The organism is Bacillus sp. FSL R9-9492 (assembly GCF_038007365.1).
GTDB lineage: Bacteria > Bacillota > Bacilli > Bacillales > Bacillaceae_G > Bacillus_A > Bacillus_A mycoides.
The window spans coordinates 2498645-2613987 of the sequence record NZ_JBBOXC010000001.1 but is presented as its reverse complement, the minus strand read 5'-3'; the positions used below and the strand labels follow the sequence as shown (position 1 = coordinate 2613987).

Annotated in this window: 104 protein-coding genes and 13 pseudogenes (2 of these 117 running past the window's edge); 33 read left to right on the top strand and 84 right to left on the bottom strand. The window is 33.0% G+C overall.

The features are described from left to right. Positions 1-283, bottom strand: partial view of a DUF3885 domain-containing protein gene (locus tag MKY70_RS13275; RefSeq protein WP_341026389.1) — the 5' end (the start) only. The gene continues 392 nt to the left of window position 1, outside the view; only the first 283 of its 675 coding nucleotides appear in the window; it begins with the start codon at positions 281-283; its stop codon lies beyond the left edge, outside the window. A gap of 25 nt (positions 284-308) precedes the next feature. Further along, positions 309-431, bottom strand: a pseudogene (locus MKY70_RS13270) (HD domain-containing protein); the annotation flags it as partial. Positions 432-628: 197 nt separating this feature from the next. Here MKY70_RS13270 and MKY70_RS13265 point away from each other — a divergent pair. The 3 genes from MKY70_RS13265 (at position 629) to MKY70_RS13255 (ending at position 3654) form a co-directional block, all read left to right on the top strand. Then, on the top strand, positions 629-1324 hold the full coding sequence (locus tag MKY70_RS13265; protein ID WP_002016575.1) for a response regulator transcription factor: 696 nt from the start codon (positions 629-631) through the stop codon (positions 1322-1324). Beyond that, positions 1314-2471, top strand: a complete 1158-nt coding sequence (locus tag MKY70_RS13260) for a sensor histidine kinase (RefSeq protein ID WP_002085430.1) — start codon at positions 1314-1316, stop codon at positions 2469-2471. Before MKY70_RS13265 ends, MKY70_RS13260 begins: the two co-directional genes overlap by 11 nt. 166 nt (positions 2472-2637) lie before the next feature. After that, positions 2638-3654, top strand: coding sequence for a D-alanyl-D-alanine carboxypeptidase family protein (locus tag MKY70_RS13255; protein WP_002136457.1), 1017 nt, complete (start codon positions 2638-2640; stop codon positions 3652-3654). A gap of 58 nt (positions 3655-3712) precedes the next feature. Here MKY70_RS13255 and MKY70_RS13250 read toward each other — a convergent pair whose 3' ends face one another. The 6 genes and pseudogenes from MKY70_RS13250 to MKY70_RS13225 form a co-directional block, all read right to left on the bottom strand. Further along, positions 3713-4171 carry a DinB family protein gene (locus MKY70_RS13250; RefSeq protein ID WP_341074518.1) on the bottom strand — a complete coding sequence of 153 codons (459 nt, stop codon included), beginning with the start codon at positions 4169-4171 and terminating at the stop codon, positions 3713-3715. A gap of 2 nt (positions 4172-4173) precedes the next feature. Beyond that, positions 4174-4914: pseudogene (locus MKY70_RS13245) on the bottom strand (alpha/beta fold hydrolase). Further along, the gene (locus MKY70_RS13240) at positions 4907-5476 is read right to left on the bottom strand and encodes a hypothetical protein (protein ID WP_341026388.1); all 570 of its coding nucleotides are present in this window, start codon (positions 5474-5476) and stop codon (positions 4907-4909) included. Before MKY70_RS13240 ends, MKY70_RS13245 begins: the two are co-directional and overlap by 8 nt. A 37-nt stretch (positions 5477-5513) precedes the next feature. After that, positions 5514-6038: a GNAT family N-acetyltransferase gene (locus tag MKY70_RS13235; RefSeq protein WP_328035326.1), complete on the bottom strand. Its 525-nt coding sequence runs from the start codon at positions 6036-6038 to the stop codon at positions 5514-5516. Between the two features lie 220 nt (positions 6039-6258). Then, positions 6259-7557 carry a group II intron reverse transcriptase/maturase gene (gene ltrA / locus MKY70_RS13230; RefSeq protein ID WP_088031616.1) on the bottom strand — a complete coding sequence of 433 codons (1299 nt, stop codon included), beginning with the start codon at positions 7555-7557 and terminating at the stop codon, positions 6259-6261. A 567-nt stretch (positions 7558-8124) separates the two neighbouring features. Then, positions 8125-8481, bottom strand: coding sequence for a hypothetical protein (locus MKY70_RS13225; protein ID WP_002032241.1), 357 nt, complete (start codon positions 8479-8481; stop codon positions 8125-8127). Positions 8482-8942: 461 nt separating this feature from the next. On the opposite strand from MKY70_RS13225, the gene MKY70_RS13220 reads away from it, so the two are divergent. After that, on the top strand, positions 8943-9245 hold the full coding sequence (locus tag MKY70_RS13220) for a hypothetical protein (protein ID WP_172798757.1): 303 nt from the start codon (positions 8943-8945) through the stop codon (positions 9243-9245). Positions 9246-9352: 107 nt separating this feature from the next. On the opposite strand, the gene MKY70_RS13215 is transcribed toward MKY70_RS13220, so the two are convergent. Then, positions 9353-9733 carry a hypothetical protein gene (locus tag MKY70_RS13215; RefSeq protein ID WP_002127497.1) on the bottom strand — a complete coding sequence of 127 codons (381 nt, stop codon included), beginning with the start codon at positions 9731-9733 and terminating at the stop codon, positions 9353-9355. A 166-nt stretch (positions 9734-9899) separates the two neighbouring features. Beyond that, on the bottom strand, positions 9900-10073 hold the full coding sequence (locus MKY70_RS13210) for a hypothetical protein (RefSeq protein WP_176280951.1): 174 nt from the start codon (positions 10071-10073) through the stop codon (positions 9900-9902). 329 nt (positions 10074-10402) lie between these two features. On the opposite strand from MKY70_RS13210, the gene MKY70_RS13205 reads away from it, so the two are divergent. Further along, positions 10403-10771, top strand: a complete 369-nt coding sequence (locus tag MKY70_RS13205; RefSeq protein WP_341024559.1) for an FtsB family cell division protein — start codon at positions 10403-10405, stop codon at positions 10769-10771. A gap of 198 nt (positions 10772-10969) precedes the next feature. Further along, positions 10970-11026, top strand: a pseudogene (locus tag MKY70_RS13200) (exosporium leader peptide-containing protein); the annotation flags it as partial. A 17-nt stretch (positions 11027-11043) separates the two neighbouring features. Here MKY70_RS13200 and MKY70_RS13195 read toward each other — a convergent pair. Together MKY70_RS13195 and MKY70_RS13190 are read right to left on the bottom strand one after the other, a co-directional pair. Then, positions 11044-11301: a hypothetical protein gene (locus tag MKY70_RS13195; protein WP_341074517.1), complete on the bottom strand. Its 258-nt coding sequence runs from the start codon at positions 11299-11301 to the stop codon at positions 11044-11046. A 45-nt stretch (positions 11302-11346) separates the two neighbouring features. Beyond that, the gene (locus tag MKY70_RS13190) at positions 11347-11562 is read right to left on the bottom strand and encodes a hypothetical protein (RefSeq protein WP_016120239.1); all 216 of its coding nucleotides are present in this window, start codon (positions 11560-11562) and stop codon (positions 11347-11349) included. 318 nt (positions 11563-11880) lie between these two features. Here MKY70_RS13190 and MKY70_RS13185 point away from each other — a divergent pair, with 318 nt between their 5' ends. Continuing rightward, positions 11881-12078: a hypothetical protein gene (locus tag MKY70_RS13185; RefSeq protein WP_088084176.1), complete on the top strand. Its 198-nt coding sequence runs from the start codon at positions 11881-11883 to the stop codon at positions 12076-12078. A 443-nt stretch (positions 12079-12521) separates the two neighbouring features. On the opposite strand, the gene MKY70_RS13180 is transcribed toward MKY70_RS13185, so the two are convergent. From MKY70_RS13180 to MKY70_RS13145, 8 genes are all read right to left on the bottom strand, one after another. After that, on the bottom strand, positions 12522-14462 hold the full coding sequence (locus MKY70_RS13180; protein ID WP_341024554.1) for an AMP-binding protein: 1941 nt from the start codon (positions 14460-14462) through the stop codon (positions 12522-12524). 49 nt (positions 14463-14511) lie between these two features. Continuing rightward, complete coding sequence (locus tag MKY70_RS13175; RefSeq protein ID WP_088034835.1) at positions 14512-16053, bottom strand: acyl-CoA carboxylase subunit beta; 1542 nt, start codon at positions 16051-16053, stop codon at positions 14512-14514. Positions 16054-16055: 2 nt separating this feature from the next. Then, positions 16056-16844 carry an enoyl-CoA hydratase gene (locus MKY70_RS13170; protein WP_002017012.1) on the bottom strand — a complete coding sequence of 263 codons (789 nt, stop codon included), beginning with the start codon at positions 16842-16844 and terminating at the stop codon, positions 16056-16058. 4 nt (positions 16845-16848) lie between these two features. Then, positions 16849-17760 (bottom strand): hydroxymethylglutaryl-CoA lyase, encoded by a 912-nt coding sequence (mvaB, locus tag MKY70_RS13165; protein WP_341024552.1) that lies wholly within the window; start codon positions 17758-17760, stop codon positions 16849-16851. 21 nt (positions 17761-17781) lie between these two features. After that, positions 17782-17997, bottom strand: a complete 216-nt coding sequence (locus tag MKY70_RS13160) for an acetyl-CoA carboxylase biotin carboxyl carrier protein subunit (protein WP_088034831.1) — start codon at positions 17995-17997, stop codon at positions 17782-17784. A 26-nt stretch (positions 17998-18023) separates the two neighbouring features. Continuing rightward, positions 18024-19361: an acetyl-CoA carboxylase biotin carboxylase subunit gene (locus MKY70_RS13155; protein WP_341024549.1), complete on the bottom strand. Its 1338-nt coding sequence runs from the start codon at positions 19359-19361 to the stop codon at positions 18024-18026. Between the two features lie 15 nt (positions 19362-19376). Continuing rightward, on the bottom strand, positions 19377-20522 hold the full coding sequence (locus MKY70_RS13150; protein ID WP_002032227.1) for an acyl-CoA dehydrogenase: 1146 nt from the start codon (positions 20520-20522) through the stop codon (positions 19377-19379). Positions 20523-20738: 216 nt separating this feature from the next. Next, positions 20739-21707, bottom strand: coding sequence for a YbgA family protein (locus tag MKY70_RS13145; protein ID WP_341024548.1), 969 nt, complete (start codon positions 21705-21707; stop codon positions 20739-20741). A gap of 465 nt (positions 21708-22172) precedes the next feature. Here MKY70_RS13145 and MKY70_RS13140 point away from each other — a divergent pair, with 465 nt between their 5' ends. Next, positions 22173-22688 carry a DUF3231 family protein gene (locus tag MKY70_RS13140; RefSeq protein WP_341024546.1) on the top strand — a complete coding sequence of 172 codons (516 nt, stop codon included), beginning with the start codon at positions 22173-22175 and terminating at the stop codon, positions 22686-22688. A gap of 171 nt (positions 22689-22859) precedes the next feature. Then, on the top strand, positions 22860-23135 hold the full coding sequence (locus tag MKY70_RS13135) for a WGxxGxxG family protein (protein ID WP_341024543.1): 276 nt from the start codon (positions 22860-22862) through the stop codon (positions 23133-23135). Between the two features lie 199 nt (positions 23136-23334). Here the strand turns inward: MKY70_RS13135 and MKY70_RS13130 are convergent, their stop codons facing one another. The 5 genes from MKY70_RS13130 to MKY70_RS13110 form a co-directional block, all read right to left on the bottom strand. Further along, entirely contained in the window at positions 23335-23988 is a 654-nt protein-coding gene (locus MKY70_RS13130) for a TetR/AcrR family transcriptional regulator (protein ID WP_088034827.1), read from the bottom strand. 24 nt (positions 23989-24012) lie between these two features. Continuing rightward, a complete protein-coding gene (locus MKY70_RS13125) occupies positions 24013-25032 on the bottom strand; it encodes an ABC transporter permease (RefSeq protein ID WP_341024540.1) in 1020 nt (339 codons plus the stop codon). Further along, positions 25029-25754 carry an ABC transporter ATP-binding protein gene (locus tag MKY70_RS13120; RefSeq protein WP_002032219.1) on the bottom strand — a complete coding sequence of 242 codons (726 nt, stop codon included), beginning with the start codon at positions 25752-25754 and terminating at the stop codon, positions 25029-25031. Before MKY70_RS13120 ends, MKY70_RS13125 begins: the two co-directional genes overlap by 4 nt. 184 nt (positions 25755-25938) lie before the next feature. Next, positions 25939-26190: a hypothetical protein gene (locus MKY70_RS13115; protein WP_002017002.1), complete on the bottom strand. Its 252-nt coding sequence runs from the start codon at positions 26188-26190 to the stop codon at positions 25939-25941. A 216-nt stretch (positions 26191-26406) separates the two neighbouring features. After that, positions 26407-27249: a metallophosphoesterase gene (locus MKY70_RS13110; protein ID WP_341024537.1), complete on the bottom strand. Its 843-nt coding sequence runs from the start codon at positions 27247-27249 to the stop codon at positions 26407-26409. A gap of 600 nt (positions 27250-27849) precedes the next feature. On the opposite strand from MKY70_RS13110, the gene MKY70_RS13105 reads away from it, so the two are divergent. Then, on the top strand, positions 27850-28419 hold the full coding sequence (locus MKY70_RS13105) for a hypothetical protein (RefSeq protein WP_002016999.1): 570 nt from the start codon (positions 27850-27852) through the stop codon (positions 28417-28419). Positions 28420-28840: 421 nt separating this feature from the next. Continuing rightward, positions 28841-30256: a phosphatidylinositol-specific phospholipase C gene (locus MKY70_RS13100; protein WP_341024534.1), complete on the top strand. Its 1416-nt coding sequence runs from the start codon at positions 28841-28843 to the stop codon at positions 30254-30256. Between the two features lie 153 nt (positions 30257-30409). Here the strand turns inward: MKY70_RS13100 and MKY70_RS13095 are convergent, their stop codons facing one another. Both MKY70_RS13095 and MKY70_RS13090 read right to left on the bottom strand, forming a co-directional pair. Next, positions 30410-31786: a lytic polysaccharide monooxygenase gene (locus MKY70_RS13095; protein ID WP_341024533.1), complete on the bottom strand. Its 1377-nt coding sequence runs from the start codon at positions 31784-31786 to the stop codon at positions 30410-30412. Between the two features lie 288 nt (positions 31787-32074). After that, a complete protein-coding gene (locus tag MKY70_RS13090) occupies positions 32075-32650 on the bottom strand; it encodes a TetR/AcrR family transcriptional regulator (RefSeq protein ID WP_002085457.1) in 576 nt (191 codons plus the stop codon). Between the two features lie 147 nt (positions 32651-32797). On the opposite strand from MKY70_RS13090, the gene MKY70_RS13085 reads away from it, so the two are divergent. Next, complete coding sequence (locus MKY70_RS13085) at positions 32798-33925, top strand: alpha/beta fold hydrolase (protein WP_341024531.1); 1128 nt, start codon at positions 32798-32800, stop codon at positions 33923-33925. A 211-nt stretch (positions 33926-34136) separates the two neighbouring features. Here the strand turns inward: MKY70_RS13085 and MKY70_RS13080 are convergent. Beyond that, positions 34137-34357, bottom strand: a pseudogene (locus MKY70_RS13080) (helix-turn-helix domain-containing protein). A gap of 1075 nt (positions 34358-35432) precedes the next feature. On the opposite strand from MKY70_RS13080, the gene MKY70_RS13075 reads away from it, so the two are divergent. The 4 genes from MKY70_RS13075 (at position 35433) to MKY70_RS13060 (ending at position 41027) form a co-directional block, all read left to right on the top strand. Next, the gene (locus MKY70_RS13075; protein ID WP_016091364.1) at positions 35433-36476 is read left to right on the top strand and encodes a Fic family protein; all 1044 of its coding nucleotides are present in this window, start codon (positions 35433-35435) and stop codon (positions 36474-36476) included. A gap of 828 nt (positions 36477-37304) precedes the next feature. Further along, positions 37305-38813 (top strand): spore germination protein, encoded by a 1509-nt coding sequence (locus tag MKY70_RS13070; RefSeq protein ID WP_341024528.1) that lies wholly within the window; start codon positions 37305-37307, stop codon positions 38811-38813. After that, on the top strand, positions 38800-39903 hold the full coding sequence (locus tag MKY70_RS13065; protein WP_341024527.1) for a GerAB/ArcD/ProY family transporter: 1104 nt from the start codon (positions 38800-38802) through the stop codon (positions 39901-39903). The genes MKY70_RS13070 and MKY70_RS13065 overlap by 14 nt, the downstream gene beginning before the upstream one ends. After that, positions 39900-41027: a Ger(x)C family spore germination protein gene (locus MKY70_RS13060; protein WP_088034818.1), complete on the top strand. Its 1128-nt coding sequence runs from the start codon at positions 39900-39902 to the stop codon at positions 41025-41027. The genes MKY70_RS13065 and MKY70_RS13060 overlap by 4 nt, the downstream gene beginning before the upstream one ends. 502 nt (positions 41028-41529) lie before the next feature. On the opposite strand, the gene MKY70_RS13055 is transcribed toward MKY70_RS13060, so the two are convergent. Next, on the bottom strand, positions 41530-42966 hold the full coding sequence (locus tag MKY70_RS13055) for an MBL fold metallo-hydrolase (protein ID WP_341024524.1): 1437 nt from the start codon (positions 42964-42966) through the stop codon (positions 41530-41532). A 66-nt stretch (positions 42967-43032) separates the two neighbouring features. Then, on the bottom strand, positions 43033-44232 hold the full coding sequence (locus MKY70_RS13050) for an NAD(P)/FAD-dependent oxidoreductase (protein ID WP_016101977.1): 1200 nt from the start codon (positions 44230-44232) through the stop codon (positions 43033-43035). A 511-nt stretch (positions 44233-44743) separates the two neighbouring features. Between MKY70_RS13050 and MKY70_RS13045 the strand changes: the two genes are divergently transcribed. Beyond that, the gene (locus MKY70_RS13045; RefSeq protein ID WP_087944691.1) at positions 44744-45010 is read left to right on the top strand and encodes a DUF5065 family protein; all 267 of its coding nucleotides are present in this window, start codon (positions 44744-44746) and stop codon (positions 45008-45010) included. 681 nt (positions 45011-45691) lie between these two features. Here MKY70_RS13045 and MKY70_RS13040 read toward each other — a convergent pair. From MKY70_RS13040 to hblC, 4 genes are all read right to left on the bottom strand, one after another. After that, complete coding sequence (locus MKY70_RS13040; RefSeq protein ID WP_341024523.1) at positions 45692-48301, bottom strand: putative mucin/carbohydrate-binding domain-containing protein; 2610 nt, start codon at positions 48299-48301, stop codon at positions 45692-45694. A 511-nt stretch (positions 48302-48812) separates the two neighbouring features. Next, complete coding sequence (gene hblA / locus MKY70_RS13035; protein WP_088034811.1) at positions 48813-49946, bottom strand: hemolysin BL binding component B; 1134 nt, start codon at positions 49944-49946, stop codon at positions 48813-48815. Between the two features lie 31 nt (positions 49947-49977). Then, a complete protein-coding gene (hblD, locus tag MKY70_RS13030) occupies positions 49978-51207 on the bottom strand; it encodes a hemolysin BL lytic component L1 (RefSeq protein ID WP_176280954.1) in 1230 nt (409 codons plus the stop codon). Positions 51208-51269: 62 nt separating this feature from the next. After that, on the bottom strand, positions 51270-52589 hold the full coding sequence (hblC, locus tag MKY70_RS13025) for a hemolysin BL lytic component L2 (protein WP_176280950.1): 1320 nt from the start codon (positions 52587-52589) through the stop codon (positions 51270-51272). A gap of 603 nt (positions 52590-53192) precedes the next feature. On the opposite strand from hblC, the pseudogene MKY70_RS13020 reads away from it, so the two are divergent. Further along, positions 53193-53282 (top strand): annotated as a pseudogene (locus tag MKY70_RS13020) (undecaprenyl-diphosphatase); the annotation flags it as partial. A 7-nt stretch (positions 53283-53289) separates the two neighbouring features. Here the strand turns inward: MKY70_RS13020 and bla are convergent. Beyond that, complete coding sequence (bla, locus tag MKY70_RS13015) at positions 53290-54228, bottom strand: class A beta-lactamase Bla1 (protein WP_341026387.1); 939 nt, start codon at positions 54226-54228, stop codon at positions 53290-53292. Positions 54229-54651: 423 nt separating this feature from the next. Next, positions 54652-56787 carry a peptidoglycan D,D-transpeptidase FtsI family protein gene (locus MKY70_RS13010; protein ID WP_088034793.1) on the bottom strand — a complete coding sequence of 712 codons (2136 nt, stop codon included), beginning with the start codon at positions 56785-56787 and terminating at the stop codon, positions 54652-54654. 410 nt (positions 56788-57197) lie between these two features. Here MKY70_RS13010 and MKY70_RS13005 point away from each other — a divergent pair, with 410 nt between their 5' ends. After that, positions 57198-58958, top strand: coding sequence for a peptidoglycan D,D-transpeptidase FtsI family protein (locus tag MKY70_RS13005; protein WP_088034790.1), 1761 nt, complete (start codon positions 57198-57200; stop codon positions 58956-58958). Between the two features lie 11 nt (positions 58959-58969). On the opposite strand, the gene MKY70_RS13000 is transcribed toward MKY70_RS13005, so the two are convergent. The 9 genes and pseudogenes from MKY70_RS13000 to MKY70_RS12960 all read right to left on the bottom strand — a co-directional run bounded on the left by MKY70_RS13000 (position 58970) and on the right by MKY70_RS12960 (position 69769). Then, positions 58970-59797, bottom strand: a complete 828-nt coding sequence (locus tag MKY70_RS13000; protein WP_088034788.1) for an anti-sigma factor — start codon at positions 59795-59797, stop codon at positions 58970-58972. Next, a complete protein-coding gene (locus MKY70_RS12995) occupies positions 59787-60320 on the bottom strand; it encodes an RNA polymerase sigma factor (protein WP_002127457.1) in 534 nt (177 codons plus the stop codon). The genes MKY70_RS13000 and MKY70_RS12995 overlap by 11 nt, the downstream gene beginning before the upstream one ends. 803 nt (positions 60321-61123) lie before the next feature. Then, positions 61124-63097: a penicillin-binding transpeptidase domain-containing protein gene (locus MKY70_RS12990; protein WP_341024520.1), complete on the bottom strand. Its 1974-nt coding sequence runs from the start codon at positions 63095-63097 to the stop codon at positions 61124-61126. 451 nt (positions 63098-63548) lie between these two features. Continuing rightward, positions 63549-64142: an SGNH/GDSL hydrolase family protein gene (locus MKY70_RS12985; protein WP_002141809.1), complete on the bottom strand. Its 594-nt coding sequence runs from the start codon at positions 64140-64142 to the stop codon at positions 63549-63551. A gap of 169 nt (positions 64143-64311) precedes the next feature. After that, positions 64312-65343: a VanZ family protein gene (locus MKY70_RS12980; RefSeq protein ID WP_341024517.1), complete on the bottom strand. Its 1032-nt coding sequence runs from the start codon at positions 65341-65343 to the stop codon at positions 64312-64314. A gap of 162 nt (positions 65344-65505) precedes the next feature. Further along, a pseudogene (locus MKY70_RS12975) lies at positions 65506-65637 on the bottom strand (Fic family protein); the annotation flags it as partial. Between the two features lie 89 nt (positions 65638-65726). Continuing rightward, positions 65727-66884: an acyltransferase family protein gene (locus MKY70_RS12970; protein ID WP_341024516.1), complete on the bottom strand. Its 1158-nt coding sequence runs from the start codon at positions 66882-66884 to the stop codon at positions 65727-65729. A 142-nt stretch (positions 66885-67026) separates the two neighbouring features. Further along, positions 67027-67542 carry a transglycosylase SLT domain-containing protein gene (locus MKY70_RS12965; RefSeq protein ID WP_088034779.1) on the bottom strand — a complete coding sequence of 172 codons (516 nt, stop codon included), beginning with the start codon at positions 67540-67542 and terminating at the stop codon, positions 67027-67029. Positions 67543-68461: 919 nt separating this feature from the next. Then, a complete protein-coding gene (locus tag MKY70_RS12960; RefSeq protein WP_088034776.1) occupies positions 68462-69769 on the bottom strand; it encodes a D-alanyl-D-alanine carboxypeptidase family protein in 1308 nt (435 codons plus the stop codon). A gap of 918 nt (positions 69770-70687) precedes the next feature. On the opposite strand from MKY70_RS12960, the gene MKY70_RS12955 reads away from it, so the two are divergent. Further along, positions 70688-71883 (top strand): IS3 family transposase gene (locus tag MKY70_RS12955; protein ID WP_340780769.1). Its coding sequence is split into 2 segments (ribosomal slippage): positions 70688-70994 and positions 70994-71883, totalling 1197 coding nucleotides; the frame shifts between segments, so codons are not numbered across the junction. 161 nt (positions 71884-72044) lie between these two features. Here MKY70_RS12955 and MKY70_RS12950 read toward each other — a convergent pair. Both MKY70_RS12950 and MKY70_RS12945 read right to left on the bottom strand, forming a co-directional pair. Further along, positions 72045-72194, bottom strand: a complete 150-nt coding sequence (locus MKY70_RS12950) for a hypothetical protein (RefSeq protein ID WP_341024511.1) — start codon at positions 72192-72194, stop codon at positions 72045-72047. Positions 72195-72553: 359 nt separating this feature from the next. Next, entirely contained in the window at positions 72554-74023 is a 1470-nt protein-coding gene (locus MKY70_RS12945; RefSeq protein ID WP_016102002.1) for an aminoacyl-histidine dipeptidase, read from the bottom strand. Positions 74024-74276: 253 nt separating this feature from the next. Between MKY70_RS12945 and MKY70_RS12940 the strand changes: the two are divergent. Beyond that, a pseudogene (locus MKY70_RS12940) lies at positions 74277-74658 on the top strand (YxeA family protein). Between the two features lie 75 nt (positions 74659-74733). On the opposite strand, the gene spoIISB (MKY70_RS12935) reads toward MKY70_RS12940, so the two are convergent. Then, a complete protein-coding gene (spoIISB, locus tag MKY70_RS12935) occupies positions 74734-74910 on the bottom strand; it encodes a stage II sporulation protein SB (RefSeq protein ID WP_002141786.1) in 177 nt (58 codons plus the stop codon). A gap of 321 nt (positions 74911-75231) precedes the next feature. Here spoIISB (MKY70_RS12935) and MKY70_RS12930 point away from each other — a divergent pair, with 321 nt between their 5' ends. The 4 genes from MKY70_RS12930 to MKY70_RS12915 are packed head-to-tail and all read left to right on the top strand — an operon-like array spanning position 75232 to position 77359. After that, positions 75232-75420: a WXG100 family type VII secretion target gene (locus MKY70_RS12930; protein ID WP_215570494.1), complete on the top strand. Its 189-nt coding sequence runs from the start codon at positions 75232-75234 to the stop codon at positions 75418-75420. Next, on the top strand, positions 75413-76213 hold the full coding sequence (locus MKY70_RS12925) for a hypothetical protein (RefSeq protein ID WP_215570493.1): 801 nt from the start codon (positions 75413-75415) through the stop codon (positions 76211-76213). The genes MKY70_RS12930 and MKY70_RS12925 overlap by 8 nt, the downstream gene beginning before the upstream one ends. Positions 76214-76262: 49 nt before the next feature. Next, positions 76263-77057, top strand: a complete 795-nt coding sequence (locus MKY70_RS12920; protein WP_341024501.1) for a hypothetical protein — start codon at positions 76263-76265, stop codon at positions 77055-77057. A 26-nt stretch (positions 77058-77083) separates the two neighbouring features. Beyond that, a complete protein-coding gene (locus MKY70_RS12915; protein ID WP_002141783.1) occupies positions 77084-77359 on the top strand; it encodes a hypothetical protein in 276 nt (91 codons plus the stop codon). A 43-nt stretch (positions 77360-77402) separates the two neighbouring features. Here the strand turns inward: MKY70_RS12915 and spoIISB (MKY70_RS12910) are convergent, their stop codons facing one another. From spoIISB (MKY70_RS12910) to MKY70_RS12890, 5 genes are all read right to left on the bottom strand, one after another. Next, a complete protein-coding gene (gene spoIISB, locus MKY70_RS12910; RefSeq protein ID WP_140152263.1) occupies positions 77403-77579 on the bottom strand; it encodes a stage II sporulation protein SB in 177 nt (58 codons plus the stop codon). 75 nt (positions 77580-77654) lie between these two features. Continuing rightward, positions 77655-77780 carry a hypothetical protein gene (locus MKY70_RS12905; RefSeq protein WP_000588711.1) on the bottom strand — a complete coding sequence of 42 codons (126 nt, stop codon included), beginning with the start codon at positions 77778-77780 and terminating at the stop codon, positions 77655-77657. A 112-nt stretch (positions 77781-77892) separates the two neighbouring features. Next, entirely contained in the window at positions 77893-78633 is a 741-nt protein-coding gene (locus MKY70_RS12900) for a type II toxin-antitoxin system SpoIISA family toxin (RefSeq protein WP_002032139.1), read from the bottom strand. Between the two features lie 339 nt (positions 78634-78972). Continuing rightward, on the bottom strand, positions 78973-79710 hold the full coding sequence (gene gpmA, locus MKY70_RS12895) for a 2,3-diphosphoglycerate-dependent phosphoglycerate mutase (RefSeq protein ID WP_002032137.1): 738 nt from the start codon (positions 79708-79710) through the stop codon (positions 78973-78975). 153 nt (positions 79711-79863) lie between these two features. Further along, positions 79864-80340: a MarR family winged helix-turn-helix transcriptional regulator gene (locus MKY70_RS12890; RefSeq protein ID WP_002017049.1), complete on the bottom strand. Its 477-nt coding sequence runs from the start codon at positions 80338-80340 to the stop codon at positions 79864-79866. A 274-nt stretch (positions 80341-80614) separates the two neighbouring features. Between MKY70_RS12890 and MKY70_RS12885 the strand changes: the two genes are divergently transcribed. Further along, positions 80615-81247 (top strand): type 1 glutamine amidotransferase family protein, encoded by a 633-nt coding sequence (locus MKY70_RS12885; RefSeq protein WP_341024497.1) that lies wholly within the window; start codon positions 80615-80617, stop codon positions 81245-81247. Between the two features lie 176 nt (positions 81248-81423). On the opposite strand, the gene MKY70_RS12880 is transcribed toward MKY70_RS12885, so the two are convergent. From MKY70_RS12880 to MKY70_RS12830, 11 genes and pseudogenes are all read right to left on the bottom strand, one after another. Further along, a complete protein-coding gene (locus MKY70_RS12880) occupies positions 81424-81837 on the bottom strand; it encodes a VOC family protein (RefSeq protein ID WP_002012925.1) in 414 nt (137 codons plus the stop codon). Positions 81838-81955: 118 nt separating this feature from the next. Next, positions 81956-82666, bottom strand: coding sequence for a class I SAM-dependent methyltransferase (locus MKY70_RS12875; protein WP_044439620.1), 711 nt, complete (start codon positions 82664-82666; stop codon positions 81956-81958). A gap of 106 nt (positions 82667-82772) precedes the next feature. Beyond that, on the bottom strand, positions 82773-83534 hold the full coding sequence (locus MKY70_RS12870) for an ABC transporter ATP-binding protein (protein ID WP_016120207.1): 762 nt from the start codon (positions 83532-83534) through the stop codon (positions 82773-82775). 12 nt (positions 83535-83546) lie between these two features. Next, entirely contained in the window at positions 83547-85886 is a 2340-nt protein-coding gene (locus MKY70_RS12865; protein ID WP_341024492.1) for an ABC transporter permease, read from the bottom strand. Between the two features lie 6 nt (positions 85887-85892). After that, positions 85893-87155 (bottom strand): MFS transporter, encoded by a 1263-nt coding sequence (locus tag MKY70_RS12860; protein WP_341024489.1) that lies wholly within the window; start codon positions 87153-87155, stop codon positions 85893-85895. Between the two features lie 46 nt (positions 87156-87201). Beyond that, positions 87202-87837, bottom strand: a complete 636-nt coding sequence (locus tag MKY70_RS12855; RefSeq protein WP_002069302.1) for a TetR/AcrR family transcriptional regulator — start codon at positions 87835-87837, stop codon at positions 87202-87204. Between the two features lie 395 nt (positions 87838-88232). Next, positions 88233-88712 carry a DUF1648 domain-containing protein gene (locus MKY70_RS12850; protein WP_341024486.1) on the bottom strand — a complete coding sequence of 160 codons (480 nt, stop codon included), beginning with the start codon at positions 88710-88712 and terminating at the stop codon, positions 88233-88235. A 276-nt stretch (positions 88713-88988) separates the two neighbouring features. Further along, positions 88989-90341, bottom strand: a complete 1353-nt coding sequence (locus tag MKY70_RS12845; RefSeq protein ID WP_341024485.1) for a DEAD/DEAH box helicase — start codon at positions 90339-90341, stop codon at positions 88989-88991. Positions 90342-90414: 73 nt separating this feature from the next. Then, positions 90415-90627, bottom strand: a pseudogene (locus tag MKY70_RS12840) (hypothetical protein). 299 nt (positions 90628-90926) lie between these two features. Further along, the gene (locus MKY70_RS12835) at positions 90927-92282 is read right to left on the bottom strand and encodes an RNA-guided endonuclease TnpB family protein (protein WP_060751804.1); all 1356 of its coding nucleotides are present in this window, start codon (positions 92280-92282) and stop codon (positions 90927-90929) included. Beyond that, the gene (locus MKY70_RS12830; protein WP_160328834.1) at positions 92275-92364 is read right to left on the bottom strand and encodes a hypothetical protein; all 90 of its coding nucleotides are present in this window, start codon (positions 92362-92364) and stop codon (positions 92275-92277) included. Before MKY70_RS12830 ends, MKY70_RS12835 begins: the two co-directional genes overlap by 8 nt. A 476-nt stretch (positions 92365-92840) precedes the next feature. On the opposite strand from MKY70_RS12830, the gene MKY70_RS12825 reads away from it, so the two are divergent. Then, positions 92841-93170 (top strand): YkvA family protein, encoded by a 330-nt coding sequence (locus MKY70_RS12825; protein ID WP_044439596.1) that lies wholly within the window; start codon positions 92841-92843, stop codon positions 93168-93170. A 247-nt stretch (positions 93171-93417) separates the two neighbouring features. On the opposite strand, the gene MKY70_RS12820 is transcribed toward MKY70_RS12825, so the two are convergent. Further along, on the bottom strand, positions 93418-93630 hold the full coding sequence (locus tag MKY70_RS12820; RefSeq protein ID WP_000416118.1) for a hypothetical protein: 213 nt from the start codon (positions 93628-93630) through the stop codon (positions 93418-93420). A gap of 344 nt (positions 93631-93974) precedes the next feature. Between MKY70_RS12820 and MKY70_RS12815 the strand changes: the two genes are divergently transcribed. Beyond that, positions 93975-94112 carry a DUF3956 domain-containing protein gene (locus tag MKY70_RS12815; RefSeq protein ID WP_002127410.1) on the top strand — a complete coding sequence of 46 codons (138 nt, stop codon included), beginning with the start codon at positions 93975-93977 and terminating at the stop codon, positions 94110-94112. 127 nt (positions 94113-94239) lie between these two features. Here MKY70_RS12815 and MKY70_RS12810 read toward each other — a convergent pair whose 3' ends face one another. The 7 genes from MKY70_RS12810 to MKY70_RS12780 all read right to left on the bottom strand — a co-directional run bounded on the left by MKY70_RS12810 (position 94240) and on the right by MKY70_RS12780 (position 100613). Beyond that, positions 94240-95823, bottom strand: a complete 1584-nt coding sequence (locus MKY70_RS12810; protein ID WP_341024482.1) for an aminotransferase class V-fold PLP-dependent enzyme — start codon at positions 95821-95823, stop codon at positions 94240-94242. A 69-nt stretch (positions 95824-95892) separates the two neighbouring features. After that, a complete protein-coding gene (plsY, locus tag MKY70_RS12805; RefSeq protein WP_215577094.1) occupies positions 95893-96441 on the bottom strand; it encodes a glycerol-3-phosphate 1-O-acyltransferase PlsY in 549 nt (182 codons plus the stop codon). Positions 96442-96576: 135 nt separating this feature from the next. Beyond that, positions 96577-97476, bottom strand: a complete 900-nt coding sequence (locus MKY70_RS12800) for a BadF/BadG/BcrA/BcrD ATPase family protein (RefSeq protein WP_341024476.1) — start codon at positions 97474-97476, stop codon at positions 96577-96579. A gap of 18 nt (positions 97477-97494) precedes the next feature. After that, positions 97495-98646 carry an anhydro-N-acetylmuramic acid kinase AnmK gene (gene anmK / locus MKY70_RS12795; protein ID WP_088033046.1) on the bottom strand — a complete coding sequence of 384 codons (1152 nt, stop codon included), beginning with the start codon at positions 98644-98646 and terminating at the stop codon, positions 97495-97497. Positions 98647-98667: 21 nt separating this feature from the next. After that, complete coding sequence (locus MKY70_RS12790; RefSeq protein ID WP_002136308.1) at positions 98668-98934, bottom strand: hypothetical protein; 267 nt, start codon at positions 98932-98934, stop codon at positions 98668-98670. Between the two features lie 78 nt (positions 98935-99012). Beyond that, entirely contained in the window at positions 99013-100296 is a 1284-nt protein-coding gene (locus MKY70_RS12785) for a PTS sugar transporter subunit IIC (RefSeq protein ID WP_061689421.1), read from the bottom strand. A gap of 11 nt (positions 100297-100307) precedes the next feature. Next, positions 100308-100613, bottom strand: a complete 306-nt coding sequence (locus tag MKY70_RS12780; RefSeq protein WP_000865888.1) for a PTS sugar transporter subunit IIB — start codon at positions 100611-100613, stop codon at positions 100308-100310. A gap of 253 nt (positions 100614-100866) precedes the next feature. On the opposite strand from MKY70_RS12780, the gene MKY70_RS12775 reads away from it, so the two are divergent. Further along, a complete protein-coding gene (locus MKY70_RS12775) occupies positions 100867-101574 on the top strand; it encodes an IS6 family transposase (RefSeq protein WP_341024471.1) in 708 nt (235 codons plus the stop codon). 57 nt (positions 101575-101631) lie between these two features. On the opposite strand, the pseudogene MKY70_RS12770 reads toward MKY70_RS12775, so the two are convergent. From MKY70_RS12770 to MKY70_RS12745, 6 genes and pseudogenes are all read right to left on the bottom strand, one after another. After that, a pseudogene (locus MKY70_RS12770) lies at positions 101632-101817 on the bottom strand (tyrosine-type recombinase/integrase); the annotation flags it as partial. A gap of 400 nt (positions 101818-102217) precedes the next feature. Next, a complete protein-coding gene (locus tag MKY70_RS12765; protein WP_131246184.1) occupies positions 102218-104032 on the bottom strand; it encodes an acyltransferase family protein in 1815 nt (604 codons plus the stop codon). Between the two features lie 662 nt (positions 104033-104694). Further along, positions 104695-105210 (bottom strand): annotated as a pseudogene (locus MKY70_RS12760) (IS6 family transposase); the annotation flags it as partial. Between the two features lie 266 nt (positions 105211-105476). Then, entirely contained in the window at positions 105477-106217 is a 741-nt protein-coding gene (locus MKY70_RS12755) for a YrrS family protein (RefSeq protein WP_341024469.1), read from the bottom strand. Positions 106218-106464: 247 nt separating this feature from the next. Then, positions 106465-106679 (bottom strand): annotated as a pseudogene (locus MKY70_RS12750) (sodium:proton symporter); the annotation flags it as partial. A gap of 330 nt (positions 106680-107009) precedes the next feature. Beyond that, complete coding sequence (locus MKY70_RS12745; protein ID WP_033708115.1) at positions 107010-107210, bottom strand: hypothetical protein; 201 nt, start codon at positions 107208-107210, stop codon at positions 107010-107012. A gap of 211 nt (positions 107211-107421) precedes the next feature. Here MKY70_RS12745 and MKY70_RS12740 point away from each other — a divergent pair, with 211 nt between their 5' ends. Beyond that, positions 107422-108822, top strand: a complete 1401-nt coding sequence (locus tag MKY70_RS12740) for a zinc dependent phospholipase C family protein (RefSeq protein WP_060751795.1) — start codon at positions 107422-107424, stop codon at positions 108820-108822. 151 nt (positions 108823-108973) lie between these two features. On the opposite strand, the pseudogene MKY70_RS12735 reads toward MKY70_RS12740, so the two are convergent. The 3 genes and pseudogenes from MKY70_RS12735 to MKY70_RS12725 form a co-directional block, all read right to left on the bottom strand. Then, positions 108974-109213, bottom strand: a pseudogene (locus MKY70_RS12735) (DDE-type integrase/transposase/recombinase); the annotation flags it as partial. A gap of 23 nt (positions 109214-109236) precedes the next feature. Continuing rightward, positions 109237-109731 (bottom strand): hypothetical protein, encoded by a 495-nt coding sequence (locus MKY70_RS12730; RefSeq protein WP_341024467.1) that lies wholly within the window; start codon positions 109729-109731, stop codon positions 109237-109239. A 53-nt stretch (positions 109732-109784) separates the two neighbouring features. After that, positions 109785-110195 (bottom strand): hypothetical protein, encoded by a 411-nt coding sequence (locus MKY70_RS12725; protein WP_044444597.1) that lies wholly within the window; start codon positions 110193-110195, stop codon positions 109785-109787. A gap of 151 nt (positions 110196-110346) precedes the next feature. Between MKY70_RS12725 and MKY70_RS12720 the strand changes: the two genes are divergently transcribed. Then, positions 110347-110547 carry a hypothetical protein gene (locus MKY70_RS12720; RefSeq protein WP_033708116.1) on the top strand — a complete coding sequence of 67 codons (201 nt, stop codon included), beginning with the start codon at positions 110347-110349 and terminating at the stop codon, positions 110545-110547. 106 nt (positions 110548-110653) lie between these two features. On the opposite strand, the gene MKY70_RS12715 is transcribed toward MKY70_RS12720, so the two are convergent. Both MKY70_RS12715 and MKY70_RS12710 read right to left on the bottom strand, forming a co-directional pair. Then, positions 110654-111793 carry an Ig-like domain-containing protein gene (locus MKY70_RS12715; protein ID WP_341024465.1) on the bottom strand — a complete coding sequence of 380 codons (1140 nt, stop codon included), beginning with the start codon at positions 111791-111793 and terminating at the stop codon, positions 110654-110656. Positions 111794-112225: 432 nt separating this feature from the next. Continuing rightward, positions 112226-113584, bottom strand: a complete 1359-nt coding sequence (locus MKY70_RS12710) for an amino acid dehydrogenase (protein WP_341024463.1) — start codon at positions 113582-113584, stop codon at positions 112226-112228. Positions 113585-113902: 318 nt separating this feature from the next. Between MKY70_RS12710 and MKY70_RS12705 the strand changes: the two genes are divergently transcribed. Then, the gene (locus MKY70_RS12705) at positions 113903-114610 is read left to right on the top strand and encodes an IS6 family transposase (RefSeq protein WP_341024461.1); all 708 of its coding nucleotides are present in this window, start codon (positions 113903-113905) and stop codon (positions 114608-114610) included. 39 nt (positions 114611-114649) lie between these two features. Here the strand turns inward: MKY70_RS12705 and MKY70_RS12700 are convergent, their stop codons facing one another. Continuing rightward, entirely contained in the window at positions 114650-115210 is a 561-nt protein-coding gene (locus MKY70_RS12700; protein WP_060751792.1) for a hypothetical protein, read from the bottom strand. A 77-nt stretch (positions 115211-115287) separates the two neighbouring features. On the opposite strand from MKY70_RS12700, the pseudogene MKY70_RS12695 reads away from it, so the two are divergent. After that, positions 115288-115343 (top strand): annotated as a pseudogene (locus MKY70_RS12695) (glycoside hydrolase family 10 protein) (its annotated part continues 889 nt past the right edge of the window); the annotation flags it as partial.

Sequence of the window (115343 nt, the reverse complement as noted above, 5' to 3'; positions counted from 1 at the left end):
ATACATTTATTTTCTGCGCATTTTTTATATTTTCCTGTTTAAATCGATAAACATTTGTGATTAAAAAGACGGTATCTTCTTTTGAAAATATATCTTTAAATAGATTTTTATTATACCTATATAGTTGTGTGAAATATTCCATATTATACGTGTTACCATCTTCTTTGAATTGATATTTATCTTTCCCAAAATCAAAATGAAGATGATTTTCCCACTGAGAGTATATGTACGGTACTAAAGTAACTCCTGGAAATATTTGATTCATATATTCTTTAAATTGCATTTTCATACCCTTTCTACTCTACAATTTCTTTTAAATTCCGAATTGAATGTTTATATGTAAATTCTTTATTGTATTTTAATAGAAAAGCTTTAATATCATTTTCTATTTTTCCAGTTGGAGTAAATGAATATATATCATTATATAACATAGCAAGTCCCCCTTATAACTATCTTTCAGTATAATGTGGAGTTTAAATATCCTTCTTATTTTATATTCGTTATGAATGTTTTAATTCCTTTTTAATACGATACATGAAATTTTATGTAGAAACATTACTACAAAATACATAAATGTTTGATATTATAGTAATGTTGATTAATTGTAAGGAAAGGAACTAACTATAAAATGAATAAAAACATATTAATTATTGATGATGATAAAGATATTGTAGAATTACTGGCTGTTTATTTACGAAATGAAGGCTATAACATTTATAAAGCTTATGATGGTGATGAAGCATTACAAATGATATGTACATATGAAGTTGACCTTATGCTTTTAGATATTATGATGCCAAAACGAAACGGATTGGAAGTTTGTCAAGAAGTGCGTGAAAATAATACTGTACCTATCCTTATGCTTAGTGCAAAGGCTGAAGATATGGATAAAATTTTAGGACTTATGACCGGCGCAGATGATTATATGATTAAACCGTTTAATCCACTAGAATTAGTGGCTAGAGTGAAAGCTTTATTACGAAGATCCTCTTTCCAAAATGCTACTTCCCAAAAGAATGAAGATGGTATTATTCGTATTCGTTCTGTTGAAATACATAAACATAATCATACTGTTAAAGTAAATGGAGAATATATTAAACTCACCTCTATCGAATTTGATATTTTATATTTACTAGCGAGTAATACTGGAAGAGTATTTAGCTCTGAAGAGATATTCGAACGAGTTTGGAATGAAGACGGTTATGGTTCTAATAAAACGGTAATGGTCCATATTAGTAATTTACGCGATAAACTTGAAACCGTAATGAATGGCGAAAAACTAATTCATACGGTTTGGGGAGTAGGATATAAAATTGAGAAATGAAGCATTTGATATATTAAAAGATATACCAAAGTGGAAGCTTATTTTTTGGCTTTTATTAGCTATCACTCTTACACCAATTACCGAATTAATTATATTTCGCCTCGTAACGAGTGTAATTGAGAGTTCACTTACTCTAAGCGAACTAGGAAAAGAATTCATTAGAATTTTTGGCCATGAAAAATATATTGGATTAAAAGAGTCTTTATGGATGATGATTGTATCTTATTTGTTTTTATTTTCTATTTTCTCATCCTATTTATACATTTTTTATCGTCATGAAAGAAAGGTTTACTATGAAACTTGTATAAAAAAAATGATTGAAGAGATTCGGTATATTGCAAGTGGAAACTTTAATCATAAAGTTTCCATCGTACACCATAATTATTTAGAAGAACTGGCAACTGGGGTCAATCAAATTATTGAGCAATTAAAAGTATCAATTGATGAAGAAAGACAGGCAGAACAAGCAAAAAGCGAACTTATTACAAATGTATCACATGATTTACGAACCCCTCTTACATCTATAGTTGGATACGTAAATTTAATCCATCATGATAATTATAGAGATGAAGTAGAATTACGATACTATATTCAAGTCATTTACGATAAAGTAACCCGTCTTAATGCATTAATGAATGACTTGTTTGAATATACACGTGTTCAAAATAAAGAGTTAAGTTTATATTCTGCTCCCATTGATATTGTAGAATTGCTTGGACAATTAACTGTCCAATTTCGGATACAGCTTCAAGAAGCTAATATTGAATGTCGCCCTTCTTTCCCATCTCAAAAGCTAATGGTACTAGCTGATGGGGATAAATTAGTACGTGTGTTTGAAAATCTAATCATAAACGCTATTACTTATGGAAATGATGGAGATCATATTGATATTACCGCTTACGAAAGCAATAACATGATTACAATTGATATAACAAATTACGGACAACCTATCCCTAGTACTGATTTACCTCATATTTTTGAACGTTTTTATCGTGTTGAAAAATCACGTTCAACAAACACTGGTGGATCTGGGCTCGGATTAGCAATTGCAAAAAGTATTGTTGAATTGCATAAAGGAACAATTGAAGTATATAGCGATGATAAAAAAACAACTTTCACTGTAAAATTACTCCCTTATAAAGCTTAATACCACATATTTATAGGTTCAATTTTTTATTCCATCAATATCCAAAATTTAATAATCCTTTATAATTCTTTAGAAATTCTTTAGAAATTCTTTACCTTTTCTTTCTTCCTAATTAAGCATTCCTTTTTACAATAATATTATTGATGTAATAGTAGGAGGATCGCTAATGCAATTCTTAAAAAAAATAACAGTTTTATTATTATCTTTTCTTATTACTGCACTTATCGTTTTATATTTTTATCTTTATGTAAATGGTCCAATTATTCAAGCTAAATCAGCTACTTTAATAGATACTAATTCTGGTGAGATTGTTTATAAAAAAAATGAAGAAACTCCTATACAATCAGCTACTTTATCTAAATTAATGACAGAGTATATCGCACTGGAACAACTGAATGAAGGAAAAATACAGTTAGATGAATTAGTAAAAATAAGTAACGAAGTTTTCCGAGCAGAAACGAGTCCTATACAAGTAACTTCGAAAGATAAAACGACGGTTCGTGATTTACTTCATGCATTGTTTTTGACAGGGAATAATCGTTCCGCACTTGCCCTTGCAGAACACATTGCTGGAAACGAAGATAACTTTACACTTTTAATGAATGACAAAGCAAAACAACTAAAGTTATCACAACCATCCCCGTTTCTAAATGCTACTGGAATTAATAACGATACGAATAAACAATCAACTACAACATCGATAGACGTCGCTAAACTAGCAACACAATTAGTAAAAGACTTTCCAGATGTATTGAATGTTACGAAACTAACCTCTTACCAATTTACCTTCAAAGATTCAAAAGTTTTCAATACAAATAAAATGATATATTCCCTTAATAAAAACATTAAACTCCAAGGTGTTGACGGCTTACAAACTAGTTTTTCAACTAATGGTAATTATAGTTTTGTCAGTACAGCCACACGAGGAGATACTAGACTTATTTCAGTAATATTAGACGCCGGTGATGAAAACAGTACTTTTATTGAAACAAAAAAGTTACTTCAGTACGGTTTTGATCCTTCCTCGTACTCTGCACTCCAAGCTTTTAAAGATGCTGTTACATCTTGGACAATATTGTTTCAGTTTAAAAATTTAATCATACAAACGATTATGATCTTTTTCATCATTACAATCTTAATGTTTTTATATATACGTCAAAAAAAAGCCGAGGATTTTAATTAAGAAATCTTCTTATATATAAAAACCGACTTGCGTTTACACTGCAAGTCGGTTTCTAAATCTACAATCCTCTTCCAATTAAATTCGCTGAAACGGGCTGAAGATTTAATTCTCTTGCCCATATAGATATCTGACCAATATGATGAATTTCATGTACAATTACATGCCTTAAAACTTCACCGTATTTATATGTTTTATCTGTCCATGAAGCTTTCAATATTTTTGATTCGAAGTCGCCAGACCATAACTGCAAAAAGTTATCTAATTCTCGTCTATATAAATCAGATAACGCTTTCACTTTTTTGATTGATTGATAATCTTTAAACTGTGGTTCGTAATCCTCTTTTTCTTGAAGCGCATTAATCCAGCTATACTCAACATCTACAATATGGAAAAGTGTTTCTAAAATACTCCCAACACCTCCAACACGTTTGCGAAGCAATTCTTCCTCTGTAAGTTGTTCACACCATTTAAACCAATCATCTCTTACTTGCCAATTGTATTGAAATAAAGTGTACATATTTATCTCTCCCCTACCCCAAGGATCCACTTAACAGCATCTATTACATAATGTGGTTCATCTTTTTGAATATAGTGACCACTATTTTCTGCAATTATAAATTTATTATTGGCTGATAATTGTAATAATTCTTCTTGCAATTGTAACCATTTCAGTTGTGCATCTGCTGAATAAAAAACTTTTTTCCAGCAGCTAACGCGACAAGTGGAATATCACTCATTGATTTACAATGTCGATCTGCTTCACCTAGACTAAACATAAACTCTTCATATGAACTTTCATATACAAATTGCTTATAGTAAGCTTCTTGAAATTCTGGAGGCATTATTGGTAAAAAATCTTCTTTATAATTTTCTGGTGTTGAATCAACCAAAACGATTCCCAACATACCATCAGGATAAAAAGTCGTAAATAAACGTGCATTAATACCACCAAATGAATGACCTACAAATATATATGGTGGGCTTAAATGAAGTTGCTTTAAACAATCTCTTAAATCTTTTACCATTTCAGAACTAATGCGTAGCTTAGAGCTATTCTCACTTTTTTCCTAATCCAGCTCGATCATATGTGAGTACCGTTCCATATTCCGTCAGCCCTTCAGCAATATGATCCCATGCCTTTGAATAATCACCATAACCTGCTTCCAATATTATAACTGGTCGCTTCTTCTTTCCTTGGAATATTTTCGTATATATTTTAAAGTTATCAACTGGTACATATTCCTCAATACATTTAACCATTGACAATCACTTCTCTTCGATTAAGTTCCTCTACAACATGATTAATTATTTCACTTACAGATAAAGATCCATCCAATACGATATCTGAATTCGGCTTAACAGTATGAATTGCCTCTAAATAAGTTTTTCTCGCATGTGTCATGTAATGCTTCAAATCATTATGTATTTCATCCATTGTACCTTCTTTAAAATCTCGCAAAATTCTTCTAGCCATCGCGATATCTAAAGGAGTGTCGATAAATATAGTTACATCCATGCATTCTCGCATTTCACTATTTAAGTATGCAAAGGGATAATCTACAATAATATAGTCTAAATTACTAGCTTGTATAAAATGCTGAATATCATTAATTAATGGTGTAAGTACCCATTCATCATAATTAGCTCCATCATCAATCCATTTACAAATATCAACCGGACTGTTATCAAATTTATATCTATCAAAATATAGAGCCTTTGAGTTTTTCAACTCATGAGCTAAACTTTCTGTAATGGTAGTTTTACCTCCCCCTGAAACAGCTGCAATTGAAATTATTTTAGTTTTTTTATTCACGATTCCCACCAAATCCCTTTTGTTAACATAATATAATTATAAAATACTATTGTTGTTTATTGTTCCATTCATATTCTAACATGCTCATTTCCCATAAGTTCCAATACTTAGCTCCTACTTTTCTTGACTCTCTTAATAATCCTTCTTTTACAAATCCTATTTTTTCGTAACATGAAATGGCTGACGTATTAAAATCATAAACACCAAGAGTAACTCTATGCAGTTTCAATTCTTCAAAAGCAACCTGAAGTACTGCTTTCATCATATATTTCCCTATTGAATGTCCTCTCATTTCCGTATCACCAACTAGCACTTTTCCAATTCTTGCAGATTTATTTATATTATCTATTTGTCCAAGCGAAATATGACCAATAACTGCTTCAGTCTCTTCATCTATTACTTTGAAAGCGAGTGTATTTGCACTTTCTATATATTTCTCTAATTGCTGTTCATTTAAAGGATATGTAAATGCATTTCCTGACCATTGTATTAAAAACCCTTCGGACTCGACCCAATTAATTAATTGTTTGAAATCAGTTCTTGTAAATTGTTTCAGCTTGATCACTCTCATTCTCCTTTCACACAACCTTTTATACATCTTCAAATTTATTTCTATATGAAAAATATATTCCCTTTTAAACGTAGAGTAGAAAGCTGAAACAGATTAAATTTTCTTTAGGGATGGCTTTGCCATCCCTTTTCTGTTTCAGCTTCCCCTCATCAAACCGTACGTGAGGTTTTCCCTCATACGGCTTTCCGATGTTCTTCCTTCTTTGGCGTTCAGTTTTGTTCTATCCTCCTACTTTCACGAGTGCATATGTTGTTTTCTTCATCAAGTCCTTGATACGACCATGTTTCTTTCGAACATTTCTTTTCTTATTCCAAAAAAGGTTAAGTCGTTCTAGGACGTACCAGTCTATTTTACAGAGCCACTTCTGTCCAATTGAAGATAAGCTATAATAATTCTTGAATCCTTGCAGAATTCTATTTAAACCTTTCACCATCTCTTCCAATTGTAAATACAGTTTGTTCCTCGGCTCTGTGTATCTTTTAATGCGTTCCCGCATTTTCCTCATGGCTTTCTGGCTCGGAATATGTGCCATCACATGCACTTTCTTCCCGCCTTTCACATGTTTAGGGTATTTTCGGTGGTGAAATCCTAGAAAATCAAATCCCTCGTTTCCATCCCACGTATTCACTAGCTTCGACTTTTCTGTATGGATTGTAAGTTCTAACTTATTCATAATGGATTGTAGTATCCGAATACTCTCTAATGCTTGTTGTTTTGTTTGACATACGATGACAAAGTCATCCGCATATCGAATTAGTTCCCCCAAATGTTTACACTTCTTTTCCCAAATGGTATCCATATAGTTTAAATATATATTAGAAAGTAATGGAGATATCACGCCACCTTGTGGTGTACCTAATGTCGTTTCATGAAATTGCGCATGTTCCATGATTCCCGCTTTCAACCATTTTCTAATGAGTTTTAACACTCTTCGGTCACTGATTCTTCTTTCTACAAGCCTCATTAATTTGTCATGATTAATATTGTCAAAGTATCCTTGTATGTCTACATCTACAATCCAATGAGATGTTTTACTCGCTTTCCGTATCTTCGATATCGCTTGATGTGCGTTTCGTTTCGGGCGAAACCCATACGAACAGTCTTGAAAATCGGCTTCGAAGATAGGTTCTATCACCAATTTCGTTGCCATTTGTACAACCCTATCCTTGATCGTGGGAATTCCAAGCGGTCTTTGTTTTCCATCACCTTTTGGAATATACATTCTTCTTACAGCTTGTGGATGGTATGATTTACTTTTCAATTCTATATATAATTCATTGAGAAAGTTTCGTTCTCCATATTGATACACGATTTCTTCAATCGTCTGTCCATCAATTCCACCGCTTCCTTGATTTCGTTTTACCCTTCTCCATGCTTCAGCCAATATGTCAGGACGATATATTTTGTCATACAACGCGTGAAACCTACGACTTGAACTTTCTTTGGCACAAAGATATAAAGTCTTCCAAAGTTCTTGAGCTTTTACATCAGTGTAGTTAGCTAGTTTTCCAGCATTCACTCACTCTTACCTCCTTCCAACTTATGAACAAAGTAGAGGTCCTTCCCTACATAACGTTGTGTTGTCGTTATGATATTCAGTACTATGACCTCCTCCGACTCCCTCTTTACAGTCCACCATTTCGTATATGCTTATAGGTTTCCTCTCTCCTTTCTGAAAGAAAGGGCAAAGGAGGGTCTCCCCAGTTCCAGACACTACTTTCTCAACATACCGCCCTCCGTACCCCGAGGGATTCTTCGATGTCGTATTTCCAAGTTCTTTACATCTTCCATGGTCTTCGCCCATATTCACCAGGCTCGACTTCCCTTTGTCCTATTGCTAGGTTGCTTTTAACGAGGCGGCAAGGTTCACTTTATGTTACGGTCTGTTGATTCGCTCGCACTTCTAGTAGAAGTTACTTTGTCACAGGGCTTCAACCTTAGGATTTCTCCACCAGCTGCCTGTCAGCTACTAGGCGACTTGGCTCTTACCTAGGCTGGACTTTCACCAGCAAGCAGTGCCCAGCTTAGCTGGGCACGCAAAATAAAAAGCCATTCATAAGAATGGCTTAGCATCAATAAAGCATAATTAATCTTTATTTGCTACGTCAACACCGTTAAAATCAAACTCATCAGTAACAGTTGTAGCAGGTGGTAAAATTGCTTCAATTTTACAAAGAGATATAATTGCTGCAACTGAACCAGGAATAGCAGCTAGCTTAACAACATCGCAAGTTACCGAAGAAACAGTACCTATATAAGTACGTCCTTCAGTGTTAATTCGCACTGTTTTATTAATTAATTTTTTAAGCTCATCTCTAATTCCTTGTACACAAGAGCTGTCACATTTCTCATTCTTTTCCTTTTTACACTCTTCAAAAATGTCCCAACAATCATCATGCTTACACGTACATTTCTTTCTACAATTATTAAATCGAGAACCCAAAACCTCACCCCCTAATCCTTTCTACTAGTAAAGTATGTCCAACAGCTTAAAAGTGTACGAGACAAATGCATAGAAACAAAAAAACAAACACTTGTACTAAACCTTCTTATTTATACTTTTAATAAGCCGGCTCCTTGAATAGGGACCACCTTTTCCTATTACTTCACATATACATAGGCTTTGTTCGCAGTGATATGGTGTATTTTTCCTTTACCATTGTGAAATATACATTCAGAAAAGCGTACTCCAAAATAAGATATTATTTAAAATCTTAACGTTTCCTTCAACAAGTGTTTGTTGATTAATATCATAACCAGTAGTTCTCTCAACTATCTCTTGAAAATTAGCATAGTTTGTATGAATTCTATATCTAGTAGAAAGCACTCTATCATATAAAGGTAAAATAATAGGTTAATAAACAAGCCATTCTTTTACTAAAACATAGAATAGTATGAATCCTATTGAAGGGAGGTATAAAAGAATGTCCTGGAAAAATGATTGCTGGAGTTCTAAGAAAAAGCATTGTTGTGATGACTGGTGGAAATCTAAAGAAAAGAATCATTGTGATGATGATTGGAGTTCTAAGGAAAAGCATTGTAATGATGATTGGTGGAAATCTAAAGAAAAGAATCATTGTGATGATGATTGGAGTTCTAAACGAAATAAGTGTCGTTGTAAATGTTTCTTTATTTGTTGTCATTGTAAAAGAAAAAATTGGTAATATTTTCAATATCGACTTGAAAGAGAGAACATGTCTTTTGTGACCGATAAATACTAGAATGTAATATACAAAAAGCTGACTAAGTATAGTCAGCTTTTTGTCAATGAACACGTAGAGATTTATTTTAATATAGTTCTTATTAGAAAAGGATTATTTTATATAGATTACTATAAGCATCCATAAAGCCAAGGCGCCAATGATAGCGAGCGCTATACGTGTAGATAGTACCCTTAATTCAAAGTCTGTTTTCTTGGAGGGTTCAGGATATGCAATTATGTAGATTCCCTTTAATAATGCAAGCCATGCAATAACCGTTAGGAACCCCTGCCAATTGAATACCCATACATTATGTAGGATTACACTACCTAACCCTAGGAAAATCGATAGAAAACCATACATAATACCAAATCCTCTGTCTTCAACCACTAATTTTTTCAATTCACGTAGTACCGATGGACGTACGAAAAGTATTCCCGATACGATAACCGTTATCCATCCCCAAAACAATCCTAAAAAAGTACTAGTTTCCATTATTAGTTCACTCCCCTCAATTATTTATATTTCAGATATTCCCCCCTTTAGAACAATTCCAAAATCTTTATATATAGGCTAAATTCTGCTCTTTTTTAATACAAACATGGCATATTCTATGCCCATCCTTAATCACCTCATTTCTCTACAAAATGAAATTTTTATATCATTCATCATCATCATCATCTATCCGAATCAACCGAAGTCGCTTTGTACTATTACCGCACACTTTTTCATAGCTTGGAGCTAACATGCACCAAAGCCAATATAATGATTTATTCGCCTTTTCACTAACCTCTAAAATTGTCCCCTCTGTAATAAAATGATCACCTTGATACAATGTATACTCGCTTGTCCCATGGAATCATCATTATTCCCCTCCCTATTAAAATAGCGTTTTTGTTTCAAATAATGCTCTCATTAATTTGGACGCATTTACCAGTATATTTACCAAAAAATTCATGATATCGTTAACTAGTCGAGTACGTCATTACTTGACGATTACCCTTAGGGGCCCCGCAGACAATCGGGGTTCCTTTTATTTAAATGAGAATTTTGTTTAAACTTTACAAAACTCACCTATATTAAACTATCTTCTAAAATTCCCATTGAACATTTATAATACTTTTAAACAGTTTAAATTCTACAATCAGTAATGGAGGCATTTTAATGGGAAACATCCCAAAAATATCATCACAACAATCAAATCCTAAGATACCCTCACAGCAAGTGAACCCTAACACCAAACAGGGTAATAATAAAAAAACAAGACGCCGTATTATAACTACTTTGGCTTTTATATTATCTGTAATTTTTGTCCTTCAATATTCTCTTAATAACCAGCAAGAAATGATTAAAGAGAAACAAATCACGGTTAATACGGAGAAACAAAAATTATCTTCTTTAAAGAAGGATGGTCATTCCCTTAAAAATGATGTTAAGGCTTTAACAGGTAGTGAAGAAGAAATTTTAAAATTCGCAAGGAAACTGTATGGATTTTCCAAACCGAATGAAACTATATTTCAAATAACTGAATAAAATTACACTGCATTACCCAAAAAGGCGATTTGACGATAATCGCCTTTTTATATTTAATTTCTAAAATAAACATACTAATTTCTTTTTCTATCAAATAACTATTTTGTTTAATTTATTAAAATACAACCGCTTGTCCATTTCACATTGCTCTATCATTACATTTACTATTAGTAATACGATTTTTAGAGGTGATAAATAATGGACGAGTTTTTATATTTTGCTGCACTTAATCCGGGTTCTATTGGACCTACACTTCCACCTGTTCAACCCTTTCAATTCCCTACTGGTCCCACCGGTTCTACAGGAGCTACTGGCTCAACCGGATCAACTGGTTCTACCGGACCAACTGGACCAACTGGACCAACCGGGTCAACCGGGTCAACCGGATCAACTGGTTCTACCGGACCAACCGGATCAACCGGACCAACCGGATCAACTGGCTCTACTGGTTCTACCGGACCAACTGGACCAACTGGATTTAATCTTCCTGCTGGGCCTGCATCTATTACCTTGACTTCTAACGAAACCACAGCATGTGTATCCACTCAAGGAAATAATACTTTATTTTTTTCGGGTCAAGTATTAGTAAACGGTAGTCCTACTCCAGGAGTAGTGGTCAGTTTTTCATTTAGTAACCCTTCTCTTGCTTTCATGGTTCCTCTTGCTGTCATTACCAATGCTTTAGGTAACTTTACCGCTGTATTTCTAGCCGCTAATGGGCCTGGAACAGTAACCGTTACTGCTTCACTTCTTGATTCTCCTGGAACAATGGCTAGCGTCACTATTACCATTGTGAATTGTCCATAATGGTTTTATTTTTAAGGTACTAAGTAATTTTTGATAAGATGAGCACTGATTTACAGTGCTCTTTTTTATCATTGGGATGTTCCTTTCAAATGAAATTTCGTAACACCCTACTAAAATAACACTTTTATTAAGAACTAATGATCTTTATATTTCTTAAGCTTGTCATCACAAGTAATTTTTATAATTAGTTAAATTCTCAATATAGTTTGTGTATATAATTCCATTCAAAGATACATAATATCCACGTAACTATTTAAAAATACTTTGTTTTTATATCTAAGTTCAAAAAGGAGCTACATAACATGGATAAAAAAAATCTATTAAGTCAACAACTTGATTATGTGTCATCGGATGCGCTGAATACTCCTAGTAAAGCCCAAGAGCAAATGCAAGAAACATCTCAGGAGGCACATGATTCAAACAAAAAGGACAGTACTCAAGCTTTACATGGCGAAGATTTACCAATTTCAGATGTATATAGAACAACGAACAAACAGTAAATTTAAAAGGGAAAAAATCTTAAGAACGAGTGAACTTAATTCTTTTCCCTTTTCCTATTTAAATAACACTTTTATATGAAACCCGTACACATTTTTGACACATCCACTATCACAATCTCCTGAAAATTCGTGATAATATTAATTTGTCGGATACGCCAAATTTCGACATTGAACGACAATAATATCTCCCTTATTGAATCCCTGTCCCCCAGGGATTTCTCCTTTTATTCATTACTTTTTTCTTCACTAAATTTTCATTCTTAACAAAATTCAATCACTCCATTGAATAGACAGCTATAGTATCCTATTTTGATAAAAACTAAAAACAAACAGATATACTTAACACTAATAGTAGATTTTTTAACTTCAAATTTACTTTTTCTCTCTTATCTTTTTGTAAACATTAAAAATGAGCTCTATTTACATAGAGCTCATTCGTAATTTTATAGTTTGCTAGATTGTAACCCCTGAATAAACGGAACTACTTCAGGATTTACAAGTGACGATAAATCTCCTAACTCTTTTCCTAAGTAAGCTGCTTTAATAACACGTCGCATTACTTTAGAATTTCGTGTTTTTGGTAAATCTTCTACAACGTGGATGTCTTTTGGACATAAAGCTTTACCAATATGAGAGTTTACTAAACTCATTAATTCTTTCTTTAACTCTCCAGAGAATATTACACCGTCTCGTAATACAACAAAACAATGACAAACTTCTCCTTTTACATCATCCGGTACACCAACTGCCGCTGCTTCTATTACATCATTATGTTTCACAAGAATAGATTCATATTCAGCAGGCCCAATACGTTTTCCAGCAATATTTAGCGTATCGTCTGAACGTCCTGTGATGATGTATTGCTCACCGTCATAAATAACCCAGTCCCCATGGACCCATTTATTTTCAAAGCGTGACCAATATGTGTTTACATAACGTTCATCATCTTCCCAGAAACTTTTCGTCATTCCAACCCAAGGTTTCTCTAAGCATAACTCTCCAACTTCATCTCGGATTGGCTTACCTTTGTCATCGAGTACAACCGCTGCCATTCCTGGTAAAGATGCGTTAAAACTAATCGGTGCGATCGGCTTAATTAAGACATTCCCGAAAATCCCACCTGAAATTTCAGTTCCACCTGAATAGTTACAAATTGGTACTTTACCTTTACCAACTGTATTAAATAACCACATCCATGGGTCTGGATTCCAAGGTTCTCCTGTTGATGCGAATACTTCTAAACTCTTTAACGAGTGTTTATTTACATATTCATCACCTTTTGCCATTAATGCACGGATTAATGTTGGTGAAATACCGAGATGAGTAATTTCATATTTATCGACTGTCTCCCATAAGCGGTCTGCTTCTGGAAAGTCTGGGACACCTTCGTACATAACCATTGTTGCGCCATTAATTAAAGAGCCAAATAGTAAAAATGGTCCCATCATCCAGCCCATATCAGTTACCCATAATACTCGGTCGCCTTGTTTTATATTCATTCCAAATCCTGCATCAAATGCAGATTTTAGCGGGAAACCAGCATGTGTGTGTACTGTCCCCTTCGGCTTACCAGTCGTTCCAGATGTATATATAAGCATTAATGGATCATCACTATTCATTTCTTCAGCATGTATAAATGGTTTTTCTTTTTCTAACGTACTCCATGAAAAATCATAATTATGCGGTGTAAAATCATTTCCTGCATGACGAACAATTACCACCTTTTCAACAGTTGGACAATGTTCACAAGCTTTATCTACTTCATCTTTTAATGAAACAATTTTCCCACGGCGTGAAAAGCCATCTGCGGTAATAACCATTTTTGAACCAGCTGCTTGTACACGTGTCATTACTGCATCAGCAGCAAAACCTGAGAATATTGGTGAAATAATCGCTCCAATTTTCATTACCGCTAACATAGCAACAACTGTTTCAGGAATCATTGGCATGTAAATTGTTACACGATCACCTTTTTCAATACCAGCATGTTTCAAACCGTTGGCAACACGGCTTACCCAGCTGTCAAGCTCTTCATATGTAAATGATTTCGAAGTTCCGTTTTCCCCTTCATACATAAGTGCTGCTTGTGTTTTCGTTTTATCGTCTGCAAGCCAGCGAGATAAAGCAGATTCTACAACGTTACAAGTTCCCTCAGTATACCACTGTGCAAACGGTGTACCATTTTCTAAATCTAACACTTCTGTATATGGTTTCATCCACTGATAGCCAACTGCTCTCTCAGCTTCTCCCCAAAACCAAGCTGTTTCTTCAATTGACTTATTATAAAAAGCTTCGTAATCTTCATAGCCTAATGATTTCATCCAACCAAATAAACGCGTTTTTTCTTTATACTCTTCTGTTGGAAACCAAACTGCTTGTTTCAATGTTTTCCCCTCCTTGACTTTTTGAGCAAGAAAGCCCTAAATAGGGCTTTTAAACTGGATATACAGGATGTTTACGCTCCGTGAATACTTGATATTTGCTCATATACATTTCGAATCGTCCTTTTAACTCTTCACGTAAATTATTTGGATGAACAATACCATCAATCACCATCTCTGATGCTAAACGGTAAATATCAATATCTTTCTTATACTCTTCTCGTTTTTCAGCAATAAAGCTTGCACGCTCTTCTTCTGGTAAAGCTGCAATCTTATTTGCATATACAGCATTGACCGCTGCTTCTGGACCCATTACTGCAATAGAAGCTGTTGGTAATGCTAAGCAGCAATCTGGTTCAAACGCTGGACCTGCCATTGCATATAAGCCAGCTCCATATGCTTTTCGAACGACGATAGAAATTTTTGGTACAGTTGCTTCACTCATTGCAGAGATCATTTTTGCACCGTGACGAATAATTCCGGCACGTTCTACTTTTGTACCAATCATAAATCCAGGTACATCTGCAAGGAATAATAATGGGATATGGTATGCATCGCATAAATTTATAAACTTCGCTGCTTTATCAGCTGAATCGTGGAATAAAACGCCGCCCTTCATACGCGGCTGATTTGCAATAATGCCAATTGGCTTACCATCAATACGCGCTAAACCTGTAATTAGTTCTTGAGCAAATAATTTTTTCACTTCAAAAAAAGAACCTTCATCAATAATTCTGTTAATGAGATCTTTCATATTGAAAGGAGCATTTTGATTTTCTGGAATAATTTCTTCTAACGTTTTATCGAACTGTTTCGGTTCTTGAGGTGTAATCAAAGGAGTCTTTTCTAAATAGTTACTTGGAAAATAAGAAATATATTGTCTTGCTTGCGTAATTGCATCTTCTTCTGTTTTACATAAAACATCTCCGCATCCTGATACTGAGCAATGCATACGTGCTCCGCCCATTTCTTCTAAAGTTACCTTCTCACCGATAACCATTTCAGCCATACGCGGAGACCCTAAATACATAGAAGCATTTCCTTCAACCATCATAACAACGTCACAAAATGCTGGAATATACGCACCACCAGCTGCTGAAGGTCCAAATAATAAACAAATTTGTGGCACTTTTCCAGATAATTTCACTTGGTTATAAAAAATTCTTCCCGCACCGCGGCGTCCAGGGAACATTTCAACTTGATCTGTAATACGTGCCCCAGCGGAGTCAACTAAATAAAATAACGGCACACGTAATTTCTCAGCCGTTTCTTGAATACGTAAAATCTTTTCAACTGTACGTGCTCCCCATGATCCAGCCTTAACAGTTGAATCATTTGCCATTACGCAAGCAGTACGACCATGTATTTTACCAGTTGCAGTTACAACGCCGTCAGCTGGTAACCCGGTTTGTTCACAATTTGCAAATAATGCATCTTCCACATATTCACCATTATCGAATAAAAGAGCTAAACGATCTCGAACAAAAAGTTTTCCTTTTGCTTTGTTTTGTTCATGATATTTCGTTGCCCCGCCTTGCTTAATTGTTTCAACTCGTTCTTCAAATGAATTAGATTGTTGTTTTTGATCTAACATATTTACTCCCCCTTATACATTGGTTTGCGTTTTTCCTTGAATGCCTGTAATCCTTCTAATCTATCTTTCGTATGGATTACGCCCTCATACGCCTGTTTTTCCATTTGTAATCCGGTATGTAAATCTACTTGAATACCATTTGAAATTGCTTCTTTTGCTAATCGAACAGCAATTGGACCATTTTTAGCAATTCGATCTGCAATTTCAATTGCTTTCTCTTCTAGTAAATCAGCTGGTACTACGAATTCTACTAAACCATATTCTTTCGCTTCTTGCGCCGAAATACGTCTTCCTGTATAAATTAATTCTTTCGCTCTACCGACTCCAATTAATCTCGGTAAACGCTGAGTACCACCTGCTCCAGGTATAATTGCAAGAGAAGTTTCAGTAAGACCTAGACTTGCAGTGTCAGAAGCAATTCTAAAATCACAAGCTAAGCTTAATTCAGTACCTCCACCAAGTGCGATTCCATTAATAGCAGCAATAACTGGTTGTGGTAATTGTTCCACCATCTCCATAGTAGAACGAATCATACCCACAGCATGGCGAACTTGTTCTTCACTCATGTTGGCACGCTCTTTTAGATCAGCACCAGCGCAAAATGCTTTTTCGCCATCCCCTGTTAAAATAACAACGCGCGTATTTGATTCTTCGTTTATTTGAGTTAATATAGTTTGTAATTCTTCTAATAATGCCAAAGATAATGAGTTTGCTTGTCTTTCACGATTTAACGAAATCTTTACAACGTGCGGTGTAACATAGTCAACTGAAATGTTTTGTAATTGTAGCATCTTCTCACCTACTTATCGTTTTATGTTGAAGCGCTCTATACACATGACTCGGTAATTCGATATTTAACTTACTTTGAATAAACTGACTAGCTCTCAATAACTTTTCTTCATCAATATTAGTTTGGACTCCCAGCTTATGGAGCATATGCACTAAGTCATCAGTAGCAACATTACCCGATGCTCCTGGTGCATAAGGACATCCTCCGAGTCCACCACAAGAACTATCAAACGTTGTAATACCATATTCTAAAGACTTAACTACATTCGCCAGAGCCATTCCATACGTATTATGAAAATGCATTGCAAACTGCGAAGCATCATACTTCTTTAATAGATGTTCTAATACTTGTTCTACTTGTAATGGATTCGCTACACCAATCGTGTCACCGAGAGAAACTTCATAAATGCCGTATGAAAATAGTTGATTACATATTTCGTCAACTGCTGTGGCACTTATATCGCCTTCATAAGGACATCCAAATACAGTAGAAACATAGCCCCTTACCTTTTTCCCTTCGAACATTGCCTGTTTTGTTATATCTTCAATTACAGCTAATGCTTCTTTAATAGATTTATTAATATTACTTTTATTGTGAGATTCACTTGCTGATAAAAAAACATTCACCTCATCTACATTTTGCAAAAAAGCTCGTTCCAAACCATTTTGATTTGGAACAAGCGCTGCATATGTAACATTTGGATCCCTTTTTAGCTCAGAAAATACATCACTGGCATCTGCTAATGCAGGAACCCATTTAGGGTGAACGAATGAGGAAACTTCAACGTACGACAATCCCGCTTCTGTAAGTAGTTGAATCCATTTTACTTTATCTTTTGTGCCAACAATCTTTTTTTCATTCTGTAAGCCATCACGTGGCCCGACTTCTTTAATGACAGCAAAATTAGGTAGTTTCAATTCGCTTCCCCCTATATCTCCCTATTCAATTTCTAGTAATACATCTCCTTCATTTACAAAATCGCCTTCTTGTACGTTAATTTTCATAACAGTTCCGGCTTCTTCTGAAACGATTGGAATTTCCATTTTCATAGATTCCAAAATGACGACATCCTGCTCTTCCTCTACTGTATCTCCTACTACTACAACTATCTTCCAAACATTTCCTGCCATCGATGCATATACTTTCGTCATCATTTTTTCCCCCTTAATATTCATAAATCTTATTTTTTAACAAGTTGTTTCGTTACGAAACCCGTTGTATAAATACCACTTTTGAACACATCGTCTCCGAGCACTTGCAGTAGCATCGGTGTATTTGTTTTAATACCTTCAATTTTTAACTCTTCTAGAGCAATTTTTAATTTTGAAATCGCTTCTTCACGAGTTTCACCATGTGCGATTACTTTCGCAATCATTGGATCATAGAAAGGTGTAATCGTTACTTGATTCTCCAAAAAGTGATCAATACGTATATTTGTCGGTAACGTTAAATCTGTAATTTTCCCAGGTGATGGGAAGAATGTTTTCGGATCTTCTGCATAAATACGAGCCTCAATGGCATGACCACTACGTTTTACATCATCCTGTGTAAATGATAGCTTCTCACCATATGCGATAAGGAATTGTTGTTCAACTAAGTCTAACCCAGTAATTTCTTCTGTAACTGGATGTTCTACTTGTAATCTCGTATTCATTTCTAAGAAATAAAAGTTCTTTTGATCATCTACAAGAAACTCAACTGTACCTGCATTTGTATAACCAAGTGCTTTAGCAGCTTGTACAGCAACTTCTCCCATAGCCTTTCGTGTACCCTCATCTAAAAATGGTGAAGGTGCTTCTTCAATTACTTTTTGATTTCGGCGCTGCACTGAACATTCGCGTTCCCATAAATACACTGTATTACCATGTGTATCTGCTAAAAGCTGAATTTCAATATGATGTGCATCTGCTATATAGCGCTCTAAATACATTTCTCCGTTACCAAAGAAATTTTGCGCTCTTGTTTTATTACTTTCAAATGCTTTGGTGAGCGTTTGCTCAGTTTCCATCAACTGCATTCCAATGCCTCCGCCGCCCGCGGATGCCTTAAGCATTAATGGATAACCAATTTGTTTCGCAATTTCAATTGCTTCTTCAGCAGTTTCAATATTTGTAGTAATGCCTGGAACTACTGGCACATCTGCTGCTTGCATCGCTATACGTGACTCAATTTTACTTCCCATCTTAGTAATGATTTCTTCTGAAGGACCGATAAATACGATTCCTTCTTCTTTACAGCGAATCGGAAAAGATGGATTCTCTGATAATAATCCGTACCCCGGATGGATTGCTTCAGCATTTGTCTTCTTAGCTATTTCAATAATTTTTTCAAGGTTTAAATAGCTTTCTTGGACACGTGGACCGCCTACTAAGTAAGCTTCATTTGCCAATTTTACATGAAGGGCATTTTCATCAGCCTCAGAATAAATAGCAACGGTACGAATGCCAAGTTTTTGACAAGTTTTCATAATGCGAACTGCGATTTCCCCGCGATTAGCAATTAATATTTTTTGAAACATAGTGACCCCTCCTTTTTATCTACATCCTAAATGTCTTGCAATTACGAGACGTTGAATTTCAGAAGTTCCTTCACCAATTTCTAAAAGTTTTGCATCACGAATATATCGTTCAACTTCATATTCACGCATATAGCCATATCCACCATGAATTTGTACTGCATGATTTGCTATACGACTTGCAGCTTCAGATGCAAACAACTTTGCCATAGCCGCTTCTTTACCGAAAGGTTTATCGTTATCTTTTAACCAAGCTGCTTTATGTACTAAATTACGCGCTAATTCTACTTCAGTCGCCATATCAGCCAATTTAAATTGAATCGCTTGGAAATTAGAAATCGGTTTTCCAAATTGTTGACGTTCTTTCGCATATTGCAATGCACGCTCAAATGCAGATTGTGCAATACCTACTGCTAATGCTGCAATTGAAATACGTCCTCCATCAAGCGTATATAAGAATTGTTTAAATCCTTTATTTACATCACCAAGAATATTTTCTTTCGGTACACGTACACCATCAAGTACGATTTCACAAGTATTAGAAGCACGAACACCCATCTTATCGTAAGGGCTTGAAATCGTTAATCCTTCACTAGTAGTCGGTACGATAAATGCAGAAATACGTTTTTTACCATTGTCTTCAAAACCGTTGATAGCGGTTACAATAATTGTATTTGCATACTCTGCGTTTGTAATCCAGCACTTTTCACCACTAATAACATATTCATCGCCATCTAAAATTGCTTTCGTTTGTGTGCCCCCTGCATCAGATCCAGCATTTGGCTCCGTTAATCCGAAAGCACCTAACGTTTTACCTGACGCCATTGGAACTAAAAATTTCTGTTTTTGTTCTTCTGTACCGAAATAATAAATTGGAGAAGCACCTAATGAAATTGTTGCAGCATAGCTTAAACCTGTTCCACCACAAGCACGACCAATCTCTTCAACAGCTAACGCGTACGATAACGTATCGCCACCTGAACCTCCATACTCTTCCGGGAATGGGATACCTAATAATCCTAGTTCGCCCATTTTTTGAAATGTTTCATATGGAAATTCCGCAGTTTTGTCATAATATACAGCTTTCGGTGCGATTTCCTTTTCAGCAAAATCACGTACCATTTCTTTAATCATTTGTTTTTCGCGAGTTAGAGTAAATTCCATTCCGCTACACACCCCTTATCGAATATTGAGTTTCGACAGCGTGCGAGTTTCTACTACAAACATTACTTCTTAAAAGACACGAATATTAGTTAGACAATTGCTATAATTCTGTCATAACTTAATTTTAAAACAGATTCTGTACCAATGCACAAAAAAATTCCTACATTGTTCTACAACAACATAGGAGGTTTTGTGTCGAATTATGTAATTTATTGTTTAATAATCTCTACCTTTTCCCGAATCAGAAATTTCTACTAACCCTTCAGGGTATGGTTCGAAATATGTTTGTCTTAATAAATACTTTTCATCAAATCGAATGGCCCATGTTTTTAAAATTACAAGTAAACTACTAAGTGGGATTTTCTTTTCAGAATACTTCTGTAACAGCTCTAAAAAATGAGCTTTTTCTTGTTTTTTTAGCTTTGTTTTAAAATATCCGAAAATGTGCTCACATACATTTACATTCGATGTATAGCGGGGCGTACGCATGAATAATTCATATAAAGTCTTCTCATAATTGTCAAATACAACTTCAATTGTTTCATTTTTTTGATTTGCAATAATACGCCCTAATTCTTTTTGTTTCACCTGATTATATGCCATAAATAAATACTTATAATCTGATTGAAACGCTACGAGTTCTTTTATGTTTTTAGTATGTTTAATCATTTTGTAATGCGCGATTGTAAACAATCTTGTAAAGAAATGCTCTCTAATAATAAAATTCGACAATCTACCTTCTTCTTCAATTGGAAGATGCGAAAATTTTTTTATTACTGCTCCGCCAAATAATCCAGTTCCTTTTCCTTTTACTGGCCCTTTTTCAAAACCAGAATAGATTTTCACATCACGAGTTCCGCAACTTGGCGAACGATTCTTCAAAATAAAACCGTCAACTTCAGGTAATGTTTGTAAAAATGCATTTGAAAATTCATTCATTTTTTCAGTTACATCTTCTCGTATTGACGGTTGTACAAGCCTATTCACACCATTTTTTTCTACAATACGTATCGTTTCACGAGGAGTCCCTAAACCAATTTCTACTTCAGGACATACAGGTATAAATGTAACAAATGGCTGCAAATTTCGTATTGTTACATCTGGTATCACCTCTGCATTATAACGACAGGCATCAAATTCTAAACATTTACTTACAACAATTGTTGGTTTTGCAAATTGCCGCATTTCATTACCTCCATGGTATCAATCCATACAATCTAAATTGTACTGATATTAGTATCTTAAGCAAAGTCTGTTTATATTGATTATTTTTATAATAACTATAAATTTAATGCTATATCAACTGCAATTCAAATCTATTTCGTATATGTATTAACAAGTTCTTGTACAAACTTGTTAACACTTTTTTGTCTAAACACAATCCATCTTTACTAGCATATTTACAGAGTCTTTCCTCTCCTCTTTACATTTAAATTAAAATAAGTCTTAATACGAATTTTAATCCCAAGTTATTTGGAATATATTCTTTATATTTGTACATTATAGACTGAGAAAGTATTACTTGTAGTTAGGGTGTTCCAAATGAATTTTAGAAACCTACTTTCTTTATTACGGAACATTTTCAGAAATATTTTTTCTTTGATAAAAAATATTTCAAAAAATCCATTCAGTTTAAGGAGGCATATTAAAATGGGAGTATTAAGTGGTAATCCCCAAAATGAACCAATGCATTACGGAGAAGTCTTTGCAATTTGGAGTTATCTTGCAGGGGCACAAGGTGCAATTGCTGGTTACCAAGTTCTTGTCAATCATACTGGAGACGAGGACTTAAAAAATTTTTTAGAAAATCTTATAGAAAATGATATCCAATCAGAAGTTGAAGAACTAAAAAACTTGTTAAAATCAAACGGTGTGGCATTACCACCAGCACCTCCAGAACGTCCAGTTGCATCTATTGAAACAATCCCTCCTGGTGCTCGTATTAATGACGCAGAAATTGCAGCTAAAGTTTCTATGGATCTTGCTGCTGGACTAGTAGCATGTAGCCAAGCGATGGGACAATCACTTCGAGAAGACGTAGGAATGATGTTTGGACAATTCCATATGAAAAAGGCACAAGCAGGGGCTAATTTACTACGGTTAAATAAGAAAAAGGGCTGGATTATTCCTCCCCCTTTACATGTTCTTCAATCTGATCAAGCATAACATGGCATAAGCGGTTAACTTTTGTTAACCGCTTCGTTGTATTTACCTGTCCTTTTAATAATGGAAATTAAAGATAGTTCTAATAACTTTAACTTTATGATTTAAATACTGTGATACGAATAATGTACAAAAGTAACGGAGAAATTAATACATAAGAAAGAAGGGGAAACCATGAAGAAGAAATTATCATCTATTTTAAGTGTATTAGCACTAGCTATTATGTTTTTAGGAACAACTGCTCATGCTGAATATGATGGAAATAACATGAATCGAGTTAATAATACTGATATTTCAACACGAGTTAATAATGATGTGAGAACTCGAAATGTAAATACGACAAATGATTTAAATGATAATCGGGATAAAAATAATAATTGGGCTTGGCTGGGTTTATTAGGTCTAGCAGGATTATTAGGTCTTAGAAGAAGAGACAAAGAAACACGCTAATTCAGAATATTTTTAGTAAACAAGTACTTATTTATCAAAATTGTATAATGAATATAAATCGCCTTTTTAAAGGCGATTTATTATTTGCTTAAAAATAGTATATGTAATTCACACATCAACATATTTTTACTTATGATTAAACCTATTAAATTACATTTATTTAAATACAAAAAATCAAACCCCTAAAATGTTGTTATAGTTAGATTCGTGGCGTTAATCCGTACAATATAAATTGAATCGTATTTTCAATTTCCAATTCATCATCCCATTTTTCTTCAGGCAATAATAAAAAACGTGTTAATAGTAATCCTAATACAGCTGATAAAGTAAGTCGTAATACAGAAGATGGCGGTATTTCAATAATCTCCCCTTCCTCTTGAAACTTTACAATTAACTTTTTAAAATGTGAAAGTAACTCTGTTTCTACTAAATGTTGTATTTCATTTTTCAATTCTGGCTGAAATGGCACTTCTTGAATTAATATTTTTATCATTGGAAAATGCTTTTTTGCAAATTCAAATCTATTATGAATAACAACTCTTAGAAGCCCTTCATATGATTCATACTCCGATTTAAATATTTCCTTTGCGAAGGCTTGTACGAAAAATGGCGCAGCAAACTTTGTTAATGTCGGCATGACGACTGCTAACAATAAATCTTTTTTCGTTTTATAGTAGCGGAAGATTGTTCCTTCCGCTACACCAGCACGCTTTGCAATTTCACTTGTAGAAGTTGATGCATATCCTTTTTCTCCAAACATATCAACAGCTGCCTCTAAAATACGCATTTGACGTTCATTTCGTTTATCCGTATTAGTTGCGGCAATTAATTCATCCAGCCAATCCTTCTTCATCTACAATGCCCCTTCGTATCATCATTATATTTTCCGATGTTTCTTTAATGCAAATACATTCCCTATTGCAAATAATAGAGAAAAAAGTAGTAATACAGTAAGATCTAATGTAATCTCTGTAAATCCTTGATTTCGAATCATCACTTGTCTCATTGCGTCAGCTCCATATGTGAGCGGAAATAATTTCCCTAACATTTGTAGCCACTTATTCATAGATTCAATTGGAAACAACCCAGAAAAGAAAATTTGTGGCACAATGACAAGCGGTATGAACTGGATCATTTGAAATTCATTATTTGCGTATGCTGATAAAAACGTCCCTAAAGTTAATGCCGTTAAAGAAAGCATGCATGTAATAAGTAGCGTTAGCCATATGGAACCAGCTACATACAAATCTAAAATATAAACTGAAAAATTCACGATTATAATTGATTGTATAAACGCAAAGATTCCAAAACCAATAATATATCCTACAACTATTTCCCATCTTCTCACTGGAGTGGACAATAACCTCTCTAATGTACCACTTAAACGTTCTCTTACAAAAGATACTCCGGACAATATAAATACAAAGAAAAATGTAAAGAAACCAATCAATACGGGACCAAGCCCATCGAACATCGTAATGTCTTTAGAGCCATGTAAATAATCCACTTCAGGCTTCATCATTGATACATCATTCTTCTCTGTACTCTTTTGCAATACTTGAAGTACCGCACGGTTTTTTGATGAATCACTGCCTTCTAATAGAAGATTCATTTTTCCATTTTCTAAATGAATTACTGCATCTACCTTTTGCTTTTCTAATTCCGAAATTGCTTTGTCTTTACTATATTCATAAATTGATGCTTCTTGATTTTTCATTACTTTTACTATAGGAGCAGGTACATCGACTACAGCAATATGCGGTATATAGTCTTTTTGTGTAAATACTAGCGACAATAACCAAAGTAATAACATTGGTGCCCCAAACATCATTGCTAAAGAACGCTTATCTCGAAAAAATTGACGAATGATACGGATGACTACACCATTAACTCTCATGATTCAATCACTCCTTCTAACATAAAGACATCTTCAATTCGTCCAGAAGATGTTTGTTTTTTCAATTCCTCCGGTGTGCCAATCGCAACTAAATTCCCTTCTCTAATTAGCCCTAGACGTTCGCAAAACTCAGCTTCATCCATAATGTGCGTTGTTACAATAATAGTTGTTCCTTTCTTTTTGAGGTCATAAAACTTCTCCCAAATCGATTTTCGAAGTAGAGGATCTATCCCAACTGTTGGCTCATCTAAAATTAATATTTCTGGTTCATGAAGGAGTGCTATCGCCAATGATAAACGTTTTTTCATTCCACCTGAAAAATGCTGTACTTGCTTTTTCATATGCTCTGATAATTGCACAAGTTCAAAAACTTCTACGATTCTCTCTTTCTTACGCTTACCTTTTAACCCATACATCGTTGCAATAAAATCTGCATTTTCATATGCCGATAGTTCTTCGTATAATGCATCAGCCTGAGCCATATAACCAATTCTTTTCATTTCATTTAGATTAGGCATGTTTGTATTAAAAACAATTACATCCCCTGTAGTTGACTCATTAATACCTGCAATCATTTTAATGAGTGTTGTTTTCCCTGATCCGGAAGGTCCAACCAAGCCAAAAATTTCTGCTTTTTCTACTTGCAGCGAAAGGTTATGCAAAACTTCTTTTTTCCCAAAACTTTTTGATACATCTCGTAAAATAATTGAAGGTTGCTGCACTAAAAATCCCCCTTTTCTTTAAAATGAGTGAGTACTCACTTTTATTTTACTCTCGAATTATTATATGTCAAACTTTTCAAACATATATTTTTTCTGTTATTTACTAAATCAATGAAACAGAGTCGACATTAGAATATCTTTTCTTAAAGTCGACTCTGTTTCATTGTAAATTATTCGATTTTTGTTATGTTTTTAAATTTAAATACCTTCTAATTCTAGCAACATCTAAAGAATATTCGATAACTATTTGCTGTATTGGTAATATAACCGTTTCCGGATATAAATGTGCATATTGTAACGTTTCTGCATACTTTTCCAACCGTTTTTCTAAATACTTTACAATTTGCTCAGGATGACTTACTAATAAAGACGTACTATAATAATGAATTTGCTCCTCAATCGCCGTATATTCTTCAATTTCAAATTCTTTATGCATTTGTACACCCCTTTATATTTTTAATATTGCTTAATAATAACTATTTTAACTCGACTAATTTTTAAGTTTTTTGATTATTTAAACTATAACAAACTCAATAGGTCAAAATTTGTTACTTTATGTAACGTTGAAAAATTTTAACAAAATTGTAATGGAAACTTGTACTCAAGAAAAACTACCTTTAAATTATTCTCCTGAACAAAAAAGCCGTACAGATTAATTTAACTGCACGACTACAATCTCAGGTCTATTAAAAACTCTTTGCGGAATGATACTATTGCCTAATCCTCTACTAACCATCATAGACGTATTTTGTTGTTCATATAAACCCGCTGTATATTTGGGCAGTATTCCTTGATTAGGAGCAACTAATCCCCCGATAAAAGGTAACCGAACTTGCCCCCCATGTGCATGACCCGATAACACTAAATCTACTTTCTCCTCAGCATACTCTTCTAGAAATTCAGGCCTATGGGATAATAATACATTATACCTATCTGGCTTCGTTTCAATTTTTGCTTTTACAATTGCATCTTTTACAATACTTCCTTCATCAATATCTCCAGTATTAAATTCCGGATCATCAATTCCTAACAAGTTTATTTCGTGTCCTCCCTTTTGTATTATTACATGTTCATTTCTTAAAACAGTGACATGCTGTTTCTTTAATTTTTTTTCTAAACTGTTATATTTTCCTGACCATTTTTCATGATTTCCTGTCACAAAATATACCGGATATTCCTTCACAAGTTCTCGTATTACTTGCATACTCATTTCTGCATCGTACGATTTACTGTCTATTAAATCACCCGTAATAGCAATAATATCTGGATTTATGCTTTTTACTTTTTGAATTAAAGTTTCTTGATTGTCGCCAAATTTTTTATTGTGTAAATCTGAAATTTGTAGAATTTTAAAACCTTTAAAAGAAGAGGGAATTTTACTAGAGGTTATTTTAACCTCAGTTATACTTATTAAATTGTTTTGTAAATATAAAAAGATACTAATGCCTACTAATATACCAATAATTAATATGATTCTTTTAATCTTCTTGTTCATACTTCCTCCTAAAATCTTAATCAGTACTACAGTTCACAATAAATATTACGTGCCCTTCGCATTCAGAATAACTGAAATTTTTTAATTGATTTGTAGTATTTGTTATAGTTTTATACGCCACTTATAAAATTTTTCAATCGCATGCGTGTATGATGTCATGCTCATTTTTCAGTAATTTTATAGCAGATCACTGGAATCTCTTCATAAGATTAACATTTATCTTACTTAGTTTGATAACTATATCATGATAATTCCTATAGTTTTTTATAAAAATATTGTGTACTTTTCTCGAAGTATATACGACATTTGATTACAAATATATTATTACCACTACGATTTTAATTTGTTTAAAACGTACAAAGAGAGAATTGAAACACTAAATTGCCTTATGAAAAGGTATTACTGTATTATTTGTTAGAAAATTGAAAAAACATGTGTAGATAGCTATCATTGTAAGTGCATATATAATTATCTTTAATTTTCTGACATAATTTCACATAATTCTTAAACTATTTTTTTGCGTGCATTATGAAATAAAATATTGCCCCATGTCAGTCTTTAAAAAATTATATATCATAACTTTAAGGGAGGAAGAAAACTATGAAGATGAAAAGAAAAATCATGATGACGACAGCACTTGCAGCTACATTGGCTACAGGTGCACTACCAAGTACATCGGTGTTTGCTGCTGAAAAAGAGGCTCCTATCCAACAAGAAGAGACACAGATGAGTATTCAACCATTTGCACAAAATAATTTGGAAACAGCAGTTAAAGCTGCCTTAAATGGTCCAGAAGTTAAAAAAATTAAAGTATTTGAGCATGAATTTAATGTAAAACCAATTGAAGTAGTAAATTTAGGTGGCGGTAAAACATATGTTAAGGGACAAATTTCTCATCATTTAAGTTTTCGTCCAGATGATCAATTTTATTATGAGTTTACAGTGCAAGATGGAAAGGTAATAGATAAGCCTGTATTTAATATTGATAGAGGTGGTTGGACACCATTTGCTGCTCCACTTTTATCAATTCTTGCTGCGTATAATGGGATTCCAGTTAATCCAAATGATTTAAATGCACTTGGTCAACAGATTGGAAAAGTGATAGATGGAAGCTGGGAACATGCAGCCCAATCTATCGCAACTGTAGTTAGTTTAAGTTTTAATGAGTAGAATTTCTTAATTTTTGTTAGCCTAACAGAGTCCCATTTTTCATAAGTAACCTTGTTATAAAAAATTCTGAAACAGCTATAAATAGATTTTTACCGCTCAGTCACATTATCTTGATTTGTTAACCACCTTATCATTCATTATATGTCACAAAATAGAAGTCTTTTTTAAGACTTCTGTTTTGTTTGTATACAGTACAGCGGAAAGTTTGTTTTTTACCTATCTATGCTTCAATTCTTTAAGAATCCGTTTGACTATTAGATACAATTTATTACAACAAACTATTAAAATCTCAAATAACTTCCTACCCTATTTTGATTTTTTCAAACACAAAAATTCATTACTTTAAGAATGAAAACAATAGATGTAGTAAAAAATCATCTTGTTTTATTATATCTATTGTTTAAAAGTCAGGAGAGATAAAATGAACAAAATAAAAATGAGGAATTTTTTTAAAATTAGTATCCTTACTTGTTTCACACTAGCAAGTTTAAGTACACCATCTACTATTTTTGCTGATAGTCATCCAGGTTATTCCTATGAATCCAATATAGGCTATCAAAACCCAGCATGGATGTCGAAAGTAGCAGATTCAACAAAATTGAGTGAAATATCTATTCCAGGGACTCACGGTACAATGGCTTTACATGGAGCAAGTTTTCTTGATGAAAATTTGACAAGAAATCAAACTATGAGTCTACCACAACAATTAAATTCCGGAATTCGATATGTAGATATGCGTGTTAAACGTGTAAAAGATTCTTTTGCAATGTACCATGGGATTGTAAATCAAAAAGCAATGTTTGAAGATGTATTAAAAGAGGCAATTCAATTTTTAAAAGATCATCCTACAGAAACAATTTTAATGCGCTTAAAAGAAGAAACTACTCCTGAAAGTGGCTCACTATCATTCGAGGAAATACTTAATAAATACAAAGACCTTAATTCTTCCTATTTTTGGGATCCGAGTTCTGTACCAACTTCAAAAAGAAATAACCCTACTCTAGGAGACATCCGAGGGAAAATTGTAATCTTACAAAACTTTACAGCCTCTCAGCAATATGGTATTAATTACGATAGCTTAAATATACAAGATACATTTGAAATTGAAAACGGACCAGACGGAATGTATGAAAAATGGAATGCGGTGAGAACCCACCTTCAAAATGCAAATAATAATTTTAACAATGATAAAATCTATCTTAACCATTTTAGTGGCACAGGTGGTGCTGCTGCATTATTAAATAATGTTTATCCTTGGTTTGTTGCAAGTGGTAAAGGGAGCAGAAATACTGATAGTAACCCCAAGATGATTCAAAAAGCTACAACTAATGCGTGGGAAGATTTCCCTCGTGATATAAATGGTCAAGTATTTTATGGTGGAATGAATACACTTGGGACCGAACTCTTGCAACAAGGTGGAATTAAACATTCTGGTATTATCGCAGCTGATTTTCCTGGTCCAGGTTTAATTGATAGTATCATTAAATTAAATGGTATACATGCGAATGAAAAAGAAATATTAATTTCGCAAATTTCATCCGAATCTAGCCCTTTATCCGGACAACAAAATCGATCCAGTCAAAACTTTAAAATTGATAGTTTACCTGTAGGTACTAAGGAATTAAAATGGATTATTGAGCCTTCAGAAAAAGATCATCCTTCTTCTATCTCTTTCAATGTAATGATTGACGTTTCCCTAGGTACAGATTCTACTCGTTGGAAAAATATTTCACATGGATCTAGGACTGAAGCTTATACGAATACTAAATATTATATTGCAAGCCCACTTGGTGCCACTAACAAATTTACAGTGAAAATATACGCTATTACAAATTAAAAAATAAAGAATCCCAATGGAATTCCTTTTTGATGGAATACCATTGGGGTTCTTTAATAATTTCATTTCGTATATATTGGGATGAAGAGTAAAAATTGCACCCCTGTTCCGGTATTGCACATAGAATAAGTGATAACTACCCTTTTCCACTGATCATTTATTTAAAACTGGCTTCCAAAGCGATAGTGCAAAAATCCAATTTGGATCGCCGTTCCCTTGATAACTTTGAATCGCTTCATACACTTTTCCCTCATGTACTACCTTATCACCTTTATTGTATGCTTTTCTTGCATCCCATTTTTCATAAGTAGAGTCCTCTAGTTTTGTTGCTACAGTTAAAACATCACTTCTACTAGACTCATTTCCAGCTAAATCAACCGCCGTCACTACATATTTATACGATGTATTAGTTTTTAAATCTTTATCCATAAAGGATGTATTATCCGCTGTCCCAATTTTATTCATAACCCCAGTGCTTTCTCTATATACAACATAATGATCAACACCTACATTATCTTCAGACGCACTCCACATCAAATCAACAGTTGTCGCTGTTGTACCCATACTATGTAATCCTTTTGGTTGAGTCGGAGCCTCTTTATCTGGAGTTTCATTTGTTGTCTTAACCTTTATTTTTTCACTTTCTTTTGATATGTTTCCAGCAGCGTCTAATGCCTTTATTGTATAGGTATATTCCGTATTTGCTTTTAGTTTTTTATCAATAAAAGTTGTACCTAGTACCGTACCAATTACTTCTCCATTACGTAACACTTGATATTCTTTTACGCCTATATTATCATTTGAGGCCTTCCATGTTAGTTCAACACTATTGGCAGAAACCTTAGACGCATTTAATCCAGTTGGTTGACTTGGAGCTACTGTATCGGGAGCTTCATTATTTACTAAATTTACATCAATTACATTATAAAACGCATTTGACGTATCTGCTACATCCCATACAGCTAAAATAACATGATAACCATTGCGATCAGTTGGTACATTAATTGTATGTGTTAAATTATTTGATGCTGCCGAACCGTCATGTTTCACAGTTCCAATTGGTTCTAATTCAGCACGTGTTAATGGTTTATTAGGATCCCATCCCTTTTTGGTAATGTAATAATGCCATTTACTTGTAGAATGTGCCGCTGTGTATTTCCATGTAAATGTATTTACTCCCCCCTTTATTGTGTTTTTGAACCAGCGATTTGATGTTTGTTGGTCAAGAATCCCTCCAAACAGTTCTCCTGCCGAAGCGATTTTCCCATCAATCGGTCCACCATCTGGGAATCCTTTAGGTGCTTCTAGACTTTGAGGTTCGTACATTACATTTCCACAATTTAAATTTAATGCTCCATAATTCTGACTACATAAAGCAGCACGACTACTCGGCTTTTCAACAAACCCATGTGCATATGCACTTTGAGGAATCATTGTAATTGCCGTCACCCCTGCAGCTAAAACACAAGCACCAATTCCTTTTTTAATTTTTCTTAATCTTTCTAACTTAAATGTTAATTTCAAATTCATACTTGTCCCCCCAATATATTGTTTATGCTAATATAATAGCAATATAGGGATAAACGAACAAATCACCTACTAATATATTAATAGTTCAATAACATAAACACATTTAGTTTATTTATTAACCTGATATGGGGCTAAATTAAGCAAATTAATTCTATTTTGTAACATTATGTAGTAAAGAGTTTATAAAAAACCAATAAAGATTCACAAAAAATCCAAATATCGATTACTTAATTTTTTACACCCACACCCCACACGATAACTACATTATTAAGCAGGTTTCATGATTTATTACATTCTCTCGCCACCTGACAAAATCAGATCAAAAACATATCCCTGCATATTATCGATTAGTTCAACCACATCTGGATTTTTATCGTTGCTCAGCGACCAATTGATTGACACCATTGCGTTTGCTGTATACAACTGAGCTACAAAGTCAATCGGCACACTTACTTCAACCTGCTGCTCTTTCAAATAGGAATAGCAGGCATTATATAAAATGGATTCTAATTCTAAACGTAAATCCGCTGAGGGAACACGTACATGGAGTAAAGTTGCAACCTCTTTTTTTCGCGCTGAGATCTTATCGGTTATCATATTAATAGCTTGAGCCACATTTCCATTCTCTATTAATGCGAAACGAAATTCAATTTCTTCCTTGAACCAGCAGACATAATTTTGCACTAATTTTTCCAAAAGATCATATTTATCTGCAAAATGGCTGTAAAATGTGGACTTACTCACCATAGCATGTATGCAAATATCTTTAGTTGTAATTCGTCCAAACTCTTTTTCGTTCAAGAGGGTAATAAGTGTATTAGAAATATTTTTCTTCGTTTTATAAACGCGAACATCCTCTCCCATTAATAATCAATCCCCTTCCCAAAGTTGCTTATCAAACCATTTATATCCTTATGGTTCGATTTCGTACTTCTTACCCTTTCCTGCTTGTTGTTTCTTTAATATACTTCTCTTATCCTTACCTTGTAGTCAAATATAAGGAGGGATTTTATGTTTAAACAGTATGTAAACAACGAACAGTTCAATTTGCAAATTAACCGTTTTTTCAACGATTTCTATCAAGACGATGAGCGGGCAAATCAGGATTTGCAAGCCATTATCCCAAGACTTACAGACACGGACAGCTGGTATAACACTTGGATAGAATATGCAGCAATGCGGGAGCATCAGAAAGACTTCGATCTAGCTTCGGTTTATTATCAGGCTGCCGAGTTTTATATGGAATCATCCGATCCCAAAAAAGAAAAAGTGTACCAAAAATACCGTGAAACTTTTTATAAGGGCTTTCATGACTTTGAGTATGAAACCTATCAAATTCCTTATGAAGATTCCTATCTTCCTGCAATCAAATTCATGACACCAGGCGCATGTAATACACTACTTTTCTTTGGAGGCTACGATTCCTACATGGAGGAAATGATGAAGATGATGAACTACCTCATAGGAATCAATTATAATATTATAGTTTTTGATGGACCTGGACAAGGAACAGCACTGAAAAACGGCTTAAAATTCATCCACAACTGGGAGAAGCCCGTTTCCACAGTCATTGACTATTTCAAACTTGACCGTGTTAGTATTCTCGGAGCTTCTTGGGGCGGCTACTTGGCAATGCGTGCCGCCGCTTTTGAAAAACGAATCGACAAAGTCATCGCCTTTAATATTTTTTATAGTGGCCTTGATGCACTCAAGATGCGCATTCCGGATAATATCTGGAATAAATTGACCACGCTTCTGGCTACTAATGAAGCTGACAAAATTAATACCATGTTTAAACAAATGATGGCCACCAGCATCGACCTGAACTGGAAAGTTAAAAAAGGTATGGAAAATACAGGTGAAAAAACGCCATTTAACTTACTTAAAAACTTTGAAAAACATACGATGGCAGGAATCGGTCAGTTCATAAATCAAGAAGTATTGCTCCTGGCTGGTGAAGACGATCAGTACGTTCCAATTAGCCGATTACCGCAAATCAAATCGGAGCTATGTAATGCAGCCTCCATCACTTCTGTAGTTTTCACTAAGAAAACTGGTGGTGAACAACATTGTCAGACTGGTCATCGTCACTTAGCTTTTGATGAAATTAAAAGATTTTTGCGACATAAATTATATTGAGAAATATGAAGCGTTTTAGCACTTTCAAAATTTTTCTTTTATTAGCACATTAGAACATGGTGACATTCTTGCCCTTCTTATAGTGTTCATGGTGACCATCGTGTCACTCCTCAAAAAGACTGATATTATTTTCATAAAAGAAATCCCCCACGTATTTGTGGGGGATTATTCTGCGTTTTACTTATAATGAAATATGTGAAGTTTTGTTTATTTACAAACCTAAAATTCCAACAATCTGACTCGCCTTTAGATTAGTAATATAATAGTACATCTCTAAACCCTTTTTTCAGCCTTTAGCACCTTACCCCTCATTTTCGATAAATGTTGGGAAACAGTGAATTGCGGAATTTTTAAAAGCTTCGTCAATTGTGTAACATTACATTTTTTATACTGAATTAACTTGTTTATAATTATTCTTACTAAATCTAACAAAAAAGTTTGAGTAGCCCCCCCTATTAACTGCACTAATTATAACTAGAGCTAGCCCTTTTCTTTAAATTCCTACTTTAACTAGACCATACGGAGTTAGTGATATGAGTTCGAAAATTTTTTCACCTTTTCTAAACAACTTATTATATTATTTTTATCTAATAAGGCACAGAAACAAATTAAAAAACTTTAGTGCTCCTGAAAATCTCTTGAGGAAAAACGTTTTTAGGGTGAAACGTTTTTCAGGGTACTTTTATACTGACTCTTTTCCTTAAAATGTTTCTGTACCTAATATTTAAATTAACTTATGTCAAAATATTTCGCAATACAAGCGCTAAATGCTACATGGATATATAGAAAATGACACTTTTTATGAGCATACCCCATCAAATACTTATATTAAATATAGAAAAGTCACCTTAATATTATTAAATTTGTTAAATTAAATAATGAAAATGGAGAATACTAACTTTATAATTGTCACAATTTAATTTATATATCTACTCTTTTATTACTCGTAAAAATCATTTGATAATTCCTTCAATATTAATTTATGAAATGCAGAGACCATCTAAAGCAACAATTTTCTTACATTAGATTGTTTTTCTATTTAATTTATTTTGTCGAAAAAAGTCGATATTTTCATATTTTTTTCATTTAATTATTGTACATTTGCACATTTAGTGTTAGGATTATGCCTATTCAAATTAGATCCTATTGATTCCTCTTTAAGATTTCTTTATTTTATTTGTGAAAATTAGTTACTTTCTAGTAAATTCCCAGCAATAATACAGCAAACTACACTAATAATAATTCTAAAATTATATTTTCATCTCGTAAATTCATAAAAAGGAATTTACGTCAAACTATATTTTCTATCTGTGTATATTCATTCTTTATTCAAACATGATTAATCATAAGTTCTAACTCGTTAATCAAATTTAAATAACAATTTTGATTCTAAAATAAGTTCAAAATCTAAATAAATATATTGTTATTTCAAAATAATGTTGTAAACTATCTTTAGAATGGAAAGATTTATGTAACAGCATGTTAAGGGGTTACAGGGGGAATAAAAATGAGAAATTTTTTCGATGACAGGTATAAAAATATTGAATTAAAAAGGAGACTATTAAATATAATCAGTGAAATTAGTGAATTAAAAGGAAAATTAGCTGCTTATCAGGAACAAAATCCTGATATATTTACTAGCTTAGAAAAAACCATACCACTTCATTACATAAAAAACTTTACTACTACCTATGAAGATATAAAAGTCCCAAATAAAAGATTAAAAGAACTTATTTTAGATGATATAGTACCTCAAAATATTTCGGAAGATGCTATCTTTTGTTTTTATCAAACACTTACTTTTGTACATAAGAATTCCTGTGATTTATTAATCAATCCAGAGACTATACAGGAATTACATTTTCAATTAATACATTACATTACCTCTGACAGTGCCAAATGGCGCGAAAAACCGTTTACTATTCCAGGTATTCCTGAAAACGGAATGCACTTAAATAGTTACCGCATTCTTCCACATGAGCTTATTCCACAAGTAATGGAACAATTATGTGATCAATATAACTCATTAAATTCTAGTAAGGGCCATCATTCACTTTTATTAATAGCTCGTTTTATATTTAATTTTTATTGCATAGTCCCTTTTAATCAGGGTAACGGCAGATTGGCACTTATGTTAATGCAATTGCTATTAATTAAGAGTGGAAATACATTTGTAAAATATGTATGTCTGGATAAATACATTAAGAAAAATGAATCTGAATATTACAATTCGATTTATAAATCTTCGGTAAATTGGTACTGCGAGGAACATAATAGTAGCTTTTGGTTAAAAACGTTTTTAACTATTATATTAGAGGCGTACAAAGATCTTCATAATACAGTTCTAGATTCTATATGTAAGCATACTAAAGTGGAGAGAATTCAGGATTTTATCCTTAAACAAAAACAACCCTTTACTAAGGAGTGTATTCGTAACACATATCCAGACATAGCAGAGAGTACAATCAGTAAGGCTTTAAATTCCTTGCAATTGTTTGGCCATATTAAGCTAGTGACAAAAGGAAGAAATGCTAGTTGGATTAAAGTTTAACTATACTTGTAAAACACTTACAGTTCAAAAAAGAAAATTATAACTTTATCATTTAAATTCATGCCTTTGGACTCTTATTCATTGAATTTCACTTTAATATATTAAGCTATTATTACTAATTCCTACAAAACGTTTTATAGGAATATTTGTCGAAAAAAGTCGCATTTTAATATTTTTTCTTTATTTTCTGGTTGTAAACGTTTTATTTTCATGTTACCATCTTAATCAAACAATAGATGGTAATAAAAATGAAAATATTTCTTTCCCTTAGAAACATATAAACGTACGGTCATATCAAGAAAATAAGGCCAAAGAAATATTTGATACCTATCCAAATTACCAATAGGAATTTTGCCGCATTAACTTTCTGTTATTTCAGAATAAAACTTCACATTTTGTCCCTAAACAAAATTTGTTAGCGTGCAAAATTCAAATACACTAAAACACCCAAATAAATGAAATGTCCTTTTTTATTGAGCATTGAGGTATGAAAAAATAATTCTTCCTACAAAATTCAGCTGAGTAACATAAAGACATCTAAATTACTACCTTTATCGCCATCTATTGTTGACAACATATTTACCAACTATTAAAAAGAACCTATCAAGGGTTCTTTTTTATTATAATCATTCAAATTTCACTTCTATCTTGATACTTAGATTTCTACACAAATTACATCTACTTTTTTACTCTCAATTATTGAATTTATAATATAGTACTTCAATTTTAGTTATTCTTGGTCTCAATCCGTTTAAATTAGTGAATAAAATTCAAACATATAAAAATAATAACTACAACTAATCGTTATATATTAAAGAGGTGTCAATTTTGTCCTTAAATGAAAAGACCCTAGAAACAAAGACAGATAAAACCATTGAAAAAATCCAAACAAGTAACTTAAAAGAACTTAAAAATACATTAGATAACATCTTTGATATTAGTGCAGATTTGATTGAACATCCTTTGCAATTAAAAACAAACACGAATATTTTACTATATTATTTTGAAGGCCTTACAGATGGTGTTGCATTAAAAGGAAATGTTGTTACACCATTATTACAAGAAGTGAATGAAGACAGTCAAATATTTAATTCTAATATTATTGCTACTCATACCAAAATAGTATATACGTGGAATGAAATTAAAGAAGGATTACTTGAGGGACAATGTGTACTGTTTATGGAAGGAGAAAAGAGGTCCCTTCTAATAAATACAAAAGGCTGGGCAGAAAGAGCGATTCAAGAACCCATTTCAGAAGTTACTATTAAAGGCTCACATGATGGGTTTATTGAGAATGCCACAAAAAACATAGGCTTAATTCGTCGATATATTCCTTCTACTGAATTGAAAATTAAAAAAATGACAATTGGAGAACGCGCCACTTCTTTAGTCTATCTAATTTACTTAGGGGATGTAGCAAACGAAGATGTGGTCCAAGAAATAGAAACTAGAATCTGTAAAATTAAAACGGATGCGGTATTGAGCATTGGAGAACTATCTAATTTTACAAAGGATCAAAATTGGACTCCTTTTCCACAGGCTTATTTAAGTGAACGCCCAGATGCCATTTCTAATCATATACTTGATGGAAAAGTAGCAGTGTTAATTGATAGATCTCCTGGTGCGATGATTGTCCCAATGAATTTAATTGGATTTTTTCAGACTCCAGATGATTATAATATACATTGGCTCATTGCATCATTTTTTCGTTTATTACGATTTGCAGGATTTATTATAGCTATTTTTTTACCCGCAATTTATATTGCTATAGTCTCTTTTCACTTTGAAATCATTCCTTTAGATCTATACACTTCTATTGCAACGTCAAGAGTTAAAGTCCCATTCTCTCCTTTATTGGAAGCTTTTATAATGGAAATCACACTAGAAATGCTACGTGAAGCTGGTATTCGCTTACCACAACCAATTGGACAAACAATTGGAATTGTTGGAGGGATTGTAATTGGGCAGGCGGCTGTTCAAGCTGGTCTTGTGAGTAACGTTATGGTTATTATCGTATCTATTACCGCCATTGCATCATTTATTGTTTCTAATTATGATTTATCAAGTTGTATTCGGCTTATTCGTTTTCCAATGATGTTATTAGCCTATTTTTATGGGATTGTAGGTATTGTTAGTGGATTAATGCTCTTATTTGCTCATTTTGTTTCATTAACTTCCTATGATTCACCATATGGATTGCCAATTGCACCATTTCGTCTCCAAGAGTTAAAAGATTCTTTTGTAAGATTTCCTATTTCCATGATCACCACCCGCTCGAGTACAGGACAGTCGGAACAAAAAAAGAAAAAAGAAGGTGGTTCGCATGGGGAATCTTAAATTTCAAAACATAACTTTATTTGAATTTATTGTTTTCATCCATTCACTGCAACTTGCATCAGGTATGTTAATTATGCCAAGCCCACTTGCTACTACCACTGGCACAGATGGCTGGATTTCTATCATTCTGGGATGGATGGTTACTTCTATAATTGGCGTATTTATTGTATTAATGTTACAAAAAAGTCCTAGCAAAAATTTCTCACAGATTTTAAAAACATACTTTGGTAAATGGCTAGGAACAATTTTTCTTCTTTTATATGCCTTTTATCTATTTTTTGCTGGTTTTAATACTTTATTAAAGGCAACTGACATTATAAAAGTGTGGATATTCCCTTCCACTCCTGCTTATCAAATCGCCATATTATTACTATTGCCTTTTATTATTTTATCATTGAGTGGGATAAGGGCTCTTACTAGTTATTCTATGCTTGTTTTCTTCTTCACTACTTGGATGCCACTATTTCTTCTTTTTTCACTAAAGAGTAACTACAATCCTTTACACCTACTACCTATTTTTAAAGATGGCTTATACCCTATTGTAAAGGCAACAAAAGAAACCATTACTCCTTATGCGGGCTTAGAAATTGCATATTTTATTTATCCGTTCTTACAAAAAAAACAAAAAGCCATAAAAGGAATACTAATAGCGAATACTGGAACCATGTTTTTCTATCTATATGTGACTATTCTTTCTTATATATACTTTAGTCCGGAGGGGATAAAAGACGTAATTTGGCCAGTATTTCATTTGTTAAAAGGGGTTCGTTTTTCATTCATAGAACGATTAGAAATTATATATATCGCTTACTATTTGATTGTATTTTCTACTACAATATATCCGTATTTATTTTTCAGTTTTGAATCTGTGACCATTTTATTTCAAAAAAATGCTCGCAATTGGGTGCTCGTTAGTTTTATGTTTTTAATAGTCGGCTTATTTATTTTTCTAAATCCCGACGTGGATCAATATTTGTTTATATATTCTCTTATGGATATCTTAAATATCATTTTTTTTATTCTATTACCAATCTTTTTTTTCGCATACAGCATTCTTTTCACTTGGTTAACTAGGAGGAAACAACTTTGATTCGAAAATGGATATGGATTGTAACTTGTTGTGTATGTTTAATCGGTTGTAGTCAAAAAATCCCTCTTGAACAGGTTTCATTAATCCTGTTAATCGCCTTAGATAGAACTTCTAATGGAGACATAAAAGTGGGCACAAGCATACCACTCTTTCATCATAAACAGCAAAGAAGTACTATAGAGCAATGGGCGCGGGCATCCACTGTATATAATGGATTCAGTAAAATAGATACGAAGTTAACGGGCTATATGACAGCCTCAAAAGCTGAAATCATTTTAATTGGGAAAAAATTGGCCCAAGAAGCAAATTGGATGCAGGAGCTTGATTCTTCTTACCGTGATCCTTACGCTACCATTAATGCTAAAGTAGTACTTGTTGATGGACCTGTAGAAGAAATTTTCACAATTAATAAGCCCGATAAACCATCACTACCATCTTACATAAGTAGTGTAATCGAATCCTCCATTCAAAATAATCAATCCGTTTCTTCCACGATTCAACAATTAATGAGAGAAAAAAATGAAGAAGGAATGACACAAGCTGTTCCAGTTATAAAAAAAACAAAGAATGAAATCGACACGGTAGGAATTGCACTTTTAGATCGACAAGGTAAATATTTAAGCCGTATCCCTAAAAAAAATGTTAAGTTCTTCAATCTTTTAAATAAGCCCAAAAATAAAGGCCGGATGATACTACACCTTGTGCTTCCACCTAAAAAATCCAGCCAAAAACCAAACACTTCTATATTAATACAGAATGCGACTAGGAAAATAGATGTTAATTTTCAAAAAGGAAAGTTTGTATTTAATTTCGATATAAACGCTAATGTAGCTGTAATAGAAAAAACTAACGTACATTTAATTAAGGAGCATTATGATAATAAAAAAAACATACATAATTTAGAAAATGAGGTTCAAAAAGAAATTAATAAGAAATTACAAAATATGTTGTATGAATTACAAAAGAATAAAATTGATCCTATCGGATTATCGTTATATGCTAGAGCTTTTCAATATAACGAGTGGAAAAAAGTAAAAGGAAATTGGTTGCAAGCGTTAGCAGAGGCTAAAATAAATGTAAAGACACACGTCAAAATAAAAGATACAGGGACCATTAGAAATTAGATTAGCCTATTCTTTTATTTGACAGCATTTCTCAGTCGAATTTCCCTTCCTCAATAATTATGATATAAAAGACGCTAATTCAAAGAAAAATCTTTCGGTTAAATGCTAACCAATAGATTTTTCTTTTTTCTCTAACCAGTTCTTTTAAAAGGGCAACAATTTAACTACGGTAATCAAGTACAAGTTTCTAATTTAAGGAATTTAAGAACTTATAACTCTATTGCAGTAAACATGCCAGATACCATTATCAAAGCCGAAATTCCTAAGTTAAGGGGTTTCGGCTTTTTGAGTTCGTTCGAATATCTTAGTTTTAGTTTTATGTACTTTGATAGAATAGATACACATCAGCATATTTGTGCTTAATTTTATCGTTTAATGCGGCTTTAATAAATCATTTTTAGTTTATATATCCCATACTGATAGTAATTGAATTTTATTATTTATCCCCTTAGATTATTTCAAATGATTCTATTTTCTTTCCATTTGACTCTTTTGATATATTTCAAATTTCTTGATTACATGTTGTATAGGGGAGCCCTTCTTTTTTCCACGTAAGAAATCCTCCCTTTAAATTAACTACTTTCTTTATATCAGCTTTTTGTAAAATGCTAGCTGCTATAGCGGAACGTAACCCCGTTCGACATTGTAAAACTATTGGACAATTTTTCGGTACATCATCTAGCCGTTCAAGTAGATTACCTAAAGTGATATGTATTGCATCATGAAGATGTCCTTCATCCCACTCTTTTTTACTACGCACATCGATAACCTTTACACTTCCATCTTTTATTAACGGATATAATTCATTTGATGTTTTTTCCTTATAAATCTCTAAACTATGGAATCTTTGAATTACCTTTGAAGGTGCAAAAGCAATAATATTATCTAAGCCAATGGACTCAAAGTCTCTAATAACTTCCTCCACTTTAACATTTTCCGCATCTAAAATTATTAAAGTTTCTTTTTTATAATCTAATATCCCCCCACACCAAGTTGTGAAAGAATTGTTATAAGGTATGTTAATTGACTTCTCGATGTGGCCAGCAGCAAAACACTCTACATCCCTTATATCAACTATTTGCTGAACACCCCTCATCACTTCTTGAAGTTCTTCTATTATATAAATAGCAGTAATCTCTCTCTTCTTACGAGTTGGTGGACCATACTTATTTAAATGCTTCATTAATGGAAAATACTTTGGAGGCTCTGGCTGTCCCGTCAATAAATTCGATATAAAATTATCTTCATCATTACATTGAAACGCCCAATTAAACATCTTTTCATAACCTAATGTGGAAGTTGGAATTGCTCCTAATGCTTTTCCACATGCACTTCCTGCACCATGTGATGGCCATATTTGCAAATAATCAGGGAGTAATTTTATTTTTTGTATAGAATCAAATAATTGTTTCGCTCCTATTTTTGCGGTATCTTTAATACCAACAGCAATTTCTAATAAATCGGGTCTACCTATATCTCCTACAAATATAAAATCACCTGTGAATATTCCTATCGGTTTATCATTCATATAATTATTTTGACTTGTATCGGTTACTAAAAAGGAAATACTTTCAGGCGTATGCCCTGGGGTATGAATGACATTGAATTTTATATGACCAACCTTAAACTCTGTTCCCTCTCTAACCAAATTGTATCGACCCTCGTTAAGATTTTGATATTTCCAATCACTATCTCCTTCATCTGATACATATAAATTTGCATTAAAAAGAAGGGAAAGTTCTCTAGACCCAGATAGAAAATCTGCATGAATATGAGTCTCAGCCGCAGCAATTACTTCCATTCCCTCTTTCTTAGCAAATTCTATATATTGTTCTATATAGCGGCTGGGATCAATAACAATTGCTACGCCTTCCTTCTGACAACCAACTAAATAGGAAGCATGAGCTAATTTTTCATCATAAAAATATTTTAAAAGCATAGCTATTCCCTCCAAATGCTTATTTCAAATTACTTCTCGGTTGTTACAACAACTCTCTATCTTTCCTTATAGAATCCCTTTCAACATTAAATTCCAATACATATAGGGCAACATATACCTTTTAAGTAAAAACATACTATACCGTTCTTTCGCTTGATTAAATGGAAACGTTTCTTGAGGCTCATGTTCATAGTTAAATTCAGCGAGTATAAGACTTTTATATCCTGTAACAATCGGACAGGATGTATACCCATCATAATTAGCCTGCAAGTCTCTTCCATTAAGTACGTCCAAAATATTTTGTTTTAAGACAGGTATTTGTTTTCGAATTGCCGCTCCAGTTTTAGATGTAGGTAAATTGGTACAATCTCCAAGTCCAAAAATATTCTTATATTTTACATGCTGCAAAGTATAAGGACTTATATCTACCCACCCCTGATGATCACTTATCTCACTTTCTTTAATAAAGTTAGGTGGCCCCATTGGTGGAACAACATGTATCATACTATATGGTACTGTTTCTCGTTTCAGTGTTTGCGTATCTTCAAAAATTGCTTCTCTCTTTTCAGCGATAATTTCTACTAAGTTTTTATTATAGTTCGTTATAATTTGCTTTCTTTCTAGTACTTGTTCTAATGTTTCAGCATAACGCGGTACCTGAAATATGTTAGCATTCGCAGAATAAAACATTACTTCACTTCTGTTTCTTACACCGTTATTACAAAAATACTCTTCTGCTAAATACATAATTTTTTGTGGAGCACCACCACATTTAATAGGAGTATTGGGGTGAGTAAAAATCGCATTCCCTCCTTTGAATTTTTCGATTTCTCTCCAAGTAGAATCAACATATGTATAAGAATAATTGCTACAAACCCCATTGGTCCCAATAGACTCCTTTAAGCCTTTAATACCGTCCCAATTTATTTGTATACCGGCTGCTACAATAAGAATTTCATATTCAAGCAGCATTCCATCATCTAAAAGTATCTTATTTTCATCTGGGAACAACTTAACGACACTTTTTGGAATCCATGTTGCTCCTTTTGGAATAAGTGATTCTTGATCACGCATCGTACATTCCTTTGAAACAATTCCTCCCCCAACTAAACTCCATAGTGGTTGGAAGTAATGTTTTTTAGATGAATCGATAATAGCTATACTTTCTTTCAATAGGGATACATTTCGTAACAAATGTGCAGTAGAAGATAGTCCTGCAGTCCCAGCGCCAATCACAATAATTTTATAATTATCTCTGGTCTTCATTATCCTCTTCCTATCTGAATTTAATTTTTAAGTTAACTAATTATTAGCCTTATTTCATCGTAGTAACAATATTATAAGATAAAAATACTATTATTTTATCTTATTAAAACGAATATTCCGTTAACTTTATCCGTCGACATTACTATATGCGTAAATCCCTTATGTTACTTCTTTAATTTGTTTCAAACTCTACAAACTTTACATTTCTCAATATTAGCCTGTATCCTATCTCACTTTAATGACATTACACTTCTATAGATAATGAAATGCAAGTTTCTTTGGTATGGTTTGTCCATCCTCCTTTTCAGGAGATAGACAAAAACAATCTTATTCCAATAGCTATATTACCTATTCTTTTTTGAATCTTTGTTATAAATATCTATACATGCATTTGAGAACGTCTTTGTTGTTTTTCCAGTCCCTCAATAATGTGAGAATTGCTATTACCATATTTCCCGTAGCCTTTGATTTATAGGGAGCTGAAAATAGTACATACCAACCCGACTGGAATATTGAACACCTCATAACAGGAGATACTTTCTACTTAACTCAACGTTTTGGTAGAGCGCATTTTGGTGCCAAAATGAAGATTTTCAAGGTTCACCCTGACGGTACTTTACAACGCTTTATTACAATTGAACCAGAATTTATTACTACGCCTAAAGGGTTAGAAATTTGGAGAACACCAATTACAAATGTATATACTAAAGGGACATATATTGCAGTAATTAAGTATAACGGAGAATTTACCTACTCAAATCATTTTCAAATTAATTAACTCTTTCCTACTCAGTAGCTAGAATTGATTAATTAGGTAGCTATGAAGAATTAAGATCTTAACCAGCTTTAATTGGATTTTACCTTTTTTAATATAAACACATTTTACTTTTAATAGAAGTAAGTTAACTATTATATCCACCTACTCTTCGTATGCAATATTGCATACGAAGGGCCTTAAATATTTTGGTATACTATGCATGTGGATTTTTCATCCAAAATTCCACTCAAACGCATATTTATGTATATGCCGACCCTAATTGCTAAAAGTGAGAAGAATGTTATTCATTCTTCTCACTTTTTTTATTTAAAATGTGTGCTTGTACTTAGGTCTTTAGATATTTTACATTTTGAATCTTAATACTAATCCACGTATGTGAATTTCCTTATAAAAATAAACTCCAAAATAGAATTAATCCTCCAAATTCCACCTATGGAGTCAGTTGTTTTCTAAAAAACATTCCAGCGTTTTTATCAATTGATTTTAGAATAGTTAAATAATAATACCGTATACAAGCTCTGCATAAATTATTCATTTTCTTTTATATAATACCTACCTTTTTACTTCTGATAAATCATTAAACATTGGATTATATTTCACTTTTATATAAATAAAAGCCAAATAGCCGTTCATAATGAACGACTATTTAGCATCTTACTAATAATTTGAATGTTCTTCATGTTAATCTATTTTGTTTAATCCCGTAGAAGTAACTTGATAGGTTCTTTTTTTACCTATATATTCTTGTTTATTATTCTCAAGGTTAATAAGTGTAGCCCGTGTCTTTTCCTTTACTGCTTCCCCTTCTATATGGGTAAACTCGATATAATCTCCCACTTTGACTGGCACAGTTTGTCTTTCAGCAGTTTGCTGTCTATTTCCCACTATTTCCTTATTGTACACAACACTACCGGATGAATTCTGTACTTTGATACTTGCATACGTATTATTAAAATAAGAATGTGGTACGCCTGCTTCTAAATTCACCTGCATTTTCTCTGTTACCCTATTATAATCTACTTTTGCGATTTCTCTATCACTATATCCCTTTAAAGACCAACCAAATTGATTTCCGTCTAAAACCGTTGCTTCTGGCATCTTTTCTACTTTCTTCAGACCTTCTTTTGTAACCTCGTACATTGCTTTTTTTCCAAAACTCTCTTGTTTACTGTTGTCTACATTTGTGAAAGTAGCTCTATGCACACCTTCTAAATGTGTTAACTCAATATAATCGCCTACTTTAACTGGAACTTTTTGCAATTCAGCATTTTGTTGTTTGTTTCCATAAATGTCTTTCTTGTATACTACTTTCCCTGATGCATTTTGTACTTTAATACTCGCATATGTTTCATTAAAATAATGATGTGGTACGCCTGTTTTTAAGTCAACTTGCATTTCTTCTGTCGACTTATTGAAATTGATTTTAGCAAACTCGAAATCACTAATTCCTTTTAGTGACCATGCAAATTGATTTCCATCTAAAATTGTTGCTTCTGGCATTTTTTCTACTTTCTTCAAGCCTTCTTTTGTGACTTCATACATTGCTTTTTTTCCAAAGCTTTCTTGTTTACTGTTGTCTACATTTGTGAAAGTAGCTCTATGCACACCTTCTAGATGTGTTAACTCAATATAATCGCCTACTTTGACTGGAACTTTTTGCGATTCAGCATTTTGTTGCTTGTTTCCATAAATGTCTTTCTTGTATACTACTTTTCCTGATGCATTTTGCACTTTAATACTCGCATATGTTTCATTAAAATAATGATGCGGTACGCCTGCTTTTAAGTCAATTTGCATTTCTTCTGTCGACTTATTGAAATTGATTTTAGCAAATTCGAAATCACTAATCCCTTTTAGTGACCATGCAAATTGGCTTCCTTCTAAAATATTATTTTCATTAGGCACATCTGGTTTAATTGGATTAGAATCCGTACCCTTCCAAATCTCTGCTGTTAAAATTGGATATCCTAATGCAGCCACTTTTTGAATGGTATCGTTATTTGGACGCAATCCCCACTTCTCAAAGAAAGGTATCAAATTTTGTTTGGCTACTTTTGATGCCGAAATCATAAATAATTGTTTTTTATTTTCATCAGTTTGTGGAAGTTCACTTGAAGACATGTCTCTATACAATTGATGCAATTTAGGATAGAAGTCCTCTCCATATGCTAACTGTAGTTGCCAAAGCATAACAAGCTTAACAAAAACATCACTAACTTCTTCATAATTTTTATTAGGTTGTTCTAAGTATTGAAATGCCTTAGTATAAGCGCCCTCCTGTTGCAATCTAAAAGATTGATTAGATGTAAATGCTTTTTCTACAGAAAGGCTGTAAATATTATTTTGTACTTCTGTCATATTATAAAACTTCCAAGGTGATTGCTGTCTCAAATGCCCTGCCTCATGCCAAGGACCCCAGCCATCTTTTATAAATTTATTAATATCTAACACGTATTGGATTGCATCTCCTACATATGCGGTTCGATAAGAAGTTGCATACATATAATAATCGGGAGAATGATTTTCTTCTACGTAATGAATATAATGTTTATCTACTTGTTCCTCGGATAAACCAGCTACTTTGTCTTGAATTCGAGTAGCTTCATCCATCTTTTTTAAGAGTTGTACAGGATCTGTATTAGAACCTAACAAATATTTCTTAACACGTGCAGGGCTGGCCGTAATTAATACACGTTCTCCTTTTAACTCCACTGCATGTGCATTGGGATATTGGTCCAGCATGTTTATTAAATCTTGTTTCGTATGCTTTCCTAGTTCAAAAAAAGGAGTAGTCGTTCCACCTGTTGTGACTGTTGTTCGAATGGTACCACCTTGTTGTTTATTATAAAAATAAATCATCCCCCCATTTGGAGATTGGATTGTGTTTATACCAGGTTTTAATGTAAATGATTTTATTTTAGAATCTTCTCTCCAAGAAGCATCATACGAATACGTTCCAATGTATGCTTGAATATTTTGATTTCCTTCTACATTAATCGTTATTTGTTCATTTGGCTTTGCATATAAACCAGTGGGTTCATATGGACTAAATGCCATACTTTTTCTTTCCTGTTGTTTCAGTACCTCAACATCCCCTTTTCCTGGGACTGTATATATTCTGTTTTCTGATTTAACTGACTTTTCTTCTTGCAGTGATGTCGATATTTTTTTTTGCTGCTTTGTTTCCTCTGCAAAGACATCTGATGAAGAAACCATTCCAGTCGTAAGCATAGTTACTGTAGCAGTAGCTGCAAGTATTTTTCTAGTTTTATATTTTGAGTTATTCCCCATATTATCTCCCTCATTTTCCCTTAGTACATTTAAGGATTATTATTTTATTTATTACGTTTTTACACCAAAAATTTTTTACGCTATTTATGTTGTATCTAATACTCTATTTTTCCTCATAATAGTCTCCTTTTCTTTATTTCTAATTGTTTATAAATGTTATTTGATGACACATAAAATAACAACTTTACGATAAACTCATCAATAACAACCTATTATGTTTTGATTTAGTATTCTTAACTTCCATCTAATTGTATAAAAGTATTCAATTAGGAAAATAAGAATATAAAGCTCACTAATCATAGATTAGGTTTTATGGAAAAATTCATAAAAATCATTCCCCTTAAAAATTCAAACTTGTATAACTACTTTCTACATATAGGATGGAATTATAAAAATATTTCAATAAAATAAAAGACACAGGCCTGATGATACCTCCGTCTTTTCAATTTATAAAGAACAAAAAATCATTTTATAACTGTATAAATACCCTTGCAACAAATACTGTATTCCGCTATTTTTTTGAAGAAACAGGATCCATTTTTAATGTTTTTATCCCTTCTTTTAATGTAAACGCATCCGCTCTCAATGTTTTCCAACTATCTTTCGCTGCATTCAAATTAGGTTTTAGGAATTTGAATTTATTTTGATCCGCTTTTTGGGATGCTTTATCAATATGACTAAGCACTCCCGAATATTGAGAATCTAAATCATGCCATTGTGCAGACATATAGGTAAGCGCATTAATAGCCGATCCAATCGCATTGTGCATTTCATTAATATTATTATACGCAACACCAACTACACGATTTAATGTTACTTTATAATCTATAGTCTGACGTAATTGTGCTAACAACGGCTCTAACGTACCTAAATTATTTCTTGCTACCCCTATCATTACACCACCAGTAATCCACGTAGGAATTGAGGGAATTGATACAGTTATTATTCCATCTGATTCTACTTGTTTAAAATGTCTCACTTGCTCTAAAACTTCATTTAGGCGCTTTTCATCTTCATCAATTCCAGATGCTTGGTTTTTCAGAATCGAATGCAAAATATCTTTATGACCTGCAAATGCTCGGACATCTTCTCCAATACTATCTCTTAACTTAGCTAGTTCTTGTATTAAATTCTGTGTATATGCTTGATTTTGTTTAATCTCACCTTGTAAATCTGTCATGCCTTCTTTTAATGTGTCTGCATCCCCTTCATTAATCGCTTCTACTAATGTGTCATAATAATTGTCGAATTTAGTATCATACTCTACAATCCCCGTCAGTGTATCTAAAAGTTGTTTTTTTATGTGTGAATCCCATTTCGTAGCATGCTCTCTTGCATTCTTTTGATCTTGTAGAATTTGACTAGGTAGATTTGTATATCCTTTAATGTCAATTCCTTCAAAGTTAACATCTGGGTTTTTAATTAACAAATAAGAGTAATCATTCATGGATTTTGCAAATACCCCAGCATCTTGCAAAGCTTTTTTCATCTTTTCGCTGTTTACCGAAAGAGATATATCTTCGGTACTAGTTTGTTCCATTTTACTTTCACTTGCGAAGGCTGCCACTGGAGAAACTACAGTAGTTGTTGTCAGAGTTAAAAACGTCGATACAGCAAGTAGTTTATAAGGAAAGTTTTTATTCATTTTAATTCCTCCTATACATATATATTGATTTTTAATTTGTTTTTTCTTGTTTAAAAGCAATGTCTTTTGAAATGAATTCTGCATCCTTATGAATATCATTCCAACTTTGTTTTGCAGCCTTTAAATCATCAGGTATTAAAGAAAGTTTATGTTCTTGCATTTGGTCGATATTATCATATAGATCTTTATAATTCGCTCCCATCGTATTCCATTGTTGCTGAATACTTGTTAGAGACATAATTGCTTGATCAACTGTTTGATACAAATATGTTAAAGTGTCTTTTGTATTAGTAAGTGAAATAACTGCTTGGTTAGCTAAATCAGCTTTCATACTTAATTCTCCAATTTTATTCGAAATTTCATTATAGGAGTTCATATGATTAGATGCCTCAACACCAGCTGCTGTTCCTAAACCGATACCAGCTGCCCCTAGAGCTGTTAGACCACCAACAACAGCTGGTGTCGCTGTGCCACCGGTCACAACAATTACTACCGCTCCTGCAATCGTTCCAATAACTAAAATAGTTGCTCCTAATCCACCACCAATTGACCAGGCTAATACATTATCAAAATGTGCTTTCTGCGTAGAACGTAAATTCTCAATTTCGGCCTGAAGTTGTGGGACTAGTGCTTGTTTTCCCGCTAATATAGCCGTTAATCCCCCTTGTCCATCTGGACCTCCAACATTATTTTTAAAATCTACAGTATTTGTATACAACTTTGTTTTGAAAGCTTCTAACATCTTAATAATTTCCGTAACTTCATTTGAATTTGTATGAATTGTACCGATTAAATCCCCTATTCCTTCTTTGAGGCCCGCCTTATCTTTCTTTTTTACAGTATCTACTAGTGTGTCGTAATAATTTTGAAATTGTTCATCATAATTTACAATATTACGTGCTGTCTTTTGAATGTTTGGCTTCGCTGTATCTAGCCAGTAATTTGCATTGATTCGTGACAGTTCTTGATTCAGGTGAATGTTTTTGATTAATTCTCCCCCTCCTGAACCTAAATCAATGTTGGATAAATTTACATTCGGTTGCTTAATCATTGTTTTTGCGTACAAATCCATTACAAGAATATGAGAGCCTGTTTTAGCCAACACTTTCTTTAACCCTTCAGGTCCTAACGCATAATTTTCTATTTTCTGTTCTTGTGCTGTCTGTTCTTGTGCAAGTGCGTGAATAGTACTACCATTCGTAGCAGTTATAACCGTTGCTAAAGTGGCCAAAGTTATGACCTTAAATGGAAATTTCATTATTTGATTCTCCTCCTTATTTTCAATTGATTTATTATCTTTTTATTAAACCTAAATTCTTAATATTAAAATTTATGAACTTGTTCTTCGAGTTGATTTGTTACATTTTTTAGTCGTCTTAATGTATCTTTTTGTGACTGAGTGTTACTAGTATCAACTTCAGTCAATAATTTTGTAATACTATTATTTATTAGATTCAAATCCTCTTTATAACGTTTCATTAGCTCAATTTCTCCATCTACTTGATTAGCAAATGTATGCAAATCATTTTGCATGAAAAGAATCATTGATTTTTGTAGATCTGCTACTGTTAATTTAGTTGTTAAGTCATATAATTTCTGATTTTGTTTCTCTAAATCATTTAAATATACTCTTTGCTCTGCTGTTAGTTTATTAATTTCGGCAAAGGTACTATATGTTTTTTTAATTTTTTCAGGATCAATCACTTTCATAAGATCATACTCTTTCGTTTTTGTAACTGCAGCTGCAGCAATTTCACCTTTTTTACTTTTCTCTATCGCTTCACGTGCTTCTTTTTTGGCAGCTTCAATTTCTATAGCTGATTTTCCCTTTTCTGTTGCTTCCTGCTCTGCTTTCTTCTCTGCTTCTACAATAGTATTATTTATTTCTTTTCCTTTGTTATACGCTACTACCGCTGTTTGAGCAGCCGGTTCAATGATATCTTTTGATAGGCTATAAATTTCTTGGAATACCTTTAGCCCTTGTTCATTTAAAGCTCCTGGTAATAATGCTATTTGCTCTAAATCATTTTGAATTGATTTTTTTGTATTTAGCATTTCATTTTTTAACTTGTCTATTTTTCCTGTTCCCTCTGAACTAAGTACACTCTGTGCTTTTACCACATCTGTATCAAGATTTTTCAGTTTCTTATCTACCTGTAGTTTAAGATCTGTTAACTCATTAATCTGACGTTGCACGTTTTCTTTGTTTGTTATAGTCATATCTTGAAGAACTTCCAGTCTATCTATAAACCCTTCTTTATCTTCCTTATTATCTACAAATCCTTTTAATGTTGGATAATAGCTATTAAATTTGGTTGCAAATCCTTTACTTTTTGAATTTAGTAGAATTAATTTTGGATATAGTTCTGATGACCACTCTTTCATATCTTGTTTAATTAGAAATTGAGTTGTATTTAAAGATGGAACTTCTTCAAGTTGCACATTCGGACTTGCTAAGGCTCCATCTATAAAGGTTTGTGTTAATTTGGAGTGTGCACCTATTTTTCGTAATGCTGAGGAAATATCTATGTTTTCTTGTTTCGTTTCTGCCTGAACGATTGGCGTTGCGAGAGTATTGATAGGAATAGTCGCTCCAGTAACGATTGATGTTATTAAAAATCCTGTCATAATTTTATTCTTCATTCCGTACACCTCTTCACTATTGTTTTTTACAGTTTTAATCGTAAATGTTGTACAACCTAACGTTAGGATTTCTTCACATATACTTGAGGATAGAGATTTTTTCAAAAAAGTAATTACATCTCGTTTTTTATTTATTTTTGATAGAATATAAGGACCTTACTTCCCCCTCATTTTAAACACTATGTTTTTCATAAGTAAACCAGAAAATCGCTTTGATTAAATTTGATTTTTCAGATATTTATTATTCAAATTATAAAATATTATATTTAAAAAAGTTAAATCCAAATTTCATTTCATAAAGTAAAATAATTATACTATGATAATTAAACATAAAAATCCTTTTATTCCCCAAATCCTATATGAATCCCTCATCCAAAAATGATTTTACTATAATTTAATAGTGATTGACGCATATGTGTCTTTTATATGGATATGTAAAATTACATATCCATATAGGAGTAACTAGCATACATACGCCAAAATATTATTATCGTATATATAATAATCATGTTACTACGAACACCACAGGAGAAAACTCCCCTCATGCACTTTAGAGGATAAATTATCCATGAAATAATAATTTTTGCTTATATACTTACTATTATTATAGGAATACAAAAAAGCGATTCATTTCACAGTAAAAAGAATCGCTTTCTAGGTTCCTATTTTCAATTACATTACATAAAGAATTGAGAAATTATCATTTAAGAGCCTTAACTATAACTTCAGCTGCATCTGCAATTAATTTATTATCATAGGTAGCTTCTTTCTCATCTTTACTAGATAAGATTGCAATGATAATAGGTGCCCTGTTCGGTGGCCAAACGATAGCAATATCATTTCGTGTCCCATAACTTCCAGCTCCTGATTTATCTCCAACTACCCAGTCAGTTGGTACGCCTGCACGAATAAGTTTGTCTCCTGTAGCATTTCCTTTCATCCACTCTGTAAGAATTTTACGTTTATCAGCTGGAAGTGCATTTCCGACCGTAAAAGCCTTAAGATTGGTAGCAATTGCTTTTGCTGTACTCGTGTCACGAATGTCTCCTGGAATAGCCTCGTTTAACTCTGTCTCAAAGCGATCAGCCATAGTAACACTATCACCCATCTGTCTAAGCGCTTTTTCATATCCCTTAGGTCCGCCTATTTTATTAAATAGAATGTTCCCTGCAGTATTATCACTGGAACGAACAGCGGCCTCAGCAATTTGTCCTAATGTCATTCCGGTATCTACATGTTTCTCTGTAACGGGTGAATATTCCACCAAGTCGTCTTTCGTATAAGTGATAACTTCATTTAATTTCTCAGTTGAGTTTTGCTGTAGCAATACTCCTGCCGCTAATGCCTTGTAGGTTGATGCAAAGGCAAATCTTTCGTTAGGTCGATAAGCAATTGTTCGATTTGTACCAGTATCAATAGCATACACACCTAATCGAGCATCAAATTTTTTCTCAAGTTGAGAGAATTCTTTATACGTCGCATGATTTTTATGTTTAACTGGTCCGGTCTTTTCTTTCGCTTCAACTTGCAATGCCCCTCCTGTAAAAGCTTCTAGGCTTGTAAGACTTAAACCTAATATACCAACACATAAACCTATTTTTAACATCCTCTTGTTTTTCAAAATTATCATTCCTTTCAAATTTTCAATACTGAAAACAAGTAGTAAATTCAATACACTGTATCCTATTTGAAAACCTGTTTTTATACGTACACATAATAGACCATCTAAGAAACAAGTTTGTTCCATAAAGTGAAACTTTAATCAGTGGGGGTTTTGTTCATCCCCCACTGATTATCAGCCCTCACCAATCGGGCTTTTACGGGCAGCCCGACTCCCGCCTAACTTCTTTGCTCCAGCTGAATTTTGAGGTGGGAGTTTTACTGCCCGTTAATGCGGGATAAATTTAAAACCTTTTTAACTAGTAGCCAAGATATTAACAAAAGTAAGAGATAGCAACTATGATAGCCGCTATCTCTTATTTCAAATCTTCCTTTTTCTTTAACTTATAAAGGCTTTTATATAAACAGGGTCTCTTCCCCTGAGAAAAGTGCACAAATTTTACTATCTTTGATTCGAACTATCTGTACTAGCAGCTTCACCATGTATACGTTGCTTTTTTAAATCAAAGTATACATCTAAAATTTCCTTTCCAATTATAGAATTAATTCCATTTTTATCATCATGAAGCCATGGGACTACTACAGAAAATGCTACTTCTGGATTATCATATGGAGCATATCCAACTAATGTTAAGTTGTAACATTCCATACGTTCTCCTTTTGCATTTCTACCAATTGGATCATCTCCACCATATACAGTTTGAGCTGTCCCTGTCTTTCCTGCTGGTTTATATGGCGCATTTTTGAAATACTTCACGCCAGTTCCATCACCTTCTTGGAATACCCATCTAAAGCCTTCTTTTATCCGATCAATATGTTCTTTCTTCATATCAACTCGATTTAATACGACAGGCTCTATAGAGCGTATAACTTTACCGACCTCTTCTTCTTTTATTGATTGCTCTCGTATTTCTTGTACAATTTGGGGTTGCATTCTATATCCACCATTTGCAATAGTTGAAATATATTGTGCCAATTGCAATGGCGTATACGTATCATACTGACCGATAGAAAAATCTAGTAAAAACCCAGGTTGACTATCTACTTTTCTCGTTTGCCCAATTATTTCATTCGGTAAATCAATACCTGTTGGTACCCCTAAACCAAATTGTTTAAAATAATAACGCATTTTATCAAATGCTTCTTGTTTAATATCCAATGAACCATTCGGTACGTAATTAACTCCCGCAATTTTTAAAGCTGTCTGGAACATGTATACATTCGAAGATACTTGTAAAGCTCGTAAATCATTAATATTACCAAATCCGGATACATTCCATGATTTCTTGGCTTGTGTACCTTTAAATTTCATCGGTGCATCATAAAATTGATCTCCTGGCTGTATTGCCCCTGTCTCATATCCAGTTAATAACGTTGCGCCTTTTACAGCTGACCCTAGCTCATACGAAGTTGTCATGTTACCTAATGCCAAATCCTCAATCTCTATTTTCCCTTCTTTTTCTACAATCTTTTTGCCTGCCATAGATAAAATCTGTCCGTTATTTGGATTTGTCATGACGACAAACGCTCGGTCCAACAATGGCTCTGAACTCTTAAAAGCTCTCAAATTTTTCTCTATACTTTCTTCCACTTTCTTTTGTAATTCCATATCAATCGTTAATGTTAAACTACTACCACTTTTTCCTTTAGAGATTATTTCTGTGTTTATAATGTTTCCTGATTTATCAGTAATGTTTTTCACTTCTTCTTTTGTGCCGTGTAATACATCTTCATATCGTTGTTCAATATAACTTTTTCCTACACGATCATTACGGTTATATCCACGTACCAAATAAGAATCTAAGTTTTCTTTCGGTAATCCTTCTTCACTACTTGTAATATTACCTAACACGGAACGAAATAAATTACCATTTACATAATTACGTTCCCAATCAACTGTTGTATCTACTCCTGGAAACTCCGCAAGTTTTTCACTTATCCGCGCATATTCTTGATCTGTCACATCTTTTTTTATAATTTGTGGTGTCAGTTGATAACCTGAACTCATTTTACTTTTAATAGCTAACACCTTTAAATCTTGTGCTGTTAATCCTGCCAATTCTACTTCTGTAACGCGACTTCGTCTTAAGTCTTGAATTTTTTTGTCTAGTTCTTTTCCCTCTATTCCCTTTTCTTTAAACTTTCCTATGTCGTTTTTAGTAATCTTTGATTCCGCACGTTTCGTATTCAATTGCATCCAAAAATCTTTTTTATCGATATCGGTTAATTTATTTATATCTTGCTCAGGCATTTCAAGTACCTTCGCCAAGTCTTTTGCTGTTTTTAAAATATCTTCACTCGTAATCCCCTTCACCCTTGTATACGTAATTGTGCGAAGAGATTTATTATTAACGACTGTTTTCCCTTCTCGATCTAGAATCTGTCCACGTGGAACTGGTATACTAGTTGTTTCATTTTGACTGTTTTCCACTTGGTTCTTATAAGCCTCTCCCTCAACGATTTGTACTTTTCCTAGCTGCATAATAATAGCTGAGAATAGTACAAATATGCAAAGGAACATTATATTCAATCGAATAGATATATATGTCTTCTGTTTCTTTACTTTTTGTTCTTTCATAAATCCTCCATATAATTCTTCAGGAAATCCTCACTAATACTTAGTAAATAAATATACTAAAAGCGTTCCCTATATATTAGAAACCACTATTCAGTTATAATAGTGTCTTATCTTTTTTGTTAAATCCTTGTAAGCATCCATTCCTTTTGGTTTAGCCGCGTAATTGATAAATCTCCCTTCCTGTTTTTTTCTCTATTTTTTTGTCGCCTGCATTAGAAATGCTAAACTGTATAATGACTCATATTAAACTTACACATAGACTTACTATTAACATGTACTTTTTTTCATACTGATTGTTCCTTTCTTCATGCTGTAATACTTAATAGACAATCTAAATCATAAAGTTGTTCCACATTTACAAAAAAAATAATTAACTATAAGATGGAATAGGCTACATAAGGGAGGGTTATATGTTACATACGAAAAGATGGAGATTTTTTGCGGTTCTTTCTATTGTAAGTGTGATTTTACTAATTTTATTAAAAATCAACTTCATTTCAATTACTATCGCAACTTCTTCAGCTGAAAGAGGAAAAATTTTTGATCAAAATGGTGTAATACTAGCTACAAATAAGAAAGTTAAGTCTCTATATTGCACTTCTAATGATGAAAAACTATCGAATAAAGATACATCAAACACATTAGCTTTTTTCAATCAATTTTCAAACGAGTTTCAACATGACATTTCTACAGAGGACATAAAATCTCAATTACAACAATCCTGTAATAAGCAGACTATGAATGAAATATCCTTATACTCTGATATAAATGAAAATGAAATTTCATTCATAAACAAGAATAAACCTAAAAATGTAGTGATCAAAGACGAATTCATTCGATATTATCCAAAGAACGAAATTGCTTCACAAGTAATTGGGTATGTAGAAAATGACCTTAATTCTAAGTATGGACCTGTTGGAAAAAGTGGGATTGAGCTTCAATATGAAAATGATTTAAAAGGAAAACCCGGAAAAACTCTGATTTTTAAAATGAATAATAAAAAGTTCTTATGGAACATTCAAAAAGTACAAAAAGGAAAAGATGTCCGGCTAGCTTTAGACTCTAAATTGCAGCAAAAAACAGAGGAAGCACTAAGATCTCAAATTAAGAAAGTACCTGATGCTAATGCTGGTTATGCAGTAGTAACCGATGTAAAAACTGGCGCAATATTAACTATGGCCAATTCGGCAGTTTTTGATCCAAATATATTAAATACACATGTATCATCTAAAAAAGAAAACATTAAATCCCTTTCGCAAAATAAAGCAATTCAAAAATTAAAGTATGGTGAATCTTATGTAAATATGGCCTCTACTATAAAGCCACTTACTATTTTAATCGGATTAAACGAAAAGCTTTTTCAACCTGAGGATACATATTTGGATAATGGTAGTTTTCAGTATGATAATCAAAATAACATCACCAATGCTCCTGGAACACCAACAGGTGAAATTACACCGAGTCAAGCTATCATTAATTCATCAAATACATTTATGACAGCAAAAGTAGCTCTCCCCTTATTCAACCGAAATAATGGGAATATAGAAAAAGTAGCAAATATATGGACAGATTATTTAAAGCAATTTGGCCTCCGCTCTAAAACTGGTATTGATTTACCCTTTGAAGAAGACGGAGAATATGAATTTCATCCATCTAATAAGTTTGAAAATGGAATCTCTGCTTTATTAAATGCATCTTGGGGAGGAAATGAAGTACACACCCCTCTTCAACTTGCTCAATATGCAGCAACTTTGGCAAGTAAAGGTGATAAATATAAACCTCAAATCGTAAGTGCTATTATTGGTCAAGACGATAAGGAAACAAAAAAGTTTAAACCACTCTTAGAAAGTTCAAATCGTTATCCTATGAAATTTTGGAGTGTCGTGCAAGGTGGGATGAGTCAAAATATAGAGGAGATTAAAAACTTGCCCTTTCATGTCGCGGGTAAAACAGGGATAACTGGCTCTCCGAACGAGCAAGAAAGAATGATAAATCATTCTCTTTTCATTGCATATGCTCCTACCGAAGATCCAAAAATTGCTATTTCTGTCGTTATTCCTGGTAGTAATTCAGAAAAAAATATTGCTGCTCTCGTTACATCAGAAATTTTAGAGTGCTGGAATTCACTTCAAAAAGAGGATAAAGATAAAGAGGAAGGTTCATTAAAGTGAACCTTCCTCTTTTACCAAATAAAATCTATATTCGTTATTTCCCATATACCTTCATCATTCTTTTCAAATATGAAAGAATATTTAATATCAGTTAAAACATACTCTTTTTGTACATATCCAGTATTACCGTTAATTGTCGATATTTTTATATATCCATCCTTTTGCACTTCTTCTGGAATCCAAGCTTTTACCATTTCATTAGATACTTCATATAAAACTTGTGATTCTCGTTTTGGTTCAGCTAAAATTTTTGTTTTATTTCCAGTAACCGTTGCATATATAAAATGCTCTTGCTTTGGTTGGTTACTTTCTGTGAATCCACTTGGTACTTTGTATACTTTTTTTGTATCATTTGCAAATTCTCCCCCCATTGTAAGAGCGACTTGCAACTCATGAAAAATATCTTCATCAAACTTCAATTCATCCTTCTTATAACTCTTCCCTTTAAATAGAACTTCATCATTTAATGCTCTATACAAATCATTTTCATTTTTTGAATTTGTACTTCGATATAAATCATTTATAAATTGTTTTAATGATGGATCTTGAGCAGACTCATCTTTTGTTTTCGGCTTAATTTGAGTACTACTTTGTACCGGTGATTTATTATCATCAAGCCAAGGTTGTTGAACAATAAAAAATAACATTGTACAAACCAAAACTACTACAATAGGCAATGCTTTTTTACGAAATGGTCTCTTGTATGGTACAGAGTCTACTTCACTATTTTGGTATATCGATTGCTTTATTTTATAAATAAATGCTTCTTCATCTTTACGACGCTCCATTGGTCCATTTTTTAATTTGCTATACCAGTCAGGATTTTTTTTATTGTTCATCACTTCTACCCTCCCCTATTAATTTTGAAACTTTACTTCTTGCTCTGCTTAACCTAGATTTGACTGTTCCAATGGATACACCTAATGTTTCAGCCATTTCTTCATAAGATAATTCATATTTCGCGTCCAATATTAGTATTTCGCGGTGTTTTTTAGGTAGTTTTAATACAACATCCCACACATCATTCATTTCCTCTTGATTAAAAAATTCTTGTTCTGCCGATGGAGATTGCTTATCGTCACTAAAAAATCCCACTAAAGATATCCTTTTAAAATAAGAGGATTTCAAATAGTTTATTGCCGTATTTCTTGTAATTTTTAATATCCACGTTTTAATAGATGACTCCTTTCGAAACGAATTCCAATGTTTAAAAACCTTAATAAATACATCTTGTGTGATGTCATCTGATAAGTGTGGATCTTTCGTAATAATAAATGAATAATTCCATACATCTTGCCAATAGTCTTTTATAACATAGTCAAGCTCATCATGATTACATTTTTCAATAAACTTCTGTTCCATTTCCACACCTCAAACTTATTTGAATAAACATAAAGCTGCCCTCACTTTTAATATGGTTTCAATATATAGACATGATACAAGTTTCATTTGTTCCATTGTTTATCTTTTTTTCGATAGAAGACTCCTTCTTTAAAAATGTAAAGGTGGGAAATAAATGTTGTTAGATATTTCATCTATACATTCTCTTCAGTGACAGGCTCCTAAAAAACAAGTAAAGCATACAATATTAAAAATTTACTCATAAAAATCTGATTACGATTTTTTGGATTTCATGAAACACTCCACTTATATCACCTATTTTTTCCAAGATCATACTTATTTGTGTGCTCTATTTATTTTTTACTAAATAGCTGTTTTGTTAAAGTTTAAAATTACCCTCACTTATTCATTTCAATTTGTTCTACTCTTATTTTTACTATTAGAAATGCCAAGATTTCAGATATGGAAATAAATATGAACAAGTTTTTTATCATCAGCTGCATTAGCCCCTGGCCCAATCAGTTCTACACTTCCGACTGAACTCTCTGGTTTTAAATCAGCATTTAGGACTATTCAAACTACTAATCAGCCCGTACTTGCAAATACTATTTCGAAAATTACATTCGAAACCATAGAATTTGATTTAAATAATGAATATGATGAGGTATCAACTTTCTAGAGCCACAACAAAATAAAAAAAGCATTCTCGATTAGAAAGAATGCTTTTTTGAAACTTTATTGTTCTTTATTTTGCCCAATTTATACCTTTGAGTTAAGCAAACATATAATAAATTTAGTAGAAGATTTCACCTTCTACTTAAGTATTATTTCTGAAAAACATGTTTTATTTTTTCACCTGGAACGTTGCTCCCGCCTCTTCCTTTTACATCTTCAATCATCATGGTAACAATCATGTTTGGCGCGCTTGCATCGAAAGCTGCAAACCATCCAAGTTCTTTACCCTCTGCTTCTTTCGATTCTTTCAGTTCTGCTGTACCTGTCTTACCAGCGAGAGTTACACCATCAACTTTAGCAATTCTCCCAGCACCATCAGGATCATTAATAACCTTTATTAACGCACTTTTTAATATCTCTTGATTCTTGGTAGAAATCACATTTTCTTTCCAATTTCCCGCTTCTTTTGTTTTTTTTATAAGATGCGGTGACGGAATGTTACCCTCATTGACAATCGGTGCATAAGTCAATGCTAAATGAAGAGGTGTCATTAATACTTGTCCTTGTCCGTACCCCGTGTCTGCTAGTTGAATATCATTTTTTATCCCATCTTTTGCAATGATTGAAATAGGGAATTCGTATTCAATTGGTAATTTTTCATGAAATCCGTATTTCTTAAATTCATTTACATACTGATCTTTTCCTATGTTCAAAGCTTGTTGAGCAAAATAAATATTATCAGAGTACTTCATTGCCTTATCAAAATCAACTGGACTAGCATCCTTCACACGTGTTACATAATAATTTCCCCAAGATGAATCTTTTGTCCACTTTAATCCTTGAATTTTAAATTCTTCCTTAGGATTTATTGTGTTTGTTTCCAAACCAATTGCACCTGTTATCGTTTTAAATACGGAACCTGGTACAAATGCTTGTGTGAAGCGATTCATCATTGGCAGTTTCGAGTCATTATTCCATGCTTCCCGTTGAGCTTTTGATGCTCCTCTAACTATTGTATTTGGATTATAAGCAGGGCTACTTACAAGTGCGATTGTTTCACCCGTTTTAGGATTGACCGCTGCACTAGATCCTGCTTCATTTTTCATCTCATTAAAGATTTTTTCTTGAATTACAGCATCAATAGTTAACGTAACATTTTCCCCTTGTTTTGCTTCTTGTTTTGCTACATTTTTAATCTCTTTCCCGTTCTCATCTTCCATAAATACGCGTCCACCCTTTTCACCACGCAATTTATTCTCTAATACTTTCTCTAAACCTGTCTTACCCACTAAATCATCTGCTTGATAACCTTTTTTTTGAAGCGATTTTAACTCCTCTGCATTTACCTTTCCTATATATCCCGTTAAGTGTGCCGCTGCTTCTCCTAATGGATACGTACGAATATTTACTGGGCGAGATGAAACTCCTTCTAATTCAATATAATCATTCTGTCTGGTTCCCTCTTTTAAAATACCAATTGGTACAAGGGAATCTGGTTTTATCCATTTCGCTGCGAGCTTTTGATTGACCTCTTCTATAGACATATCAAGTAATTGTGCTACTATTTCTTTCGTTTGCGCTGCCGTTTCACCTAGTTTCTCTGGAATAATTCCAACCTCAGTCGCTTTTCCATTCGTTGCAAGCCCTTTTCCATTTCGATCATATATTTCTCCGCGTTTTCCTTGCTCTGTTTGCATACGTACTTTGTAATCTTTTTTCATACCTGGGAAAATGAAGTCTGGTGTCCAATCTATTTTCCAAGATTCCTTATCTTTATCTTTCACGAGTTTTGCTTCATGGATGAATGAAACTGTTCCTCCATCCGTATCCATATTAACTTCAAAAAGAAAAAGTTCTTTATCTTTAGTATTCTCTCCTTTCGTTTTAATTTTTAAATTCTTAACTCCAATACCCTCATAAATTTTTTGATATTTCTCTGTGAACTCCTTTTTAGAAATCGTTTTTTTTGCATGTTCTGATAAATAATCATACATATTTGTAAATTTTTTATCATTCCATAAATTGATATATTCTTCAAATGCTTGTTTTGGCGGCTCATCTTTATTGCATCCTACCAACATAACTCCAAAACAAAAGAAAAGCAGCATCCATATTTTTTTCAATTCAATCTTCTCCCTTAATTAAAAATGATTATTCCTTTCTAAATATGTTAAATAAAAAATGTTTTAACGCTTAATAGACAGTGTAAGTAATGAAATAGTTCCACATTTACAAAAAAATTAAATTTATGGTTAAGCTGCATTCAAAAAGGGAAGATTTTAAGATTCTTACAAACGACGAATATATTTAGCGAACGTTATCATTATTAGTGTTGTTTTAACAATTCATTTAAAATACCTTTTAGTTCATTTTCGCCAATTTCATCTTTTTTCTTTATAGATTATTGATACAAAAAAAGAATCCTTATACTAAGGATTCTGCAACAGAAAATAACAAAAATATAAACAATAAAAAGAATTACTTAAAGTATAATTTATAGGCACTCTATATCCTTCTTTTTCGCACCAAAAACCCCTGTACAGCATGCGACAGGAGTTTAGGTCATTCTACAGCTTATTTAAAAGAGTCATGTACAGGCAAACTACTAAAAATCAATTCAGCAACTTTTACATATCCTTTTGAGTTTGGATGAATTAAATCCGTAGACCAAAGCGTATTGTCATTAACTAAATGATGATTCCAAAAGTCAACATGATGAAGCTTATACTCTCTACTCAGTGAAAGTATAACTTCATTTGCCTCTAATAATTGTTCTTTTAATACTTGTTTTTTTTCAGAAGGAAATGGAAGCCTAACAGTAAAATCTGGAAGGTTTGCTATAATAATATCAGCATCTGTTTTACTTAATGTATCTATCATAAATTCCATATCGTTCTTATATGCATGATGATTCCAACGTCCTTTTAAAACATCGTTTGCACCTGCAATTAGACTAACCAAATCTGGATTAAAAGTTAATGCCTGTTCCAATTGCTGTGAGCGAATTTCTTTAGTTACTAACCCACGTTTTGCAAAATTAGCATATTTTAAATCATCTACACACAGTTGAACAAAATGATCTACCCAGCTTTTTAATGCTATTCCCTCAACTTCATCCCCTATCCCCTCTGTAAAACTATCACCAATCGCTACAAATCGCTTCCACATATATAGTCCCCCTTTTTTGTTATTCATATCTACACTATACAATAGCCCACAGCGTAATTGTTCCTCTTAAATGTTTTTCAATTTCAATTAAATTCCATAGGAGATTTTTCAAATGAGCAAGACAACTCGATTAAACTATTTCACATGAACAAAAACATGAAAATCTACGTTATCTTCTCGCAGAAATAGGTTGAGACCAACTATCTTTCCCATTATCATTTAAGCGTACTTGAAAAACATATATAGGTTGAGAAAAGCCTTTTGTATCAGCGTAGTAATCTATATTATAATCTGTAATGACTAATGTATCACCTGCTTTGAAAGATATTATAGGATCAAAGTCTCCTTGTTTTAGTTTTTGAAATACTTCTTTGGGAGACAGAATTTCGACATCTCGAATATGTAATTTTTTTGTAACTGGCTCATTGTCATTAGGCATTTTTGTAATTTCCTCTTTGTAAACAGGCATTTTATTACCTTCGTCTTTTAACTTTATTGATGTTTTTATAGTGACTTCAGTCATGTCTGTTTTTGTAATGGGATCTAAAGGCATATTCCCAAATTCCTTCATTTGATACGAAATCATTATTCCAAGTGTAACAAAACTTACTGTAATCGGAAGAAATAAATATTTGGTCATTTGTGTATCTGTTTCTTTTTTCTTCAACAATATAAGAACTATATTTAACATAGAATATCCTAGCATCATTCCTAAAGTATTATGAAGTAAATCGGCTAGTTCCATACTTCCACGTTGCATTGTAAATTCAAGGATTTCAATCAATAAACTTGCTATAATTGAGCTGATTAACATCCATTTTGTTTTTTGAAAAACATTACTAAATAAAGGTAATAAAATTCCTAACGGAAAAAGCATACCTATATTCACAATGATATGGAAAAAAGAAGAAAATGAAAAGGTATTCCATGCTTTTTTATAAACACTAAGTACATCAAAGTCAATTGTTCTTGCAAAAGTTATATCATCTGGACGACCAAATGAAGTAGCTGATAATACAAGGGAATAATATCCTATTATCAATATAAACAATATAACTTGTTGTACGGTAAATTCCCCCCCTCCTTTACATACCTTTTTGTATACTACAAAGTAGCTAAAAACAAAAATGAGTAGTAACAAGAATGTGAGTTGTATTGTAGGAATTGCAAAGGTAACAAGTAGTTCGGAAATAAAATTCATTTTACACCTCTGTTTTTACGAATAAAATATTCAATAGTTTTATATAACATTTTAGATATAGATAGCGATATGTTGTTACCCCTAATAATTATTAATACAGAATTAAACCTGTATACATTGAGCATTTCTTCCTCTTGAAACCAGCTTTATTTGACCAAGCAGCTACAAGGAAACTAGCGTTTTACTAATTGTACTTTCGGCTATGTCTGGAAAAACGTTACGAAGATTCTCTTTAGTAAGAGGATTTTTGGAGTTAAGTATAAAATTAAAAATTTGTTCAATTTTAGTATATTTATATAGAATCCGTAATTGACCGATTCCTAATATACTTAAGAATCGGTCATATTCGTATATTTACTAAAGAAATAAAATTCCTTCAAGCATTACACTTTTTTTCGAAAATTTGTTGTTCTTTGTTTTGCCCAGTTGATACATTTCTTTTCAATTAAATGATACGAAACTATAGAAAAAAGTATTGTCATTGAAATACACAAAGCAAGAAGGAAAAAGATAGGTATCTTTGTATACAAAAGTTTAAATAGTACCATCATGATTGGAAAATGACACAAATAGATACTGTATGAAATTTCTCCTAAGTATACAAATACACTCTTATTTAAAAATGCTTTCACTTTTAGGTTACTCATGGCCATTATTATAAATATACTAACACCGATTACGACACCCCAATCTTTTAATAAGAAAGTAGTATCATTACGGGAAAAACCATAAATTAAAATGGAATACAAATATAGAATAATCCCTAATGCAATAAGAAATCCTTTATTAAATTTTTTCATATTCCTATATAAGTAGATAAGCTTTTCCTGATGCTTAAAAAGTAACATTCCAACCATAAACATCGATGTGAAATGCAGTGTATCGGCATAACCATTATAAAATCCCTCTGCTTTCCCTATATGCAACATATTAAGGAAAACACTAATTAAAGAAAAGCTCAAAGCAAATAGTATCGTTTTCTTCCAACTCAGTTTATAAAAAAGAAGGAATAACAAAGGAAACACAATAGATATACGCATTTCTTGAGCCAATGACCAGATAACTGGATTATAATTTTCCGTAAAAAAGTTATTAAGAAGCACAAAATGGTTTATAATATCTATTTTTGTTATAGACCCTTGCCACCTATCATAGAACCAATCCCGTAGTCCAGCCACTTCATACGGCGAGAACAAAATAAATAAAGCAAAGGTAATGATTATCCAAAAATAATAAGGAATATAGATTCGTACAAATCGCTTAATTAAATATCCCCAATAATTTGTTTTTGAATGATAAAGTGCCATAGATAACACAAAACCACTGAGTACATAAAAAACGATTACAGCTTCCCCGCCAGCCCATAAAAACCTAAGCGGGGAAAATTTAATAGAATTAGGCAACGATGGTAGCATTAAACAAAAATGTCCAAATACCACTGTAAGTGCCGCTAACCCTCGTATGGAATCTAATTCTTTTATTCTCTTACTCATAAGATGTTCTCCTTGTAAATTGTAGATTTTGCTGTTAATAAAGGCCACTATACTATTGTAGTGGGAGAATTATACATATTTTTTCTTTAAATTCCTAATATAAGCAGTACAAAGTCAATCTATGTATCTGTTTTAGGGAACTTTCGTATTTAGGCATAAGTTATATAATAATAGAAAGAAAAAAGAAATTTCATTCTATAAAATCGTATTGTCGTTTAGAAAACATTTTAAAACTGTTTTCTAAACCCTCGTTATAGTCTGTCTGCTTATTTGTCCATTGAACACCCTTATTCCCAGGCCACCCTGAGGTATTAGCAACATATTTTAATAGCTCTGGTCCTTTTAAATTTTGCTGTAAACCACGGTTATATGCATTTATCATATTAGATATTGCAATTCGAGTATTGGTTTCTGCATTTTTCAAATCTTCGTTCGTTAAATCTTTAGGTGCTAGTCCACCTCGATGAAGCTGAAACAGTCCAAATGATGTGCCCTGATCTCCAATTGCGTTTCGATCAAACTTACTTTCATGGAATGCAATAGATAAAGGAATCCATGGCGGTATATCATGCTCTATTGATATTTGTTGAATCGTGTCTCTTACTTTAACTCGGTTAGTATGATGGTCATATGCATATTTTGTAAGATATAGCCCTACTGTTAAAACTAAAATAAATACTCCGATTTTCATTAATGTCCCTCTCATCGACGTCACCTCACTTGTCAGTATCAAAGATTATCCTATCTTTTTGGTATATTAACTGGTAATCTTGTATCATTTGATTATTCTTTGTTTCATTAATTACCGATTTTCAGGTAAAATTATTAGGGGGTTCCCTCCATATAACATTCGCTTTTATCACTTTCGGTACAATTTACTTTTGTATGGGAGAGCGTTTTCTCTGTATGGTACCGTACCATCCATTAAAACCGTACTTTTTTCTCGAATACCTTGCTTTTTTATTCGATTGAAATTAAAGGATAGCTATATACATAGGGATACACGCTATAAAGAGATACTTAAATTTCTTTAAAAAATTCATTTTCTGGCCTCCATTTCTTTATATAAATAATTTAAAACAAAATATTTAATAGAAAGAAAAGATTTTATTAAATTTTTATAAAAGTTAATACCAGAAATAAGTACTAGTTATCGATTTTCATTGTCACTTGATGGAATAATGAATGTTTTTTCATCATGTAACTTTATTAAACTAACCTTGCACCAGAACCCTTTGAATCGAACAATTCATAATAAACGCCATCCTTTCTGTATATTTCTACAAAAAGAATAGCGTTTATTGATTATATGGATATAAATTTATCTTTGCTTGATAGCGATTTGGTACTACCCCATCGCCATCAAGCTAACGAAAATGAGATATAAAACCGTAGAGAAATTTAGAAACCAAATATTTAATTAAAAGTTTTATGCTAGTAATACCCACAGTTACGATGAAAAAAATTTGAGAATTAACGCAATCCTCAATTCCAAGCCCTTCACATAGGAATCTATAGTACTTTAATCACTTTTGTTTCAAGCTAATCTTTAGCCTTACCCTATAGATATAAATGGTATTGAGTATATCGTAAGAAAGGGCTCCCACAAGGGGGATCTCTTAAAACTAACCTTTTACTATATCAACCGCGCTATTCCACATGCCGCTAAAGAAAGATCCTATTTCGCGCATAAAACGTGTAAACCAATTTGCTTGCTCTACTTCAGATTTTGTTACAAGGTCTACTTGTAATGATTTACCTGATAAGAACCCAGGATCTGTAATATCTTTAGGCGATATAATCATTTGACTAATTGTTACACCTTTTTTAATAGGCGCTTCTTGTTCTTTATTCGATACTTTAAATTCTTTTTTATAAACGTCTTTGTTGCCCTTTGGCATTGGAAGTGAAACAGCTTGCTTCATTTGAACAACTACATCTTTGTCCTTTGCATTTGCTACTCGCACTGTTTCATGACCTTTTACTACTGAATCTTTTTCATAGACCTTCTTCACTTCAAAATTCGCAAATCCATAATCATATAATTTCTTTGTTTCATCAAAACGTGCTGTATGAGAGTTTGCTTTTATAACTACAGAGATTAGACGCATACCGTTTCTTTCTACTGTACCAGTAAAACAATCTCCGGCTTCTGGAGTAGTTCCTGTTTTTAACCCATCTACACCTTCGTATTGCTTAATTAAGCCTTTTAACATCCAGTTAAAGTTCGTCATATCAATCGGATACTTGCCACCCTTTTGGAATGTTTTTTTAGGGATTTTTGCTGTATCTAATATTTTCGGGAAATCTTGAATAAGACGTTGTGCTAAAATCGCACAATCTCTTGCGGACATTTTATTTTTCTCGTCTGGAGTTGTCCCTTCTGGGTGATGTCCTTTTAAATCATGGTTTGTTAAACCTGTAGAGTTTACAAATTTATAATTTTTCATTCCAAACTCTTTTGATTTATCGTTCATCATTTTCACGAAATTGACTTCTTTTCCAGCAATCTCTTCAGCTAAAGCAATTGTTGCACCGTTTGCAGAGTAAATTACCATTGCCTCATATAACTCTTTGACCGTATAAGAGCCACCATTTTCTAATGGAACGTTTGATAATGAGCGATCTTGCGAAATCTTATATGCATATTCAGAAATTTTAACTTTTTGATCCCATTTAAGTTTTCCTTTATCCACCGCTTCATGAACTAAGTATTCACTGATCATTTTTGTCATACTAGCAATTGCTAATAATTCATCTGCATTTTTTTGATATAAAATTTTTCCGGAATTTGCTTCTACTAAAATTGCTGATCCTGCTTCTACGTCTAAAACAGGGACTGTTTCCGCTGATGCTCTTCCAGATGTAACAACCCAAAATAGTGTAAGCACTGTTCCTATTGTAATAAATCTCTTGTAAAACATACCTTTCACTTCTGTTACCTCCAATATCTTTGTGCTCAAAAAAACGTTATTTTAACATAATCCTCCAAAAAATAGACAGTGTTATCAAATTCTATATACATATAAGACATTAGGATCGCTTTCATATAGACCATCTCATCACACCCTTTTAGGCACACTGACACTTAGTATTCCCACACACATCCCTATTTTTAATACCCTTGTATTTTTCAAAATGATCCGTACTTTCATATTTTTTAGGATTACACTTAATAGACAATCTAAGTAATACATTTGTTCCACATTTACAAAAAAATAAAACCAGTGCGCCCCGATTAAATATCGAAACACACTGGTAGCTTAGCCGTTTTCTTATTATCTACTTGACAGGGTCTGTCGGTCTCTTTTCAAAAATCACTATATTTGCACCATTTGCTAGACTCATACCAAATATGATTACACAAGTCAAATTAACCAAGTTATAATAAATCCGAGAATGCGGACAAGAAAACCATTTTATATTTTTTTTGAAACTCTTTATTTTTTTATTTAAATTACGGTACATGAAATTCACATGACACTTGTGTAGTAATACTTTCTCCTTATCAAGAGGATATAATATTACAGCAGCACTTTTACATAGGTGTAGCTTTTGAATAAAGTTTGATTAAATTAACTTAATAAACCTTGATAAAAGAGCGAATAGAAAAGTTTGATGATTTTTGTGAACCTTACTCAATTAAAGCGCCCGACTGTGGTAGATACATTATCCTCAATTACTTCTTGGGGTAGCGTCAGGAAAATGCGGATTTACAATGCTAAGGAAATGTCACTTATTAAAAAAGCCGATTTCCATCTCAAGGATGATATTATCCCCTTTAGGTAGACAGTGTGAAAAAGACCATGTAAACACATGGATGTTACACTATTACTTGGAGGGGATTTTTCATGGCAAAAAAAGGCACAACATTTCATACATACTCAGAAGAAGTAAAGTTATCAGCTGTTCAAAGTTATTTAAACGGAGAAGGAAGCTACGATATGATAACGGAGAAATATCAGATTAAAAGCTCTACACAACTTAAAAATTGGGTGAAAAAATATAAAGAATGTGGTGAAATTACAGATACTCGTGGGAAAAATAGTGGAATGAAAGGTATACCAAATCCTTTAAAAGGAAAACGCGTTCATTTTAACACCGTTGAAGAGGAACGTGACTACTATAAGGCTCAGGTTGAATATTTAAAAAAGCAGTATCCAAATCTGTAAATGGGGGCGTACTAAAATATAAAGAAAGATATCATATCATTGAATCACTAAAGAGAAAATATCCCGTTATATGGCTTACTAATTTTGCGAATGTACATCGCTCAAGTTACTATAAGTGGATTCATACAAAAAGTATGAAAAACATGCGACTAGAATCCGATAAACAATTAAAAAAGGTAATTCAATCTATTCACGTAAAGCACAAAGAATATGGTTATCCACGTATGAAAATCGCCTTACAAGAGGAGGGTTATTTTATAAATCACAAAAAGGTATATCGCTTAATGAGCGAGCTTAACATTCAGTCTATTATTCGGAAGAAGCGTCGCTTCTTTAAAGGGAATTACTCCAATACTTTTCCAAATGTTTTAAACCGTGAATTCAAAGATCGCCAACAAAATGAAGCGCTTGTTACAGACATTACCTACCTACGATTTCAAGAGGGATTCCGCTATCTTTCTGTCGTACAAGATATTTATAATAACGAAGTTGTTTCTTGGAAAATTTCCAAGCGTAATGATAATGAACTTGTATTAGATACAATTGAAATGTTGGCACAAAAAAGAGATGTGCGTGGAACCATTCTCCATTCAGATCAGGGATTCCAGTACACATCTCATGCCTACAACAAACGACTTTTAGATTTAGGTATCATTGGCAGCCACTCTCGCAAAGGAAACTGCCATGATAATGCCTGTATCGAGTCATTTTTCTCCCATTTTAAATCGGAGATGTTGTATTTGAATCATTTTAAAACAGAAGAAGATTTAATACAAGCAATTGAAGAATATATTTACTTTTATAACTATAAACGGTTCCAAAAACGACTCAACCATCGAGCTCCGATAGAATATCGAATCTCGATGGCTGCTTAGTCTTTTTAATACTGTCTACTTGACAGGGATAAGACCAAGGAATCGACTTTTTAGTTCATTAAGTAAGAGGTTTGAAAAAATAGCCTGTATATATTTGAACGATGAATAACTTACCTATTTTCTTGTGTTTGTTTGCATTACATAAAGAAAAACATAACGTATTATTTATCTGTTTGTTTTTGCTTCTTTTTCAAATACTCCGCACGCAATTTTTCAAGTTGCTGCTTTTTATCAAATTTGGCAGGCGTCTCTTTTTCATGAAACTTTGCCACAGCTGCCTGACCTTTGTAATCCAATTGATATTTCCCCACTTTGTTCACCTACTTTTCTTGTCTTTAAAGAGAATCTATTCAACAAATATAATATACCTTATTTTACTGAAGTAAACCTTATTAGTCAAAGGAACTTAAAGTAAAAAGCTTGATAATAAGGGAAAAACCAATCTAAAAAGTCATTTTCCTTAGGTACGGGAAAGCGACTTTTTGTGTAGTCTTATTCAATTAAATGGCCCGATTGTTGAAGAAAGAGATACTCTGCAAAATAGATCTTTTTATCAAACTTTATTTTAAATCAACAATAGGTAAATTTCTTGGCCATTATTTTGCTTCACATAAAATTCTATACAAAAAAGCAACCTATAAATTTAGGCTGCTTTTTATTCCGTCTTTTATTACTTAGCTAATTCTTTCGTTCCCTGCATTACATCAACGAAAAATCCCCAATTATTCACAACAGAAGAAATACTAATATGTTCATCTGGAGTGTGAACATTAAAGATATCTGGACCGAATGAAATAGCATCTAACTCAGGCATTTTTTGAACAAATACACTGCACTCAATTCCTGCATGTACTGCAAAGATTTCAGCATCTTTGCTGTATTTTTCTTGGTGCACTTTTTCGAATAAATTACGGATAGGCGAATTAGGATTATATGGCCACTCTGGATATTCAGACTCTTTTTCAAATGTTGCCCCTACTAATTCCGCAATATACTTAATTTCATCTACAATATGTTGTTTTAAACTACTTACAGAACTTCTCACTTCGCTTCGTAATTTAATCTCATCTTGCAGTGTTTGAATAACTCCTAAATTAGTTGAGCTTTCTACAAGACCTTTAATATCCATGCTCATACTTTGTATACCATTTGGAATTAAGAATAATGAAGAAATAAGCTGTTTTTGTGTTTCTTTAGAAAAGACTTTTTCCGCCTTTTCTTCTACTTTTGTAAGTGAAACATGAACATCCGGATCAACAGCACGTAGCTCTTCTTGTAACATACGTGTCCATGATTTTAGTTTTTCTTCTACTTGCTGTACATCTTCTGCACGTAATAAAATTGTAGCTACACTTTCACGCGGAATTGCATTTGTTTTTAAGCCGCCATGAACTTCACTCATATTAAACTGAATGTGAAGTGATAAATCACGTAAAACTCGTCCTAATACTTTATTCGCATTACCGCGTTGTTTATCAATTTCCAAACCAGAATGTCCACCTTTAAGTCCCCCAACATATAGTCGGTATGTGTCCATATCTACTGACGCTTCATCCCAAATCACTGAAATCGTTTCAACTGCTTTCGCACCACCTGCGCTACTCACTAGTAATTTATGATCTTCTTCAGAATCAATATTAATAAATATTTTTCCGTCAAAATGATTTGAATCAACAGCGAATGCACCGCCCATTGTCGTTTCTTCTTCAGTTGTAATAACAACTTCTAAAGCTGGATGCGGGATGTCTGTTGAATCCAATAATGCTAATGCATATGCAACGGCAATACCATTATCAGCACCTAAAGTAGTTTCGTTTGCATATAACATATCTCCAATAATTCTTAATTCAATTGGATCTTTCTCAAAATCATGAACTGTCGCTTGGTTTTTTTCACACACCATATCAGAGTGCCCCTGAATGATAATTGCTGGAACATTCTCATAACCAGAAGTAGCTTCTTTTTTTATAATGACATTTAACGCTTCGTCTTGAATAACTTCTAAATTACGTTCCTTTGCGAAACTCACTAAGTAATCACTAATTTCTTTTTCATTACCTGATCCTCTAGGAATCTTTGAAATTTCTGCAAAATGATAAAATACAGGGTGCTTTGTTAATTGTTCTAAAGTAGAATACATTTTTAAGCTCCTCTCCAATTGACAAAATAATATGTACGTCCTTTATTATTATACCATGATTCATTATTTTACCTTTCTTCTAACGTTCTAAATATTTAATATAAACCATTCATTTTATCCTTCTATAGTTCCATTTAACGTAAATAACCTTTACTCTTACAAGATTGTAAGGGTGTTATAATTAAAAACAATTTTTCTAATATAAAAATAGTCGTATACTTTTTAAAGAAACAAATTGAAGGAGATAAGGAATATGAAAAAGCTTTTTGCTGTTATTACACTATGTTTATTATTTTACTATTGGCTGCGAGAGAGCATCACTACATAGAATTGGTAAGGATGTATATTACGTACATGTAAAAGGCGAAAGCGTTATTGAAAAAGTAGAAGGTAGAAGCTTACGGAACTACACGTTACCCGCATATGATGAAGACGGAGCAAAAAAACAAATTACATTTAGAAGTACTAAAAAAGAAAACGACCATAAATTAAATGAAAACGCGTTTTTAAGCCTTTATGTAGATCAAGATGATAAAGATAAAAATGAAATTTCATCTATTGAAGTGAAATCCTATGAAGAAATTCAGAAAGCAGATTTACCTGAAAAAGTAAAAAAGAAGTTTAATGTTAACTAATTTATAACTTTAATTAGTTTCATCCCTACTAATTATTAATCCGCAAATAACGGAATAAAAAATAAAAGAAAATGCCTATGCATTTTCTTTTATTTTTTTCTCTTTTATATATTTCGAACTATTACGATTCATAAGCTTTTCTAACCGATTTATATTTTCCGTTAATGCACCTTTCACAAGAGAGAAATCTGTATTCGATTCTTCCTTTTTTTCTTTAAAAAACGAAGATTTTTGTACATTTATTTCTGCCATCTCTTCTCCCCCTTTTATAAAAAAATACAACCTTTTATTTATATTATATAGCAAATGCAAACAGAGTGTACATGTATCATTTTCTTTTTAATTCTTCTACTTGCTGCATAGTATCTCCTTTTATTAAAGAGAAATCTCTTGTATCTTCAACTTCTACCTGGCATTCTATCTTTTGTATTTTTGTTAATTATCATAAAATTACCAATATTAATCTACTATTTAATAATAATATTTGATATTATATAAAAGTAGATTTTAATGGGATTATCACCTAATATATTTTTGATTAAAATAATTTCTCATATAAGGAGGTTAACCATATTGAATATTATCGTGACTCCAGAATTATTAGAAGCTACTGCTAACAAGTTTAAAAGTGCTCAAGAACAAGCACAATCACAATTTACCAATCTTCGACAAGATATCTCACGTCTTGAATCACTTTGGTATGGTTCTACCAAAGAAAAGTTTTATTTTGATTTTCAACAATCTGCTGAAGGGAATGAATAAATATATTCATTCCCTTCAGCAGATTGAAACACAACTAAAAAAAGTAGCTGAAAAATTCAGAAAAGTAGATAATGAAACAGGGGCTGAGTTATCTACAAATGAAGGAAGTTTGCTCGATTCTCTCAAAAAGGGATTTATGACCGCATTATCTCCCACCGCTAAATTAGGTTTGATGGCGGGTATATTAAATGTTATTCCAAACAAAAAAAGAAATGATTTAGTAGATATCGTAACTCGTAAATGGGTTCATGGTAAGGCAGGAGACGTATGGAATAAATTAGTTCCCTTAAAAAACTTTTCAACATTAGAAAAAACTGCTGCATCATTAGGAAAATTAGATAAGTCTCTTCCTAAAAATAGTATTAAAGAATCTAATATTTCTAAGCATATTATAAAAAATATGAAACCCTTTGGTATAGCTTCAATTTCCCTAACTGCATTAGGTGAAGTAAATTCATTAACATCCGCCATACAAGGTGATTTTAAAAAATATGATGGCTCTCAAGCTGGTGTTAATATTGCTATGGATACAGTTTATTCTACGGGGAAGGTAGTTGGAAATTTAGCTTCAACTTATGCAGGTGGAGTAGCGGGGGCTGAAGCCGGTGCATTAGCTGGCTCATTAATTTTCCCTCCAGTTGGTACAGCTGTTGGTGCAATTGCAGGTGGCATTATTGGTTCTACTGTAGGTGGAACGGCATTCAATGAATTCGCAGATAAATTTGTACCTCGTCAAAAGTTTAAAGAAAGTATTTCAAGTTTTACAGATAGCTTCACTAATTTTATAAAATAAATTGAAGAAATGAGGTAAAAAAAGTCTCTAATTAGACTTTTTAAGAGCTATGGATAAAAAACAAATTGTTTCTATAGAGGAATTAGCATTTCTAATGAATTCTAAAGAAAATCAAGCTTATGCAAAAGAATTACTAAGTCTTATTTATGATGAACTAGACAAAGCAGATGTCGAAAAAATATTATTGACTGCGGCGCATTCCCTATTTGCTAGAGGATTGTTAAACTTCAATCTACAAACAAAAGAATTACAATTACAACCGGGGATAGAAAAATTATTCAACACTATGTGTAACCCACATCTTTCATTATTGCTTCAAAAAGTCGATTTTATAAACGAAACAACTATTACTGCTAACATATATATTGATAACACTTCAAACGTTACATATCAGAGCTTAGATGGTATTGCACATAAAATTGAAGCAATTTCAGACGATAGTTTATTTTTAGAATCTAAAAATTTATTGCAGATAGTATTTCAAGAAGGGGAAAGAGAAAGCAAAATTGTAGGAACTCTCCCAAACCGTCTGGTACAAAATATCGAAGAATTATTCCCACTGTCTATTCAAGAAGGGAAAACAATGTTAATAGAGAATGGCTTTAATTCCTTATATGCTGAGAATTTTATAAAGGATTTAAAAACAACGCAGTCTATCTATACTATTATGCGTCTAGATACAACAGAAAAGGATGAAGTTATTTCTGATAATGGATTCTTTGTTATTGAATCACCAAACACTCAATGGCTATTAACTCGAAATATAATAAATGATTCCTTTGATATAACTTATTTAACCAAAAATCTTTTCGAAAATGAAATAGAAAAACTAATAAAACATTAATCCTTTAAGACGGGAGTATATTTATATTGAATAAACAACAGAATTCTAATAAAAAAAAGGAAAGCCTTTTTGAAAATAGGATATTACCTATCATCACTGTTCTTTCAGGTGTAATTCTACTAGTGTACAAAGGATTAGAATTTATTTCAAAGTATATACTACTTTTAATATTATTTGCCCTAATTATTGCTTCGTTATACTTATTGTTTATGAAAGAAGTAGTTGGTGCTACTGTCGGATTTATTTTTGCAGCTCTTGGGTATTATATGTATAAAATCATTTTTAAACAAAAAAAGAAATAGTGCATAAACAAATCATAAGAAGATAATTTAAAAGAGAATGCTTTTACGCATTCTCTTTTAAATTATCTTCTTTTATATACTTATATGGGGTGTCCTCCATAAATTTTTCTAATCGATTCACATCTTGAGTCAATGCACCTTTCACAAGAGAGAAATCTGTATTTGATTCTTCTTTTTTAGTTTTAAAAAACGAAGATTTTTGAGCATTTACTTCTGCCATCTCTCCTCCCCCTTTTCAAAAAGATACAACCTTTTATTTATATTATATAGCAAATGCAGACAGAGTGTACACGTATCATTTTCTTTTTAATTCTTCTTCTAACTCTTCTATTTGCTGCAAAGTATCTCCTTTTATTAAAGAGAAATCTGTTGTATCTTCATTATCTTCTTTAAAAAAATCATTGTCATAATCTTTTATCACTACAATCACCTCTACGTGCTAGTGTAGGAATGATTGTCCAATTTTATACAAGCTTGTCTGAATTTGTTCTCCCTTTATGTATAGGTGAAAAGGACAGAAAAAGATTCTGTCCTTATTTACTAAAATAACTATGATGAATTGTTAAATTATATACATTTTCAAAATCTCGATCTTGAAGGTTATTTTTCTTCCCATCAATAACAATGAAAACATCACTAACTATTTTTGCTGGTATAATTCCGACATTTTCTACTTGCACCGCTTTCTGCTCATTCAATTGCTCGATGTGTTCTAATGGAACAATAATACTAAATTGAGAGCGGATACCACGAAAGTTTGTATTTAATTCCTTCACCGCTTCAAATACAACAATTTTCGCACCAATCTTTTCCCCATATGAATCTAAAAATGTGTTTAAGCTTTTTGTATATTCCTCTTCCGTATGCCATTCCATTGTGCCAAAGGCTGTTGGATTCACATTTTGAATAATTGTCGTATATATTTCTCCTCTTGCTTTTGAAGCAATTAATGACCTTTTAATTGATTGGACCGTCTTTCCAATATCGCTGAATTTTGCGCCCCATATTTCTGAAATATTTGGTGTCAAAATGAATGCAATATCAACGAAAATTACCATCGCAGTAAACATTAAAAGATTTTTCCAGAGGGTTAAATCTATTCCTTTTATCGTGAAATAAACTGTGACTGATGTTATGAACAAACCGTACCACGTTTTTCGAATTCGTTGTTTCTTCTCCTCGTACAACTCTTCATTTCTCCAATAAAAGAAAACAAGAACAATAAAGACGATTGCTAAAATAAATAAGCCAATTCGAATGTTAGAGATCGTCAATCACATCACCCTCCATTCCAAAACTACTCACGATACCATTACATGCACAAACAGCTCTCTTTATGACAAAAGACGTGGACAACCTTCTAAAGTTAGCAACATCGCATATACATTAGAAGCAGGCCACGTCTTTTATCCCGCATTAACGGGCAGTAAGACCCCCCCACCTCAAAATTCAGCGAAAGCAAAGACGTTAGGTGAGGGATCAACTGCCCATAAAAGCCCGATTGGTGAAGGCTAATAATCAGTGCGGGATGAACATCCTCCACTGATTAAAGTTTCACTTTATCATGAATCTACATTGTATATGTAGACAAGCATGTGTTTCAAATTTTCATGTTAAAAAGAAATATGTTTCGGAATTTCCCCTTCAGGTACTTCTCCATCCATACTTAAGTAATAATGACGAATCGGACGTAATTTTTCATCTAACTCATAAACAAGCGGAATGCTAGTTGGAATATTTAATGAAACCACACCATCACTTGAAAGGTTGTCTAAGTATTTCACTAGCGAACGAATTGTATTACCGTGCGATGAAATAATTACTTTCTCACCACTTTTTAATGACGGTGCAATTTCTGAATGCCAATAATCAACTACTCTTTTCTCCGTATCCTCTAAACATTCAGTCAATGGGAATTCATCTTTTTTTAACGTTTTATATCTTGGATTGTTCGCCTCATATCGAGGATCATCTTCGGTAAGTGCAGGCGGTCTCACATCTATACTTCTTCTCCAAATATGAACTTGTTCATCTCCATATTTTTTTGCAGTTTCGTCTTTATTCAATCCTTGTAGTGCACCATAATGGCGTTCATTCAACTTCCATGAGTTATGTATAGGGACCCAAGTGAGATCCATTTCATGCAGTACAATCCATAATGTACGAATTGCTCGTTTTAGTACCGAGGTATACGCAACATCAAATGTATATCCATTCTTTTTTAATATTGTTCCTGCTTCTCTCGCTTCACTTAATCCATTCTTTGATAAATCCACATCTGTCCATCCTGTAAATCGATTTTCAAGATTCCACAAACTTTGTCCGTGACGAATGAGTACAAGTTTTATCATTATAATTCCCCTCTCGGAAATATGAATTTTAAAATTTCAATACGTACACATATAAAGTTTTTGGCAATGTGAATTTTTTATCCATAGTTGCCAAATATACAGATAAAAATTTATGATTTTTCAAACTACAAAACAGGATACTGTTTCTATCTTTTATTCTACTGGTATTTCACGCTTAGACGTCCATGCATCAAATCCTGAACGGCTATTTGCCATTTCATTCATAACTTGATGCCAATTTTCTTCACATGATTCGCCAAACTGTGAGAAAATAGCTCCCATTTGTTCTCTTTGAACATCGCTCAGTTTTTTCTCTAAGTCTGTTCCTTCTTCTGTTAAAGACAGCTGTTTCACACGACGATCATGTGCAGCTTCATTACTCTCAATAAGTCCTTTATCTAACAGTTGGCGCAACGGTCCGTGAAGAGCTTGTTTACTTATTTCTAAAAGTGATAGCAGTTCATTTACACTAAGCCCTGGAAAACGAGCGATAAAAAACAGAATTCTATGATGTACACGCTGTATACTATACTCTTTTATTATTTCATCTGGTTTTTCTGTAAAAGTTTTATATGCAAAGTAAAATAATGCTAATGCCTCATTCATTTGCTCTTCTTTATGTTGTGTCATCTACTTTCCCCCTGTATGTAAATTATACCACAACTCAATTATGAATAATTAAGTTGGTATATTGAGCCTAATTTCTTCATTCTAAAACCAACAAATTTCAACTATTATATTTTTTGAAGGTTGTTTAATTCGTAAACCATACCTTCAAATAAAGTATCCAAATTATTTTTTAAAGAATTCTTAAGGAAATAGGTTAAATTCAAATGATAAATATTGTAAAATTTATTTATTAATATTTTTTTGAAAAACTCAATTGTGATTGGAGTGTTATTGTATGCAAACAAAAAAAGTTTATCTTTATGTATTTAATACGATGTCAGACTGGGAATATGGACATTTAATTGCAGAACTAAACTCAGGAAGATATTTCAAAAAAGAGTTAGCCCCTTTAAAGGTAGTTACAGTAGGAGCTAATAATGAAATTATTACTACGATGGGAGGACTAAGCATAAATCCAGATATTTCCCTGGATGAATGTACTCTTGAGAGTAACGATCTTTTAGTTTTACCTGGAGGGACTACTTGGGGGGAAAGCATTCATCACCCTATCTTAAAAAAAATTGGTGAAGCGTTAAAACTCGGCACTATTGTTGCTGCCATTTGTGGTGCAACTGAGGGGTTAGCGAATTTTGGATACCTAGATTCTAGAAAACATACAAGCAATGATTTAGAATATATTAAAATGGTTTGTCCTAATTATAAAGGAGAACAACTTTATAAGATGGAACCTGCAGTATGTGATGAAAATTTGATTACTGCATCAGGAGTAGCTCCTCTGGAATTTGCAATGGAAGTATTGAAAAAAATTGATGTATTTGCACCAGATACGTTACATTCATGGTATAACCTAAATAAGACTTATAAGCCTGAATACTTCTTCCAGTTAATGAATTCAATTACTAGATAAGCTGAAAAATTAAATTAGCAGTTTTATATTATATAAAAAACTTAAAAAGCACCCCTAAAGTCGTTATAAATACGACCGATGACGGTTGTAAAACAAAAAATAAAAGGGATGATACATATTTATCTTGTATCATCCCTTTTATTTTTTATAACATTAATATCACCATATTATTTTAATTATTCATCTCCAGCAAGAGTTAACTGCCAAGATACACCATACTTATCATTTAACCAGCCAAACTTTTTACTAAACGGATATGAACCTAAAGGCATAAGAACTTTTCCATCTTGTGCTAGTTTATTAAAAACTGTTTCGATTTCCTCTTCCGTATCACAAGTTACATAAAGAGACATAGCTGGAGTGAATGTAAAATCATGCTTTACATAACTATCAATACACATGAACTCTTGTCCATTTAGCGTAAAAGTTGCATGAATTACAGTTCCCTCTTTACCTGGTCCATTCTCATCATAACGAGAGATACTTACAATTTCTGATTGATTAAATAGCGATGTGTAAAAATTCATCGCTTCCTCAGCTTTGCCCTCAAACATTAAAAACGTAGTGATTTTTTGATTTGTGTTACCCATTTAGAGACATCCCCTTGTTATGTATTTATGCAAAACATACATCGGACAATAAAACCGAACGTATATTCTTATAAGTGTATTGTCTATAAAAACGATGAGTTTGTCAATTATCTATGTTTTATTTCTTCTTAAATAATGCTGTCCAAAGAAATGATTCTCCAAACATATTATTTGGTTGTTCAATTTGCTTCATTTTTCTAATTTCAATTACTTCAAATTCTTTAAATATCTCTCTTAATTTTTCTTCAGAATATGCAAGACCACCTTGTAGACTCCATCCTCTATATACGTCCCAATCTGTTATTTCTGATCCGTTTCGCTCATCTAAATCGCCAGCTGCAAAACATGTTAATCCGAAATAACCACCAGATTTCAATGAGTTTTTAATTAAATCCACATAATTTATTCTTCTATGCGGTGGAATGTGATGCAAACAGCCCGAATCGTATACAAAATCAAATTCATTTTGACCCTCTAAATTAAAAATCGAATCACAAATAAAGTGAATTTTTATTCCTTTTGCCAACGTCCTCTCTTTCGCCCAATTAATGCCCTCTATAGATAAATCCACTGCTGTAACATCAAATCCTTCAGTCGCTAAATAAATTGCATTTCTTCCTGGACCACATCCAAGCTCCAACACTTTCCCTTTGGAAACCCATTCTTTTTGTATATACGAAACTAGGTTCTCATCTGGAACATTTTCAAAAAACGGAACATCTTTTTCTCTATCCGCATAAAATTCATTCCAAAACGGTTCTGCAGGTCTTAATATTGAATCAAGCATTTTTAATATATCTTCTTGAGTGTGTAACGTTTCACTTTTCATTTATACCCCTCCATAATCAATAGTCAGAAAATTATTATATCTCTTTTTAAACTTTCAAACAAAGAAAAAACTCCTATATTCAATAGGAGTCAAAAATATTATCTCTTTAAAATCCAAGTACAGTTAACCATTTTAACAACTGCTCTTCTCGCACCTTCAAATCATCGTTTCTATACTTACCCATCTGTATTTCGCTAACAATTTCTCCGTCCACCATAAAAAGAACTCTTTCTGTTTTAGCTGCTACCTTTACGTCATGAGTAACTAGCAAAATTGTAGTTCCCATACGGTTTATATTTGCTAAAATATCCATTACCTCTTCTGTCGCTTTTAAATTCAAAGCACCCGTTGGTTCGTCAGCAAAAATAATATTAGGTTTATTTATGAGTGCTCTACAAATAGATACCCTTTGTAATTCTCCTCCTGATGCTTCAGTTATATTATTAGTTGCAATTTGACTAATTCCCATTTTTTTCATCAATTCAAGTGCACGTTTATTTATTATTTTCCTGCTCTCAAATTTTGCTAAATACGCAGGCAAAACTATATTATCAAAAAGATTCAAATTTCTAAGAAGATTGCTCTGTTGAAAAATAAATCCCATTTCGCTGAGTCGTAATTTTGCTAACACCTCTTCTTTCATACATGTTATTTCTTTACTATCAACTTTCACACTTCCTGATGACATTTGATCCATTCCGCTAATATTATATAGTAACGTCGATTTCCCTGAACCAGAAGGTCCCATGACCGATATAAACTCTCCCTCATAAATCTCTAAATTTATATTTTTTAACATATGGTAAGTTTTATTTCCATCCATTGCGTATTTTTTATTTAATTGTTTTACTTCTAAAATTTTTTTCAAATTACACACCTCCTACTCCCCATTTAGCTTTAAATCATTTGTTTGTTTCACTGTAAAGCTACTGAAAAGTGTTGCTACGGTCACAGATATAAATAAAATAGCTGGACATATTACATAAGAAATGATCGGATTAACAACAAACTTTATGTGAGCTGCTCCCATAAATGAACCTAACCAGCTTATTAGTGTTTCTCCAAACGTAGCAGCTATAAATGTCCCTGTTAAAATACCTACTAATACTATAGAAATAGAACGAGTAACATATTGTATACGAATATCTTTGTAGGAAAAGCCGATACTTTTCATAATTAATATTTGCGAAGAATCTTTTACCAATAACATTTTAAAAAACATCGCAGTTATTAAAACCGATATCAATATAGCAATCAAAATTGCCACTTGTGTCACGAGTCTTAATTGTTTAATTGTCTCTCCTAAAGTTTGAGATAAATAATTATCCGTATCTGTTATTTTTGCAGAATTAAAATTTTGTTTATACTCCTTCACTTTTTCTTGTAGATTCACTTTGGGTTTCATATCTACATTTACTACGTACCATAATATATTTTCTTTATTATAAGAAAAACTCGCTTTAGCTGTTTTTCCTCCATTCGTTACATCTTGATATATACCACTAATAGTTAGCATTTTCTCTTTTCCCTCTACAAATAAAACGATTTCATCCCCTATATTCTTTTTTAATTCATTTGCGTTCATATAAGAGAGAGCGATCTCATTTTCATTTTTTGGTGCCATACCTTTAACATATTCTATTGGAAATTGGGCGAAATCTCCCACTTCTACATTTAAGTTTTCATGTGTACCATCAGCTTTCACCATTTTAAATGTACTCGTTACAAATGCTGCATATTTTTCTACCTCTTCATCGTTGCCGACATACGATATAACGTCATTAAACCGTTTTTCTATATTTTCAGATTGCTGTAAATCTATTCGTATATCACTCTTTCCTGTTCCCATATAATTAACAAATTGCGGTGACTGAATCGTGTACAAAAAGTTAACTGGTACAACAATCATGAACACTGCAATAATTAAAACGATACTTAATACTCGATATAACTTAAATCGTTTCACTACATCTTGTATACCAATAAATATATTTACATTTGTAATTTTAGTTTGATAGAGCGAAAAAAATCTTCTAATCTTTCTTTTTCCTAGTTTATCTCTTGATCGTAAAGCGTCTATTGCTGTAATTCTCCTGAAATTCCGCAAAATGATGCGGCAAAAAAGGATAACGGCTAGAAATAACAATGTTGTGACTATCAATGGCACAACATAATATAAAATACTTTTATTAGCTGTCCCCATATAAAGTGCGATGTTAGAGGTAAATATTTTTGTAACAAATAACGAAAGGATATATCCACATATACATCCGATAGCGGAAATAACAACATATTTTGTTACATATAGTTTTTGAATATCTTTACTTTGAATGCCGATAGCTTTCATAACACCAATTTCCCGATAATCTTCTTCCATTGAAGTCATAATCGTAAATCTAATACATAAAATCGCGATTAGCATTAATAATGCACTTATTATGATAAGTACTGCAGCTATTATTCCATCTGTTAATGAATTGAGTGTTTTAAAGAGTGAATACGTAATAGAGGGACCTTTTTGAGGTAAGTTTGATGACTGGTATAAAGTTTCAAATTCATTTATTTTATTTAAATCTGTTAGCTGGAATTCAATAAGATATTCACTTTCTCCAAAATTCCCCTTTATTCTTTCGAAGTCTTCATCGCTTATTACAAATCGTTTTGAACTAACAAGTGATGGGTTCATTTGAACATCACGAACAAATGCCGAAATAGTAAATTCTAGCTCATTATTATTTTTAACAACCCAAATTTTATCTCCAATACGCAAATTATATTTTTGCATATAATAAATTGGTACACCTATTTCCCCTTTCCTAACATTGATCAATTCATTATTTAAATCTAATAAAAAGTCAAAATTACTATTTTGCTTAACGAAGCTAATGTCCATTACACTATTATGTTCCGCTTGATTTTTCTTCTTTATAAAAATGTTAGATCCGCCTATTTGAACCATCTCTGCTGTTTGTTGTTTTTTTACAAAAGGAGTTTGCGCTACAAATGAATCAATTGACTTTTGGTTTATTTCTCCGGCATGCATTTGTACGAAGTGCGGTGCGTTTGATACTTTAAACAATTGATCCGTTGAGTTCAATAGATTTATAACGTTACTTGAAGCACTTGCGATTAAAAGACTTGATAACATGATAAACATAAATAGAATGGTAATTATCATTTTATTTTGAGAGAAATCTCTTTTTAACATTCTCCTAATCATATGGAGCTAGTTCCCTTCATTCCATAATATTTTCTTCGTCACTATCGCTATTATTATCATTATGAAACTAATAACTAATATAGGTAAATAAATTTTCATACTGAATCCTTCAAACATAAAACCATAAATGACTTGCCCAATGGGTGCCATACATTGAGATACCGCTGTTATAATTGCCATTACTTTTCCTAGGTTTTCATTTGGTGTTTTCTTTTGGACTACAGTAATCACATAGATGGATACAATTGTCACGATCATTGCAATTAGAATAGAAGAAAGTATAAAGAGGATAAATGGTGGATAGTATCCTAAATTAAGAATAGCTGGCGTAACTGATAGTGCCATTGGTAGTACTAATAAAGCTATTAAAAGCATCCAGTAATACAATGTTTTCATCTGTAGCTTTTTCGCAAAAAAACCTATCGATAATGCACCTAAAATAGTAGCAAAATCGATCAATCCCATTCCAATTCCGTATAACGTGTCGCTACTTTCCATTGTTACTCGTATAATAATTGGAGCGCCAACAACAAATAGCGGTGTAAGTATTAAATTTAGTAATGCAGCTAAAAGTATAGATTTCAAAATAAATGGTTGTTTTAAAACATATATAAATCCTTCTTTCATATCCTTTACAATTGTCGGTATTATATGGCTTTCTCGTGCTCTTTTTATAAAAGGTATTTTAATAAACATTTCTAAAATCGCAGATAAAAAGAAAGCAAGACAACTTATTATTACGAGCATTTTCAAACCAATTATGCCGTACAATATTCCTCCAAATACAGGAGCAACTATATTTGACAATGCTTGCACACCATTTACGATACCGTTCGCTTGCTCTAACTTATTCTCTGGAACTAATTGCGGAATACTCGCCATTACAACAGGTGAATACATTGCACTAACGACTGCTAGTAAAAACATAATTGTTCCAATCAATATAATAGATACAGGTCCAGTAAATAACAAAACTATAAAGCTTAATACAATCGCAGCGTTGATAAAGTCAAAAATAACCATTAAATCACGGCGATTGAAACGATCTGCTATCGCTCCGCCGAGAGGAGCTAGTAAAAACGGAATACTCGTTACCGCATATAATCCTGCGAATATATCAGCACGCCCTGTTATATCTAGCACATATAATGACAGGGCAAAACGTAAAAGTGTTGAACCTAAAATAGTAATAATTTGTCCACTCACCATTAAGTGAAAATCTTTCATCGAAGACCTTATACTAGCTGACATCCTTATCACACCTTTCATTCGATTCAGACCGACTGTCGGTCGATAATATCCAAACAGAAAATTACTATTTCTGTTTGATTAAAACCTCCACCATGTAATCAAAGGCTCCCTCTTTCGCTCCAACAGATGCTTCCATCATTTTGATATAAGCTTTAGCCCTCCTCATCATTTCTTCCGGCTTCCACTGGAATAAACCCTCATCAAATATGACTTGTGCTGAAGAGAGTAATAATTCAATCGTTTCTTGTGGGTATGGAGTAGAAAATATGCCTTCAGCGATTCCTTGTTCTAAAATCTCTGCTAAAACAGGAGATAAATGAATAATTGATTGTACTATACTTTTTTGATGCATTTCCGCATTATTTGGCTGATGAAATTGTTCAATCATTTTATCTTTTACATCTCCTGATTTTGGTGATTGTTCCATTAAAACTCGAAATAACTTATCCAAAACTGGGATATTAGGGTTAGAGACAATTGCTTTCGCTTTAGCAACATCCGCTTTAATAATCCTCATAATAATTTCATCCATTACTTCTTCTTTCGACTTAAAATAATGATAAAACGTCCCCTTTGCTATACCAATCTCTTTTAAAATGTCATTTACTGTAGTTTTCGTATACCCTTTTGTAACAAACAAACGTTCAGCAGTTTCTAAAATTTCATTTCTACGTTCCCCATATTCTTTTACGATCCTCATTCATGTACTCCTTCCTACGGACCGACTGTCGGTTTATTTAAAGTATATGTTTAGTATGTAAAAAGTTTCCTGTTATCGTACATATACAACAACCTACTTTACATTTCCTTTATGAATTTTAAAATTTATTTTTAATACGGTGAATGAAATTTTAAAATTTCATTTTTGTTATCCCCTGTAGAAAGACATTAAAGTTATTAAATTTTAAAACCGCAAACACGCATACCCCCGTCCTAAAATTAGGATGGAGGTAAAATAAAATTGTTTAATTTTTGATTAAACAAACTTCCCTATACGAAATTTATAATAAATTCATTTAAAATTCTAAATTGCATCCCATAATAGCGCCCGATAACGAAATAACGTCATAAATCAGAATGTTTACTCAATCCGTATTATTTAATTTTCCGTTGCCTTATTATTCCTATAACAATTGGAATAACTGTTCCGATAATTATTATCGGTAAAAATAATTTACCTAAACCCCCGCCCCAACCTAAAACTATTGAAATTGTCTCAAATTGGATTAAAGCAAAAATAACTAAACAAACATTTTTTAATTGATTAATCATTTTTCGGCTATTTAAATAAAACTGCTTAGCATTCGATTCATTAAGTCTTTGTGGATAGTTATTAACTTCTGGAAACTTCTCTAAAGTCTGCATTAAAAGTATTATAAATGTCCCGATTCCTGGTAGAATCAAAAGTTCCCATTTTGACCCCCAGCGATCTGCAACCCCATTTGCGTTATAATGTCCCGGTACTTCCTCAGGTAATCCTCCCCAAATGGTGATCAAAAAAATTATTGATCCTAAGAAAAATGAATATCCAATGATATCCCAAATCCATTCACTTTTTGTTCTTTGGATTTTCATTCTAGGTCTTCCCCATGAATTCACTATATTTCTCCTCCCCCTTCTACGATATCTATAGTAATACATATCCTGTATTACATTTTAAATTCCGATTCATATAACCAAATTATCTCAAATTTACGATATTTTCTCAATTGATTATTATAGAATATGTCCCAATTATTAAATAACAGGACTCGTGTTTTTTAGAAAATCTCATTATCTTTCAAACGACTTCATTGTATAAAAATAAAAAAGAGCCGCAATTATTTGCGCCTCTTTTAAAATTATAACTATTTAACGGCCACGTCTTTGCTGACCTTGTTTTGCACTACTTTTCTTATTACTTGGCTTATTAAATGATCGATTGTTATCATTTCTAGAACTATTTCTTGAATCGTTTCTTGGTCCACCTTTTGAACCACTTCTTGAACCTTCACGGCTATCTCTTTGACGATATTGACCTGATTTCTTTGGAGCCGGCTTTTGTACCGGTTTTCCATTTTCATCTACATTTTTTATCATCGGTTGTTCGATTATTTCTCTTTGTATTGGTGCACCAAGCGTTTTTTCAATTTCTTCTAAATGTTTTTCATCTTTCGCTGCAACGAACGTAATTGCAAGACCTGATCCACCTGCACGTCCTGTTCGGCCAATGCGGTGAATATAACTTTCTACATCTTCAGGGATATCAAAGTTAAATACGTGCGTTACACCATCTACATCAAGTCCACGAGCTGCTACATCCGTTGCGATTAAGTACTGAATTTTAGCTTCGCGGAAACTCTTCATAACTCTTTCACGTTTCGCTTGAGGTATATCACCATGAAGTTCAGCACAATTATAACCAAGTCCCTTTAAATCATCATAAAGCTTACTTGCTCTAACCTTTGTACGACAGAAAATAACTGCTAAAAATGGCTGATCACGGTCCATAACAAAACGAAGTGCATCTGGTTTTGCACGATCTGTCGTCTCAATGACACGCTGCTCAATTGTATCTACCGTTACTTCTTCACTTTGTACTTGAATCATTTGCGGCTCTTCCATATAACGTTTCGCCAATTTTTTAATATCTTTTGGCATCGTTGCTGAGAATAACATCGTTTGTTTACTATCAGGTGTCTCATCTAAAATATCTTCAATATCATATAAGAATCCGAAATAAAGCATTTGATCTGCTTCATCTAGTACAATCGTTGAAAGATTACTTAAATCAATTGTTTCACGTCGTATATGATCTAATAATCGTCCTGGTGTCGCTACAACAATATGTGTATTACCTTTTAATTTTCTCAATTGTTGTGCTACATCTTGTCCGCCATATATCGCTAGTACATTAATATCTTCTCTTTGAACAAGCATTTTTTTAATTTCAGTTGTAATTTGCAGTGCTAGTTCCCTTGTTGGTGCAACAATTAAAGCCTGAACATTACTAGACTCTGGATCGATTTTTTCTAAAATCGGTAACACGAATGCTAACGTTTTACCCGTTCCTGTTTTCGCCTGCCCAATAATATCTTTACCTGACATAATAACAGGAATTGCCTTCTCCTGAATCGGTGTTGCTTCTGTAATTCCATTTTCACGTAATGTATGATTAAAAGTTTCACTAATTCCTAATTCTAAAAAGTTTTTCAAATAGACCACTTCTTTTCCTTATTTTTCACATTAGCTTTCATTGTACCATTTGTTTCGCCAAATATGAAAAATAAAAAAATTCTTATCTTCTTTTTTTATATTCATCCTGTACTAGATGAACAAATTCTTTTTGTTTTTTCTCGGATTTTATTAATGCTTCCATATTTGCCGAATTCAAAATTTACTTCTTAATTTTTCTATTACTCCCAATTAAACCTGTATATTTCGGATCTTCATGTAACCTTCGAAACCACTCAAATTCGCTTAATTTGGCAATATGGTGTTTTAATTTCATGTCATTCCGAGGGTCAACTCCCCTACTGAGTTGAAACGTTTCAGTGGGGACTTGAGTTAGAACGCTAGGTCTTTTCATCTATCGCTAGACAGTTTGACGCTCTAGAATTCATGCCACCTTACGGTAACACCCCAAGTAAGTTTTTGGTTGGTACTAGAAACGAACAATCGTTTCCCCACTTGCACCACCCTTTTGAAAAAGAGCAGTTCTTCCTTATGGAAGAAGCCACCACTCAGATGAATCCGGCGTGTGCTACAAGCCCCGACAAGTCGAGTACACATGGATGGTTGACACACCCACTAAGCTATGCACGAAGCAACAGCCTTACGTTTTTGCACTTCTAATAGAATCGGCGTTTTCACTTTAAGATTTTCATCCAATTCTACAACTCTTGATTTTTCCAATGTATTCAACGCACCATTAATATCAGCATGGATACATGTTCCTGCTTTACTTTGGTACAGACCACGAGTGATTCGTTTGCCACTAAAGCGATAATGCGTCCTATCATCCTTAGACCAAACTGGAACCCTATCTTTATCAAGAAAACTAGCTTTTGAAGTATAGCTTTCTTCTTGTTTTAAAAATCGGATGCCTTCTTTTACACATTTATTCTCAATTGCTGCAATCAGTTTATGAAATGGGATTTGAACAAATTTTTGGTTATTCTTTTTTCCCATATCAGATTTTTGTTTCCAACCAGTGTTATACCCTACGACAACCGTATCTATGTTGCATGCTTTCACTTTTTTGAACAACAAACCTACAGTTTGTGAAATGTAACCATTTATTTGTCTTTCTCGTTTATGCCAAAGTGCAGCCATTTTATTCGTTACAACACGTTTGGAAAGTCCATTTCCCACATTTTTCAGTTGGAGATTACGTATCATTTTGTTGAAGTATTGGTTAATGGATTTTAATTTTTTCCCATCAATTAAAAATGCATCACCTGTATTTGTTACGCAACTTAATAATCTATCTACACCTAAATCGCAACTCAAAGCGTTACTAGTAGTCGTGGATTGTTTCTTCATTTGAGAAACGTGCATCTCATATGTGTAATGCACCTCAAAGAACCGACCTTTTTGCTTCGGTACAATCTCAATGTAGGAGATTTTTTTATTTCTTAAATTTTTAGGCATACGGATTTTAATGGAACCGAATTTTTTTCTGAATGCCACATTCATCGGAATCAGCCAATACCCGTTATCATCCACTTTTGGAACTTGATAGATTTCAATAATTCGTTTGTCAGTTGAACCGGAATAATTCGGAAACTTAGGACGCCCTGTGAACTTCTCGGGATTTTTCTTCCACTGTTCCATTGCTTTAAAAAAGCTCTTCACTTCTGTAAATAAGGTTCTACGAATAGCCTGCACAGAGTTTGATTGAATGCCCCAATAATTCATATCGACTTGCATGGCAGTGTCCACTTCTTTTACAGTAGTCATTTTATTATGGTTCAAATAACTTTGTTTAATCGTGTACAATCCAACATTTCGCAATGCTTTTGAACTATGTGACATGCGTTGCAGTAAACGAAATTCTTTCGCAGTAAGGCAAGCTCGTCCGATATTTTGTTTCTGAGTGAATCGTTGCATGTTTTCTCTTTTCTTTTGTTTACGTAATACTTTCACTGCTTTCTTTCTAGCCATTGTTTTCACCACCTTTCTTAGAGAGTTCATTAAAATTATTAGTTACTTTTGACAAATCAATCTTTGGAACGAAACGGAACAAAATGTGAACATGGTCTTCATCGTAATTCCTTTTGGCTCAAGTAACAGAATGATTATTATTATCCAATTTCGTTGTCTTACGGTATATTCCCTCCTTATCTACGACAGATTGTATCGTAAGACAACGAGAAACAAACATTCGCCCTCAAAAAATTGTTATGAATGAAACAAAGGTGTTTGGTCTATTGACTGACGGCAATTCATCTCCATCTGAATTGTTGGGTTTCACCCGTAACACAAATCAGATGGAGTCTTTTTTCCGAAAGGGATAAACAAATCATACACATACATTTTACTGTGCATACTTATGTAACAAAACACTGTGAGTCGTTACATAACCAACATTCTATTATTTCAAACAGGTAATTCACTATTTTTATGGAATTATACAAAAAGAAAAACAATAAAGTTGATTATTTCCCTACTTCTTTGTCTATCCTTTTAAAGAATCTATGTTTTTGTAAAAGGAGTGTTTATATGGAGAAACAGACACTTTGGAAAAAATTCAAAAAAAGCTCAGCAAACCTCGGGAAATCAAGCGTATATGAAAGTATTATTTTATACTACACAATGAGAAAAAAAGGGTTACCTACTAAAGCAAAATTCATAATATTAGCTGCTTTATCTTATTACGTATTAGCAATCGACTTCATTCCAGATATAGCTGCTATTATTGGGATTGGCTTATTAGATGATGTTTTAGCAATCGCTGTGGCGCATAAATATGTTATGCGACATGCTGATGCTGAAATTAGAGAAAAGAGTAAAATAAAAATGGAATCATTATTTACTTCAGCACACATTTAACGAAGAAAGATAGGCTCTTACTTGTCTTTTCTCACTGCCTAACCATCATCTATAGCTTTTAAACAAATGATTTGAACAGTGTTAATACAGAAAAAAGAACTAAAATAATCTTTTAGTTCTTTTTTGTCAACTCAATTTATTTTTGAACAATAGTTAAAAGAGCCTATTTTAATTTACCAACTAAAACAGGCTCTTTACTAATTTAAATTTACAAGATCATCATCATTTTACGCTATACTTTGCTACTTCAACAACATTTCTCTTTCATCGCTTTCATCATAGACATAGTAGTCTTCATCATTTCATCACATTCATTCATTTTCACCATCATTGCCTTATCCATTTCTACATCCATTTGCATCATGTTATTCATCATCATTTTCATACACTTCATTTCACACATCATTTTTTCCATAGACATCATCATGTTTGTTGTTTCTACCATCATAGTTTTTTCCATATTAACATCCCCCTAGAATTTTTATGTTACAAGTATAAAAATTCCTTTTCGTTTTTCTAAAACCTTCTTAGTTTACCTCATACAAATATTTATCAATATATTTCCCTCTCAATTCGTCATTGATTAACTTTATTTATTGTCACGCTGAAACGTAAATATAATAAAAAAGCATCTTATTATAGATGCTTCCTTGTCTAACAATTAAATTATTAACACTATGAAACTCCATTTGTTTCGTAAACATAGGGTAAATCTATTATTTTTATAAAATTCATAAATCCAACTATAGCGTATTACAGTTTCATTCATATACTGTAGTAGATCACTAGAAAGGAGGCGTATATATGGAAAGTTGTATTGTGTTCGTAAACGGCCAACCTTTTTTAGTACTCACAGTTGCTGGCATCGAAATTGCTAGATTGGAAATTACTCTTCAAGTAGCACTAGCTTTGAGAGTTCTCGGTATTCCAATCTGTGGGTAATTCATTTAAGTAAGTTTAAAAGAGAGCTTTCGCTCTCTTTTAAACTCTTGTCAAAAAATGCACTTCTATACACTTAGCAAGTGTGACTCATAGCCTTGTAGAAATTATATAATAAATATACAAGCATTTACGTTAAAAGAACTTTCTTTAACACACACATCTGCAAACAATTTAACATCCTCTTCATATCACGTTCTTTATAGTGATTCAGACATGCTATTTGAATCCAGTTATTCTTTTGTAAATATGCTGATTCATAATGAACAATATATCCTTGTAATGCTAATGCATCACCTACTGCCTTAGAACACTGCCCTTCGTTTAATTGAATGGTAAGAACAATTTGAGCGGCATGATCTTTAGGTGAAACAAGCTTTAAACCCATAGTATTAATAGCTTGTTCAATATAAGCATACGCCTCTTTTATTTTTTCAAATGCCTCTTCATCTTCAAGTCGCTTCAATGCTTCTTGCAATGCATAAATTAAATTCCATGAATGGGAGTATGGGATACTTTCATTTTCTTCGTACATACCAATGTCCATATAAGCAGGTACTGCCTCGTTTACTTTTACAATGTGGTTATGAAAAACGAAAGATAATCCTGTATATGATTTAATCGCTTTTCCGCTTACACCACTTGCAAAATATACATCCTTCAAATTTATTGGTATTGCTCCAATTGAGCTTATACAATCTACACATAGTTTCATTTGATATTTTTTACAAAGAATGTTTAGTTCTTCTAAATTATTTAACATTCCAGTTGATGTTTCATGGTGAACAAACCAAAGCCATTCATAATTTCCAGTTGCCATTATTTTTTCTAATTCTGTATAAAGAAACGGCTCTGCCATTTCTTTTTTATGCGTATCATAATGTAATTGCGCACGTGTTGCATGTCCCACTAACCTATTTCCAAATTCCCCATTTGTTAAAACTAGTCCTTTCCCTTTTAAAGAATTCAACTGTAAAGCAATGGCATCATTCGCTAACGTCCCTGTTCCTAACATTATTTGCACACGTTTTGCTTTTGTCATTTGCAGTAAACGTTTTTTTACATTTTCCATTGTCACTTGAAATGACTTAGAACGATGCGAAATAGGCTTAGTAGAAAATGCCTTTCGAACATTTTCTTCAATATCCACTGGACCAGGTAAAAACGTATATTCTTTCGTCATAATACCCCCAACACTCGACTCTTCAAACATAGCTGGGGTAACATACATTGGCTGGAAGGCTGCTGCTTCAGTACCAACTAACGTATGGAAAGATTTGAATCCCATTTGCTCATATAAAGGTAGTTCACGTGTTGTAGCAGAAATGAGTGCCCATTCATATCCATTTAGAAGCAAATAACGATGTAAAAAGCGAATTAAACCTAACAATGCTCTTCCATTTCGATATTCACGTTCTATTGAAAGTAAACGAATTTCATATACATTTTCTCCATGTTCTTGCAAATAAAAATCTAGATTTGGAATTTTATAATCTAACGAGAATGGTCGTTTTCCTCGCAATGCAACCATACCTACTAACTTATCGTCATCTAAACAAATTAAATATGTATTTTCTTCATGGAAACGATCTATACGAACACGATCTTTCGTTTCTTCATGTTGCGGAATTTCTTCTACAAATGTTTTATAATTCAATTTATGTATACTTTCAAATTCCCAAGCTTGATCAGCAACTTTATAAATTAACCCCATGTTGTATCTCCTTTATGTATTTAATAAAAATTATAAGTGGAGATTAACTCCACTTATTAAAAGTTCATTTCATTCTCGATTTACATATAAAATAAGTACAATGATAAGTGCACTTAAAATAGTCGTAACAATAGAGTAACAATACAAAATCATGCAAACTGGTAAACAAGCGATTGTAATTAGTCCAGGCTTAGTAAATCCTTTAAAGATTAAATAAAATATAATGAAAACAGCAATAAGAGTAAGCGCTATCAAATAATCAAATGCAATTAAACCTCCAATAAATGTTGAAATGCCTTTTCCGCCCTTGCCTTTAAATAAAATTGGGTAAATATGTCCAAGTATAACAGCCAGTAAAGCTAACATTACAAATGTAGAATCTTCGAAAAGGTATTTTGCAATAGAAACTACGATTGCCCCTTTGATCGCATCACCTAAAAATGTAGCGACGAAAGACCCTTTTCCATATACGCGCCCCATATTTCTTGCGCCAGGATTACCACTTCCTTCTTCACGAATATCAACATTATGTTTCCATTTCGTTACTATATAAGCGGTCAATATGTTTCCAAATAAATAAGAAGCCACCAAATACAAAAATTGCATACTATTAATCATGTAATCATTCACTTTCTACATGGGAGTACTTATACAATATTCAATGACTATGTATATTGTACTTTTTCTTGCTTTACATCCCTTTGTATATTTTAACATCATATTTTTACAAATCATACAAAAATTCTCATACTTCTATTTTATAAAATATACATCCTTCATTAAATGATATGTTCCTTTCACTGCCATTTCTGATGGTGATACGAATATAACTTCTCCCATACTTTTCTCACAGCATTTCTTAAATTCAGCATATATTTCAGGTACTGAACACAATATACTACCACTAACTGCAATTAAAGGTGATAAATCAAACTGCATCTTGTTGTAAATATTCACCGTAATTATCGTTAATTCCTTAGCCGCTTGCAGAATAATTTGATGTGCATCATCATTCCCATTCCTCGCTTCCTCTATAATTAATGGTGCAATTGCTGCAACTTTATCTTTTGAAGAACTATATACTAGTCTTTTTATATGAGATGATGTTAAAAGTCGAAACTCGTCTTGAATCCTTAAGCTTAATGGGCAAAGTCTAACTCCTTGATCAAATTGATTTGCCATTCTCTTTAAACCTTGTAACGCAATCCAATAACCGCTTCCTTCATCGCCTAAAATATGTCCCCATCCACCGCTATACTCGTACACTTCGTCTTTCTTTCCTATACAAATTGCACCTGTACCACCTATAGTTAATATTCCATTCTTGCCTTTTAAAGCAGCTGCATGTGCAATCATTGCGTCATTAAAAACTTCAATTTTCGTTTCATATTTCTTTATTAATCGTAATGTTAATTCATTTGTATTCGCTCCACTTATACCCGCTAACCCTAAACAAATACAAACGCAGTGCCCATCTATTAAAGCTTTCTTGCATTGATCGATCGCCTCCATAATATGCGAAACTGCTTTTTCATAATCTATTAATATATTTCCAAACCCACTCGTACCTCTTACAACTTCGTTTCCGTCTTGATCAAATGCAATTGCTTCTGTCTTCGTGCCCCCACCATCTACTCCAATCATATACTTCATATGTTCGCCTCATTTTCATCATCTTATTGGAGGGAATGTTATATTCCCTAAAACTACAGATTGCTTTGCACCTGTTGCGCTTGGCACATTACTCGGATTACGATGATGCGTTTCGTTTGCTAATATCGCAAAGGCGATTGCTTCTTTCGCCTCTGAAGAATAGCCTATATCTTCTTGAATGAATATCGCGCACTTTTCTTCCTTCAATCCATTTCGTATCATTTCAACAAGTGTACGATTATAACTGCCCCCACCACCTAAAATTACTTCATCGATTTCATAATACGGCAGAATAAACTCCTTATAATGATGAACAATTGAACTTGCTGTAAACATCGTGACAGTCGTCAAAAGATTTTCTTTACCATGCTTTTCAAACCGCTTCAATAATTCACTTACAAACTCTTCTCCAAACTGTTCTCTACCAGTTGATTTCGGTGGATTCATTTTCAAAAATGGATGGTTCATACAATATGTCAAAATTTCATCTACAACTACTCCTTGTTTTGCAATCCTACCATTTTGATCATATGGCAACTGAAATAATCTTTGACATACATCATCGATTACCATATTTCCTGGGCCAGTATCAAAAGCAATAACGCTCTTATCACTTAGATGACTTGGTATTACTGTAACATTACCGATTCCGCCAATATTTTGTAGTAATCTATTTTTAGTTTGATGACGATACAAAATGACCTCTGAATATGGCACAAGTGGTGCACCTTGTCCCCCTGCTGCCATATCCATCGTTCGAAAATTAGAGATAACCGTAGTGTTCGTTTCATATGCTATAATTGCTGGTTCTCCAATTTGCAATGTCGAAGAAATACTATTGCCTTCTTGCTTTGGCTGATGATAAATCGTTTGTCCGTGAGAACCTATTAAATCTAATTGGTTCAAAGGAAAATTGGCCTTTTTACAAACCTCCTTTACAGCGTTGGCAAAACATAAACCGAGCTTAAAATTCAAACTGCATATGAGTTGGACATTTGAATTTTCTATTGATAACGATTGTTGTATTTCATTTTTTATATCGTTACAAAATGGAACTGTAGTAAAATGGACCAGTTCAACTTTAGAATCTACACCGTTTCCTTCTACATGAACGAGCGCTACATCTATTCCGTCTAACGATGTACCGGACATTATCCCTGCAATATACATAATATACATGCCCCCTATTCACTAAAAAACAATTATGTAAGTAAACAACGTACAACCTACAGAAAACAATATAAATCTAAAAAACAACTGTGCTTTCGATGCAAACGATCCATCAATGAAAGAAACAACTACCGTAAGCAAAATACTTGCCGCAAAGCTTGTAACGAGCCATATACTATGCATTTGTGATAGATTTAGCATTCTTAATAAAGGTACGAAAAGTAAATTTGCACATATCACTCCAAATAACAACAAAAATACACCTTTATAGCTAAATTTTATATTCATTCTATTTCACCCTCTCTGGACTTAATGTGAAAGAAGTGATAGACAAAATGCCTATCACTCAAAAATAAAATATAAAACTTACGGATTAACAGATTCCCCATCACCATTTTTCTCAATTTCAAGCATGTTTTTGTCGTACATTTTAAAGAATGGTAGGTAAATAAGGAATGATATTGCTATATTTATAAAAACTAATACTACTGCACGCCAATCTCCACCTGTGGCTAAATACGCGCCAATTGGAGCTGGTAATGTCCACGGCGGCATAATATGTGTTGGCGTTACAAATCCCATCGCAGTTGCTGAATATGCAACAGTTGCTGTTACTAGTGGTGTAATGATAAACGGGATAATTAAAATTGGATTTAGTACAATCGGTAATCCGAAAATAACAGGTTCATTAATATTAAAAATACCAGGAACAATACAAGTTCTTGATAATGCTTTCGAATATTTTGATCGACCAAATACAATCATAGCTAATACAAGCCCTAACGTCGCACCAGAACCGCCAATCCATATAAACCATTGGTATAACGGCTCTGGTGATATGAATGGCAACTGATCTGCTCCACTAGCAACTGCTTCACCATTTTTCCCTAAGTATACTTCCCATAATGGCCGAGCAACAGTTCCAACAACCGACACACCATGGATTCCGAATGACCAAAAAAATGTAATTAAAAACACTGGAATGATTACACCGAAATAACTATCACCAGCTTTTACTAACGGTGCTGCTAATTTATCAACAACATGGTGTAAATCAATACTAAAAACGACAGTTACTAAACTCATTAAAATAATTACGAATGCAGCAGGTATAAGTGCTTCAAACGAACGTGAAACAGACGGCGGTACTTGTTCTGGCATTTTAATCATTACATTTTTCGTCTTACAAAATCTTAAAATCTCTACTGATAAAATAGATACGATCATCGTTACGAATAATCCATGCCCCCCGAGATTTGTCATCGGAAGCATAAATCCTTTTTTATCGATTAATTCGGGCGTCAATGTTAAAAGTAGTGAGCATACTGCTAACTGTGCCCCTGATAAAGCATCTAACTTATAACTTTTCGCTAAATTGTATCCTATACCAAATGCTATATATAAAGACATAATAAACATCGTTAAACGATATGGTATTAATATACTTGTTTGATTTTTCAATGCCCAAACTGATATGAAACTATCTTTCGGTAATGGTGGAAATGCTACTATTAAAAAGAAACTCCCTACGATAATAAATGGTAACGCCGAAATAACTCCATCACGGATTGCTTGTAAATGCCTCTGTTCAGAAAGCCTTGCCATCGGTCCAGATAAGTTTTTATCAAGAAACGTGACAAACTTATTCATAACGCTTCCCCCTAACTAATTAATTCATTTACAGTTTTTAATAAAGTCGGTCCACCAAGCGGCGTGTATGCTTGCGGCGGAATAATACCGCACGGAATAGATTCTTGTTCTGTAAGTTTTTTTACAGCGTCAAATCGATGTCTAACTTGAGGTGCAACCATTACAACATCCCAACCATTCTTTACTTCTTCCTCCACCTCACTTGTTCCAATAGCATGCACTTCCATGTTCATACCTTTTTTCTCTGCTTCTTTTTTTAAAGCGTTTACAACAATTGCGCTGGACATTCCTCCAGAACAAACGAATAAAACTTTCATTATTGAATCCTCCTATACTTATAAATTGTTTCTTTCAAATGAAAGAAAGTTTCACTTTACTAACAAGCATATGAAGAAATGAAACGATTTAGTTATACTGAAAGTAAATTTCACTAAAAATATTTTTCCTATTAAATTAATGTTTCAATATTTATTTTTCTGGTTCTGGTGCAAGAACTTAAGGACAATTGCAATGAATCTATAAATCTTGGACATACTGTTACTATTACTTTAGAAAGGGTGCGTGATTGGTATGGAAAAGGAAAATGTATTCAAATGGAAGCATTATCAGCCTGATATTATTTTGTTAACGGTAAGATGGTACCTACGGTACAACCTCAGTTTTCGTGATTTGGTGGAAATGCTAGAAGAACGGGATTTATCCATTTCTCATACAACGATTATGCGTTGGGTTCATCAGTATGGTCCTGAATTGGACAAACGAATCCGCCGTCACCTCAAACAAACAAATGACTCTTGGAGAGTCGATGAAACATATATCAAAGTAAAAGGTCAATGGATGTATCTGTATCGTGCTGTTGATTCGAAAGGAAACACAATTGATTTTTTCCTAAACAAAACAAGAGACCAGAAGGCTGCAAGGCGCCTTTTCAAGAAAGCTTTGCGGTCTTTTCATGTTTCAAAGCCACGTGTGATAACAGTCGATAAGAATCCAGCTTATCCGATAGCAATTGAACAGTTGAAAAAAGAAAAAAGCATACCTGATGGTATGCAACTTAGACAACAAAAGTACTTGAATAACATAGTAGAACAAGATCATCGTTTTATAAAGAAGCGAATCCGTTCTATGCTAGGGCTCAAATCTTTTGCCACAGCTACATCCATTCTTTCTGGAGTAGAAGCCATGCATATGATTAAAAAAGAACAGATTGATTTAGGGGACCAGTCTGTCCAAAATCAGAAAGAATTCATTCATCAATTGTTTGGACTTGCAGCATAAGATACGATTCCGTTAGGAGTATATGCGCTTTATTCTCTTTTATTTTTGCACCAGAACCGTTTCTTCTAAGTAGGTATAAAAATGTTTTAAGGAATAACAATATGCTTTTTGAGTATTAGGCCTTTTCCCTGTCTTATCTAAATACTTTATATATTTCATAACTGGCATAACAGGGAATCCTTCTTGATCCAGTAATATGTATCTTGTGCTGTTATTCTCTAAGACAACCTCTTGCACCCTCATAACACTTCACCCCTAAAAAATATTAACACTCGGTCTAAAGACCTCACTACGCCTCCCGCTATGGGCTACGTCCTCCGCCTGGAGTATACATACTTTTCTGAACAATGTATACATACTGAACTACATTTCCAATATCTGTATAACTAATCTAATATGTATAAGAAAAGAGGATATATGCTCATATATTGAACATAATATCCTCTTCTTAGTTTAGTCTATTTAAATTAATCTACTAACCTCCTTTCACCTTCTCCCTTACTTCCTATTAATAATCTCACAGAACATGACCGTAGACATGTATAGCGACAGACACTTTTCCAAATCCACAGGATTTCAAACCCTTCGTCATGCCTCTCAAGTATAGTAAAAGGCATCGAAACCATTCATTATACATATTTAATTATTGATTCACCGCTTTGACTACAAGTGCTGCGTACGCTTCTGCACCTAATTTGGTTAAATGCACACCATCAGGTGCAAAGTAATCTCTCTTTCCAGCACTTGCTGCATACCAATCGACTAGAGTTACATTCGGATATTTAGATGCTGTCACTTTCAATCTCTCATTCACGATTGATTCCCACGGACGTGGTACCCTCGTATTAATAAATATCATTTTACGTTCATTTCCAATTAATTCTATTAATGATACAAGTTGCTCCGTAGTAAAGGCTCCATTTGTACCTAACCCAATAATGACATAGTTTCCTAAATTCCCTTCATTCTTTAACTGTTCAACTACAGGAATCGCTTTTGACAGCTGGCGACCAATTTGTGCATCAATCCTAATATCAGGAAAAGCATTTTTTAAATATGGAGCAATATCAATCATAACGGAATCGCCTATCGCTGTAACGTTGGGAGAACTTTTAGGTTGCACAGAATTTACTTCTTTTGATTCTTCTTGATTTTTGGGCGTCTCTTGAGCTGGATTTTCCCAAATTGCAACTGGATGTTTCGCTGGTTGTGTTTGTACTGCTTCCACCTTATCTAGTTGAGGATTCTCCTTAGCCTTACTAACTTTTGATAACCCCAAAACGGCTATTGACGAAACGAATACTGCACAAATTAAAGCTAACTTAACACTTAAAGCGACATTTTGAAGCCTTAAATTCTTAAACTGAATATTTCGGAGCGCACCTTGTCGGATTGGTTTTTCAATATACTTCCATGAAATTTGCGCAATCATTATAATTAGAATAAATTGAAGAATTGCTCTTATTAGTGAAAAATCTCCAGCATTTACTTTTGGAGTCGTCAATGTAAGAATTGGATAATGCCAAAGATATATGCCATACGACCTTATTCCTATCCAACGTAAAGGTCTAAATCGTAAAAATTGAGCGATACGGCTCGCTGGATGAGCAAGATTTGCCACTAACAATGCTGTTGCAATTGATAAGAGAACCATTCCTCCATTGTATAGAAACGGATCATATTGATTCGTCTTCCAAAACATAAGCAAAATAATAATAAGAGCAGTTCCTCCCACTACATCAAGAATGAGACGCGCCTTTGGAATAATTTTATTTGCAAGCCTATTGCTTGGCCAAATTAAGGCAAGTGCCGCTCCAATAAGTAAAGAAAAGGCCCTCGTATCTGTGCCATAATAAATTCTACTCGGATCAGCTCCAGGTTCATACAAAATTGCCATCGCTAAAGCTGAAGCAACAGCTCCCAGACAAATCAATAAAATCATACGGGATTGTTTTTTTATGTGGTAAAGCCCTAAACTAATGATAAACGGCCAGACAACATAGAACTGTTCCTCAACTGCTAACGACCAAAAATGATTCAATGGAGAAAGCTGGTTAAAATTATCAAAGTACGATAATTTATGATAAATATACCACCAGTTACTAACATAAAATAACGCCGCTAATGAATCTCCACGCATTTTCTCAAGTAAAGAGCTATGAAAAATCGTAATCCAGGCCAACGTTATAACGAGCATAACAAACATTGCTGGAAGCAATCTCCTTGCCCTACTAAGCCAGAATTTCTTCAAATCAATTCTCTTATTTCTCTTCCACTCCATCGCTAGAATATCTGTAATTAAATAACCCGAGAGTACAAAAAATACAGTAACCCCTAAAAATCCTCCAGGCATCCAATTAAAATTAATATGATACAAAATAACACCTAGTATAGCTAGGCCCCTTAGACTGTCTAATCCAACCATATAACGACTATTTTTTTCAAAAGGTTTAGTCACCTACAATCACCTCTATTTCTTGGAAATTAGGTAAATAATAGTGGTATAATATGCTATTAATTTCCTAAAATCGTATAAGCTAAACTATTAAATACACCATTTTGGAAGGCTCTTTTATTATAATTACATGCACAGTAATCAACACTTTATCATGTTATCTGTTTCTGTTGTAAAAATTTTTAAATTAGGTGTTTTTGCTCATCTCCCCGAAAAAGGGACATTTACTTAATTAAAAAGTACACTTTTTGATACGTTTTTACAGACGTATCAAGGACTGGCATTGTGAATATGATCTATAATGAATATATAAAAGATTTCCCATGAAGAAACTTTATAAAAAAAGGTCTACTCATTACGAGCAGGCTCTCTATTTTCCTCACCCAGCCTACTTTATTTTAAGCTTCGGCTGCTTCTGTAAACGTTGGTACATAAGTAGAAAATAATAAAAATAATGATACTATAAGTCCTATGATTTTCTTCATACTCGTATCTCCTTATCAATTCATTAAAAAACCTTTTAATTATATATTAAGTTTTGATACTACCGAAATAATAAAAAAAGATATGCATAATTATATATTTCTCTTATTGATAGAATGTATGGTTCTGGTGTGAAAGATGATAAGTAAAAAAGAATCAAGGATTCCTAACGGAATTACCTGTTAAGCAGTTAATCCAAACAGCCGGTTCATAAAAATATTCCGATTTTGGACAGACTGGTCCTGCAAATCAATTTGTTCTTTTTTGAGCATATGCATGGCTTCAACACCACTCAATATAGTGGCTGATGTTTTGTATGATTTAAATCCCAACATAGAACGGATTCGCTTTTTTATAAAGCGATGATCTTGTTCTACTATGTTATTCAAGTACTTTTGTTGTCTAAGTTGCATACCATCAGGTATGCTTTTTTCTTTTTTCAACTGTTCGATAGCAATTGGATAAGCAGGATTCTTATCGACTGTTATAACACGAGGCTTTGAAACATGAAGAGACTGCAAAGCTTTCTTGAAAAAGCGCTTTGCAGCCTTATGATTTCTAGATTTACTCAAATAAAAGTCAATCGTGTTTCCTTTCGAATCAACAGCACGATATAAATACATCCATTGTCCTTTTATTTTTATGTATGTTTCGACCACTCTCCATGAGTTATTCATTTGTTTGAGATGACGCCGAATTCATGCTACCAGTAAAAAATGATATGTGTCGTCAAGAACAAGACGCTAAACATCTGAACACGAACCTGTACGGTATGGTGATAGTACCGTAGCTCCCGAACCTATACGGTCTGTCGTGAGAGTGGTGATGACACACCGCAACCTTGCACGTCAGCGATACCAGAAATGGACTTCTCCTTTGGTAGCAAGAACACCACTGATGTTAGTCAGCTTGCCCCTTTAGGGGTGGGAGTGTCAAATAATTCAAACATCATATAGAACCAAGTTTATTTTACTACTTGAACAGATACTGGTTTCCAGCCCTGATTCTCTACCCAATCAATATCAACCTTATATTTTTTATTACTTTGCTTATCTCGTACATTACCGTAGGCTTTATTTTCACCATTATTTCCAATAAAATCAAAAATCAATTGACCCTCTGGAGCATCAACAGCATAAGAAATTGCTTTTTTCATCTCATTCCAATCTACTGTTCCTTCTTTAAATTTCATTGCAGGTTTTGCTCCTTGCTCTGTACCAATTGCCTTCCAAGAAGAATTAGTTTGAGAACCCTTTTCTTGAGATATCGTTTTTTCTCCCTCTTTATTTTCATTTCCGTTCGTTTTTACAGGTTCTTCTACTTTTTGTTTCTCTTCTAAATGTACTGTTTCTTTATCTTCGTTTTTCTTTTCTTCTATCTTTGCTGCTTCTTTATCTTCGTTTTTCTTTTCTTCTATCTTTACTGCTTCTTTATCTTCGTTCTTCTTCTCTTCTATCTTTGCCACTTCTTTATCTTTGTTTTTCTTTTCTTCTATCTTTACTGCTTCTTTATCTTCGTTCTTCTTCTCTTCTATCTTTGTTGCTTTCTTTTCTTGAGCAATTGCTTTCTTTGATGTATCAGAAGTGAAAAACAACTGATACGTCACTATGCCAACTGTTACTAATACCAAACTAAATGCGATATTAAATATCCCCTTATTACGACGATTTTGTTGTTTTGCTTGAAACCTGCTTCCTTGTCCCATTTTTCAAACCTCCGTGTTTATTTTCGCCACTAATCTTTACGTATTGTTCTTGAGAATCTTAATATTTTTATTAAATAATGAAAATATTAAGGTTTGTGCGTTTTCAAGTATCTGACATATGTTATTCAGAAATAGTTTAATAAATTAAATATTAATAAGCCTCTTCTTCACCGATTTATAATTTTTAAAATCAACTTTCCTCTTTAGTTTGCGCTTTCTAATGGATATGCTGTGAAACAAAAAAAGATTTCACCTTCTCTTCAGAATAACTTTCGTCACTAGGGAATTCTATTATTCCTAATCTAACCTTTAATTCGCTTTCATGACAAAATGAATCTTTATGAAGTCCCCTTATCTTTTGTATAAAGCGCTTTTATTTTTTTCAATATAGAGCAATATTTCTTTGTTTATAACCTTCTTAAAAGCTTATTCTCTACTGTAAAAGTCATTTAAACTATACAATCCATATCATTTAATATGTAACGTTTCTATTAATTCCACCTCATTTTCCAGACAACACTATTATTTCTGAATATTAAATTTACTACGAATACACATTTCGGCTTACTTGAATTATAAATTGCGCTTATCTATAATACATTTTATTATTAATAACTTCAATAATGAATATGTACATATATAGTATCGAATATACACATATGTACATATGTAGTATTGAATGACTGCAAAAAAACATGGGAATTTAATTCCAGCCCTATATCAAAATGAAAATAAAAAACGCCTGTGATATACACAAAGTGATTTTCTCTTGTCAATTTATCTATTTTCTTTTTATAACTCAAACTCCTTCGAATCGTACTTTTCTAGAGTTTGCTGCAATTCATTTTTTTCATATGGAATATGTTTATCTGTCTGTACATCTTCAACATTTTCTCCACCTGCTAATAATCTCCTGTACTTAAAAGAGTGCCCTGTTAATAATAGTGTAATTATGTTTGTATGGCCCTCCTTTTGTTTGATTACTTGTATCATAAAACAAGTATCTGAAGTTGATATGTAGTCTACTTTACTGATAAAAATAACAAATAAAAAAGGAAACCTGCATGTTCGTTATAGTGATTTTCATGTTATATATATTCATATAGATTTACTAATATGCAATATTACATATTAGGTTCCTCTATCTTCATGATATTGATGTATTTATAATACTTATATCTTCATATTTAGAAAGGAATAAAAAATGAAAAAAATCACATCAACACTATGTATAGCTGGAATGACTTTAACTATTTTAGGAGTAGCTCCTCAAAGTAGTTATGCTCATCTCGATCAAATTGATTTAACTGACAATGATCCTATTACCGCTCGATGGTCTGCAGAAGCTCCGTATCATTCTGATAAAAGTACACATTTATGGATTGCAAAACAAGCTATTGAAATTATGAAAACAGAATCTAATGTTGAAGCGAATAAGCAGGCTGTGGACTTTTTAAATTATCCGCAATATAAAGATCTGTTTTCTAAAGGATTATATGATGCAGATTATAATGCAGAGTTTAACGATGGCGGAACAGGAATAGGCGGTGTTTTTAAAGGCGGATGGAAATCTCATTTTTATGACCCTGATACTAAAGAAAATTATAGAGGAGAAACAAATCCAACGGCTCTTACACAAGGCAAGAAATACTTTTATGAATCTGGAGAACATTTACGAAATAAAGACTATGAAAAAGCTTTCTATTACTTAGGAGTAGCCACGCACTATTTTACAGATGCTACCCAACCTATGCATGCAGCAAATTTTACCGCAATTGATACGAGAGCTATAAAATATCATAGCTACTTTGAAAATTATGTTACAACCATTCAAAATCAATTTGCAGTCAATACTGGAGGGAATTATAACGACTCTCTATCCACACCTGAAGAATGGATTGATTATGCAGCCCTAGTAGCTAAACCTGAAATCCAAAATATTACTAATGATAAAACATTTAAGTATTATAATAGTGGTAAGGCGCAATTGTGGCAAGAAATGGTTACCCCAGCTGTGCAGCGAAGCTTAGGAGAAGCTCAGCGCAATACAGCAGGTTTCTTAAATCTTTGGTTTAAAACTTTTACTGAAAATGTGAAAGCTCCAAGTATAGAGACCGCATTAATCTATGATATAGAAGGAAACGTCATAGAAGCAGGGAAAAACTATTATATCGTACCAAGTGAATCTCCTTATCAAGGTCTAACATTTGAATGGTATGTAGCAAATCGTTACGATTATGTTTTACTTGCAAATAATAAGGACAATGCTTTATCTGGTACACCTATAGAATTTGAATTCTACAAAGAAAATGATGCAAAGCTACACCACGGGGAAAGTATATATCTTCGCATGAAGCACTCAAATTACGATCAATTTCAATATTTAAATTGGTCTAATTATTCTAGTTGGATTCACCTTGCTCAAAAGTCTGATAGTTTAGCTGACTTTAAAATTCAAATTAACCCGGATAAACCTACAGAATATAATATTTTTACAGATGACTATCCATTAAATTATAAGAATATAAATGCAGAGAAAAGTTGGATTGTACTAGGGGGAAAAACACAAAAACCTAGCTCATGGAAGTTTGTACCTTTCAGATAACCTAAACACACTCGTTCCTAATCAGAACGAGTGTGTTTTTTGTTTTGAGGTATTTGCTTTTCTTAAGTTCATGGATGTAGGATCACCATACATGTCCATCAACTTAGGGGAAACAATCTTGTTCAATCCGATGGTAAATAAGGATCAAGGTTTAAGAATTAGCTAATAATTGTTGAAGTCTATTGTACGTTGAAAAGGCGGAGTCTCTTTGAAGACTTCGCCGTTGTTTATATAGGGCATGAATGGTCTCGATACCTTTTATCGTACGTGAAGCATGACGAAGATTTTGAAATCCTACCGATTTAGCAAAACGTCTCTTGACATGCCTATGATCCTGGTCAATAAGATGGCTAAAATTTTTGATTCTACAATGGAGTGTAGTTTGATAAACCGAGAGACCCTTTAGAATAGAAATCACTTTTGACACAAAACAATGATTTTATATGGTGTAGTTTGAGCTGGTATACTCATTGTTGTAAAACTATAAATAGCTATTAAATTTCGATTTACAAGATTACCTGTAAAGAATTGACCATTTGTTAATAAAATTTGAGTAGAAGGAGAAATATTTAATTTTAATTTTCCATCACTACTCTCCAACTGTTCATTAAAACAGTCTACTTTTACATTTTGATGCGGTGTATATTTTGCCATAACAGTCGCTTGAAATTGTGGTGGGAAAATAAGAGGAGCAGGAGCGTTGGCATCGTAAAACCCAGTTACTTTATCTCCTACTACTACCGTTGCATAGTCGATAAAATACGTATTTGGTTTCACTACAAAATTTATTAGATTCCCATAACCATTATCTACGGACATTAATTTATTACATCCTATATCTTCGTTTGACCCTGTTACAAAATCGTTAATCATAGTTATTGTACCATCAAATGATTGAAATTTTTTCATTCAAATACCTCTTTTGTTTATATAATTAAACCTCTATTGTTACTCTATAATTTTTAAAAACATGTAAATGAAATAATCCTTCTCGTATCAATTCCAAAAATAACCCAAAACCTACCGTTCCATCTGAAACCAGCAACAGACCTTGGTCCTACAAAAATTGGGAAATACCAAAATTGTTCACCATTACTAAGCCATATATAAGTATTTCGAAATAAACATAATGAAATTGCTCCTGGATCAACAGCAAATGGTGAAGCTGTTGATTGTTGAGGAATAAATGATGGGGGGGGAGATGTTGGAGCTTGTGAGCTTTGCTGTCCTGGAAAACTTGGTACACCCGGAAAGCCTGGTACACCCGGAAAACCTGGCATTCCAGGTATACCTGGAATCTGAGGACCAGAGAATTGACGATCGAAGTATTGATCATAATTTATATAAGGATAATATATTGACTCATTATACATTTAAAAACCACCTCTTTATTTTTAAAACCCTCTAAATTATTAATATGTAATGTGGTTCGTATAGGAAGCTTATTCACTTCCTATACGAACAATATTTTAAACAGGAAAGTATACCAATACCCTTTGTTTTTCGGTATGGGGTAAAGTTAAATTGGCTGCAAGCAAGTATGCACCTGACTTAGTTGATACAACTGAGGTGGCAATCTCAGCGCTCAAACAATCTGTATTTGTCCTGAAGATGAACAAGATTAGAAAAGACTTCAAAGGTTATTTATTTGGCGTTCTCGCAAAGATAATGTCTGTTGAGCAAAGAAAACTGAAGAATACACTTTTCAATTTCCTACAAGATTAAACTGAGGAGGAGCACACACTATTAGGGGTACCGCCACGTTTTGAAAAAAAAAGACTCGACCGTTTTTTTTGGTCAAGCCCTGTATTAAATTACAAACTATTTCCCTTTAAGCGCCAGGAATAGTTGGAACTAAATTCTGAACGACTTTGATGAGATTATTTGCGATATCTTGTTGTTGAGATGTAAGTGTATCGGATCCATCAGTGAATACTGTAACGCAGATTGGACAAGCTTCGATATGAATCCCCAATAGATTAATAGCTAGACCACCTGGTATATCCACAGTAAGAATCGATGTGGAACCTTCAGGAGGAGTACAAGTCTGACAGTTAGTTTCAAGAGCCATAGAGTCACCTTCTTTCTTGATAGAGTTAATATATAAATATGTTCGAAGGTACTCAAAGGACAAAGGTATTTGTACAAGCTTCGAAAATTGTGTTAGTGACTCAGATTTACTCCCAATGAACTCAAACCCTTCAGGAGATGTTACAATTATTGGATTAGTATCTGTATCGTGTACAATGAAAATTCCGCCAAGTTTGACGAATTCATCAATGATTCCTCCTGGTTGCATCATTGCCATGACGTCCAGATCAGTAATATTCCCTTGAATTCCGATCCAAACACACCAGTAATCCGCTGCCAGTTGTTTACCTGTAGTGTATTGACCTTTGATAATTGATGGAGATATCTGCACAACAGTATATTGAGTAATTGACCAAAGTTGTTTGGCAAAATCATAGGAAGCAACATCATTATCAAGCAGTAAGACTCCCTTACCAAAACCGAAAGTTCTACTTGGACAATTCATACTGGTTGTCTCAGTCGTAGAAACTGTTCTATTTATATCTAACGTACAATCATTGGATCCCTGTAAATTTGTCATTTGAACCACTGGTTCAGTAACTGTGAGACAACTATCCGAACTCATTATTCCGTCTAATCTTGCAAAAATTTGAGCTTCCCCAGTATTAATTGCTGTAATCAAACCTTTTGTTTCTTCCTTATTTGAAACTATTGCACTTGAAAGATTGCTAGAGTACCATTCTACAAGATTTGTAATGTCCCTAGTTGATTTGTCAGAATACGTACCTGTCGCAGTAAACTGATGACTCAAACTTGAACAAAGAGATAAATTCTTAGGATCTATCTTGATGGAGACCAAGACAGATATTCTTTTTTCGTAACATTCTTTCTCTTTTGGGATAAACAGAATAGGAGGGTTAAATTGATTGGAAGTGTTCATTTGTGTTAGCCTCACTTTCTTTATCAATACATTTAATCAATATATGTTACATACAGAACTCGGTTTGGACTGGATCGCTCTCCTGATTATTTAGTTCATGTTAATCTGAAACTATTCACTTCCAGTAACGAGAATTATGTAAATGAGCTGTTAGTACACTGAGGAGGCATGAGACTTAGAGCCTCAAAGGGTTACTTACCCTAGGTAGGTATTGACTGCATAATTATCACTGTGTAGCGGACTGTATGTAGGTGAATAACTATGAGGTGGTTCTCAATGAGAATAATAACTTGAGAGCCTTGATACATATAAGTTTTACTGATCCCAAACCTCTACAGTTCACTGGGAAATGCCCCTTCACGTTCCTTTTGGAAGGGGCATTTTTAGCTAAAATGATAAATTATCAACCATTAATATTTTAACAGCTTTTCATTATGGTTTACATTGCTCCAATTGTTGTTTCATTTTCTTTTCATTTTCAGTTATAAGATTTATTAACTCCTTTTCTCTATCATTATAATAACTAGTTAGTGTTTCAAAGCGAAGCTTAATAAGCTTTTCAAGACTGAGCTTTTTATGATTATTAATGATTTCTTTCTCACTTAAGTAAGAAATATTATTCTTTAAATTATAATGTTCTTTATTAATTACATCATTAATTTCCATATGAGCCTTTTTAATATTCATAAATAAATCTGCCCACTGCGTATTCAGACTGAAGTATTGATCAATCTTCCAATTTTCCCATTCTTTATATAGTTTTTCATACTCTTTATTAAGAGTTTGATATAATTCGTCGGCATTACTTACTGTCGCATAATTTCCTTTTCCTGCTTCTGCAGTATTCTTTAATTGCTGTTGCTCACTATTTTTCACATCAAATCCAATAATATTTACAACTACATGAGTATTGGATTTATTGAGATTTTTGGCAGCATTAACTGGATCTCCCCCACAAGTCTCTTCTCCATCACTCACAATATATACTACATTTAGGTTTTCATCACCGGTATACTCTTTAAAATCATCATTTACAGACTCTATAACCAATGCTAACGGCGTCCACCCCTTCGGATCAAACTTAGATAAAGCAGCATTAAATTGTTCCTTATTATAAGGCTGTAATGGGTACATTACCTCCGAAGATCCACAGGATAAACTTTTATCATTTTCATTATTACTTCCTTTATGTCCATAAACCCTTAATATTACATTTGCATTATCCGGAATCTTATCAAGATAGTTGTAAATAGCTTTCTTAGCGGCTTCCATTTTAATTTGACCATTAACTTTACCAGCCATACTACCGCTTGCATCAAGCAAGATCTCCACATTCAGGGATTTATCTTTTGGTTTTATAGAATGTACGTTTCCATTATTTTGTTCTTTAATCACCAATTCAGGGATAATTCCTTCCAGTTTACTTACAGCTTCTTTATAACTTTGCGCCTGTAAATTTAGTAATTGTACATATATTTGTTCTGCACTTAAATCCTTTGGTAAATTCATCAATTCCTGATTAAGTTCATTATTTTCTTCTGATGAGAGTGCTATTTCCTTTGCGTATTTACCTGGTCCTTCTTGAATCATTAATGGGGCATTTGTAGCAAATAACGATTCATATGTATTGGTATCCTCTTTTTTTATTTCTTTTTTGCTAATTTCCTTTTCAACTACTTCACTTTTTGATTCATTAGATTTAGAAGGCATAGTATCTAATTTTGAACACGCAGTTATAAATACACAGAATCCCAGTGTTATTCCTATTACATTAAATAATGCTTTCCCCACTTTAAAACCTCGTTTCTTCCTTCAATGAAAACAGATTCAACGTCTTACTTTTGATTAAAAATTGAAATTTGAATGGTTCTTTCCTTCTTTTCCACGTTTTCTTTAAAAAGTTTAATCGCAAGGTTCCATAAAACTTGCTACAACAATTTTTCAAAACATCGTAACTTTTTTCAAAGTAATTAAACTTTGTTTTAATATCACAATCTCAGTCAAAAATACTATTGAGGATTCTGGTGCAAAAACTTAAGGACAATTGCAATGAATCTATAAATCTTGGACATACTGTTACTATTACTTTAGAAAGGGTGTGTGATTGGTATGGAAAAGGAAAATGTATTCAAATGGAAGCATTATCAGCCTGATATTATTTTGTTAACGGTAAGATGGTACCTACGGTACAACCTTAGTTTTCGTGATTTGGTGGAAATGCTAGAAGAACGGGGTTTATCCATTTCTCATACAACGATTATGCGTTGGGTTCATCAGTATGGTCCGGAATTGGACAAACGAATCCGTCGTCACCTTAAACAAACAAATGACTCTTGGAGAGTCGATGAAACATATATCAAAGTAAAAGGTCAATGGATGTATTTGTACCGTACTGTTGATTCGAAAGGAAACACAATTGATTTTTCCCTAAACAAAACAAGAGACCAGAAGGCTGCAAAGCGCTTTTTCAAGAAAGCTTTGCGGTCTTTTCATGTTTCAAAACCACGTGTTATAACAGTCGATAAGAACCCGGCTTATCCTATAGCAATTGAACAGTTGAAAAAAGAAAAAAGCATACCTGATGGTATGCAACTTAGACAACAAAAGTACTTGAATAACATAGTAGAACAAGATCATCGCTTTATAAAGAAGCGAGTTCGTTCTATGCTAGGGTTAAAATATTTTGACACAGCTACATCTATTCTTTCGGGAGTAGAAGCCATGCATATGATAAAAAAAAAACAGGTTGATTTACGGGACCAGTCTATTCAAAATCAGAAAGAATTCATCCATCAATTGTTTGGACTTGCAGCATAAAATACGATTCCGTTAGGAATTTATGCACTTTATTATCTTTTATTCTATTTTTGCACCAGAACCCTTATTTCCATCATAGATAAGGTTTATTTGCATTAATGACATATTATCAGATGAAACACCATTAACTGTAATTTTGCTTTTCACTTTAGCTAATACATTTGCTTTTGTAGTATCCAAAAATGCATAATACAACTCGCCACCTGTGTATTCAGATTGAAATGAAACTTTCTTCTTTTCTTTCTCATCTCCATCCCCAGGAGCAGATTGCGTCGGTCCACCTGGTGGTGTCAATTCTTTCTTCGCATTTGGAGTTATATAAGCTTCAACATTCGTAAGATAGGATTCTCCTTTACCGGTGTCATATGTCCGGAAAGCTTTAAGAAATCGTTCTGCAGCTTCCTTTACTTGTTGTTGATTGTTACTCTTTAGAGCTGATAACTCCTTTTTCGTATCATTGTATTGTGCCTCCACCTTTTCCACTTTTTTCGTTAATTTTATATTATCAGTTTTAAGTTTCTCATTATCAGATTGATATTTTATTAAAAATCCTACGCTAGCTATTAATAAAATTGCTATTATAATGGTAATTTTATTCATCATTTACCTCCTTTTCGCAGTTTCATAAGTTGCTAGGTGTTACATGCATTATTATCTAACTACACGACCATATCCATTATTTTTACCCTTATAAAGTAGTTGGCGAAGAATTTCCTGATCAAAAAACATTTGA

Coding starts and splice junctions, on each gene's coding strand:
- MKY70_RS13265 (WP_002016575.1), top strand. CDS start 629: ATGAATAAAAACATATTAATTATTGATGATGATAAAGATATTGTAGAA.
- MKY70_RS13255 (WP_002136457.1), top strand. CDS start 2,638: ATGCAATTCTTAAAAAAAATAACAGTTTTATTATTATCTTTTCTTATT.
- MKY70_RS13250 (WP_341074518.1), bottom strand. CDS start 4,171: ATGTACACTTTATTTCAATACAATTGGCAAGTAAGAGATGATTGGTTT.
- MKY70_RS13235 (WP_328035326.1), bottom strand. CDS start 6,038: ATGAGAGTGATCAAGCTGAAACAATTTACAAGAACTGATTTCAAACAA.
- MKY70_RS13215 (WP_002127497.1), bottom strand. CDS start 9,733: ATGGAAACTAGTACTTTTTTAGGATTGTTTTGGGGATGGATAACGGTT.
- MKY70_RS13205 (WP_341024559.1), top strand. CDS start 10,403: ATGGGAAACATCCCAAAAATATCATCACAACAATCAAATCCTAAGATA.
- MKY70_RS13190 (WP_016120239.1), bottom strand. CDS start 11,562: ATGGTAATAGTGACGCTAGCCATTGTTCCAGGAGAATCAAGAAGTGAA.
- MKY70_RS13185 (WP_088084176.1), top strand. CDS start 11,881: ATGGATAAAAAAAATCTATTAAGTCAACAACTTGATTATGTGTCATCG.
- MKY70_RS13175 (WP_088034835.1), bottom strand. CDS start 16,053: ATGTTAGATCAAAAACAACAATCTAATTCATTTGAAGAACGAGTTGAA.
- MKY70_RS13170 (WP_002017012.1), bottom strand. CDS start 16,844: ATGCTACAATTACAAAACATTTCAGTTGACTATGTTACACCGCACGTT.
- MKY70_RS13160 (WP_088034831.1), bottom strand. CDS start 17,997: ATGATGACGAAAGTATATGCATCGATGGCAGGAAATGTTTGGAAGATA.
- MKY70_RS13155 (WP_341024549.1), bottom strand. CDS start 19,361: ATGTTTCAAAAAATATTAATTGCTAATCGCGGGGAAATCGCAGTTCGC.
- MKY70_RS13150 (WP_002032227.1), bottom strand. CDS start 20,522: ATGGAATTTACTCTAACTCGCGAAAAACAAATGATTAAAGAAATGGTA.
- MKY70_RS13145 (WP_341024548.1), bottom strand. CDS start 21,707: ATGCGGCAATTTGCAAAACCAACAATTGTTGTAAGTAAATGTTTAGAA.
- MKY70_RS13140 (WP_341024546.1), top strand. CDS start 22,173: ATGGGAGTATTAAGTGGTAATCCCCAAAATGAACCAATGCATTACGGA.
- MKY70_RS13135 (WP_341024543.1), top strand. CDS start 22,860: ATGAAGAAGAAATTATCATCTATTTTAAGTGTATTAGCACTAGCTATT.
- MKY70_RS13130 (WP_088034827.1), bottom strand. CDS start 23,988: ATGAAGAAGGATTGGCTGGATGAATTAATTGCCGCAACTAATACGGAT.
- MKY70_RS13125 (WP_341024540.1), bottom strand. CDS start 25,032: ATGAGAGTTAATGGTGTAGTCATCCGTATCATTCGTCAATTTTTTCGA.
- MKY70_RS13115 (WP_002017002.1), bottom strand. CDS start 26,190: ATGCATAAAGAATTTGAAATTGAAGAATATACGGCGATTGAGGAGCAA.
- MKY70_RS13110 (WP_341024537.1), bottom strand. CDS start 27,249: ATGAACAAGAAGATTAAAAGAATCATATTAATTATTGGTATATTAGTA.
- MKY70_RS13105 (WP_002016999.1), top strand. CDS start 27,850: ATGAAGATGAAAAGAAAAATCATGATGACGACAGCACTTGCAGCTACA.
- MKY70_RS13100 (WP_341024534.1), top strand. CDS start 28,841: ATGAACAAAATAAAAATGAGGAATTTTTTTAAAATTAGTATCCTTACT.
- MKY70_RS13095 (WP_341024533.1), bottom strand. CDS start 31,786: ATGAATTTGAAATTAACATTTAAGTTAGAAAGATTAAGAAAAATTAAA.
- MKY70_RS13090 (WP_002085457.1), bottom strand. CDS start 32,650: ATGGGAGAGGATGTTCGCGTTTATAAAACGAAGAAAAATATTTCTAAT.
- MKY70_RS13085 (WP_341024531.1), top strand. CDS start 32,798: ATGTTTAAACAGTATGTAAACAACGAACAGTTCAATTTGCAAATTAAC.
- MKY70_RS13075 (WP_016091364.1), top strand. CDS start 35,433: ATGAGAAATTTTTTCGATGACAGGTATAAAAATATTGAATTAAAAAGG.
- MKY70_RS13065 (WP_341024527.1), top strand. CDS start 38,800: ATGGGGAATCTTAAATTTCAAAACATAACTTTATTTGAATTTATTGTT.
- MKY70_RS13055 (WP_341024524.1), bottom strand. CDS start 42,966: ATGCTTTTAAAATATTTTTATGATGAAAAATTAGCTCATGCTTCCTAT.
- MKY70_RS13050 (WP_016101977.1), bottom strand. CDS start 44,232: ATGAAGACCAGAGATAATTATAAAATTATTGTGATTGGCGCTGGGACT.
- MKY70_RS13040 (WP_341024523.1), bottom strand. CDS start 48,301: ATGGGGAATAACTCAAAATATAAAACTAGAAAAATACTTGCAGCTACT.
- hblA (WP_088034811.1), bottom strand. CDS start 49,946: ATGAATAAAAACTTTCCTTATAAACTACTTGCTGTATCGACGTTTTTA.
- hblC (WP_176280950.1), bottom strand. CDS start 52,589: ATGAAGAATAAAATTATGACAGGATTTTTAATAACATCAATCGTTACT.
- MKY70_RS13010 (WP_088034793.1), bottom strand. CDS start 56,787: ATGAAAGAACAAAAAGTAAAGAAACAGAAGACATATATATCTATTCGA.
- MKY70_RS13005 (WP_088034790.1), top strand. CDS start 57,198: ATGTTACATACGAAAAGATGGAGATTTTTTGCGGTTCTTTCTATTGTA.
- MKY70_RS13000 (WP_088034788.1), bottom strand. CDS start 59,797: ATGAACAATAAAAAAAATCCTGACTGGTATAGCAAATTAAAAAATGGA.
- MKY70_RS12995 (WP_002127457.1), bottom strand. CDS start 60,320: ATGGAACAGAAGTTTATTGAAAAATGTAATCATGATGAGCTTGACTAT.
- MKY70_RS12985 (WP_002141809.1), bottom strand. CDS start 64,142: ATGTGGAAGCGATTTGTAGCGATTGGTGATAGTTTTACAGAGGGGATA.
- MKY70_RS12980 (WP_341024517.1), bottom strand. CDS start 65,343: ATGAATTTTATTTCCGAACTACTTGTTACCTTTGCAATTCCTACAATA.
- MKY70_RS12965 (WP_088034779.1), bottom strand. CDS start 67,542: ATGAGAGGGACATTAATGAAAATCGGAGTATTTATTTTAGTTTTAACA.
- MKY70_RS12945 (WP_016102002.1), bottom strand. CDS start 74,023: ATGTATTCTACTTTAGAACAATTAACAAAGCACCCTGTATTTTATCAT.
- spoIISB (WP_002141786.1), bottom strand. CDS start 74,910: ATGGCAGAAATAAATGTACAAAAATCTTCGTTTTTTAAAGAAAAAAAG.
- MKY70_RS12925 (WP_215570493.1), top strand. CDS start 75,413: ATGAATAAATATATTCATTCCCTTCAGCAGATTGAAACACAACTAAAA.
- MKY70_RS12920 (WP_341024501.1), top strand. CDS start 76,263: ATGGATAAAAAACAAATTGTTTCTATAGAGGAATTAGCATTTCTAATG.
- spoIISB (WP_140152263.1), bottom strand. CDS start 77,579: ATGGCAGAAGTAAATGCTCAAAAATCTTCGTTTTTTAAAACTAAAAAA.
- gpmA (WP_002032137.1), bottom strand. CDS start 79,710: ATGATAAAACTTGTACTCATTCGTCACGGACAAAGTTTGTGGAATCTT.
- MKY70_RS12890 (WP_002017049.1), bottom strand. CDS start 80,340: ATGACACAACATAAAGAAGAGCAAATGAATGAGGCATTAGCATTATTT.
- MKY70_RS12885 (WP_341024497.1), top strand. CDS start 80,615: ATGCAAACAAAAAAAGTTTATCTTTATGTATTTAATACGATGTCAGAC.
- MKY70_RS12880 (WP_002012925.1), bottom strand. CDS start 81,837: ATGGGTAACACAAATCAAAAAATCACTACGTTTTTAATGTTTGAGGGC.
- MKY70_RS12875 (WP_044439620.1), bottom strand. CDS start 82,666: ATGAAAAGTGAAACGTTACACACTCAAGAAGATATATTAAAAATGCTT.
- MKY70_RS12865 (WP_341024492.1), bottom strand. CDS start 85,886: ATGATTAGGAGAATGTTAAAAAGAGATTTCTCTCAAAATAAAATGATA.
- MKY70_RS12860 (WP_341024489.1), bottom strand. CDS start 87,155: ATGAAAGGTGTGATAAGGATGTCAGCTAGTATAAGGTCTTCGATGAAA.
- MKY70_RS12855 (WP_002069302.1), bottom strand. CDS start 87,837: ATGAGGATCGTAAAAGAATATGGGGAACGTAGAAATGAAATTTTAGAA.
- MKY70_RS12850 (WP_341024486.1), bottom strand. CDS start 88,712: ATGAAAATCCAAAGAACAAAAAGTGAATGGATTTGGGATATCATTGGA.
- MKY70_RS12835 (WP_060751804.1), bottom strand. CDS start 92,282: ATGGCTAGAAAGAAAGCAGTGAAAGTATTACGTAAACAAAAGAAAAGA.
- MKY70_RS12825 (WP_044439596.1), top strand. CDS start 92,841: ATGGAGAAACAGACACTTTGGAAAAAATTCAAAAAAAGCTCAGCAAAC.
- MKY70_RS12820 (WP_000416118.1), bottom strand. CDS start 93,630: ATGGAAAAAACTATGATGGTAGAAACAACAAACATGATGATGTCTATG.
- MKY70_RS12815 (WP_002127410.1), top strand. CDS start 93,975: ATGGAAAGTTGTATTGTGTTCGTAAACGGCCAACCTTTTTTAGTACTC.
- MKY70_RS12810 (WP_341024482.1), bottom strand. CDS start 95,823: ATGGGGTTAATTTATAAAGTTGCTGATCAAGCTTGGGAATTTGAAAGT.
- plsY (WP_215577094.1), bottom strand. CDS start 96,441: ATGATTAATAGTATGCAATTTTTGTATTTGGTGGCTTCTTATTTATTT.
- MKY70_RS12800 (WP_341024476.1), bottom strand. CDS start 97,476: ATGAAGTATATGATTGGAGTAGATGGTGGGGGCACGAAGACAGAAGCA.
- anmK (WP_088033046.1), bottom strand. CDS start 98,646: ATGTATATTGCAGGGATAATGTCCGGTACATCGTTAGACGGAATAGAT.
- MKY70_RS12790 (WP_002136308.1), bottom strand. CDS start 98,934: ATGAATATAAAATTTAGCTATAAAGGTGTATTTTTGTTGTTATTTGGA.
- MKY70_RS12785 (WP_061689421.1), bottom strand. CDS start 100,296: ATGAATAAGTTTGTCACGTTTCTTGATAAAAACTTATCTGGACCGATG.
- MKY70_RS12780 (WP_000865888.1), bottom strand. CDS start 100,613: ATGAAAGTTTTATTCGTTTGTTCTGGAGGAATGTCCAGCGCAATTGTT.
- MKY70_RS12775 (WP_341024471.1), top strand. CDS start 100,867: ATGGAAAAGGAAAATGTATTCAAATGGAAGCATTATCAGCCTGATATT.
- MKY70_RS12755 (WP_341024469.1), bottom strand. CDS start 106,217: ATGGGACAAGGAAGCAGGTTTCAAGCAAAACAACAAAATCGTCGTAAT.
- MKY70_RS12745 (WP_033708115.1), bottom strand. CDS start 107,210: ATGATACAAGTAATCAAACAAAAGGAGGGCCATACAAACATAATTACA.
- MKY70_RS12740 (WP_060751795.1), top strand. CDS start 107,422: ATGAAAAAAATCACATCAACACTATGTATAGCTGGAATGACTTTAACT.
- MKY70_RS12730 (WP_341024467.1), bottom strand. CDS start 109,731: ATGAAAAAATTTCAATCATTTGATGGTACAATAACTATGATTAACGAT.
- MKY70_RS12725 (WP_044444597.1), bottom strand. CDS start 110,195: ATGTATAATGAGTCAATATATTATCCTTATATAAATTATGATCAATAC.
- MKY70_RS12715 (WP_341024465.1), bottom strand. CDS start 111,793: ATGAACACTTCCAATCAATTTAACCCTCCTATTCTGTTTATCCCAAAA.
- MKY70_RS12705 (WP_341024461.1), top strand. CDS start 113,903: ATGGAAAAGGAAAATGTATTCAAATGGAAGCATTATCAGCCTGATATT.
- MKY70_RS12700 (WP_060751792.1), bottom strand. CDS start 115,210: ATGAATAAAATTACCATTATAATAGCAATTTTATTAATAGCTAGCGTA.